This window comes from Streptomyces sp. SLBN-118 (genome assembly GCF_006715635.1).
Classification (GTDB): Bacteria; Actinomycetota; Actinomycetes; order Streptomycetales; family Streptomycetaceae; genus Streptomyces.
This window is the reverse complement of the sequence record NZ_VFNP01000001.1, coordinates 115,344-230,117: the sequence shown is the minus strand read 5'-3', so window position 1 is coordinate 230,117 and position 114,774 is coordinate 115,344. Positions and strand designations below refer to the sequence as shown.

At 68.0% G+C, this 114,774-nt stretch carries 93 protein-coding genes and 12 pseudogenes (2 of these 105 running past the window's edge); 56 read left to right on the top strand and 49 right to left on the bottom strand.

Translation table 11 applies throughout. The features are described 5' to 3' along the window. Positions 1-259 carry the 3' portion of a metalloregulator ArsR/SmtB family transcription factor gene (locus tag FBY35_RS01135; RefSeq protein ID WP_142211976.1) on the top strand. 92 nt of this gene lie to the left of the window's left edge, so only the last 259 of its 351 coding nucleotides appear in the window; its start codon lies beyond the left edge, outside the window; the stop codon is at positions 257-259. Between the two features lie 186 nt (positions 260-445). On the opposite strand, the gene FBY35_RS01130 is transcribed toward FBY35_RS01135, so the two are convergent. Continuing rightward, positions 446-865, bottom strand: coding sequence for a hypothetical protein (locus tag FBY35_RS01130; protein ID WP_142211975.1), 420 nt, complete (start codon positions 863-865; stop codon positions 446-448). A gap of 38 nt (positions 866-903) precedes the next feature. Continuing rightward, entirely contained in the window at positions 904-2,118 is a 1,215-nt protein-coding gene (locus FBY35_RS01125; RefSeq protein WP_142211974.1) for a globin domain-containing protein, read from the bottom strand. Between the two features lie 349 nt (positions 2,119-2,467). On the opposite strand from FBY35_RS01125, the pseudogene FBY35_RS01120 reads away from it, so the two are divergent. The 5 genes and pseudogenes from FBY35_RS01120 to FBY35_RS01095 all read left to right on the top strand — a co-directional run. Further along, a pseudogene (locus FBY35_RS01120) lies at positions 2,468-2,746 on the top strand (pyridoxamine 5'-phosphate oxidase family protein); the annotation flags it as partial. Positions 2,747-2,988: 242 nt separating this feature from the next. Beyond that, complete coding sequence (locus FBY35_RS01115; RefSeq protein WP_142211972.1) at positions 2,989-3,807, top strand: universal stress protein; 819 nt, start codon at positions 2,989-2,991, stop codon at positions 3,805-3,807. A 251-nt stretch (positions 3,808-4,058) separates the two neighbouring features. Next, positions 4,059-4,268, top strand: a pseudogene (locus tag FBY35_RS01110) (pyruvate formate-lyase 1-activating enzyme); the annotation flags it as partial. Between the two features lie 381 nt (positions 4,269-4,649). Further along, positions 4,650-5,564, top strand: a complete 915-nt coding sequence (locus FBY35_RS01105; protein WP_142211971.1) for a universal stress protein — start codon at positions 4,650-4,652, stop codon at positions 5,562-5,564. Positions 5,565-6,119: 555 nt separating this feature from the next. Next, positions 6,120-6,812, top strand: coding sequence for a response regulator transcription factor (locus FBY35_RS01095; RefSeq protein WP_142211969.1), 693 nt, complete (start codon positions 6,120-6,122; stop codon positions 6,810-6,812). Between the two features lie 12 nt (positions 6,813-6,824). Here FBY35_RS01095 and FBY35_RS01090 read toward each other — a convergent pair. Beyond that, positions 6,825-6,950 (bottom strand): annotated as a pseudogene (locus FBY35_RS01090) (IS5/IS1182 family transposase); the annotation flags it as partial. 137 nt (positions 6,951-7,087) lie between these two features. Between FBY35_RS01090 and FBY35_RS01085 the strand changes: the two are divergent. After that, the gene (locus FBY35_RS01085) at positions 7,088-8,101 is read left to right on the top strand and encodes a 2-hydroxyacid dehydrogenase (RefSeq protein WP_142211968.1); all 1,014 of its coding nucleotides are present in this window, start codon (positions 7,088-7,090) and stop codon (positions 8,099-8,101) included. Positions 8,102-8,364: 263 nt separating this feature from the next. Here FBY35_RS01085 and FBY35_RS01080 read toward each other — a convergent pair whose 3' ends face one another. The 5 genes from FBY35_RS01080 to FBY35_RS01060 form a co-directional block, all read right to left on the bottom strand. Then, positions 8,365-8,892, bottom strand: a complete 528-nt coding sequence (locus tag FBY35_RS01080) for a hypothetical protein (protein WP_142211967.1) — start codon at positions 8,890-8,892, stop codon at positions 8,365-8,367. Positions 8,893-9,480: 588 nt separating this feature from the next. Further along, positions 9,481-10,263, bottom strand: a complete 783-nt coding sequence (gene narI / locus FBY35_RS01075; protein ID WP_142211966.1) for a respiratory nitrate reductase subunit gamma — start codon at positions 10,261-10,263, stop codon at positions 9,481-9,483. Next, positions 10,260-11,051, bottom strand: a complete 792-nt coding sequence (gene narJ / locus FBY35_RS01070; RefSeq protein ID WP_142211965.1) for a nitrate reductase molybdenum cofactor assembly chaperone — start codon at positions 11,049-11,051, stop codon at positions 10,260-10,262. The genes narI (FBY35_RS01075) and narJ (FBY35_RS01070) overlap by 4 nt, the downstream gene beginning before the upstream one ends. Next, positions 11,048-12,592 carry a nitrate reductase subunit beta gene (gene narH, locus FBY35_RS01065; RefSeq protein ID WP_142211964.1) on the bottom strand — a complete coding sequence of 515 codons (1,545 nt, stop codon included), beginning with the start codon at positions 12,590-12,592 and terminating at the stop codon, positions 11,048-11,050. The genes narJ (FBY35_RS01070) and narH (FBY35_RS01065) overlap by 4 nt, the downstream gene beginning before the upstream one ends. Position 12,593: 1 nt before the next feature. Then, positions 12,594-16,292 (bottom strand): nitrate reductase subunit alpha, encoded by a 3,699-nt coding sequence (locus FBY35_RS01060; protein WP_142211963.1) that lies wholly within the window; start codon positions 16,290-16,292, stop codon positions 12,594-12,596. A gap of 387 nt (positions 16,293-16,679) precedes the next feature. On the opposite strand from FBY35_RS01060, the gene FBY35_RS01055 reads away from it, so the two are divergent. Further along, positions 16,680-17,690 (top strand): Acg family FMN-binding oxidoreductase, encoded by a 1,011-nt coding sequence (locus FBY35_RS01055; RefSeq protein WP_142211962.1) that lies wholly within the window; start codon positions 16,680-16,682, stop codon positions 17,688-17,690. Between the two features lie 120 nt (positions 17,691-17,810). Here the strand turns inward: FBY35_RS01055 and FBY35_RS01050 are convergent, their stop codons facing one another. Further along, positions 17,811-18,233: a pyridoxamine 5'-phosphate oxidase family protein gene (locus FBY35_RS01050; RefSeq protein ID WP_142211961.1), complete on the bottom strand. Its 423-nt coding sequence runs from the start codon at positions 18,231-18,233 to the stop codon at positions 17,811-17,813. A gap of 322 nt (positions 18,234-18,555) precedes the next feature. On the opposite strand from FBY35_RS01050, the gene FBY35_RS01045 reads away from it, so the two are divergent. The 6 genes from FBY35_RS01045 to narI (FBY35_RS01020) all read left to right on the top strand — a co-directional run bounded on the left by FBY35_RS01045 (position 18,556) and on the right by narI (FBY35_RS01020) (position 27,478). Further along, positions 18,556-19,836 (top strand): MFS transporter, encoded by a 1,281-nt coding sequence (locus tag FBY35_RS01045; protein ID WP_142211960.1) that lies wholly within the window; start codon positions 18,556-18,558, stop codon positions 19,834-19,836. A 47-nt stretch (positions 19,837-19,883) separates the two neighbouring features. Beyond that, a complete protein-coding gene (locus tag FBY35_RS01040) occupies positions 19,884-20,360 on the top strand; it encodes a hemerythrin domain-containing protein (protein WP_142211959.1) in 477 nt (158 codons plus the stop codon). Positions 20,361-20,653: 293 nt separating this feature from the next. Continuing rightward, positions 20,654-24,337 (top strand): nitrate reductase subunit alpha, encoded by a 3,684-nt coding sequence (locus FBY35_RS01035; protein WP_142214831.1) that lies wholly within the window; start codon positions 20,654-20,656, stop codon positions 24,335-24,337. Further along, on the top strand, positions 24,337-26,043 hold the full coding sequence (narH, locus tag FBY35_RS01030; protein ID WP_142211958.1) for a nitrate reductase subunit beta: 1,707 nt from the start codon (positions 24,337-24,339) through the stop codon (positions 26,041-26,043). The genes FBY35_RS01035 and narH (FBY35_RS01030) overlap by 1 nt, the downstream gene beginning before the upstream one ends. After that, on the top strand, positions 26,040-26,711 hold the full coding sequence (gene narJ, locus FBY35_RS01025) for a nitrate reductase molybdenum cofactor assembly chaperone (RefSeq protein WP_142211957.1): 672 nt from the start codon (positions 26,040-26,042) through the stop codon (positions 26,709-26,711). The genes narH (FBY35_RS01030) and narJ (FBY35_RS01025) overlap by 4 nt, the downstream gene beginning before the upstream one ends. After that, positions 26,708-27,478, top strand: a complete 771-nt coding sequence (gene narI / locus FBY35_RS01020) for a respiratory nitrate reductase subunit gamma (RefSeq protein ID WP_142211956.1) — start codon at positions 26,708-26,710, stop codon at positions 27,476-27,478. The genes narJ (FBY35_RS01025) and narI (FBY35_RS01020) overlap by 4 nt, the downstream gene beginning before the upstream one ends. A gap of 259 nt (positions 27,479-27,737) precedes the next feature. On the opposite strand, the gene FBY35_RS01015 is transcribed toward narI (FBY35_RS01020), so the two are convergent. From FBY35_RS01015 to FBY35_RS01005, 3 genes are all read right to left on the bottom strand, one after another. Further along, the gene (locus tag FBY35_RS01015) at positions 27,738-28,784 is read right to left on the bottom strand and encodes a GAF domain-containing protein (protein WP_260848457.1); all 1,047 of its coding nucleotides are present in this window, start codon (positions 28,782-28,784) and stop codon (positions 27,738-27,740) included. Continuing rightward, complete coding sequence (locus tag FBY35_RS36785) at positions 28,751-29,080, bottom strand: GAF domain-containing protein (RefSeq protein WP_260848456.1); 330 nt, start codon at positions 29,078-29,080, stop codon at positions 28,751-28,753. Before FBY35_RS36785 ends, FBY35_RS01015 begins: the two co-directional genes overlap by 34 nt. A 989-nt stretch (positions 29,081-30,069) precedes the next feature. Beyond that, positions 30,070-30,897, bottom strand: a complete 828-nt coding sequence (locus FBY35_RS01005) for a LysR family transcriptional regulator (RefSeq protein ID WP_142214830.1) — start codon at positions 30,895-30,897, stop codon at positions 30,070-30,072. Here FBY35_RS01005 and FBY35_RS01000 point away from each other — a divergent pair. Together FBY35_RS01000 and phoU are read left to right on the top strand one after the other, a co-directional pair. After that, positions 30,874-31,188 (top strand): annotated as a pseudogene (locus tag FBY35_RS01000) (NADP oxidoreductase); the annotation flags it as partial. The gene FBY35_RS01005 and the pseudogene FBY35_RS01000 sit on opposite strands and share 24 nt — an antisense overlap. 761 nt (positions 31,189-31,949) lie before the next feature. Continuing rightward, a complete protein-coding gene (gene phoU, locus FBY35_RS00990) occupies positions 31,950-32,624 on the top strand; it encodes a phosphate signaling complex protein PhoU (RefSeq protein ID WP_142211954.1) in 675 nt (224 codons plus the stop codon). 122 nt (positions 32,625-32,746) lie between these two features. Here phoU and FBY35_RS00985 read toward each other — a convergent pair whose 3' ends face one another. Both FBY35_RS00985 and FBY35_RS00980 read right to left on the bottom strand, forming a co-directional pair. Further along, positions 32,747-33,193, bottom strand: a complete 447-nt coding sequence (locus FBY35_RS00985) for a hypothetical protein (protein WP_142211953.1) — start codon at positions 33,191-33,193, stop codon at positions 32,747-32,749. A gap of 393 nt (positions 33,194-33,586) precedes the next feature. Further along, positions 33,587-33,784 (bottom strand): hypothetical protein, encoded by a 198-nt coding sequence (locus tag FBY35_RS00980; RefSeq protein WP_142211952.1) that lies wholly within the window; start codon positions 33,782-33,784, stop codon positions 33,587-33,589. A gap of 41 nt (positions 33,785-33,825) precedes the next feature. Between FBY35_RS00980 and FBY35_RS00975 the strand changes: the two genes are divergently transcribed. Beyond that, positions 33,826-34,314 carry a YkvA family protein gene (locus tag FBY35_RS00975; RefSeq protein ID WP_222123088.1) on the top strand — a complete coding sequence of 163 codons (489 nt, stop codon included), beginning with the start codon at positions 33,826-33,828 and terminating at the stop codon, positions 34,312-34,314. Positions 34,315-34,546: 232 nt separating this feature from the next. Then, positions 34,547-34,897 carry a PRC-barrel domain-containing protein gene (locus FBY35_RS00970; RefSeq protein WP_142211951.1) on the top strand — a complete coding sequence of 117 codons (351 nt, stop codon included), beginning with the start codon at positions 34,547-34,549 and terminating at the stop codon, positions 34,895-34,897. Positions 34,898-34,998: 101 nt separating this feature from the next. Here the strand turns inward: FBY35_RS00970 and FBY35_RS00965 are convergent, their stop codons facing one another. Continuing rightward, entirely contained in the window at positions 34,999-35,415 is a 417-nt protein-coding gene (locus FBY35_RS00965) for a CBS domain-containing protein (protein ID WP_142211950.1), read from the bottom strand. A 470-nt stretch (positions 35,416-35,885) separates the two neighbouring features. Between FBY35_RS00965 and FBY35_RS00960 the strand changes: the two genes are divergently transcribed. Beyond that, positions 35,886-36,074, top strand: a complete 189-nt coding sequence (locus tag FBY35_RS00960; protein ID WP_142211949.1) for a DUF6381 family protein — start codon at positions 35,886-35,888, stop codon at positions 36,072-36,074. Between the two features lie 151 nt (positions 36,075-36,225). On the opposite strand, the gene tnpA is transcribed toward FBY35_RS00960, so the two are convergent. Next, positions 36,226-36,654: an IS200/IS605 family transposase gene (gene tnpA / locus FBY35_RS00955; protein ID WP_142211948.1), complete on the bottom strand. Its 429-nt coding sequence runs from the start codon at positions 36,652-36,654 to the stop codon at positions 36,226-36,228. A 50-nt stretch (positions 36,655-36,704) separates the two neighbouring features. Between tnpA and FBY35_RS00950 the strand changes: the two genes are divergently transcribed. Then, a complete protein-coding gene (locus tag FBY35_RS00950; RefSeq protein WP_142211947.1) occupies positions 36,705-37,898 on the top strand; it encodes an RNA-guided endonuclease TnpB family protein in 1,194 nt (397 codons plus the stop codon). Between the two features lie 471 nt (positions 37,899-38,369). Here FBY35_RS00950 and FBY35_RS00940 read toward each other — a convergent pair whose 3' ends face one another. Together FBY35_RS00940 and FBY35_RS00935 are read right to left on the bottom strand one after the other, a co-directional pair. Then, positions 38,370-38,978 carry a hypothetical protein gene (locus FBY35_RS00940; protein WP_142211946.1) on the bottom strand — a complete coding sequence of 203 codons (609 nt, stop codon included), beginning with the start codon at positions 38,976-38,978 and terminating at the stop codon, positions 38,370-38,372. A 483-nt stretch (positions 38,979-39,461) separates the two neighbouring features. Continuing rightward, complete coding sequence (locus tag FBY35_RS00935) at positions 39,462-40,724, bottom strand: beta-ketoacyl synthase (protein ID WP_142211945.1); 1,263 nt, start codon at positions 40,722-40,724, stop codon at positions 39,462-39,464. A 191-nt stretch (positions 40,725-40,915) separates the two neighbouring features. Here FBY35_RS00935 and FBY35_RS00930 point away from each other — a divergent pair, with 191 nt between their 5' ends. Both FBY35_RS00930 and FBY35_RS00925 read left to right on the top strand, forming a co-directional pair. Continuing rightward, complete coding sequence (locus tag FBY35_RS00930; RefSeq protein ID WP_260848455.1) at positions 40,916-41,410, top strand: TetR/AcrR family transcriptional regulator C-terminal domain-containing protein; 495 nt, start codon at positions 40,916-40,918, stop codon at positions 41,408-41,410. 83 nt (positions 41,411-41,493) lie between these two features. After that, positions 41,494-42,653: pseudogene (locus tag FBY35_RS00925) on the top strand (IS630 family transposase). Here the strand turns inward: FBY35_RS00925 and FBY35_RS00920 are convergent. Together FBY35_RS00920 and FBY35_RS00915 are read right to left on the bottom strand one after the other, a co-directional pair. Beyond that, the gene (locus FBY35_RS00920; RefSeq protein ID WP_142211943.1) at positions 42,634-43,587 is read right to left on the bottom strand and encodes an IS481 family transposase; all 954 of its coding nucleotides are present in this window, start codon (positions 43,585-43,587) and stop codon (positions 42,634-42,636) included. The pseudogene FBY35_RS00925 and the gene FBY35_RS00920 overlap by 20 nt on opposite strands. Positions 43,588-43,994: 407 nt before the next feature. Then, a complete protein-coding gene (locus FBY35_RS00915) occupies positions 43,995-44,423 on the bottom strand; it encodes a hypothetical protein (protein ID WP_142211942.1) in 429 nt (142 codons plus the stop codon). A 221-nt stretch (positions 44,424-44,644) separates the two neighbouring features. Between FBY35_RS00915 and FBY35_RS36775 the strand changes: the two are divergent. Further along, positions 44,645-44,899, top strand: a pseudogene (locus FBY35_RS36775) (hydroxyurea phosphotransferase); the annotation flags it as partial. Here the strand turns inward: FBY35_RS36775 and FBY35_RS00905 are convergent. Both FBY35_RS00905 and FBY35_RS00900 read right to left on the bottom strand, forming a co-directional pair. After that, positions 44,892-45,131: pseudogene (locus FBY35_RS00905) on the bottom strand (helix-turn-helix domain-containing protein); the annotation flags it as partial. The pseudogenes FBY35_RS36775 and FBY35_RS00905 overlap by 8 nt on opposite strands. Before the next feature lie 382 nt (positions 45,132-45,513). Beyond that, positions 45,514-46,110 carry a TetR/AcrR family transcriptional regulator gene (locus FBY35_RS00900; RefSeq protein ID WP_260848454.1) on the bottom strand — a complete coding sequence of 199 codons (597 nt, stop codon included), beginning with the start codon at positions 46,108-46,110 and terminating at the stop codon, positions 45,514-45,516. A gap of 67 nt (positions 46,111-46,177) precedes the next feature. Between FBY35_RS00900 and FBY35_RS00895 the strand changes: the two genes are divergently transcribed. After that, the gene (locus FBY35_RS00895; protein WP_142211939.1) at positions 46,178-46,663 is read left to right on the top strand and encodes an SRPBCC family protein; all 486 of its coding nucleotides are present in this window, start codon (positions 46,178-46,180) and stop codon (positions 46,661-46,663) included. Between the two features lie 338 nt (positions 46,664-47,001). Here the strand turns inward: FBY35_RS00895 and FBY35_RS00885 are convergent, their stop codons facing one another. After that, positions 47,002-47,868, bottom strand: a complete 867-nt coding sequence (locus FBY35_RS00885; protein WP_142211938.1) for a hypothetical protein — start codon at positions 47,866-47,868, stop codon at positions 47,002-47,004. Positions 47,869-47,967: 99 nt separating this feature from the next. Beyond that, a pseudogene (locus tag FBY35_RS00880) lies at positions 47,968-48,366 on the bottom strand (transposase); the annotation flags it as partial. 272 nt (positions 48,367-48,638) lie between these two features. Here FBY35_RS00880 and istA point away from each other — a divergent pair. The 3 genes and pseudogenes from istA (at position 48,639) to FBY35_RS00865 (ending at position 50,727) form a co-directional block, all read left to right on the top strand. Beyond that, positions 48,639-49,881, top strand: a pseudogene (gene istA, locus FBY35_RS00875) (IS21 family transposase). Then, positions 49,881-50,510: an ATP-binding protein gene (locus FBY35_RS00870; protein ID WP_313904636.1), complete on the top strand. Its 630-nt coding sequence runs from the start codon at positions 49,881-49,883 to the stop codon at positions 50,508-50,510. The pseudogene istA and the gene FBY35_RS00870 overlap by 1 nt, the downstream one beginning before the upstream one ends. Continuing rightward, entirely contained in the window at positions 50,392-50,727 is a 336-nt protein-coding gene (locus tag FBY35_RS00865; protein ID WP_313904668.1) for a hypothetical protein, read from the top strand. Before FBY35_RS00870 ends, FBY35_RS00865 begins: the two co-directional genes overlap by 119 nt. A gap of 55 nt (positions 50,728-50,782) precedes the next feature. Here the strand turns inward: FBY35_RS00865 and FBY35_RS00860 are convergent, their stop codons facing one another. From FBY35_RS00860 to FBY35_RS00840, 5 genes are all read right to left on the bottom strand, one after another. Then, positions 50,783-51,979 carry an IS110 family transposase gene (locus FBY35_RS00860; RefSeq protein ID WP_142214829.1) on the bottom strand — a complete coding sequence of 399 codons (1,197 nt, stop codon included), beginning with the start codon at positions 51,977-51,979 and terminating at the stop codon, positions 50,783-50,785. A 506-nt stretch (positions 51,980-52,485) separates the two neighbouring features. Next, positions 52,486-53,712 carry an IS4 family transposase gene (locus FBY35_RS00855; protein ID WP_142211936.1) on the bottom strand — a complete coding sequence of 409 codons (1,227 nt, stop codon included), beginning with the start codon at positions 53,710-53,712 and terminating at the stop codon, positions 52,486-52,488. Positions 53,713-53,775: 63 nt separating this feature from the next. After that, the gene (locus FBY35_RS00850) at positions 53,776-57,252 is read right to left on the bottom strand and encodes an eIF2A-related protein (RefSeq protein ID WP_160159190.1); all 3,477 of its coding nucleotides are present in this window, start codon (positions 57,250-57,252) and stop codon (positions 53,776-53,778) included. A 146-nt stretch (positions 57,253-57,398) separates the two neighbouring features. Further along, on the bottom strand, positions 57,399-57,941 hold the full coding sequence (locus tag FBY35_RS00845; RefSeq protein ID WP_260848453.1) for a transposase family protein: 543 nt from the start codon (positions 57,939-57,941) through the stop codon (positions 57,399-57,401). A gap of 327 nt (positions 57,942-58,268) precedes the next feature. Then, positions 58,269-58,742, bottom strand: coding sequence for a hypothetical protein (locus tag FBY35_RS00840; RefSeq protein ID WP_142211934.1), 474 nt, complete (start codon positions 58,740-58,742; stop codon positions 58,269-58,271). A 291-nt stretch (positions 58,743-59,033) separates the two neighbouring features. On the opposite strand from FBY35_RS00840, the gene FBY35_RS36770 reads away from it, so the two are divergent. The 4 genes from FBY35_RS36770 (at position 59,034) to FBY35_RS00820 (ending at position 62,525) form a co-directional block, all read left to right on the top strand. Further along, positions 59,034-59,309 carry a hypothetical protein gene (locus FBY35_RS36770; RefSeq protein ID WP_260848452.1) on the top strand — a complete coding sequence of 92 codons (276 nt, stop codon included), beginning with the start codon at positions 59,034-59,036 and terminating at the stop codon, positions 59,307-59,309. A 491-nt stretch (positions 59,310-59,800) separates the two neighbouring features. Then, positions 59,801-60,391: a replication-relaxation family protein gene (locus FBY35_RS36765; RefSeq protein ID WP_260848451.1), complete on the top strand. Its 591-nt coding sequence runs from the start codon at positions 59,801-59,803 to the stop codon at positions 60,389-60,391. Beyond that, complete coding sequence (locus FBY35_RS00825; RefSeq protein WP_260848653.1) at positions 60,277-61,080, top strand: replication-relaxation family protein; 804 nt, start codon at positions 60,277-60,279, stop codon at positions 61,078-61,080. The genes FBY35_RS36765 and FBY35_RS00825 overlap by 115 nt, the downstream gene beginning before the upstream one ends. A 338-nt stretch (positions 61,081-61,418) precedes the next feature. Beyond that, positions 61,419-62,525 (top strand): hypothetical protein, encoded by a 1,107-nt coding sequence (locus FBY35_RS00820; RefSeq protein WP_142211931.1) that lies wholly within the window; start codon positions 61,419-61,421, stop codon positions 62,523-62,525. Between the two features lie 162 nt (positions 62,526-62,687). Here FBY35_RS00820 and FBY35_RS00815 read toward each other — a convergent pair whose 3' ends face one another. Genes FBY35_RS00815 through FBY35_RS00805 form a run of 3 tightly spaced genes read right to left on the bottom strand, consistent with a single transcriptional unit; the run spans position 62,688 to position 64,341 of the window. Then, positions 62,688-63,266, bottom strand: a complete 579-nt coding sequence (locus tag FBY35_RS00815) for a hypothetical protein (RefSeq protein WP_142211930.1) — start codon at positions 63,264-63,266, stop codon at positions 62,688-62,690. Then, the gene (locus FBY35_RS00810; RefSeq protein ID WP_142211929.1) at positions 63,263-63,946 is read right to left on the bottom strand and encodes a DUF6233 domain-containing protein; all 684 of its coding nucleotides are present in this window, start codon (positions 63,944-63,946) and stop codon (positions 63,263-63,265) included. The genes FBY35_RS00815 and FBY35_RS00810 overlap by 4 nt, the downstream gene beginning before the upstream one ends. A 5-nt stretch (positions 63,947-63,951) precedes the next feature. Continuing rightward, positions 63,952-64,341 carry a hypothetical protein gene (locus FBY35_RS00805; RefSeq protein WP_142211928.1) on the bottom strand — a complete coding sequence of 130 codons (390 nt, stop codon included), beginning with the start codon at positions 64,339-64,341 and terminating at the stop codon, positions 63,952-63,954. Positions 64,342-64,503: 162 nt separating this feature from the next. Here FBY35_RS00805 and FBY35_RS00800 point away from each other — a divergent pair, with 162 nt between their 5' ends. From FBY35_RS00800 to FBY35_RS00785, 4 genes are all read left to right on the top strand, one after another. Next, complete coding sequence (locus tag FBY35_RS00800; RefSeq protein WP_142211927.1) at positions 64,504-65,268, top strand: Ku protein; 765 nt, start codon at positions 64,504-64,506, stop codon at positions 65,266-65,268. 174 nt (positions 65,269-65,442) lie between these two features. Then, positions 65,443-65,667: a hypothetical protein gene (locus FBY35_RS00795; RefSeq protein WP_142211926.1), complete on the top strand. Its 225-nt coding sequence runs from the start codon at positions 65,443-65,445 to the stop codon at positions 65,665-65,667. Between the two features lie 707 nt (positions 65,668-66,374). Then, positions 66,375-66,956 carry a thermonuclease family protein gene (locus FBY35_RS00790; RefSeq protein WP_260848450.1) on the top strand — a complete coding sequence of 194 codons (582 nt, stop codon included), beginning with the start codon at positions 66,375-66,377 and terminating at the stop codon, positions 66,954-66,956. A gap of 153 nt (positions 66,957-67,109) precedes the next feature. Next, the gene (locus tag FBY35_RS00785) at positions 67,110-67,577 is read left to right on the top strand and encodes a hypothetical protein (protein WP_142211924.1); all 468 of its coding nucleotides are present in this window, start codon (positions 67,110-67,112) and stop codon (positions 67,575-67,577) included. An 801-nt stretch (positions 67,578-68,378) separates the two neighbouring features. Here the strand turns inward: FBY35_RS00785 and FBY35_RS00775 are convergent. The 5 genes from FBY35_RS00775 to FBY35_RS00760 all read right to left on the bottom strand — a co-directional run bounded on the left by FBY35_RS00775 (position 68,379) and on the right by FBY35_RS00760 (position 71,133). Beyond that, positions 68,379-68,783, bottom strand: a complete 405-nt coding sequence (locus tag FBY35_RS00775; protein ID WP_142211923.1) for an excalibur calcium-binding protein — start codon at positions 68,781-68,783, stop codon at positions 68,379-68,381. A 241-nt stretch (positions 68,784-69,024) separates the two neighbouring features. Continuing rightward, entirely contained in the window at positions 69,025-69,375 is a 351-nt protein-coding gene (locus FBY35_RS00770; protein WP_142211922.1) for a hypothetical protein, read from the bottom strand. An 84-nt stretch (positions 69,376-69,459) separates the two neighbouring features. Further along, positions 69,460-70,320: a hypothetical protein gene (locus FBY35_RS00765; protein ID WP_142211921.1), complete on the bottom strand. Its 861-nt coding sequence runs from the start codon at positions 70,318-70,320 to the stop codon at positions 69,460-69,462. Positions 70,321-70,356: 36 nt separating this feature from the next. After that, positions 70,357-70,500, bottom strand: coding sequence for a hypothetical protein (locus FBY35_RS35965; RefSeq protein ID WP_160159189.1), 144 nt, complete (start codon positions 70,498-70,500; stop codon positions 70,357-70,359). A gap of 288 nt (positions 70,501-70,788) precedes the next feature. Beyond that, complete coding sequence (locus tag FBY35_RS00760; RefSeq protein ID WP_142211920.1) at positions 70,789-71,133, bottom strand: hypothetical protein; 345 nt, start codon at positions 71,131-71,133, stop codon at positions 70,789-70,791. A 478-nt stretch (positions 71,134-71,611) separates the two neighbouring features. On the opposite strand from FBY35_RS00760, the gene FBY35_RS36760 reads away from it, so the two are divergent. The 3 genes from FBY35_RS36760 to FBY35_RS00745 all read left to right on the top strand — a co-directional run bounded on the left by FBY35_RS36760 (position 71,612) and on the right by FBY35_RS00745 (position 75,075). Continuing rightward, the gene (locus FBY35_RS36760; protein ID WP_260848449.1) at positions 71,612-73,921 is read left to right on the top strand and encodes a hypothetical protein; all 2,310 of its coding nucleotides are present in this window, start codon (positions 71,612-71,614) and stop codon (positions 73,919-73,921) included. 1 nt (position 73,922) lies between these two features. Continuing rightward, on the top strand, positions 73,923-74,618 hold the full coding sequence (locus tag FBY35_RS00750; RefSeq protein ID WP_142211919.1) for a DUF6308 family protein: 696 nt from the start codon (positions 73,923-73,925) through the stop codon (positions 74,616-74,618). An 82-nt stretch (positions 74,619-74,700) separates the two neighbouring features. Beyond that, positions 74,701-75,075 carry a hypothetical protein gene (locus FBY35_RS00745; RefSeq protein ID WP_260848448.1) on the top strand — a complete coding sequence of 125 codons (375 nt, stop codon included), beginning with the start codon at positions 74,701-74,703 and terminating at the stop codon, positions 75,073-75,075. 94 nt (positions 75,076-75,169) lie between these two features. Here the strand turns inward: FBY35_RS00745 and FBY35_RS36755 are convergent, their stop codons facing one another. After that, the gene (locus FBY35_RS36755) at positions 75,170-76,069 is read right to left on the bottom strand and encodes a hypothetical protein (protein ID WP_260848447.1); all 900 of its coding nucleotides are present in this window, start codon (positions 76,067-76,069) and stop codon (positions 75,170-75,172) included. A gap of 138 nt (positions 76,070-76,207) precedes the next feature. Here FBY35_RS36755 and FBY35_RS00735 point away from each other — a divergent pair, with 138 nt between their 5' ends. The 3 genes from FBY35_RS00735 (at position 76,208) to FBY35_RS00725 (ending at position 79,499) form a co-directional block, all read left to right on the top strand. Further along, a complete protein-coding gene (locus FBY35_RS00735; RefSeq protein ID WP_260848446.1) occupies positions 76,208-77,590 on the top strand; it encodes an ATP-dependent endonuclease in 1,383 nt (460 codons plus the stop codon). Between the two features lie 534 nt (positions 77,591-78,124). After that, the gene (locus tag FBY35_RS00730) at positions 78,125-78,418 is read left to right on the top strand and encodes a hypothetical protein (RefSeq protein ID WP_142211916.1); all 294 of its coding nucleotides are present in this window, start codon (positions 78,125-78,127) and stop codon (positions 78,416-78,418) included. 775 nt (positions 78,419-79,193) lie between these two features. Then, a complete protein-coding gene (locus FBY35_RS00725; RefSeq protein WP_142211915.1) occupies positions 79,194-79,499 on the top strand; it encodes a hypothetical protein in 306 nt (101 codons plus the stop codon). A 117-nt stretch (positions 79,500-79,616) separates the two neighbouring features. Here the strand turns inward: FBY35_RS00725 and FBY35_RS00720 are convergent, their stop codons facing one another. Further along, on the bottom strand, positions 79,617-79,961 hold the full coding sequence (locus FBY35_RS00720) for a hypothetical protein (RefSeq protein WP_142211914.1): 345 nt from the start codon (positions 79,959-79,961) through the stop codon (positions 79,617-79,619). Positions 79,962-80,446: 485 nt separating this feature from the next. Beyond that, a complete protein-coding gene (locus tag FBY35_RS00715) occupies positions 80,447-80,737 on the bottom strand; it encodes a hypothetical protein (RefSeq protein ID WP_142211913.1) in 291 nt (96 codons plus the stop codon). Positions 80,738-81,865: 1,128 nt separating this feature from the next. On the opposite strand from FBY35_RS00715, the gene FBY35_RS00710 reads away from it, so the two are divergent. After that, complete coding sequence (locus FBY35_RS00710) at positions 81,866-82,990, top strand: pentapeptide repeat-containing protein (RefSeq protein WP_142211912.1); 1,125 nt, start codon at positions 81,866-81,868, stop codon at positions 82,988-82,990. 40 nt (positions 82,991-83,030) lie between these two features. Here the strand turns inward: FBY35_RS00710 and FBY35_RS00705 are convergent. Next, positions 83,031-83,793, bottom strand: a pseudogene (locus FBY35_RS00705) (IS5 family transposase). A gap of 647 nt (positions 83,794-84,440) precedes the next feature. Here FBY35_RS00705 and FBY35_RS00700 point away from each other — a divergent pair. From FBY35_RS00700 to FBY35_RS00690, 3 genes are read left to right on the top strand one after another with little or no spacing between them, the layout of a single operon-like run. Then, positions 84,441-86,078, top strand: a complete 1,638-nt coding sequence (locus FBY35_RS00700) for a TIGR02677 family protein (RefSeq protein WP_142211911.1) — start codon at positions 84,441-84,443, stop codon at positions 86,076-86,078. Continuing rightward, on the top strand, positions 86,078-87,421 hold the full coding sequence (locus tag FBY35_RS00695) for a TIGR02678 family protein (RefSeq protein ID WP_142211910.1): 1,344 nt from the start codon (positions 86,078-86,080) through the stop codon (positions 87,419-87,421). Before FBY35_RS00700 ends, FBY35_RS00695 begins: the two co-directional genes overlap by 1 nt. Further along, positions 87,418-89,673: a TIGR02680 family protein gene (locus FBY35_RS00690; RefSeq protein ID WP_399208199.1), complete on the top strand. Its 2,256-nt coding sequence runs from the start codon at positions 87,418-87,420 to the stop codon at positions 89,671-89,673. The genes FBY35_RS00695 and FBY35_RS00690 overlap by 4 nt, the downstream gene beginning before the upstream one ends. On the opposite strand, the pseudogene FBY35_RS37890 reads toward FBY35_RS00690, so the two are convergent. After that, a pseudogene (locus FBY35_RS37890) lies at positions 89,602-89,781 on the bottom strand (transposase); the annotation flags it as partial. The gene FBY35_RS00690 and the pseudogene FBY35_RS37890 overlap by 72 nt on opposite strands. Positions 89,782-90,091: 310 nt before the next feature. Between FBY35_RS37890 and FBY35_RS00680 the strand changes: the two are divergent. After that, positions 90,092-90,697: a hypothetical protein gene (locus FBY35_RS00680; RefSeq protein ID WP_142211909.1), complete on the top strand. Its 606-nt coding sequence runs from the start codon at positions 90,092-90,094 to the stop codon at positions 90,695-90,697. A 228-nt stretch (positions 90,698-90,925) separates the two neighbouring features. On the opposite strand, the gene FBY35_RS00675 is transcribed toward FBY35_RS00680, so the two are convergent. After that, complete coding sequence (locus tag FBY35_RS00675; RefSeq protein ID WP_142211908.1) at positions 90,926-91,582, bottom strand: hypothetical protein; 657 nt, start codon at positions 91,580-91,582, stop codon at positions 90,926-90,928. 362 nt (positions 91,583-91,944) lie between these two features. Between FBY35_RS00675 and FBY35_RS00670 the strand changes: the two genes are divergently transcribed. From FBY35_RS00670 to FBY35_RS00660, 3 genes are all read left to right on the top strand, one after another. After that, positions 91,945-92,205, top strand: coding sequence for a hypothetical protein (locus FBY35_RS00670; RefSeq protein ID WP_142211907.1), 261 nt, complete (start codon positions 91,945-91,947; stop codon positions 92,203-92,205). A gap of 484 nt (positions 92,206-92,689) precedes the next feature. Then, on the top strand, positions 92,690-93,040 hold the full coding sequence (locus tag FBY35_RS00665; RefSeq protein ID WP_142211906.1) for a DUF3846 domain-containing protein: 351 nt from the start codon (positions 92,690-92,692) through the stop codon (positions 93,038-93,040). 139 nt (positions 93,041-93,179) lie between these two features. After that, positions 93,180-93,488 carry a hypothetical protein gene (locus FBY35_RS00660; protein WP_142211905.1) on the top strand — a complete coding sequence of 103 codons (309 nt, stop codon included), beginning with the start codon at positions 93,180-93,182 and terminating at the stop codon, positions 93,486-93,488. Here FBY35_RS00660 and FBY35_RS00655 read toward each other — a convergent pair. The 5 genes from FBY35_RS00655 to FBY35_RS00635 all read right to left on the bottom strand — a co-directional run bounded on the left by FBY35_RS00655 (position 93,475) and on the right by FBY35_RS00635 (position 98,487). Further along, positions 93,475-93,912, bottom strand: a complete 438-nt coding sequence (locus FBY35_RS00655) for a DUF5958 family protein (RefSeq protein ID WP_142211904.1) — start codon at positions 93,910-93,912, stop codon at positions 93,475-93,477. The two genes, FBY35_RS00660 and FBY35_RS00655, sit on opposite strands and share 14 nt — an antisense overlap. 109 nt (positions 93,913-94,021) lie before the next feature. Then, on the bottom strand, positions 94,022-94,417 hold the full coding sequence (locus FBY35_RS00650) for a hypothetical protein (protein WP_142211903.1): 396 nt from the start codon (positions 94,415-94,417) through the stop codon (positions 94,022-94,024). A 356-nt stretch (positions 94,418-94,773) separates the two neighbouring features. Next, positions 94,774-95,310 (bottom strand): transposase, encoded by a 537-nt coding sequence (locus tag FBY35_RS00645; RefSeq protein ID WP_260848652.1) that lies wholly within the window; start codon positions 95,308-95,310, stop codon positions 94,774-94,776. Then, complete coding sequence (locus FBY35_RS00640; protein WP_142211901.1) at positions 95,307-95,846, bottom strand: winged helix-turn-helix domain-containing protein; 540 nt, start codon at positions 95,844-95,846, stop codon at positions 95,307-95,309. The genes FBY35_RS00645 and FBY35_RS00640 overlap by 4 nt, the downstream gene beginning before the upstream one ends. A 1,150-nt stretch (positions 95,847-96,996) precedes the next feature. Next, positions 96,997-98,487: a trypsin-like serine peptidase gene (locus FBY35_RS00635; RefSeq protein ID WP_399208198.1), complete on the bottom strand. Its 1,491-nt coding sequence runs from the start codon at positions 98,485-98,487 to the stop codon at positions 96,997-96,999. A gap of 525 nt (positions 98,488-99,012) precedes the next feature. On the opposite strand from FBY35_RS00635, the gene FBY35_RS00630 reads away from it, so the two are divergent. From FBY35_RS00630 to FBY35_RS00615, 4 genes are all read left to right on the top strand, one after another. Further along, on the top strand, positions 99,013-99,360 hold the full coding sequence (locus tag FBY35_RS00630; protein WP_142211899.1) for a hypothetical protein: 348 nt from the start codon (positions 99,013-99,015) through the stop codon (positions 99,358-99,360). 106 nt (positions 99,361-99,466) lie between these two features. Continuing rightward, positions 99,467-100,888, top strand: coding sequence for a M1 family metallopeptidase (locus FBY35_RS00625; RefSeq protein ID WP_142211898.1), 1,422 nt, complete (start codon positions 99,467-99,469; stop codon positions 100,886-100,888). A gap of 1,788 nt (positions 100,889-102,676) precedes the next feature. Further along, positions 102,677-110,368, top strand: a complete 7,692-nt coding sequence (locus tag FBY35_RS00620; protein WP_260848651.1) for a DNRLRE domain-containing protein — start codon at positions 102,677-102,679, stop codon at positions 110,366-110,368. A 103-nt stretch (positions 110,369-110,471) separates the two neighbouring features. Beyond that, on the top strand, positions 110,472-110,963 hold the full coding sequence (locus FBY35_RS00615; RefSeq protein WP_142211897.1) for a hypothetical protein: 492 nt from the start codon (positions 110,472-110,474) through the stop codon (positions 110,961-110,963). 1,425 nt (positions 110,964-112,388) lie between these two features. Here the strand turns inward: FBY35_RS00615 and FBY35_RS00600 are convergent. Next, entirely contained in the window at positions 112,389-113,444 is a 1,056-nt protein-coding gene (locus FBY35_RS00600; RefSeq protein WP_142211895.1) for a hypothetical protein, read from the bottom strand. 186 nt (positions 113,445-113,630) lie between these two features. Here FBY35_RS00600 and FBY35_RS00595 point away from each other — a divergent pair, with 186 nt between their 5' ends. From FBY35_RS00595 to FBY35_RS00590, 3 genes and pseudogenes are all read left to right on the top strand, one after another. Next, on the top strand, positions 113,631-113,894 hold the full coding sequence (locus tag FBY35_RS00595; RefSeq protein WP_142211894.1) for a helix-turn-helix transcriptional regulator: 264 nt from the start codon (positions 113,631-113,633) through the stop codon (positions 113,892-113,894). Positions 113,895-113,982: 88 nt separating this feature from the next. Next, a pseudogene (locus FBY35_RS36565) lies at positions 113,983-114,396 on the top strand (DUF6083 domain-containing protein); the annotation flags it as partial. A 55-nt stretch (positions 114,397-114,451) separates the two neighbouring features. Continuing rightward, positions 114,452-114,774 carry the 5' portion of an RNA polymerase sigma factor gene (locus FBY35_RS00590; protein WP_142211893.1) on the top strand. It continues 97 nt past the right edge of the window, so only the first 323 of its 420 coding nucleotides appear in the window; it begins with the start codon at positions 114,452-114,454; the stop codon falls past the right edge of the window.

Sequence of the window (114,774 nt, the reverse complement as noted above, 5' to 3'; positions counted from 1 at the left end):
CGAGCACGCGGTTTCCGAGATGCTGCCGGTACTCGGCGTCGAGCCCGCCCACCTCTCGCAACAGTTGGCAGTCCTGCGCCGGGCCAATCTGGTCGTCACCCGCCGGGAGGGTTCGGCCGTGTACTACTCACTGACCAGTCCTCAGGTGGCGGAGCTGCTCCGGGTGGCGCGGACGATCCTGTCCGGGGTGCTGGCGGGCCAGGCCGAACTGCTCGCCGGCTTGCAGGCCGCGGCGCCGGAGAGCAGGCCGCCGACATAGTCGGCCTCATGCCGGCGGCCGCCCTTTCGGCGCACTTGGACAGCACTGTGCGCGGCGAGGGGCGGCCGCCTTCCTCCCTCGACGGCCCCGACGGCCACCCGTGAGCGACAAAACCGTTTCAAAATAGGCAAAGCGTAGGGGGCCGGCCGGTGACCGTCACCGACCGGGCCTGTCCTGACTGCGGACTCACGCCGGGTGAGAGTCCGCTGCGCTGCCGCTGCCTGCGACAGGACGAGCGGTTGCGGAGCCGCCGCGCCACGGCGGGGCCACCCGACCGTCGGCCTGTCCGGCGTGTACGGCCTTGTCGGTCTGGCGGCGCAGCCGGTCCTGGAGCTGGTCGACCACCTCCCGGCCGGTGGCCTCCTCGGCGAGCACGACAACCTCACGCTGTCCGAGGCGCAGGGCGGCCGTCGCCGACCAAGGACGGTCCGCGTGGTTGGCCGAGGCTCTCGTGATGTGCACCTCGCCGGTGACGGCGGGCAGGCCCGGGCGACTCACGACGGCGTCGATCTTGGCCCGGGCGTACGACAGGGTCTCCTCGTCCACTTCCCCGTCCGAACGCAGCAACAGGCTGGGAGCGGTGGCCTGGGTGTCATTCCTGGTCATGTCGGTTCCTCCTGGAGATGAGTTGGGATGCTCGCCGTTCAGGCCGCCGAGTCGGGCAGCCAGAGGTCGGGGCCGAAGACCTCGTAGCGGATGCGCTGTGCCGGAATCCCGGCGCCCAGCAGCTGCGCGCGGACGTCGCGCATGAACGGCAGCGGGCCGCACAGGAACACCGTGGCGCTCTCGGGCAGTTCGATGCCGTCGAGGTTCATCAGGCCCTCGCGGGAGCCGGGTTCCTCCGAGCCGGGGTGCTCGTACCAGAAGACCGCGCGGGCGCCCGGCAGTTGCTCGACCAGCCGGCTCGTCTCGGAGCGCAGGGCGTGGTCGGCGGGGGAGCGGTCGGCGTGCAGGACCAGTACCGGGCGGGTCGAGCCGAGAGCGGTGAGGTGGGCCAGGATGCTGGTCATGGGGGTGCCGCCGATGCCGGCGGAGACGAGGACGACCGGAGTGGTGGCGTCGTCCGGGTCGTCGAGGAAGATGTCGCCGAAGGGAGCGGAGAGCGTCAGGTCGTCGCCCTCGTGGATCTGGTCGTGCAGGAGGTTGGAGACCTCCCCGTCCGGTGCGTCGGCCGTGCCGGCGACGCGCTTGACGGTGATGCGCCGCAGTTGTCCGCCCGGGTCGGAGGAGAGGCTGTACTGGCGCAGCTGGTGCACTCCGTCGGCCATCAGGACCCGCACGCTCACGTACTGGCCCGCCCGTGCCTGTGGAGCCGGCTCTCCGTCGGCCGGGCGGAGGACGAAGGACACCACGACCGGGGTTTCGGTGCGGCGCTCGACGACCGTCCACTGCCGCCATACCTTGCCGGGTTCCACGCCTGCCTCCTGGTAGAGGCGGGCCTCACGGCCGATCAGGGCGCCGGCCATCAGCCAGTACACCTCGTCCCAGCCGGCCGCCACCTCCGGGGTGACCGCGTCGCCCAGGACCTCGGCTATCGCGCCGAACAGGTACTTGTGCACGATCGTGTACTGGTCGTCGGTGACGCCGACCGCGGCGTGCTTGTGCGCGATCCGGTCCAGCAGGACGTCCGGGCGGGTGTCGGGGTTTTCGAGCAGCGCGGTCGCGACCCCGGTGATCGATCCGGCCAGCGCGCGGCGCTGGGCTCCGCTGGCCTGGTTGCCGCGGTTGAACAGCCCGTCGAGCAGCTCCGGCCGGTCGCGGAACATCGCGCCGTAGAAGCGTGTCGTGATCTCGTCGAGCGCGCCGGCCACGGCGGGCAGGGTGGCACGGACCACGGCGGCGGAGTCTGTGGACAGCATGAAGCCTCCCGGACAGGGCTGGTGAGGGGCAAGGAGACCGCGTCCGACGAAGGGCGGCCAACTTCTGTCTACCAGGCCGAAAGCCGCGCTTGGCGTCGTTACGCGGTGCTGGGCGAAGAGAGGCCGAACGGCCCCACCGACTCGGGCGCATCGGCCCAACGGGGCGTCCCGAAGGGAGGGCCGGACGGCGCCGCAGCGTCTCCCAACGGCCCTGCCCGCTGTCAGCCGATGCGAGCGAGCGAGCAAATCCGCGACAAAGCCGAGGCGCGCCGCCCATGCCGACACGCACAGCAAGCCGATCGCGAGGGTTGCCGCCAGTGTCGCGTAACGGGCCGGATCTCCGGCGGCGACCGCGGCCTCGGAACTGGTGCGCGCGGTCGACGGCGCGGTGGTCGCCTTCGAGGCCGACGACGTCGACGTGGCCCGGCACTGCGGCCGGAGCGTTGTCATCACGGGCTCGGCGAGGGTGGTGACCGACCCCGCCGAGCACGAACGCCTGGCGCGTACCGGCCCGGTTTCCTGGGTGCCCACACCGCAGGAGGTCTTGATCCGCGTCGAGCCCGAACTGGTCAACGGGCGTGAGCTCATCGGCGGACGCAGCCTGTATGGGGTGGACCTCACCTCATGAACGTCCCTTTCCTCCATCCCGGTTGCCCCTCCTCCTGCCGGAGAGGGGCCTTACGGCCCGAGGTGACGGGCCGTAAGGCGTGCCGGCGGGTTCCATCGGCCTGTGTCCGCAGCGTCCGCAGACGAGGAGCATCCTTCGTGGGTCCGCCGGGGGATCGACGTCCAGTCGACCGGCGGCGCGTTTCCCGCCACCCTCGGCGCCTGCAGGGGGTGAACACCCCACGCATGGAAGGGAACAGGACAATGACTGATCGTCATGTAGTTGTCGGCGTGGACGGTTCGCTGGTCGCCGTACGGGCCTTGGACTGGGCCGCCGAGGAAGCGGTGCGTCGCGGCACCGTGTTGCGCATCGTCTATGCCGTGGCCGACCGCGACGAGGCGGGGCCAATTCTTACGTCCGCCGCCGCGCGGGTCCACGAGCGGCATCCCGGGCTGCCGGTGGAGACCCGGGCCGCGGAGGGCGGCGCCGTGGTGGCGCTGGCGCGGGAGAGCGCGAGCGCGGTCCTCACGGTCGTGGGCACCCGGGGGTTCGGTGGGCTCACCGGCCTGCTGGCCGGGTCGGTGAGCCTGCGCCTGGCCTCGCACGCGCACGGTCCGCTGCTGGTCGTCCGCGGGGACCACCCCTGCGACGAGGGGCGCGAGGTGCTGCTCGGCCTGGAGAGCGACTCCGACGCAGCGGCAGCCGCTCATGCTTTCCAGGAGGCCGAGCGGCGCGGAGTGCGGCTGCGCGTCGTGCACTCCTCTACGCACCGTCACACCACGCCCGAACTGCCCTCGCTGGTACCCGCGACGAGCCCCGGCCAGGTGCGCCAGGCCCAGAACGACAGGGCGGAAGATGCTGTTCCGCGGTTCAGCATCGCCCGGCTGCGGGAGGCGTACCCCATGGTCGAAGTCGACAGCCGTACGGTCCACACCAGCCCGGCCCACGCCCTGCTGGCGGGCAGTCGCGAGGCCGGCATCGTGGTCATCGGCGCGCGCAACGGTGTGGGCCGGCTCGGGCCGGTCGCGCACACCCTGTTGCACCACTCCCACTGTCCCGTGGCGCTGGTGCCGGCGACCTGATGACGAGGACCGCGGTCACAGGGGGATGGCCCGTCGGCCCCGACAGGGCCGACTATGGAGTCCACATCCACAACTGGGCCGGGGCCGCCTGGGCCGACTGGCTGTTCATGCTCGGCCTGCTCGGCATCGGCCTCGCCCTGGTCGCGGGCATCGGCCTTCGGCTGGACCGTGGCACCTCCGGGCGGCTTGCGGGTCAGCCCAAGTGCGTCCTGGGAACGGCTGATCTGAAACCGGGCTCGGCCGGACGAGGCGACCCGGCGGCCGTTGACGGCTTCGGCGCGTTCCTGGCCGGACTCGGCAACATCGGCCGGGTGGGCGGCCTGCCGTTCCATAGACTCGGCGCCCACAAATACGACGCACTGGGTATCCCCTTCCCGCTGCGGGACACACCCTCGCCGGATCCGGACCTGACGGAGCGGGGACGCGAGCAGTTCCGGGGGCACGGCTTGCGGGCACTGTGACCTGCACGCAGCTACCGGCCGTCGGTGTCGGCATATTGAGGACCTGCGCACACCAGGTGTCGATACCTCCGCGTGGCCTCGCCGTACCGCGCCGCCGGCATCGGCTGGTCGGCGGACGAGGCCATGGCCCATGTTCCGCTCCTGGAATGCACGGACAAGTACTCACCGACCGGCATGCCCGCGAGGACGCGACGCTCGCCCGCAGCGAAGTTGGATTCGCGCGCCGACCCCGGCATGCTGCCATTCCTCCCGCCAGGCTGACACCCCACCACGAGCTCCCGCCACGTGGGCCGTTCGGCCCCCGGAAGGGACCTTGGGCCCCCTGCTGTCCCACTGTCTCGGGCCGGAGACTGACATGGCACCCCTGAAGGAGGTCCGTACATGTCCACCATCACCGTCGGTCTCGACGGCTCACCCGAGAGCCTCGCCGCGGCCGACTGGGCTGCCCGCGAAGCGCAGGGACGCGACGCGCCCTTGCGTCTCCTCCGTGGCGGGCAACAGATGCACTACCTGTATGCGCCGCTCGCCGGCGTCCCGGCGCCAGACGCGGTCGATGCCCAGCGCGAGTGGGCCGCCTACATGCTGCGCGAGACGGAATCCCGCCTCGCCGAGCGTCACCCGGGGTTGCGGATCACCACACAGCAGACCGAAGAGCAGGCTGTCCCCGCTCTGCTGGCCGCGGCCGAGAACGCCGACCTGCTGGTCCTCGGCTCTCGGGGCCTCGGCGGACTCGCCGGGTTCCTGGTCGGCTCCGTCGCCCTCGCCGTCGTGGCACGATCCCCGCGGCCCGTCGTCCTCGTACGAGCCGGTGAGAGTGCCGCGGACGAACATCGGCCGGACGCCACGGGGACCCCGTCCACCGCGACCCCGTATCGCGAGGTGGTGCTGGGGCTCGACCTGGAGAACCCGGCAGACGCCGTCATCGGGTTCGCGTTCGAGTCGGCCCAGCATCGCGCGGCCGACCTGCGAGTGGTCCACGGCTGGTCGCTGCCGGCCGCCTACACCTACGGCGCCGCCATGGACGCCGGGCTCAACGACGAGCTGACCGAGCAGGTACGACACCGGCTCACCGATGTGCTGAGGCCGTGGAAGGACAAGTATCCGGGCATCGAGGTGCGTGAGCAGGCCGTCGTCGGCGGCGCGGGCCGCCACCTCGTGCACGCCTCGCGGGACGCGTCCCTGGTCGTCGTCGGCCGGAAGAACCGCCGCTCGCCGGTCGGTGGCCACATCGGCCCGGTGACGCACGCTGCGCTCCAGCACGCCTCCGCGCCGGTCGCGGTGGTCCCGCACGACTGAGCCGAACAGGACGCGCGGACAGCGCTCGGTGAACACGAGGGCGAAGATCGCGATCCCGTTCACCACAGGTGAAGGCGATCCAAAGGAAGAACAGGACCACGTAGTGCGCGATGAGAAGGATCCCTCTCACCAGCCGACAGCGGCGCGTCGCGCGCCGCGCACCCGAACCAGACGATCCCGTGCTCCTGCCCGCTGGCTCGGTTGTTCACTGCCGCTTCGATGTTGTCGAAAATCAGCCGGATCGCGTGCAGCGCCAAGCCGTCGGCGAAGTCGTCAGCGCAGGCTGCTGTTCTGGGTGACCATGACCGGCTTGCCGCCGCGCCGCAGACCGCCGTAGACGGAGGCGAACGCTTGCGCGCCGACCAGATCCCCCGGCACCGGGTAGGCAATCCGATCTGGTCCCTCGTGGGAAGTCGGGGCGCCGGGGCCGTAGGGCCGACCGGCCCTGGCTCTTCGGCCCGGAATCACGCAAGATCTTGCGTAGGTAAGGAACGGTCAGGCCCGGTGGGCGAAGTCCCGGACAGGCGTCAGACGGCGCACGACAAGGAGCATTCGATGGCGGACAGCGAGCGACCCGGACCCGACAACCCGATCCGGGTCTTCCTGCTGGACGACCACGAGGTGGTACGACGCGGGGTGCATGACCTGCTGAACGACGAGCCGGACATCACCGTGGTCGGGGAGGCCGGCACGGTGGAACAGGCCCTCGTTCGGGTTCCGGCGCTGCGCCCGCAGGTGGCGGTGCTCGATGTCCGCCTGCCCGACGGCGACGGAGTGAGCGTGTGCCGCGAGCTCCGCTCGCGCATGCCGGAGCTGGCTTGCCTGATGCTGACCTCGTTCGACGACGAGGAGGCCCTGCTCGACTCGATCATGGCTGGTGCGTCCGGCTACGTGCTGAAGCAGATCCAGGGCTCCGACCTGGTCTCGGCCGTACGCACCGTGGCCGCGGGCCAGTCCCTGCTCGACCCGAGTGCCACTACCCGGCTGATGGCCCGGCTGCGCCAGGACCAGCAACCCGAGGAGAAGCCGGACGCCCTGCCCGGGCTCACCGACCGGGAGCGGAAGATCCTGGCTCTGATCGGCGAGGGCCTGACCAACCGACAGATCGGCCAGCGGCTGTACCTGGCCGAGAAGACGGTCAAGAACCACGTCTCCCGGCTGCTGGCCAAGCTCGGTGTGGAGCGGCGCATCCAGGCCGCCGTGATCGCCACCCAGGCCCAGGACCGCCTCGAGCAAGACGGCCGCTAAGAGGCGCTGACAAAGCCGTTGGACGTGTCGGTGGGTGATCAGGCAGACGGCGAGGCCGAGGAACGCTTCGTGGATGTCGTCGCGTCGTTGCCATCGGATGCGGAGATGGCGGAAGCCGTGCAGCCAGGAGATCGTGCGCAATCCGCTCGCAGGAGCGGCCTCGGTGTGTGACGCAGTCCGGAAAGCCATTGAGGCCCATCGGACCTGCCCCATGACTCCGCCCCTACGGTGGAGAGGTGATCAACCTGATCAACCGCCCAACGGGAGGAGAGCACATGGAGATCATCGCGTACGGCGTCCTCGCGGACGAGGAGCCCCTGCTGCACGACGCATTCGCCCGCGAGTTCGGCGACCGCCATGAACTGCGCTGTCTGCGGCTGTTCCTGAACCGGGACACCGCGCCGACCGCGGCCGGCCACGAGGTGGTGCTCAGCAGCGTCAACGACACCCTGGACGCGAACGTGCTGCACGCGTTGGCCAAGGGCGGCACGAGGATGATCGCTCAGCGGTCCACCGGCTACAACAACATCGACCTGACAGCGGCCGAGGCACTGGGGGTGAGCGTGGCGCGGGTGTCGTTCTACTCGCCGTACTCGGTCGCCGAGTTCGCCTGGGCGCTGGCGCTCGCCGTGGACCGCCGGATCGTGCGGGCCGCGCACCGGACCCGGGAGTTCGACTTCCGGCTCGACGGGCTGATGGGCCGGGACCTGCGCGGCCGGACCGCGGGGGTGGTGGGCACCGGGAAGATCGGGGCCGCGTTCGCGCGGATCGCCCACGGCTTCGGGATGCGGCTGCTGGGCTGGGACGTGGCCGAGAACCCCGACTGTCTGGCCCTGGGAATGAAGTACGTCGAACGGGAGCGGCTGTTTGCCGAGGCGGACCTGGTCAGCCTGCATGTGCCGCTGCTGGAAGACACCCACCACCTCGTTGACGCCCGCATGTTCGCGCTGATGAAGGACGACGCAATCCTGGTCAACTCCAGCCGTGGCGGCCTGGTGGACACCGACGCTCTGCTGGAAACCCTGCGCGCGGGGCGGCTGAGCGGGGTCGGCCTGGACGTGTACGAGGAGGAGGCCGGGGTGTTCTTCCTCGACAAGTCGCTCGAGGTGATGACCGACGAACGCCTCGCGAGGCTGATGACCTTCAACAACGTCCTGGTCACTTCCCATCAGGCGTACTTCACCCGGGACGCTGTGGGCCAGATCGCCGAGACGACCGCGGCCAACGTCATGAACTACTTCGCCGGCCGCACCAGCGACAGCACCCTCGTCCGGCCGTCTGCCGCGTGAGGTTCTGAGCGCCTGCGTGCGGAGCCTGCGATTCGGACCGTGGAGGCTTCCGTGCCGGGTGCGCCCGCCACTCCGCAGTGCCCAGACCTCAACTGGGTCAGGCCGTCGCGCTGGTGGCGGCCTTCCTGGGTGCCGAGCCGTTAACCGCGGTCATCGCCTCGCTGGAGCGGGGCCTGGTAGGACCTTGGGCTGAACACCCCTGCCCGCACCCCTTTTTCCGGCGAGTCGCGGCGGCTCGCCGGCCGAGCCGACTTCGGGGACTGTCAGACGGGCGTACCCGGAACAGCAGCGAACCCGGCGCCACACGCTGCCGCAATGTTCTCCGGGGTGAAGGGCGTCCCGACGACGGTGTCGCACTGGGCGCGGTAGATCACACCGTTGCCGGCCAGCAGGGTGATGAAGAGGTGGCCGGGGTCATCCGACTCGGTGACTGCCAAGGAGGTGTCCACCGTGCAACTGGGAGCGCCGGCGACCAGCGCGAGATTGATCCAGACTCCCGGATTCCGGCTGTCGTTGAGGAAGGCGTGCCCCCAGCGGTCGGTCGCCGCGCGGAACTCCGTCTCGAACAGGTCGCTGCCGCCGAAGTCGACGACGGCGGAGCTGACGTCGCGGCCGACCGGTCCACAGCGGGACCCGCCGTTGAAGCTGGACGCGATGCTGTCGGACAGTTCCTGGGCGAAGGAAACTCCTGAATCGCTGTCCGCAGCCGCGGGTGGGGCCGCGAGAACGCCGACGAGCAGGGCTCCGGAGACTGCCGCAACACCCCTGGCAGTCCAGGCGAGCTTCTTCATTCCTGTTTTCCTCTCCACGAGCGCAAGGTCCGCCGGTCAGGCAGACGGAGAGACAACTCGTTCAGCTTTCACCAGCACGAACATTGCACACGGGCGGTTCCTGATGGGCTTTCAGGAAGCATGCTGAATCGGTGAGATGCCTTTCCATCGCGATAGCGGCAGCGGCTTCATTTCGGGGACGAACGTTCCACCGGCGACGCGGGTGCACGCGCACCATTCCGATTAGTCACTCATGGAGAGCAGGAAGGTGCTCCGAATGGTCCAGAGAGTGCATCAGAGGCAGCATTAGTCTTTGGCTGGCCCTTGCCGCCGTCGAGCGCGAAGAAGAAGCCTCCGCCGATGACGGCCCGCTGCCGGGGTGGCGCCGGTCGGCCTCCAGCAGGACCACCTCGACGAAGGACGCGCCGATGTGGTGCGCTTCTCAGGGCAGGGCACACGGCCGGGCGTCGGTCATGCTGTGGAAGGCGCCCCGGACTTGGACGGCTCCGGGGTGGGCAGCATGACGCTGGGCGCCCGTTCGGCGGCTCGCGCCCGCTGCGTGCGTGGGCTGGGCGGTCGTGGCGTCCGGAGCGAGCGCGGGTCCGTGACTTATGCGGCTCGCCGGGAGCCGGAGGCTGACCGGGGCCGGCCCGCGGCTGTCGGGGCCGACGCCGGTGTGGCCCGCCTTCGGTAGACCAGGTAGGGCCGGGCGAGATATCCGATGGGGGCGCTCCATACGTGGACGAGGCGGGTGAACGGCCAGGCGGCGAAGAGCAGGCAGGCGGTCAGGGCGTGCAACTGGAACAGCAGTGGGGCGCCGGCGATGGCTTCCGGTTGCGGCTGGAGGACGAACAGGCCGCGGAACCATACGGAGACGGTGGAGCGGTAGTCGTAGCCGGCGCCGAACACGTTGTGCGCGGCTGTGGCGCTTATGCCCAGCAGGACGGTGGCGGACAGCAGCGGGAAGAGCAGTTTGTCGCTGCGGTCGGTGCCCAGCCGGATTGATCGTGTCAGCAGCCGACGAGCGCACAGCATGCCGAGTCCGGTGACCATGGCGACGCCCGCCACGGACCCCGCCCAGACGGCCGTGGTGTGGTAAGCGTGCTCGGTGATGCCCACGGCCTCGGTCCAGGTATCAGGAACGGCGAGGCCCACGACATGCCCGGCGATCACCATGAAGGCGCCCAGGTGGAACAGCGGGCTGCCCCAGCGCAGCCAGCGGTGTTCGAGGAGCTGGCTGGTGCGCGAGGTCCAGCCGAACTGGTCCTGGCGGTAGCGCCAGACGTGCCCGACGACGAACACCGCAAGGCAGATGTAGGGGACGGCGACCCACAGGAGAAGATTTGCGCCGCTGGTGGAAGCGGCGGCCGGAGGGGCGGGGACGGCGCTCATCGGGGGCCTTCCGTACGGCTGGTCGGAGCGGGTGGCACGCAAGTCGACGGGGCGGGCGCCGGCGGCACGAAGGTGCCCGGAGGGGCGAACTCGCCGTCTCCGTACGTCCCGTAGGGGTCGAGGCCGACCTCCTCGTTCGCCGGGCCCTCGGCGACGAGCTGGGCCACCGCCGCGCGGTCGGCCTCGGTGGGCGGCGGCAGCAGGGTGAGCAGCGCGCCCAGGACGTGCCGGTACGGGGAGTCGGCGTCGGTCAGTGCCTGGTGGATCAGCTCCAGCCCGCGTCGGTGCTGGCGCAGTGGTGCCTCGCCACCACCCGGGCCTACGAGGGCGGCGAACTCGAGCACGACCGGCAGGTGGTCGGGCAGTTCGCCGCCGCCGGTGTCCCAGCCCGCGGCCCTGTACCGCTGGTTGAGGGTGAGCAGGGCCATGCCCCGGCGGCGGGTGTCGCCGTGCAGGTAGTAGGTGAGGTAGAGGCTGCTCTTGCGGCGTAGGTCGAACATCTCGACGTAGTGGCGCTCCAGCGCGTCGGGAGTTTGTGCGGCGAACCATGTGGTGAACCGGGCCAGGTGTTCCGCCGCGGGCGTGGCCGGAAGGGCCTCCACTACGGTTGTCAACTCCGTGCGTGCCGCGGTTAGTTCGGAGTCGGGGTACTGCAGGAGCAACGACACGAGCCGCAGTATCAGGGCTCGGCCGGTCGTCTCCTCAGGTGTGAGCCGGGCCGCGCGGCGTACGGCTGCCCGGACGCGGGTGCGGACGAGGGCGGGAATGGTTGCGGGCAGCGGACTCACAGGTGGCCTCCGGTGGGGGCTTTTGGCGTACGGCGGCGCAGGGTGGGGATGCCGAGCATCACGCGGCGGCCGTCGGCGGGCTGCGGGTCGCCGGAGGACTCGACCGGGCAGCGGTTCTCCATCGCGGTCAGCGCGGCGGCGTCCTCCTTGTGCGCGGCCGGGACGACATAGCGGTCGGCATACTTGGCGACGGCGAGGAGCCGGTGCAGGTCCTCCGCCTGCCGGGCGGTGAGCCCGACCGCCTTCAGCGCCGTCTCGTCGCCGGCCTCGCCGAGGGTGCGTTCGCGCATGTATGAGCGCAGGGCGGTGAGCTTCATCAGGACGCCGGCGACGACGTCGGTGTCTCCGGCGGTGAACAGTTCCGCCAGGTACTCCAGTGGGATGCGCAGGCGGGTGACGGCGGCGAAGACGTGGTCGGGGTCGTCCTGGTTGCCGCCCGCCGCGTCGACGGCGTCCAGGACGGGGGAGAGCGGGGGCACGTACCAGACCATCGGCATGGTCCGGTACTCCGGGTGCAGCGGCAGGGCCACCTTGTACCGCATCACCAGGTCGTGGACCGGGGATCGGCGGGCGGCGTCCAGCCAGTCCTCGGGGATACCCGACTCGCGTGCTGCCGCGCGGACTTCGGGGTCGTGCGGGTCGAGGAACACCCCGCGCTGAGCGTCCAGCAGGTCGTGGTCGTCCGGGGTGGCCGCGGCCTCGCCGACCCGGTCGGCGTCGTAGAGCAGCAGGCCGAGGTAGCGCAGGCGGCCGACGCAGGTCTCGGAACAGACGGTGGGCTGGCCGGCCTCGACGCGGGGGAAGCAGAAGGTGCACTTCTCGGCTTTGCCGGTGGCGTGGTTGACGTACACCTTCTTGTACGGGCACGCGGTTACGCACATGCGCCAGCCCCGGCACCGGTCCTGGTCGACGAGAACGATGCCGTCCTCGACCCGCTTGTACATCGCGCCCGACGGGCAGGCGGAGACGCAGGCCGGGTTGAGGCAGTGCTCGCACAGGCGGGGCAGGTGGAAGAGGAAGGTCTGCTCGAACTCGAACTTCACCTTCTCCGCCCATTCCCCGCTGAGGTTGGGGTCGCCGGCGGCGTTCTCGGGTGCGCCGCCCAGGCCGTCCTCCCAGTTGGCCCCCCAGGTGATGGCGGTGGGCTTGCCGGTGAGGACCGAGCGAGGCCGGGCGACGGGCATGTCCGGACCGGCCGGGGCGTTGACCAGGTTGTCGTAGTCGTAGGTGACCGGCTCGTAGTAGTCCTCGATGGCCGGCAGGTCGGGGTTGGAGAACAGCGACAGCAGCCGCTTGATCCGGCCCCCGGAGCGCAGGACGAGACGCCCGCGCTTGTCGAGCATCCAGCCGCCCTTCCAGTGCTCCTGGTCCTCGTAGCGGCGCGGGTAGCCGACACCGGGCTTGGTCTCGACGTTGTTGAACCAGGCGTACTCGACACCCGTGCGGTTGGTCCACGTCTGCTTGCAGGTGACGGAGCAGGTGTGGCAGCCGATGCACTTGTCGAGGTTCATCACCATCGCGATCTGTGCCATGACGCGCATGTCAGTACTCCACTTGCTGGCTGCGGCGGCGGATGACGGTGACCTCGTCGCGCTGGTTGCCGGTCGGGCCGTAGTAGTTGAAGGCGTACGTGAATTGCGCATAGCCACCCGCGAGATGGGTGGGCTTGAGCAACAGCCGCGTGAGGGAGTTGTGGATGCCGCCGCGCTTCCCGCTGACCTCGGTCTTCGGCACGTTCACGTTGCGGTCCTGGGCGTGGTACATGTACACGGTGCCCTCCGGCATGCGGTGCGTGACCACGGCCCGGGCGGCGACGACGCCGTTGCGGTTGTACGCCTCGATCCACTCGTTGTCCTTCACGCCGATCTTCTCGGCGTCCTGCGACGACATCCAGATCGTGGGTCCGCCCCGGGACAGATCGAGCATGTACTTGTTGTCCTGGTAGTTCGAGTGGATGGACCATTTCGAGTGCGGGGTCAGGTAGCGGACCGTCACTTCCGCCCGGCCGTCCTCGCGCAGATGCTCGTCGCCGTAGTGCCGGGGCGTGTTCAACGGGGGCCGGTAGACGGGCAGTTGTTCGCCCAGCTCGGCCATCCAGTCGTGCTGGACGAAGAAGTGCTGGCGGCCAGTGAGGGTGTGCCAGGGCTTCTTGTGCTCGGTGTTGATGACGAACGGGGAGTAGCGGCGGCCTCCGGTCTCCGAGCCGGACCACTCGTAGGACGTGATCACGGAGCGGGGCTGGGTGCGGGTGTCGGCGAAGGTGATCCGTTCTGCCTCGCGTTCGGAGGCGAGTTCCACCAATCCCTCGCTGCCGGTCTGCCGCTCGAGCTCCTTGAAGCCCTCGGTGGCCAGACGGCCGTTGGTGGTGCCGGACAGGGCGAGGATCGCTTCGCACATGTGGGACGCGGTGGCGAGGGAGGGCCGTCCGGCGGCGACTCCGTCCCTGACGGTGCCGTTGCGGTGCCGGAGGTCGTCGATCTCCTGGTTCGGGTGGACGGTGACGCCCTTGGTGGTGGTGCCCAGAGTGTCCAGCAGCGGGCCGACAGCGCGCATCTTCTGCGCGGTCGCGGCGTAGTCCCGCTCGATGACGACGAGCTTGGGCATGGTGCGGCCCGGGATCGGCTCGCACTCCCCGTTCTTCCAGTCCCGCACAACGCCGCCCGGCTGGGCGAGCTCGTCGGGGGTGTCGTGCAGCAGCGGCACCGCCAGGACGTCGGTACGCGTCCCCAGATGCTCGGCCGCCAGCTCGCTGAACCTGTCGGCAATCGTGAGGAAGCTGTCGTAGTCGGTGCGGGCCTGCCAGGGCGGGGCGATGGCCGGGGTGAAGGCGTGCACGAAGGGGTGCATGTCCGTGCTGGACAGATCGTCCTTCTCGTACCAGGTCGCCGCCGGCAGGACCACGTCGGAGAGCAGCCCGGTGGAGGTCATCCGGAAGTCCATCGTGACCAGCAGGTCGAGCTTGCCCTCGGGCGCCTCGTCTCGCCACACCACGTCCTTCGGCCGGTGCTCGGGCGGGGTCTCCTCGGAGCGGACCGCCGCGTCCGTGCCCAGCAGATGGCGCAGGAAGTACTCGTTGCCCTTGCCGGACGAGCCCAGCAGGTTCGCCCGCCACACGGTCAGCACCCGCGGGAAGTTGGCCGGGTCGTCGGGGTCCTCGACGGCGAACCGCAGGCGCCCCGACTTCAGCTCGTCGACGATGTGCTCGGCGACCGGACGACCTTGGGCGGCCGCCTCGTCTGTCAGGTCGAGCGGGTTGCGGTTGAAGCCGGGATGACCGGGTGTCCAGCCCAGGCGTACGGCCTGTGCCAGGCAGTCGGCGAACCCCTTGCCCTTGAACCGCCCTTCCCCCAGTGGGGAGGCCAGTTCGTCGGGTCCGAACGCCTCGTAGCGCCACTGGTCGGTGTTGAGGTACCAGTAGGAGGTTCCGGCCATGTGGCGGGTGGGCCGCTGCCAGTCGAAGGCGAACGACAGGTGCTGCTGCCCGGTGACCGGGCGGACCTTCTCCTGGCCGACGTAGTGGGCCCAGCCGCCGCCGTTGACGCCCTGACAGCCGGTCAGCGTGGTCAGCGCCAGGAAGGCGCGGTAGATGGTGTCCGAGTGGAACCAGTGGTTGGTGCCCGCCCCCATCGCGATCATGGAACGGCCGTTGGTGCGCTCGGCACTGCGGGCGAACTCGCGGGCGATCCGGGCCGCCTGCTCGGCCGGCACCGACGTGATCGTCTCCTGCCAGGCCGGGGTGTATGGCTCGGACGCGTCCTCGTACGACGACGGCCAGCTGCCCGGGAGGCCGGGACGCTTCACCCCGTACTGGGCGAGCATCAGGTCGAAGACAGTGGTGACGAGGCGTCCGCCGATCCGGCGGACCGGAACGCCGCGCAGCATCACCGATCCGCCCTCGGTGGTCCCCTCGTCGAACCGAGGCAGGGCGACGGTCGCGGTGTCCTCGGCCGACTCCAGCAGGCTCAACTCGGGCACGACGTCACCCAGGCCGAGGTTCCAGCGGCCCTGTTCCTCCTTCGCCCAGCGGAAGCCGAGCGAACCGTTCGGGACTACGGGTTCGCCGGTGACGCCATCGAGGACGACCGTCTTGGACTCGGCGTGCTCCTCGTCCTGGCCCAGGTCGTCCGCCGTGAGGAACCCGTCCGGGACGAGACCGCGCTCGTGCTCGCGCAGGGTCACCAGGAACGGCGCGTCGGTGAACTTGCGCAGGTAGCCCTGGAAGTAGGGCACTTCGCGGTCGACAAGGAACTCGCGCAGGATTACATGCCCCATGGCCATCGCGAGCGCGCCGTCCGTGCCGGGGTGAGGGGCCAGCCACTCGTCGGCGTGCTTGACGTTGTCGGCGTAGTCGGGGCTGACCGCGACCACCTTCGTGCCGTTGTAGCGGGTCTCGGTGAGGAAGTGCGCGTCGGGCGTGCGGGTCACGGGGATGTTGGAACCCCACATGATCAGATAGCGCGCGTTCCACCAGTCCGCGGCCTCCGGTACGTCCGTCTGGTCGCCGAAGACCTGCGGTGAGGCGATCGGCAGGTCGGCGTACCAGTCGTAGAAGGAGAGCAGCGTGCCGCCGATCAGCGACATGAAGCGGGCACCGGCCGCGAAGGAGGCCATCGACATGGCCGGGATCGGGGAGAAGCCGGCGACGCGGTCGGGGCCGTACGCCTTGATGGTGTGGACCTGGGCGGCGGCGATCAGCTCGGACACTTCGTCCCAGTCGGCGCGCACCAGGCCGCCTTTGCCGCGCGCCCGCTTGTAGGCACGGGCCTTCGCGGGGTCGGAGTTGATCTCGGCCCAGGCCGCCACCGGGTCGCCGAGCCGTTTGCGGGCCTCGCGCCACAACTTCAGCAGTGCCCCGCGCACGTAGGGGTAGCGGACCCGGCTGGGCGAGTAGGTGTACCAGGAGAACGACGCGCCGCGGGGGCAGCCGCGCGGCTCGTACTCGGGGCAGTCGGCGCCGATCGACGGGTAGTCGGTGGCCTGGTGCTCCCAGGTGATGATCCCGTCCTTGACGTACACCATCCACGAGCAGGAGCCGGTGCAGTTCACGCCGTGCGTGGAACGCACCACCTTGTCGTGGGACCAGCGGTCCCGGTAGAAGCCTTCCCACGTGCCGTCGGCCTCACCGAACACGGCGCGCCCGTCGGCCGACACCTCGCTGCGGGTGAGCAGCCTGCGGGCGGCCAGCGGCCAGCCTTCACCGGCGCTTGACGCCTTGCGCCATGCCTTTTGATCGTTCTCCATGGCCGGGAACGCTATGTGGTGCCGACCTTGGTGCACCTGGGGCTGGCGGTCCCTGCCACATGGCCTTCCGGCCCACTCCGGGGCGGCCGCAACAGGGACCAATGGCCCCGGTGCCGGGTCCGGTCGGACGGGGAGTCGGGCAGGCCCTTCATGCGTGCTGGGCATTGATCGAGGCGCAGATGCCCATCTGTCAGGTACGACCGCATCCCGCGCCTGTTCCGGGGGCCGTTCCCCCGTCCCCGGCTGCCGCAGGCGCAGCGCATACGGCGCGTGTCGTGCGTCGTCCGGCTCGTCAATCGAGGTCGCATGGCCCGCTGTGAGGGGCCGGTCAACCCTCCCCAGGAGCGGGACAACCGCGGAGGGTTGACGCATACGAGGGAGAGCATGATGAAGGAGCCGAGATACAGACCCGGGATCGACGCCACAGTCGTTCAGGCCCTGCTGGCCGCGGCGGTGGCGGCACCGTCGATCCACAACACCCAACCCTGGCGGTTCCGTCTGGATCCGGACAGCCGGTCGATCGAGGTCCGTGTCGACCAGGAACGAGCATTGCCCAAGGCCGACCCGGAGCGGCGGGCCCAGTACCTGTCGGTGGGTGCGGCCGTCTTCAACCTCCGCTTGGCCGCTGCGCATCTGGGGTGGAACCCCGTCGTGCGGCTGCTCCCCGCCACGGACGATCCCGATCTGCTGGCCACGGTACAACTGACGGTCGAGCCTGAGGCCGACGGGCAGCCGTCCCTGGACGGTCTGTATGAGGCCATCGAGCGGCGCCACACGAGTCGGATGCCCTTCACCGGCCGACCGGTGCCGGAGCCGATCGTGACGGAGATGATCGGCTCGGCCCGGATCGAGGGTGCGCACCTGGACGTCCCCGACATCGTGGGGACCCGGCGCCTGTTGCGCCTGACCGAGGCGGCCGAGGCCCGCAACGCGGGCCACCCGGGCCGCATGGCCGAGACACGCACCTGGGTCACCGCCCCGGGGGCGGACACCTCCTACGGCATTCCCATGACAGCCCTGGGCCCCGGGGACGCGTCCGGGCGGATGCCGGTGCGGGACTTCACCGGAGAGCTCTCGGCGCCACGCCTGCCTGCCCTGCGTTTCGAACGCCACGCCCAGGTGGCCTTGCTGTCGACCGCGCGTGACCGGCGGCAGGACTGGTTGGGGGCGGGTCAGGCCCTTCAGCGCGTGCTGCTCACGGCGACCCGGCGCGGGGTGCGCACCTCGATGCTGCACCAGGCGATGGAGTGGCCGGACCTGCGTGCGGCGATGGCCGGAACGAGGCAGCGGAGCTGCCCGCAGCTGCTGATCCGCTTCGGGTACGGCCCGGACGGCGGCAGAACCCCCCGCGCGTCTGCATACCCTGTGCCTGGTTCCGTCGCGGGGCCGGAGCCGTAGGCCCTCATATGAGGACCGAGCACGACACGAGGCTGAGCCGACGGACTGCCTCCGCGCCGTCGGCTCGCGCCGTGTCTGCGCGGCAGGCGTCAGAACCAGGCGGTCGCTGCGGGTTGCGGCTCACTGCGTGCCGCGCGCTCCCGTGAGCTCGCGTCCGGTGACCATCTCGGACTCGATCCGTACGAACACCGCTTCCTGCAAGGGCATCCAGGAGCTGGGGCCGCTCTGCGACAGGCGTTCGTGCTCGGCGGGGTCGGTCACCACGGTGGCCCGTCCGGTGACGACCACGCTCCAGCCGGACCGGGTCGCCGCGTCGAATTCGTCCGCCTCGAAGGCGACCACGACGCCGCCGATGGCGCGTACGAGGTCCGAGCCCGGCGAGGTGCAGAGCAGGACGGAAGTGTCCGTGTCCAGGGAGAAGTTGATGGGCAGGACCGCGGGCAGTGCCTGCCGGGTGTACACCACGCGGCCGACAGGCACCTTGGTCAGCAAGCGCAGGCACTCCTGCCGGTCGAGTGCGCGAAAGCCGTCGTTCTGGGACATCAGTCCATGGTCCCCGCAGGCGCTGCGAGGGGGTAGGGCCGACCGGCCCTCCTTTTGAGAGATCCATTGGGAGCTCCGACCGAGGCTGCTGTTGGCGGAGACCGGGCCGGCAACCCGGTGCGCGGGGCGGTGGGAGCCGGGAGGGACGGCCGGACCCGAATCCAGGGCCTGCTGTCCGCCGATAGGGACCCATGGCCCATCCCGTCGGTGAGTCCGGATGCGGACAGTGGTTACGGGACGCCGCCTGGCAGGCAAGGGGCCTGCTGTGCGCGTGTGATCCCGGTGGCGCTGTTCCACCATGAAGAGGAAAGGGACGGACACCATGGTCCAGTCGTTGAAGTCGAAGAGCGGGAGTTCGCCGTCAGGTGCTCCGGTCGGCCGGGCGTGGCTGATGCTGGCTCTGGCCACGGTCGGTTTCGGTGTGAACTTCTGGGCGTGGGCGCTGCTGAGCCCGCTGGGCCCGCGGTTCAAGGACGGCCTGGACCTGTCGTCGTTCGAGCAGTCGCTGCTGGTGGCGGTGCCGGTCGTGGTCGGTTCCCTGGGCCGGATTCCGGTGGGCGCGCTGACCGACCGGTTCGGCGGCCGGATCATGTTCCCGATCGTGTCGGCGGTCACCATCGTGCCGGTGCTCTACCTCGGCCTGGCCGGGCACTCCTCCCTCGCGGCGCTGCTGATCGGCGGGTTCTTCCTCGGCATCGCCGGCACCGCCTTCGCCGTCGGCGTGCCCTTCGTCAACGCCTGGTTCCCGCCCGAGCGCCGCGGCCTGGCCATCGGCGTCTTCGGCGCCGGCATGGGCGGCACCGCCATCAGCGCCCTGACCACCGTGAAGCTGGTCGACGCGAACAGCATGTCGACCCCGTTCCTGATCACCGCCGCGGTCCTGGCCGTGTACGTCGTGGCCGCCGCGCTGCTGCTGCGCGACGCCCCCGGCCGCACCGTGCCGACCGAGCGGCTGGCCCGCCGACTGGCCGCCACCGCCCGCCTCGGAATCACCTGGCAGGCATCCGCCCTGTACGCGGTCGCGTTCGGCGGTTACGTGGCCTTCTCCGTCTACCTGCCCACCTACCTCAAGACCGGCTACGGCCTGACCCAGGCGGACGCCGCGAACCGCATGGCCGGCTTCGTGCTGCTGGCGGTCACGATGCGCCCGATCGGCGGCTGGCTGTCCGACCGGCTGGGCCCGGTCCGGGTACTGGCCGGCTCGCTGGCCGTGGTCGTGGCCGGAGCGGTCGTGCAGTCGTTCACCCCGGCGCTGGCCCCGGTGGGGACCATCGCCTTCCTGGCCATGGCCGCCGCGCTCGGCGCGGGCAGCGGGGCGACCTTCGCCCTGGTGGCCCTGCGGACCCCGGCGGACCAGGTCGGCTCGGTCACCGGCGTGGTCGGCGCAGCGGGAGGCCTGGGCGGCTTCCTGCCGCCGCTGGTCATGGGCTCGCTGTACGGCGAGTACGGGACGTACGCGGCCGGTCTCGCCCTGCTCGCGATCGTTGCCGCCGCGGCGCTGGCCTTCACCCTCACACGTGTCCGCGCCGCAGCCGAAGGCGGCAAGCGGAAGCCGCCTACCGGCGGTCGGCGCGAGCACCGCACCGCCGGCACTACGGCGTAGGGGCGAGCGGACGAAACCAAGGGGAACGAAGGACACGGAGAAGACCGGTGTGCGAGTACTGCGGATGCCAGTGTCTGGCGTCGATCGACGAGCTGACCCGTGAGCACGACGAGGTGGTCCGCCTGATCAGCCACCTCCGCCCCGCCCACCAAGAGGGCGGGGTGGCCCGGATGGCGGAGGTCGCCCGGGAGATCGTGGCAGTGCTCGGCCCGCATACCGAGGTCGAGGAGCATGGCCTGTTCCCCGCTCTGGCCGGGGACTTTCCCGAGCAGATCGCCTCCCTGGAGGCCGAGCACCGCCGCATCGAGTCGGTGCTCGGCGAGGCCGCCGACGGCGCGACGCCGTCGGACCCGGCCTGGCCGGACCGGCTGATGGAGGTGATGGCCATGCTGCGCGACCACATCCTCAAGGAGCAGGACGGCGTCTTCCCGGCCGCACTCGCGAACCTGAACACCGAGGAGTGGGAGGCGGTTGAGGCTGTGCGCACCGAGGTGGGCGGTGCCCTGTCCCGGCCGGCCGCCTGACCGGGCCACGATCCAGTCCTCTCGGGTCCACACCGACCAGAGCCCGCACCCCCGCTCATTCCGGGCGGGGGTGCGGGTAGCCGCCGGCATGGCTTTCTGGAGTCAGGGTGACCGCCCCTGCACGCCGACGATCTCTACCAGGCCACATTGTCCGTGGTGTGGCTGTTGACCTTCGGGTGGGCAGCGGTCGTAGAGTCGTGTGCGGCCGGAACCGATCACGATTTCCAACGGGCCCGCGGTGCCCGGGGCGGAGTGGCACGGTGAGCGCGGAGATCAGCCCGGGACGGGCAGGTATGGACAGTGATCTGGCGGAGGCCCTGGTGCGCTCCCGCCGGTTCTTCACCCGGGCGGAGGTCTCCGACGACCTGCGCTCGCTGCACCGTAAGGGCGGCCGGCAGGCGGACGAGTTCTACCGGGACCGCTGGTCGCACGACAAGGTGGTGCGTTCCACCCACGGCGTGAACTGCACCGGCTCCTGCTCGTGGAAGGTGTACGTCAAGGACGGCATCATCACCTGGGAGGCCCAGCAGACCGACTACCCGTCGGTCGGGCCCGACCGCCCCGAGTACGAGCCACGCGGCTGCCCGCGCGGCGCCGCCTTCTCCTGGTACACCTACTCGCCGACCCGCGTGCGCTACCCGTACGTCCGGGGCGTGCTGCTGCAGATGTACCGGGAGGCCAAGGCCCGCCTCGGCGACCCGGTGGCCGCCTGGGCGGACATCGTCTCCGACCCCGAACGAGCCCGCCGCTACAAGCAGGTGCGCGGCAAGGGCGGCCTGGTGCGGGCAAGCTGGGACGAGGCGACCGAGATGGTCGCCGCCGCGCACGTGCACACCATCAAGGAGTACGGTCCGGACCGGCTGGCCGGGTTCTCGCCGATCCCGGCGATGTCGATGGTCTCGCACGCCGCCGGCGCACGGTTCTACTCGCTGCTCGGCGGCGTGATGCTGTCGTTCTACGACTGGTACGCCGACCTGCCGGTGGCCTCCCCGCAGGTCTTCGGCGACCAGACCGACGTACCGGAGTCGGGGGACTGGTGGGACGCCGGGTACCTGATCATGTGGGGCTCCAATCTGCCGGTGACCCGCACGCCGGACGCGCACTGGATGGCCGAGGCCCGCTACCGGGGACAGAAGGTCGTCGCGGTGGCGCCGGACTACGCGGACAACGTGAAGTTCGCCGACGAGTGGCTGCCCGCCCAGCCGGGCACCGACGGTGCCCTGGCGATGGCCATGGGGCATGTGATCCTCAGGGAGTTCTTCGTCGACCGGGCCACCCCGTATTTCACCGGCTACATCAAGCAGTACACGGATCTGCCGTTCCTGGTTGCTCTCGACGAGGCAGAGGGCGAGCCGGGCACCTACACGCCGGGCAAGTTCCTGACCGCCGCCGACCTCGGGGGCGAGGCTGCTGCGGCCGAGCACGGGGAGTTTCGGACCGTGCTGCTCGACGCCGTTACCGGGCAGCCGGTGGTGCCGAACGGCACACTCGGCGACCGCTATGGCGAATCCGGCGCCGGGAAATGGAACCTGGACCTCGGCGACACCGACCCGCTGCTGTCCGCTGAGGGCGGCGGCGAGGCCCCGGTCGCCGTCGACCTGCCCCGCTTCGACGCCCCCGGCGGCGGGTCGGGACGGTTGCGGCGAGGGGTGCCGGTGCGAAGGGTGGCCGGGCGGCTGGTGACAACGGTGTATGACCTGCTGCTGGCCCAGTACGGGGTGGCCCGCGAAGGGCTGCCCGGCCGGTGGCCGTCCTCGTACGAGGACGCGGAGGTGCCGTACACCCCGGCCTGGCAGGAGGCGATCACAGGCGTGGACGCGGACCGTGCGGCCCGTATCGCCCGGGAGTTCGCCGCGAACGCCGAGGAGTCCGGCGGCCGTTCGATGATCATCATGGGGGCGGGGACGAACCACTGGTTCCACTCCGACACCATCTACCGGGCGTTCTTGGCCCTGACCACACTGACGGGCTGCCAGGGCGTCAACGGCGGCGGCTGGGCCCACTACGTCGGCCAGGAGAAGGTCCGCCCGATCACCGGCTACTCGGCAATCGCGACCGCCGCCGACTGGCACCGTCCGGCCCGGCAGATGATCCAGACCGCCTACTGGTACCTGCACGGCGACCAGTTCCGCTACGACCCGTTCTCCGCCGACACTCTCGCGGCGGCGGGTCCGGGCAGCCCGTTCGCCGGCAAGACCACGGCGGATGTCATCGCGCAGTCGGCGCGGATGGGGTGGATGCCTTCGTATCCGACCTTCGACCGCAACCCCCTCGATCTGGCCGACGAGGCCGAGGCGGCAGGGCGCGGCGTGGGGGAGCACGTGGTGGAGGAGCTCAAGGCGGGGCGACTGGGCTTCGCGGGCGAGGACCCGGACGCTCCGGAGAACTTCCCGCGGGTGCTGACCATCTGGCGGGCCAACCTGCTGGGCTCCTCGGCCAAGGGCAACGAGTACTTCCTCAAGCACCTGCTGGGCACCGACCACGCGGTCCGGGCGACCGAGGCGCCGCCTGACGCCCGCCCACGGGATGTGGTGTGGCGGGAGGAGGCCCCCGAGGGCAAGCTCGACCTGCTGCTGACCCTGGACTTCCGCATGACCAGCACCACGGTGTTCTCCGATGTGGTGCTGCCGGCTGCCACCTGGTACGAGAAGCACGACCTGTCCAGTACCGACATGCACCCCTTCGTGCACGCCTTCAACCCGGCGATCGCACCACCGTGGCAGACCCGCACCGACTGGGACGCCTTCCACACCCTGGCAAAGGAGTTCAGCCGTCAGGCCGCCGACCACCTGGGCGTACGCAAGGACGTGGTCGCCGCCCCGCTGCTGCACGACACCCCGGACGAACTGGCCAATCCGCGCGGAGTTGTACGGGACTGGAAGGCCGGGGAGTGCGAGCCCGTGCCCGGCCGCACCATGCCCAAGCTGATCAGGGTCGAGCGTGACTACGGCGCGGTGGCCGAGAAGATGGGTGCGCTCGGCCCGCTGCTGGACAGCCTGGGTGCCACCACCAAGGGCGTCACCTTCAAGCTGGAGCGGGAGCTGGAGTACCTGCGGCACAAGAACGGCACCGTGCGCGGCGGGGCGGCCGACGGACGTCCTTCGATCGCCCGTGACGTGCACGCCTGCGAGGCGATCCTCGCGATGTCCGGCACCACCAACGGCCATCTGGCCACCCAGGGCTTCCACACCGTGGAGGCGCGTACCGGGACCCGGCTGGCCGATCTGGCCGCCGAGCACGAGGGCAAGCAGATCACCTTCGCGGACACCCAGGCCGCACCTGTGCCCGTCATCACGTCCCCGGAGTGGTCCGGTTCGGAGACGGGCGGGCGCCGATACTCGCCGTTCACCGTCAACGTCGAGCGCCTCAAACCCTGGCACACGCTCACCGGGCGGCAGCACTTCTATCTCGATCACGACTGGATGACCGCGCTGGGCGAGCAACTACCCGTCTACCGGCCCCCGTTGAACATGAACGCCCTGTTCGACGAGCCCCGCATCGGCGAGACGGGCGAACTCGGCGTGACTGTCCGCTATCTGACGCCGCACAACAAGTGGTCGATCCATTCCGAGTACCAGGACAACCTGTTCATGCTCTCCTTGTCCCGGGGCGGACCGACCATCTGGATGAGCAAGGAGGACGCGGCGAAGATCGGAGTGCACGACAACGACTGGGTCGAGGCGGTCAACCGCAACGGCGTGGTCGCCGCCCGCGCGATCGTCTCGCACCGCATGCCGGAAGGCACGGTCTACATGCACCACGCCCAGGACCGGCTGATCGACGTGCCCCGCACGGAGACCACCGGCCGTCGGGGAGGTATCCACAACTCCCTGACCCGCCTGCTGATCAAGCCGAGCCATCTGATCGGCGGCTACGCCCAGTTGTCGTACGCCTTCAACTACCTCGGCCCGACGGGCAATCAGCGCGACGAGGTCACCGTCATCCGGCGCCGCACCAACCAGGAGGTGACCTACTGATGCGTGTCATGGCCCAGATGGCGATGGTAATGAACCTTGACAAGTGCATCGGCTGCCACACCTGCTCGGTCACCTGCAAGCAGGCGTGGACCAACCGCACCGGCGTCGAGTACGTGTGGTTCAACAACGTCGAAACGCGGCCCGGCCAGGGCTATCCGCGCCGCTACGAGGACCAGGAGAAGTGGCGCGGCGGCTGGGAGATCAACAAGCGCGGGAAACTGGCACTGAAGTCGGGCGGCCGGTTCAAAAAGCTGATCACGATCTTCTCCAACCCTGTGCTGCCCACGCTTGACGACTACTACCAGCCCTGGACCTACGACTACGAGACCCTGACCAACGCCCCGCTGCAGGAGCACACCCCCGTCGCCCGCCCCAAGTCGTTGATCACCGGCAAGGACATGAAGATCTCCTGGTCGGCGAACTGGGACGACGACCTCGGCGGCTCGGCCGACCACGGCGAGAAGGACGTGCTGTTGAACCAGGTCTCGGAGAAGATCAGGTTCGAGTTCGAGCAGACCTTCATGTTCTATCTGCCGAGGATCTGCGAGCACTGCCTCAACCCGTCCTGCGCGGCTTCCTGCCCCTCCGGCGCGATCTACAAGCGGGAGGAGGACGGCATCGTCCTGGTCGACCAGGACCGCTGCCGCGGCTGGCGGATGTGCGTGACCGGATGCCCGTACAAGAAGATCTACTTCAACCACCGCACCGGCAAGGCCGAGAAGTGCACCTTCTGTTTCCCGCGCGTCGAGGTCGGCCTGCCCACTGTCTGCTCGGAGACCTGCGTCGGCCGGCTGCGCTATATCGGCCTCGTCCTCTACGACGCCGACAAGGTACTGGAAGCGGCATCCACTCCCGATGACACCGATCTGTACGAGGCACAGCGCGGCGTCTTCCTCGACCCGAACGACCCGCAGGTCGCGCGGGAGGCGGAGAAGGCCGGCATCCCCCGCGACTGGATCGACGCAGCCCAACGCTCCCCGATCCACGCCCTGATCACCACCTACAAGGTGGCCCTGCCGCTGCACCCGGAGTACCGCACCATGCCCATGGTCTGGTACATCCCGCCTCTGTCACCGGTCGTCGACGCAGTCCGCGACACCGGCGAGGACGCCGAGAACCACCGCAACCTCTTCGCCGCCGTCGACGCCCTGCGCATCCCCGTCGACTACCTCGCCCAACTGTTCACCGCAGGCGACCCGGCCCCCGTGGACGCGGCGCTGCGCCGCCTGGCGGCCATGCGCTCCTACATGCGCGACATCAACCTCGGCCGCGAGCCCGACGCCGCCATCCCCGAGGCGGTCGGCATGGGCGAGGAGCAGCTGTACGACATGTACCGGCTGCTGGCCCTGGCCAAGTACGACGAGCGGTACGTCATCCCGCCCGCACACGCAGAACAGGCTCACAAACTCGAAGAGCTCGCCACCGAGTGCAGCCTCGACTACGAGGGCGGCCCTGGTATGGGTGGCTCCGGCCCCTTCGGCGAGACCTCCGGCGGCGCCGCCCCGATCGCCGTGGAGAACTTCCACGTCCTGCGTGACCGGCAGACCTCCGACACCCCGGCCACCCCCACCGACAAGGCCACCCGCGTCAACCTCCTCAACTGGGACGGCAAGGGCGCCCCGCCCGGCCTGTTCCCGGACCAACCATCCGGCGGCGGCAGCGGTGCCGGCGGGAACAGCGGCGGGGAGGTCGAGCCGAAGCCATGAAAACCTCGAAAAGAAAACCCGCGCGACCAGGACGCACCGAGCACTGGCACCCCGCAGCCTGGCAGGCCCAGTCCCTGCTGCTCGCCTACCCCGACGAGCAGTTCGAGCAGCGCCTGGCCCTTGCCGGCCGGGTCGCGGCCACCCTGCCGGAACCGGTCGCCCGCCCCCTGCTCCGGTTCACCGCACACACCGAGGAGACCACCCCTGCCGACCTGGCCACCGCCTACGTGGCCACCTTCGACCACCGCAAACGCTGCTGCCCGTACCTGACGTACTACGCGCACGGCGACACCAGGAAGCGCGGCATTGGCCTGCTGCGGCTGAAGCAGACCTACGCGGCGGCCGGCTGGCGCCTGGGCGACGACGAACTGCCCGACCACCTCGCCGTCGTCCTCGAGTTCGCCGCCACCGACCCCGCGACCGGAGCCCGTCTGCTCACCGAGCACCGTGCCGGCCTGGAACTGCTGCGCCTGGCCCTGAACGACGACGGCTCGCCCTGGGCGCACATCCTGGACTCCGTCTCCGCCACCCTGCCGGCCCTGGCCGGCGACGACCGCGAAGCCGTCATGCGCCTGGCCGCCCAGGGACCGCCCGAGGAACAGGTCGGCCTCGACCCGTACGCGTCTCCTGTGTTCCTGCCCGACCCCGTTGTAGGAGGTCCCCGATGACCGCGCCCGCGCGGCCCCTCACGCTGGCGGCCGAGGTCGGCACCGACGGCATCCTGCTGTGGGTCGCCCTGCCCTACGTCGCGGTGGCAGTCTTCGTCCTCGGCCACATCTGGCGCTACCGCTACGACAAGTTCGGCTGGACCACCCGCTCCTCCCAGCTTTACGAGAACCGTCTGCTGCGTATCGGCAGCCCGCTGTTCCACTTCGGCATCCTCGTCGTGCTCCTCGGCCACATCGGCGGCCTGGTCATCCCCAAGAGCTGGACCGAAGCGGCTGGCGTCAGCGAGCACACGTACCACATCGGCGCGGTCGTCCTCGGCACGATCGCGGGCGTGGCCACACTCGGCGGGCTGGCCATCCTGATCTACCGGCGCCGCACCGTCGGCCCTGTCTTCTCCGCCACCACCCGCAACGACAAGGCCATGTACGTCTCGCTGACAGTGACCATCGTGCTGGGCCTGTCCGCCACGGTGGCCGCGAACATCGTCGGCGGCGGCTACGACTACCGCGAGACGATCTCCCCCTGGTTCCGGTCCATCTTCTACTTCCAGCCCGACCCGGACCTGATGACCGGTGCCCCGGTGCTGTTCCAACTGCACGCGATCAGCGCCCTGCTGCTGTTCGCGGCCTGGCCGTTCACCCGGCTCGTCCATATGCTCACCGCGCCGCTGGGCTACCTGACCCGCCCCTACATCGTCTACCGCAGCCGCGACACCCGGCTCGGCACCCGCCCTCCGCGCCGTGGCTGGGAACGCGCGGGGTCATGAGCGCCCGCTCCACCGACCGCGTCCTGGGCACCCGCGACAGACCACTGGGTGGCGGGCTGAGGGATGCCCTTCCGGTGCCCCGCCGTCCCGCCCTGCGCGGTGGACGGGCTGATCCCGTTCGGCCGCGTAGGGCGTACACGATCAGGCCGTGACCGGGATGATCCGATTCATCGCCGCCCGGCCGGGCGTGGTTCCGGCCAGAGGATCGGGCGTTCGGCCTCAGCCGCTGGGCCCAACGGCCCCTTCAGCAGGGGCTGAGCTACTCAGCCACAACTGCCGCAGCGAGGGGTCGCTGAGTTCGTTGCCGGCATACGCGGGGCCGGAGGACTCGGGCGCCCAGGAGGGAGCGGTTCCTGCGCAGGGCGGGAGCGAAACCGAGTACGGCGGCGGCCTGGTCGGTCTCGGACAGCAGCTTCGAGCGCAGCCCGCCGCGCCCGTCGGAGCGGTCGCGCTCGCGCAGTGCGTAGATCGTGCCTCGCACCGTCTTGATGGTGTCGTCGAGGTCGTCGACGACCCGCTGGACCCGCTCAGCCAGCTCGGGCCGGTCGGACACCCGGCCGAGCACCGAGTTCAGGGTCAGTCCCGAGGCGAACAGGCGCTGGATGGCCAGGTCGTGCAAGTCGCGGGCGATGCGGTCGCGGTCGGTCAGGACCAGCAGGTGATCGGCCTCGCGCCGGTGCTCGGCGATCTCCAGGGCCAGCGCGGCCTGGTCGGCGAAGCTGCTGATCATGGCCATGGTGGTGTCTGAGAACTCCGTGCCGCCGGGCAGGTTGGCGACCTGCAGGACCCCGCGCACGTGCTCGCCGCCGCCCAGGGGGAGCAGGAATCCGGGCCCCAGACCGATCTGCGCCGCGGAGCCGCCACCGCCCTGCGGTTGGTCGGACAGTGCACTGCTGGTGATCCGCTCGTTGGAGAGGTGGACCTTCGCGGCCAGTGTGGTAGCCGGCAGTACCAGCCCATGGATCTGCTTGGCACCTTCACCGTCGGCGGCCTCGATCACCAGGTCGTCGCCGCCGTCGAACGGCACCGCCAGCGTCACCAGATCCGCTCCGGACAGAGCCCTGACGGTCGAGGCAACCTTGTACAGCACCTGGTCGGGGTCGGTGCCCGACAGCAGGCTGCGAGTCAGGTCGCTGGTCGCCGCCAGCCACTGCTCCCGGCGGCGGGAGTCCTCGTACAGGCGGGCGTTGTCGATCGCGACGCCGGCCGCGGCCGCGAGCGTGCGCAGCGCCGCCTCGTCGTCGTCGAACTCCGCCCCGTCGCGTTTGTCGGTCAGGTACAGGTTGCCGAAGACCTGGTCGCGCACGCGCACGTGGTCATCGGCGGATGTCCCTCGGGAAAGCCCACCGAGTCGGGATGGCGGCCCAGCTCGGCCAGGCGCAGCGGCTCCGGCTTGCGGATCAGCAGCCCGAGTATGCCCTGGCCTTCGGGGTAGTGGCTGATACCTCTGACGGTGTCCTCGTCCATGCCGACCGTGATGAACTGCCGGATCTTCCCCTCTTCGCCGAGCACTCCCAGGGCCCCGTACTGGGCGTCCACGAGGGTTACGGCGGACTCGGTGATCCGGCGCAAGACCACGTCGAGATCCAGATCGGAGCCCATGGCGAGGACCGCGTCCAGGAGTCTCCGCCATTCCCGCTCCCTCCCGGAAGAGGCACCGTTGGCACCTCCTCATCATGCCCGAACAGCCCAGGTGGCACTCGAACGCAGGTGTTAAATGCGGTCGTCCCGGCAGCCAAGATCCTATGGCCTCGACGTCCGTGACCGAAGCGCTGCGCACGCTCCGGGCTGTCCTCGCCCACCACCCAGCCGCCTCGTGCCGGGTCATCCTGGCCGTGCCGCAGTGGAGCGCAGCCGCGCTTGGCTTCTTTGGCCACGAAGAGCCCTCCCGGCTTCCAGAGGTGTGTGTGACTGCTACTTCAACTCAGGGTGCCCACCGCACACTTCTGCCCCATCGAGCGCCAGGTCAGGGATGCGCGTGATCACCATCGGGATCGATCCCCCAAGTCCTCGCACACCGCTGTCGCCATCGACTCCGCAGGTCACAAGATCGGCCAGCGGCGGTTCGTCGTCAATGCCGGAACGTTCGGCCTGCTTGTCCGGTGGTGCGAGCAATGGCCCGAGCGCTTTTTCGCAGTGGAGGGGGCCGGCGGCCTGGGCCGCATGCTGGCCGGCAGCCGGTTGCAGCGGGTGAGGATGCTGTCGACGTGCCCCCGACGTTGTCAGCGAGGGCCCGGCCGCTGGCCACCGGCGGTGACCGCAAGACCGACCCCGCAGACGTGCTCCACGTCGCCCAAGTCGCGCTGTTGTTCGACACGTTGTCGTCGTCGAGCAAGGCGAAGGCTTGGTCCTCGTACGGGACCCAACCCCTTCTGTAGTCGCGACATTCGTCGGAGGCGATGGTCAACAGCGGGCTCATTGAGGCGCCACAGTTGATGCAGAACCGGGCGATGGGATCGGTGAGGCCTCACGGGGACCAGCCACCGACCTTCCATCCGGGGGCGACAGCTCGTTGGCGTAGAACTCCTCCGGAGCGGCCTCATAGGAATCATCTATCGCGACGCCGGCCGCCTGCCACGCGCTCCAGTCGCTCAGCTGCCGCTGCAACTCCTCGCGTGCCACAGCAGGTACAGGGGGACCTCGGGCAGCGGGAGTGGCGGCAGCAGTGTGGCGAGGCCGAGTTGTTCCCGGCCTGCGCGAGTGACCGCGTGGGGGAGGGTGACGACCAGGTCGGTGTCGAGGGCGAGTTGCAGTACGAAGGCGGCGGTGGGTCCGGCGGCGACGACGCGTCGTTCGAGGCCGCGGGTGGTCAGGGCGTCGTCGATCGGGTCGCGCAGGCGTCCGCGTCGCGAGACGGTGAGGTGTTCGGCGGCTGCGTAGCGCTGGATGCTCAGCGGGCCTTCGGTGAGGGGGTGGCCTGGTCGGACGGCGATGACCAGCCTGTCGCTGCCTACGAGGCGGTGGCGGATGTCGGGGAGTGTCGGTCGGCTGGAGCTCGATTCGAGGCCGACCTCACCCCGGCGCAGCTCGGGAGTGTCCGTGCCAGGTTCGGCGGGCAGGCGCAGCCGGACGCCGGGGGCGTGGCGGTGGACGGTGGTGATCAGGTCGGTGCCGCAGGCGGCGGTCAGGGCGTCGTGCCAGCGCACGGTGAACACCCGGTCCAGAGCTGCCAGGTCGAGTTCCTGCTGCGCGGAGAGGAGGTGGTGGGCCTGCTGCACGAGGGCGTGGACCTGGGCACGCATAGCCAGTGCGCGGGTGGTGGGGACCATGCTGCGGCCGGTGCGGACCAGAATCTGGTCACCGGTGGCCTTGCGGATGCGGCCCAGGGAGCGGCTCATCGCCGGTGCGGTGACGTGGAGGCGGGCTGCGGCGCCAGCGACGCTGCCCTCTTCCGCAGCAGCCTCGCCGAGCAACTCCAGGCCGTCCTCCCGGACACCCGTGTGGTCAAGACTCTCAACACCATGTTGTTCATGGTCATGACCGCCCCCGAAACCCTGGCCACCCCGCCGACCGTCTACGTGTCGGGTAACGACGAACCGGCGAAGAAGACCGTCACCGGCCTGCTCGGCGACCTGGGCTGGCAGCCCGCATGGATCGAGGACCTCGGCGACATCACCACAGCCCGCGCCACCGAGGCCATGATCCTCGTGGTTCCCCACATCCTGCGCCGACACGGCTTCCAGCCCTTCGCCGTCTCTCTCGCCCGCTGACCCCCCCAAGGCCGGGTTCCGACCAAAAACCGGCCCGTGCGAGGCAGCTGGGCGCTGGCACGGACAACCCCCCTGGGCCGCAAGTGACGCCCAGACTCATCGATATTGATCATGCCTGCTATGCGCGAGGCACTCCCGAAGTCGTCAACAAACGACTCCCGTACCCGTGTATAGAGCCAGTCCCCTCGACCACAGGGTCCGATTGCGTACAGACAGCTGCTCCCCGCACCCGCGGGGATGGTCCCGAGATGGCGTACGCCGTCGAGCACCAGGAGCAGTGCTCCCCGCACCCGCGGGGATGGGCTGCGTAAGGCGCTGCTTGTTGGCCGGTCGCCGCCGACGGCGGGAAAGGACCCCCTGCTTGTTCGGGTCCAGCTCGTCGGCCTCGGTCCGGGTGCTTATGGCCACGGGCCCTCCTTTGCGGGCTGTTGCGCGGCACCGTTCCGCATACCTGAATTACGCATACTTTTAGTATGCATAGCAAGAGAATGCGTTGCTCATGGTTGGCGACCGCGCTGGGCGACGCCAACTGGTCGCGTTACTCACGCTGTTCACGCAGCGGAATACTTCTCTCGCCGAACGCGATCAGGCAGCTGGTCGCCGGGCCGAGGGAGAAGCCGATGGAAGACCGGGCAGCCCATTCAAGGCCCCGGATTCGATCGCGTCGGTGGGATAGCGGGGGCGGCTTGAGAGGTGCGCGAGGTGTGCTCGTCTGGCTTCCGGTGGAGACTGGCTGAGGTGGGACTGGAGGGTGAGGATCCATGAGGGCGGCTTATCACGAGGAGCTGGCGTCGCTCAGAGACGGCCTGGTGGAAATGGCACACCTGGCCGGTGCTGCCATGGGCCGGGCCACCAGCGCTCTGCTGGATGCGGATCTGCAGCTTGCGGAGAGTGTGATCTCGGCCGATGTCCAGGTGGATGGTCTGCAGCGGGATCTGGAGCACCGGGCGATCGCGCTGCTGGCGCGGCAGCAGCCGGTCGCCACGGATCTGCGCCTCGTGGTCACCTCGCTGCGCATGAGCGTGGATCTTGAGCGCGGTGGTGATCTTGCTCTGCACGTGGCCAAGCTGGCCCAGCTTCGCCACCCTGAGCATGCGGTGCCCAGCGATCTGCAGCGGACCATTTTGGAGATGGGCCAGCTTGCGCAGCGTCTGATGGCGCAGACCGCCGAAGTGCTCGTCACTCAGGACGTCGACGCTGCGCTGCAGTTGGAAAAGGACGACGACCGCATGGACGAGCTGCACCGCATGATCTTTCAGCACCTGTTGGACGACCGGTGGCAGCATGGTGTGGAAACGGCCGTGGACGTGGCGTTGGCCGGCCGTTATTACGAGCGTTTCGCCGATCATGCCGTCTCGGTGGCCCGCCGCGTGGTCTACCTGGTCACGGGCCGGTACGCGGACGAACTGGCCACGGATCCGCCCGCGCCTGCGTGATCACGCCGGGGACTTGGGCAAGACGGCAGGGGCCGACGTGGAACAGGCTTTTGGGGTCCACGGAATCCGTTCCCGACGGGACCGCCGGGTCGAACTTCACCGTCGGGGCCGGTGGTGGATGCTCAGGGCAGCATCCTTGTGATCTCGAAGGTGTACGCCTGCTCGCCAAGAATCCTGTGGATGTCGTCGATCAGCCTGGCCCGGGCTTCGTAAAGTCCCCGCGCGCCTGGTCCACTGGGCAACCGTTCCGCAGGAAGGACCACCTCATAGGGCCCGCCCACCCTGAAGTCCCCCAGCAGTACCTCGCGCCTGGCCACCTCCGTGCCCCCCTTCCACCACTCGTGCACGACCTTGAGACCATCGACGGCGTCACCTGCCACGCGGAACGTCAGCACAGCCCGGCATTCCGCACCTTCTCGCAGCTTCACCGGGGCCGGGGGACGGTGAACGTGCCCGTCGGCGCGCAGCAGCGGGACAGCCGTCTCCTCGTACCCGACCTGCAACGTGAAGCCAACGAGCATCACTCGGACGTGCGGCGTCGTCCCTTCATCTTCCAGCGGCGTGGTCATGGCGGTCCCTCTCGTGGCTGCAGTCTCGTCTGCTCTCCGGATGGGCTGGAGCGAAGCCTGCACAGCTCAAAGTTCTAGGCCCTCACCCTGCAGCTTGACCAGACCCTTCTACCGGCCATGGCCACGGGACGCATCAGCATGCCCACAACCTGGGGAATTTTCCTTTCAGGCACTCAGAGAGTTTCGGGTGTCGCGGGGCCCCACGCTCTTCGCCGGGGCCGTAGCGGACGGGCACGAGTCCCTGGCCGCGAGTGGCGGGCGATGATCTCGACGGGCCCGGTACCAACGGCATGGCTGGAGCGTGGCACCCGGGCGCGGACCGCCTTGCCGATGGGGCCCGTTCCTGTGGTGTCAGGTGCGCTCCTGTCGTCACCATCGCGCACTGGGAACTGGTCAATCCGGCAGCCGGCGCATCTCCACCATGTGCAGGCCCAAGTCCTGGAAGCGCATGAGCAGTCCGTACAGATGCGCCTCATCCGTGACGGCGCCGAACAGCAGCGTCTGCGGCGCGGCGGGGATTTCCTCCAGTTCGGGGAAGGCCTCTGTGATGGGCTTGGACAGGCGGCCGGTGAGGCGGAACTCGTAACGCATGCCCGCACTCCCCATCGGTTCTCGGGGATCGTCTTTCCTGCATGCTGTCCGAGGTGCGGCCGGCGCGGCATCACCCGGATGAGGTGAACGCGCAGCCGGCCGACCGCTTCGGGGCCCGGCGGTTCCGCCGAGGCGATTCGGGTCCTTCGGGCCCTGCTGCGTTCATCCGCGCCTTGGGGCGCGACCCCGCGCTGCCCCGTGGCGTCCGGATCCGGTTGTGGTTGCTGTTGGCCTACCTGGCCGTGCCCCTCGACCTGGTACCGGACTTCACTCCGGTCCTCGGCTATGGCGACGACGCCATCGTGGTCGCAGCCACCATGCGCTCGTTCGTTCGGCACGCCGGTCCACAGGCGCTGGATCGCCACTGGTCCGGCACCGACGACGACCTCGCCACTGTGCGCGCCGGCCTGCCCGCACCCCCGGCCACGCGGTGGGGGAGTAGTAGCTCCGGAAAGTGGCATCGCCCCAGCTACCGCCGAGCACCGCGACCACCACGACTTATTCAAGTCACGACCCCGTTGTCTGGCTGAATCCAGTGCAATGCTGTGGCGACGATGATCCCCCAGCCCCCAGGCGGCGATCCCCACCCCCTGGCCCGCCCGGGTGCTGTCACCTTGGGTGGGGGCCGCGCCGTCCCTCCCGGCCTCCCCACGGGAGGGCCGACGGCTGCGCGGGGGCCGAGTGGCAGATCCGGTACCGCGGACGTACGTTCGGCGACGAGCGGCGGATTCTCGTATCTGTCATGCACCGAGAGGCACTGCTGTGAGTGAAGACATCTGGGGCTATCGGCCCACCGCGGGATATCGGCAGGGGATCGACCTCGTCGGTTACAAGGTCGAAGCCAGCGACGGCCACATCGGCAAGATCGACAAGCACTCCGAAGACGTCGGCTCCTCCTACCTGGTCGTCGACACCGGAGTCTGGATCTTCGGCAAACGCGTATTGCTGCCCGCGGGCGTTATCGAGCGCATCGACCCAGCCGCAGAAACGGTCTACGTGAACCGGACCAAAGACCAGATCAAAGACGCTCCCGAATTCGACGAAGCCAAGCAAGCCGGTGAGCCCACCTACCTGGAGCAGTTCGGCCGCTACTACGGCCAGCCGCACATGTAGCAGGAGCGAAACCCGGTGCAGGGGACTCCTCAGCAGGAGGGAGTCCCCCGCACCCCGTACTACCGGGGCGCCTCGCCTGCCCCTCTCGCCACACCAGCCGATCAGTCGGCGGACAACGCCTGGAGGAGATCACCGACCTTCGGGTCCGGCAGGGCACGGGCGACGTCGGCCTGAGCGACCATGCCGACCAGAGTGTGCCCGTCGATGACGGGCAAACGCCGGACCTTGTGCTCACTCATGGTGCGAAGGATCTCCTCGGCATCATCGTCGGCGCCGATGGTGACCGCCTCGCCCTGGGCGAGGTCACCGGCCTTCACCTCGGCCGGGTCCTTGCCCACCCCCAGGACCTTCACCACAATGTCGCGGTCGGTGAGCATGCCCTTGAGCCTCTCGTCCGTGCCGCAGATCGGCAGCGCACCCACCCTCATCTCGGTCATCTTCTTCGCGGCCTCAAGCACCGTCTCCTGGGCGCCGATGCACTCGGCGCCCGCCGTCATGATCTCTCGCGCGGTGGTCATCCGGCAGCACTCCTTCTTCCACGATTACGGGTGCGGGCCATGCCGCTGAAGCGGACAAGCCCCTGGAACCCATGGGTGCCCCGCACCAGCGCCCGCTAACGGCATCGCCCAGTCGTCCACCCGGCGGCGCTCACTCGACTGGGCGGATAACTGACCGCGAAGGTGGTCGCCCATCTTCAGTACTCTCCGGGCTTCCAGGCGCGGATCTCCTGGCCCACGATGACTGCCGTGCCGCCATGCGTTGGTCGGTTCGGTGACCACCGACCGGAAGCCGCGGCAACGTACCGGCACGCGGTTCGTCGGGAGGACAGCCACCTACGTCGTCGGCGAACGGCGGAGCGGTTCGAGCTGACGCCCGTGACAGGTCGAGGGCCACGGCAGATCACGTTCCGTGACTGTTCCACGCGCGATCGACCCAGGGCGCTGTTTCGCTTTGGGTGACCGCTCTCCCTCATCACAAAGGAGTGATCATGAGCGTTGCAGGTGATTCCGGCGGCCGCGCCCAGCAGATGCGCCAGAGGGCACAGGAGTTGAAGGACGCGGCAGAGCGCGCCAACGACCCCCAGGAGCGCCAGCGCTTGATGGACAAGGCGCGCCGCACGGAAGAGCGGAGCGAGCAGGAAAGCGGCACTGACACCCGGGGCATGGACCCGATGTAGAAGGTCCCCGCCGTGCGCGTCATCTCCGGCGGCGCTGCCTTCCTCCATCCCTGATCCTCGCAGGGAATCCCGGCCTTCAGGCCGGGAGGGAATGCGATCCCTGGCCCGGAGGCGCGAAGTGCCGGAGTTCGCTCCGGCTCCGTGGTGACGGTCAGGCGGGCCGCTTCTGGTTCTCGATGTAGTCCTTCACCACCTGGAGTGGTGCGCCGCCGCATGATCCGGCGAAGTAGGACGGTGCCCAGAGGTGGCCGTGCATGATTGCCCGGTTCATCGTGCCGGTGTATTCCTGTCGCAGGTACCGGGAGGAGACGCCCTTGAGGCTGTTGACCAGCTTCGACAGGGCGACCTTGGGCGGGTAGTGCACCAAGAGGTGGACGTGATCGCCCTCGCCATTGAACTCACGTAGGTCGACTTCGAAGCCTGTGCACACGTCGCGCATGATCTCCTCGCAACGGGTCAGCATCTCGTCGGTGAAGACGCCGCGCCGGTATTTGGTGACGAAGACCAGATGGGCATGCAGGTGGTAGATGACGTGACGGCCTCGGCGAAGATCGGGGTTTGGTTCCCAGCGTGGTGACATAGACCAAGCGTAGTATGATCAAGTGAACTCGACCGAAGGGGGTGGGCTGGATGATCCGCGCGTACAAGTTCCTCCTGCGGCCCACCGTCCGCCAGGACCAGGCCCTTCGCGAGATGCTGCGCGATCACTGCTCGCTCTATAACGGCGCCTTGCAGGAACGCCGCGACGCCTACCGACCCGCCTCGAAGACCACGGTCCGATACGGGCAGCAGTCCGCGCAGCTCAAGGAGATCCGGGCATGCGATCCGGAATGTCAGGGCCGCTGGTCGTTCTCTTCCCAGCAGGCGACCCTGCGCCGGTTGGACAAGGCATTCGCCGCGTTCTTCCGCCGCATCAAGGCCGCAGACAAGCCCGGATACCCGCGCTTTCGTGGAGCGGCCCGCGTCAACACCGTGGACTTCCCCAAGGACGGCGACGGCTGCCGCTGGGACTCCACTGCGCACGACCCCGTTACCCGCGTACGCCTCCAAGGTGTTGGGCACGTCAAGGTGCACCAGCACCGGCCCGTGGTCGGCACAGTCAAAACGATCAGCGTCAAGCGCGAAGGACGCCGCTGGTATGTGATCCTGACCGCCGAGCAGACCCTCCCCGAGCCGCTGCCGCGGACCGGCAGCGTGGTCGGCATCGACATGGGCCTAGCCAACTTCCTCGCCGACTCAGGCGGCGGATTCGTGCCCAACCCGCGTCACGGGCAGAAGGCCGCCGCGAAACTCGGAGCAGCTCAACAGGCGCTCAGCCGGTGCAAGCGCGGCTCCAAACGTCGCGGCAAGGTCGTTGAGGAGGTTGCCCGGCTGCACCGCAAAGTGCGCCGTCAGCGGCTCGACCACGCACACAAGACCGCGCTTGACCTCGTGCGCGAACACGACTTCATCGCGCACGAAGACCTCAAGATCCGCAACATGAGCAAGGCCCCCGAGCCGCGTCCGAACGAGGACGGCACCTACGCCCCGAACGGAGCTGCGGCAAAGGCCGTGCTGAACCGCTCGATCGCTGATGCCGGATGGGGGGTGTTCCTCGCGGTCCTGAACGCCAAGGCAGAGTGCGCCGGACGGGAAGTGATGGCGGTGGACTCCCGCAACACCTCCCGGCGGTGCCCCGCATGCGGGCACACCGTCAAGGAGAACCGGCCCACACAGGAGAAGTTCCACTGCGTCTCATGCGGCCACAGCGCGCACGCGGACACAGTGGGAGCCACCAACGTTCTACGGGCCGGGCTGGTCCGACGCGACGCCAACCCGGCATAGCGAGAAGCCCCCCGTTTAGAGGGGGAGGAGTCACAGAAGCAGCGCCGCCGCTGCGGGCGGGCGGACGGACGCGGACGGTCTGGCTGCGGACCGTGCGTGAAGATGCTGGCGACGGGGTGTTGGGACGCTGCCCGGTGTTGAGGAGTGTGCATGAGGGTGGGCGGTCCGGCGCACCGGCCGGCCTCCTTGATGAGGCGGGCGAGCGGCGTGGCGAGGATCCGCTGCGCGTATGACTCGTCGCCCTCGCCTGGGCGCTTGGTCATCGCGTCGACCAGGTCCTTCACGTCCTGCGGAAGTTCGGCTGACTCGAACCACTCGCGGGAGAGCACGTCGTCCTCGATCGTGTCGTGCAGTCAGGCGGCGGCTCCGGCCGCCAGAGCAGCCGTTGTGATGCACGTCGTCGGCTCTCACATCCGCCTCATGGGCGAGTGCCCTGACCTTCGTGCCACCTCCATTGGCCCGTCGCCCGCTTCACTCGTTGCCAGTTTCATGAGCGGTATCGGGTGAGTCCTTTGGAGGAGGCGGAGGATAACTGGAGGACTTATCTGGTGGAACGCCGGGATGAGGCTCACGTGGCGTGCGGAGGGCCGCGGGATACACAAGAGCGTCTTCTGTCCCCCACTTAAGGCCCATTGCCAAGAGCACGAACAGCACTGTCAGCAAGGCGAAGACGAACCCCAGCCACAACCCGGCGCCGGTGCCGACACTCGCGCCTGGGAGCGAAGCTGCGAGCTTGCTGTACAGGTCTGCTAGGTCGGACACGTCGGCGACCTTCACCACGTAAATGACCAGGAGGTTCGAGGAGGGCACGAGTGCTGCCGTCAAGTAGCGTCGGCCGGCCGTTGCCGCGGCCATACCGAGGAGGGTGATTACCGCAAGTGCCATGACGATGATCAGCGCCGGACCGCCAGACTGCAGCGCGTCGCCGAAAGCGTTCTCGCTCTCGCCGTCGGCTGTGAGCCAGGGAGGGAACAGCATGGCGAAGCTCAGCACCGCCGAAATGGCGCCGCCCGCCAGGGGCCAGTCCCGTGATGCCTGCCAGCGCAGTGAGTAGCGCGGGCGAGGAGCGAAGTCCGTCATGTGTCCTCCCGGGAAATTCACGACGCCCTAAGCAGAACGGGTATTCGTGCACGGCAACAGGCAGATTTCTGATCTCTCCACCATGTCCCCTTCACAGTGCCGCCGCACTTCGCGCTTCACCTGCATAGAGCCGGTGTCAGAAACGCCCCGAGCTGGTGAGGTCACATGTTGAGGTGTCGCGTATTCGCAACTGAAGCCCGCAGCTCAATTACGCTGAGTGAGCGGCCAGGGGGTCGACCTGAACATCCCCATCGACAAGCGCGAGGGTCAGGCGCCCAGCGTCGCCACGCGCTCGGCCGCACTCCTGGCCGTGAAGACCGCCCGGCCCTCCCCGCCAGGGCGAACGTCACTGGAGACTCTGGCCGCGGTGCGAGACGCCGAGTCGCGGAGTGCGCTTGTCCCAGTTACCCGCGATCGGACGAGTCTTGCAACGCTCGATCAACCGGCGGCGCCCCTCCACGGACAATGGTGCGTTCGCGTGGGTCATGGTGTAGTCGAGGCTGTACCGGACGCGTGGTGCCGTGCGCCGGTGACGATGAGTGAGACGTTCTGTCCGCCGAAGCCGAAGGAGTTGCTGAGCACGGCTTCCTGGGGGACGTCTCGTCGCTCTGCGACGACATCGAGGTCGATGTCGGGCCCGACGCCGGCCGCGGTGAGGTTGCGGGTCGGCGGGATGACGCCGTGCTCCACGCTGAGGACGGCGATGAGCGCTTCGATCGCGCCCGCGGCGCCAAAGAGATGGCCGAGGGCCGCCTTGGGGGCTGTCACGGTGGCGCGGCCGAAGACCTCCCCGATCGCGTGCGCCTCGGCGACGTCGCCGACCGGAGTTCCGGTGGCGTGGGCGTTGATGTGGCTGATCTGCTCGGGAGCCAAGCCGGCTTGCGCGAGGGCCTTCAGCATGGCGGAGATCTGACCGGAGCCGTCGGGAGCGGGCGCCGTGATGTGGTGAGCGTCGGAGGCGATGCCAGCGCCCGCGAGCACTGCGTGGACGCGCGCGCTCCGGGCGTTGGCATGCTCGGCGCTTTCGAGCACCATGACAGCGGCGCCTTCACTGAGGACGAATCCGCTGCGGTCCGCGGCGAACGGCCGGGAGGCTGAGGCGGGTTCGGCGGTGTATCGCGACAGTGCTTGTGCCTGGGCGAAGCCGGCGACGGTGATCGGGGTGATCGCGGCCTCGGTTCCGCCCGCGATGACCACGTCCGCCTCGCCGGCACGGATGAGCCTGGCCCCCAGGGCGATTGCCTCGGCACCGGAAGAGCACGCCGAGACGGGCGTGTAGACCCCGGCCCGTGCGCCGTACTCGATACTGATCAGCGCTGCCGCCGCATTGGGCATGAGCATCGGGACCGTGCGTGGCGAGACGCGCCGTGTCCCGGCCGCCTCCAGTACGTCGTGTTCCTTCAGCAGCGTCCGTACGCCCCCGATGCCCGTGCCGATCGCTGATGCGAGCCGGTCCGGGTCCACTCGCGGGGCACCGGCATCGGCCCAGGCTTCGGCGGCTGCGGTCAAGGCTGCCTGCTGTGAGCGGTCGAGCCGCCTGGCCTGCACTGGCAGCAGCAACTCGGCGGGGTCGATCGCCATCGTCCCCGCGACGGTGTCGGGAAGGCCGGCGTCCTCGTGGCCGGGCAGGACGCCGCCGCGGATGCCGGACTCGCCGGCAAGCAGGGCGTCCCAGGTGGACTCCACGTCTTCACCGAGTGGTGTGATCGCGCCGAGTCCGGTCACGACGACTTCAGTCCGGTGCATGCCCTTGGACCTTTCTTGTATGCGATACAAGCGAACGAAGCCTTGTTGTATCACATACAATTTGGGGTGTGGAGAAGAAACGAACCGAAGCTCGATCAACGTCGGCTCGGTCGCATGACCGTGGTCGCGCGACGAGGCGCCGGCTGATTGAGGCAACTGCACGGCTCTGCAAGGAGCGGCCCGGTGCTGAGGTGAGCGTCGCGGAGATCGCGAACGCGGCAGGGGTCTTCCCCAATCAGGTCACCTACTACTTCGGCTCCAAGGACTCGCTGCTCGTGCACGCCGCTTTCCTCGGCCTGCTGCACGACGCCCGACGGATGGAGCGCATCGGTCGCCAAGCCCCCGATGCGGCGACATTTCGGCGCAACATCGCCCGCGCCGTACTGTCTCTGCCCTCGCTCCCGTCAGTCGCGCGAGCACTCGCAGCCGGGATCTCCAAGCCCGAACTCGCCCCCGTGGTCGACCAGCACCTCCAGTTGCTGTTCCGACAATCTGAGCGCTATGTGAGCCAGCTCATCGACGGTCGCGGCTGGAGGGCCCGTCGACCACTCGACGTGGAGGCCAGGACGTTCTGGAGCACCGCGCTCGGCGCAGTGCTGCTCGTCCGCGCCGGGGCACACGGCACTAACGCCGACCTCGACCTTGCCGGAGCATTGACCATCCACGACGACTCCGAACCCGGCTAGTGCCGTGACCGCATAGGTTCGCCGGGTTGGTGGTCGTGGCGGTTGGATGTGCGGTGACGTCCGATCCGACCGCTGGAGGTGCGGTGGCCGAGCCTGTCCGTGTGCGCAGACTGACCGACCAGGAAGGGCAGAAGCTGCAGAGATCGTGCGCCGGGGCGGCACGAGTTCGGTGCGCTACCGGCGCGCGATGATGCTGCTGGCCTCGGCCGGCGGGAACCGGGTACCGGTGATCGCCCAGCTGGTGCAGGCCGACGAGGACACCGTCCGGGACGTGATCCACCGGTTCAACGAGATCGGCCTGGCCTGCCTGGACCCTCGGTGGGCGGGAGGCCGTCCCCGCCAACCAAGCCCTGACGACGAGGACTTCGTCATCCAGACGGCCACCACCCGCCCCACCAAACTCGGCCAGCCCTTCACCCGCTGGTCACTGCGCAAACTCGTCGCCTACCTACGGAGAATCCACGGTCGGGTGATTTACATCGGCCGCGAGGTGTTACGCGGCCTGCTCGCCCGCCGCGGTGTCACCTTTCAGCGCACCAAGACATGGAAGGAATCCCCGGACCCCGAGCGCGAGGCGAAGCTGGGCCGTATCGAGGAGGTCCTGGACCGCTTCCCGGACCGAGTCTTCGCCTTCGACGAGTTCGGCCCCCTCGGGATCCGACCCACCGGCGGCAGCTGCTGGGCCGCGCAGACCAGGCCCGACCGGGTGCCGGCTACGTACCACCGCACCCACGGCGTGCGCTACTTCCACGGCTGCTACTCGGTCTGTGACGACCGCCTGTGGGGCGTCAACCGCCGCAAGAAAGGCTCCGCGAACACGCTGGCCGCGCTGCAGACGATCCGTGCCGCCCGGCCTGACGGCGCACCGATCTATGTGATCATGGATAACCTGTCCGCCCACAAGGGGAGCGACATCCGCCGCTGGGCGAAGAAGAACAAGGCCGAACTGTGCTTCACTCCGACCTACGCCTCGTGGGCGAACCCGATCGAGGCGCACTTCGGACCGCTTCGGCAGTTCACCATCGCCAACTCGAACTATCCCAACCACACCGTGCAGACCCGGGCCCTGCATGCCTACCTGCGCTGGCGCAACGCCAACGCCCGCCACCGCGACGTCCTGGCCGCCGAACGCAAGGAACGCGCCCGCATCCGCAGCGAGAGAGGCATCCGCTGGGGCGGACGCCCCCACGCCGCCGCAGCCTCGCAGCTAGGCGGTCAGAGCACTAGGTGTACTGACCCGTGAGGTTGGGAACGCGGCTGGCGGGTGGTTGGCCCTTGAGCGCGGTGTGTCCGCGGTGGTGATTGTAGGTGTGCAGCCAGATGGGGTAGGCCTCGCGTCGCTCGGTCTCGGTCCGGTATGCCTTCGCGTAGGCCCATTCATCCAACAGGGTCCGGTTGAACCTCTCCACCTTCCCGTTGGTCTGGGGCCGGTAGGGGCGGGTGCGCTTGTGTGAAATGCCTTGCCCTGCAAGGGAGTTGCGCCACAGGTGTGACTTGTAGCAGGAGCCGTTGTCGGTCAGGACCCGCTTGACGGTGATCCCGGCGGCGGTGAAGAAGTCGTTGGCCCGTTGCCAGAATCCGACGGCGGTTTCCTTCTTCTCGTCGGTGAGGATCTCGCTGTAGGCCAGGCGGGAGTGATCGTCGACCGCGTTGTGCAGGAAGCTCATGCCGACGCCTGCCCGGTTCTTGCGGCCCGCCGGCCGGCCGAGGACCTTGTGGCCGCCGCCGTCGGGAATGTTCCCGAGTTTCTTGATGTCGACGTGCACGAGGTCGCCCGGGGCGGCGTGCTCGTAGCGCCGGATCGCCCGGCCGGTCACGCGGTCCAGGTGGGCCAGGCGGGCGAGGCTGTAGCGGATCAGAACGCGGTGCACGGTCGCCGGGTTCAGTCCGAGGAGGTAGGCGATGCGGGCCGGTCCCCAGCGGCGCAGCACACGGACTTTGATGATCCGCCGCTCGGTACGGGTCGGTGTCCGGCGCGGACTGTGGTGGGGCCGGGAGGAGCGGTCGGCCATCCCGGCCTCGCCCAGTTCGCGGTAGCGGCCGGCCCACCGCTGAGCCGTCGTGGGCGAGACCTGGAAGCGTTCGGCGGCACGGCGCAGCGGCCAGCCGTCCTCGACGACGCAGCGGGCCAGGCGCAGGCGGCCGGTCTCGGTCAGGGGTGCATTACGGTGGGGCATGAGGGCCTTCTGATCGTTCGGTGGAGATGTCGCAATCCACACCGAACCCGGAAGGCCCTCACTCGTTCAAGATCACCCAGCCGTGATCACTGTCACCAACCTCCGTGGACAGAACAACTAGGTCCAGCCGTAGCAGTTGAAGTGAACGGCTTACGGCCTCCACGAGTCCAGGGGGTCAGACGCGATGCTCGGCTTCCGTCGGCGCAGCTTCTCGATATGGGATTGCGCGTTTTCGATGGTGCTGGTTGCTGTCCGGGCGGCTCCGTCGTCATTGGCAGCCTTGAACCTCTTATACTTTTCAATGTGCTCTCGAATTGCCTTGCGCTGGCCTTCGACCTGGGTTGCTTCGTCCGGCATTTCCATCCTCCACGTTGGGTGATTTTCTGCCTGTTGCACATTGAGCGGAGCTAGACTTCTTGGATCTTAAGCTGCGTATCCTTGGCCGCATAGGCTTGACGCAAGCCAACAAGCACCTGACGGGTCGATCCAGAACTGCCGATGGTACTGGGCGATCGGAGCCTGATCTCTCGGTGATCCCCTCGATCCCAAGCGAAGAACTGCACAACCACGACTCCTCCACCACTGCCAGCGGCTTTGGGTATTGATACACCGACGCAGAAATCGGCCTCGTCGCTTTCCAGCGCTGCGAAAGGCGACTCACTGCGAGGGGTGAAGAACTCGACCCGTTGGGCGCCCGGCAACTGATTGGTGAGCCGACGAAGCCCCGCAGACAGCTTGGCCGCTCCAGTGAACATCGACGCGGCGGTCTCCTGGAAAACGGAAGCGGCCTGCTCGACGGTTAAACACGTTCTCATATCCATACCGGAAATGCGCATTGTTCCCCCTGGGACGCCCGCCTCACAGTTTTTGACGTCTGGCGTGCCGACAGCGTCGCGCTAATCACCAACACACACAAGGGGAACGCCTGTTCGTCTGCATGGGCATCGCAATTCCTAGATCGACCGCAGTCCGCGTACTTCCGTCGACGATTCTTCTACTCGCGGTCCCATCAGCAACACATTGCAGGTGGTGCCTCGTGTGTTTGCGCGTCACGCCCCTCTGTCGGAGCAGCTCGCTGCCGAAATATTCGCCGCGGGGACTGCGCAGTCTCGGCGACCTCGCCTCCGAAATGCTGGAGCAAGCCCCACAGGCGATCACGAATCTGGCCGACCCGGCCGACCATCAACTCCTACGAAGCTGGGCATCGGCGGTGGCCGAACTGGCCGATGAGCCCGAGGACCCGATGCTGTACCGGGATCTTCACTATGGCAACATTCGCGCCGCACAGCGCAAGCCATGGATCGCCACCGAGGGTCCAGGCAGGCCAGGCCGATCTCGTTGAACCGGTGGATCACCTCCCGGACGGTGTCCTCGTCGGCCTGCACCAGCTGGGCGATCACCGGTACCCGGTTCCCGCCGGCCGAGGCCAGCAGCATCATCGCGCGCCGGTAGCGCACCGAACTCGTGCTGCCCCGGCGCACGATCTGCTGCAGCTTCTGCCCTTCCTGGTCGGTCAGTCTGCGCACACGGACAGGCTCGGCCACCGCACCTCCAGCGGTCGGATCGGACGTCACCGCACATCCAACCGCCACGACCACCAACCCGGCGAACCTATGCGGTCACAGCACTAGGGAGTCAGTCTGGGCCGACAACTCCGCCGTCATGGAGCAGTGACGCCGAGTTGGCCCTGTAGTCCTAGCTCGGACACCAGGGAGCAAGTAACCCGCTGGTAGCATTCAGGGCTTTGCGGCGACCGCTTTCTGGGCTGACGGGGCACGGTCTTGGTCTTGTCGAGGTGCCTGTACACCGTGGAGCACCGAGCCTGTGGGGCAGGGGCCAGCAGACCTCCGTCAGCACCGAGGTCAGATTTTCCCCATCTGGACGCCGGGTCTTCTCACCGAACTTGGCGCTGAGCCGGCGGGCCGCTCACACCGGGGCGGTGGGACCGGGGGCGTCGTGCAGCAGGAGGTTGAGCACGGAGTCGATGTAGCGGGTCAGCTGATCGGCGTCTTTCAGCGGCAGCACACCTGGCAGCCGGGTTGCCAGCTGGCTGTGGCCGACGTATGCCGTGTAGCCCAGCATTGCGCGCTGGGCCGCCACGGTCGGCGGAAAGCCGATCTCCTCGAAGAGGGCGAAGCTGTAGTCGATTCGGCGTTGCTCCACGCGGCTCACCACGGGTGCGACGAGCCTGTGGTCGGCCGAGGCGAGCACGTTGACAGCCAGGGCGTCCTGTCCCGCGTTCCCAATGATGCGCGTGAACAGCATGCGCAATCGGGCCATCGGGTCCGGCTCGGTGGCCATCGTCGCGATGTACGCCTCGGTGAACTGCTTTTCCCAGAGCGAGAGCGCGGCCTCGACGAGTGCCTCGCGGTTGGAGAAGTGCCCGTAGAAGCTGCCCTTGGTGGTGCCGAGCCGAGCGGCCAGCGGTTCGATGGCCACGGCAGCGAGGCCACCTGCGCCGATTGCGGTGAGGGCAGCCGCCGCCCAGTCGTCTGCGGTCAGTCGCCGTCGCTCTTGCTCCATATCCATACGGTAGCGTACGGTCCCCCCATACGCCCCCGTATGGAGGGGCGCGCGCCAAGGAGACAACGTGCAGAACATCCAGCGCCGCACGATCGACGCACCCGCCGTCGACGTCGGCACCCTCCTGGATCTGCTGAGCACACGGCAGGACCGGATATGGCCCGTCCCCGCCTGGTCGCCCCTTCACCTTGATGCCGGCCTCGCCGTCGGTTCGCGTGGCGGACACGGCAGGATCCGATATTCGGTGAGCGAGTACGAGCCCGGGAGGCGAGTGCGGTTCACCTTCGCCCCCGGGCTCGGCCTCAGCGGCTATCACGAGTTTCTCGTCGTCCCTGACGGACCGAAGCGCTGCCAGGTCCTCCACACCGCCGCCGGGCGCGTTGAGGGCCGGATGCGCCTGTTGTGGCCAGTGGTGATTCGCTGGCTGCACGAGGCACTCCTCCACGACATGTTCGACAACATCCAGCGGGAGGCCACCGGCCGACTGCCTCAGCCGGCCCGTTGGTCGCCTTGGGTCCGCCTGCTACGCCTCCGGTTCGCCCCACGGCCGTAACCGCATCAGGCCCCCAGCCGAACTCCTCACCGGTGCAGCTCTACGACGCCCGTGAGAAGACCGTCCAACAGATCGCCGACCTCTTCGGCGTGGCGAGGTCGAGGTGTACGGACACCTTGACAAGACCAAAACCGTGCCCCGGCAGCCGAAGAAGACCGTTACCACGAAGCCCTGAAAGCTACTGGCGGGTGGCGGGTTACTTGCTCCCTGGTGTCTGAGCTAGGACTACGGGGCCGAGTTGCTGGACACCCTTGCCGGACACGCGGAGAGCCGTCCAATCCTCCCGATCAGCGTGTGTCCAAGAACCGATCGGTTGATGGACGCCTTGGCGGAGGCGCCTACGAGCTGGGGAGAGCGAGCATGGGAGCGGAGGCCACCATGGAAACGCCTGAGGATCCGAGACCCGAAGTCCGCAACCTAAGCGATGCCGACTCTGGCAACTTCCGGGAAGTACAGTCGCGTTCTCCGGTGCGTGATTCACCTGGCCCGAGTTCGCTAATTTTTAACGCATCGCATTCGATGATGAAAGTGGGTATCGAGCGACGCTGCCCGTTCGAGTCGATAACAGTGATGTGCGCATACGTCGACTCCACCGTCACAGGGTCTGGAACGAGTACGGGGTAATCGGCGCAGTTCGTGACCGTCCAGGTCAACGCGATCGGTTCGCCGAGTTCAATCTGACTTTGCTCTGCAGTGACCGTGACATCCAAGGTGTCCGGAGCGAGGTTGAGGTCTGCTGACGGGACCAGCGTGGCCGACCAGGATGAGAACGTATGTCCGCCCGGCCGTACCACGGGGCCGGGAAGATGTCTTAGATGGTGACGCACCCAGTTGTTGACTCTGAGGTTAATGTCATCCGGGAACACGCCAGGATCTCCGGTGGTTGGGGTGCCGAGCAGGTCAGAGTTGTCGGCACCCCCTTCTAGCTCCTGATGAATCTGGTTAAATCCATGAACTACCTCGTGCGAAGCGCTTCGGAGGAAAGCGCGGGGTATATCGCGCTGCGTTTCACCTTCCGCAGTTCCAAAAAAGGATGAAGCGCTGGCCGGATACCCGTCGTCCGAGTAGCTCAGAACACCCTCACACGGAACAGTGATTGAGTCGTACATCTTGCCACGCGAACAGGTTATTTTGCCTGGAACGACGAGCAAGTGCATCCGCCACTCGCCATCAAGATTGGTTCCGGTGAGACGGACGGAAGCCATGAGGCCGTGCAACTGCCCGTAGGACCAGCAATCCCGGTGAGGAATCCCCTGCCTTCAGGACTCCGTTGGGAAAGGCGCAAAGCGGTTCTCGTGCTGAGGTCATGCCGCGAGGGCAAGCCGAGCGAGGTGGGAGACGCGGGTTGCGCCGAGTGGGGTGCCGTTCAGCCAGGCGTCGACGCGCGCGATGTTGACAGCGGTGGGGGAGAGGATGTTCGCCAAGTGCGTCTTGTGCTGGCCTTGGTAGGGCGTGCGTCGTAGGCGGGTGCGGCGGACGGCCTGGGAGATGGTGCCTTCCACCCCGGCTCGCGCGTCGTAGCGTTCTTTCCACGCGTCGGTCTGCTGTTCCGCGCGTCGTTGTTCCAGGATCTGCTGCTGCTCGCGGGGCAGCAGGGTCAGGCTGCGGCCCCACTTGCCGTTGGCTGCCTTGGTGCACCTCGCTCTCAGCGGGCATGGGTCGCAGTCGGCGAGCGCGAAGTGCATCCGGACGAGCGGGGTGCCGCTGGCTTTGCGCTGTTCGGACTAGCTGACGCTGGCCGCCCCTTGGGGGCAGATGGCCCACCGACCCACACCAGCCCCGTGACCTGCAACTTCGGGTGGGAAAGTGCCATTGCGAAGCGCGGTGCGCGTCTCGGTGTGCTCATTCCATTCCGCGCCGATCCAGGCCGTGGCCTCGATCAGTGTCGGCGACGGCTGAAAAGTGGACCAGTAGCGACGCTTGAAAGTTGACCCCCTCCAGGGGTCTGGCTCGTTGAGTCAGACCGGGAGGAGTGGTGATCAGCGTGGAGGACTGGGCGGAGATCCGCCGACTGCACCGGGCCGAGGAGATGCCGGTGAGAGCCATCGCGAGGAAGCTGGGGATCTCGAGGAACACTGTTCGCAGCGCGATCGCGGACGATGCCCCGCCGAAGTACCAGCGGGCCTCAAAGGGCTCGATCGTCGATGTCGTCGAGCCGCAGATCCGCGAACTGCTCGAGCAGTGGCCGGAGATGCCGGCGACAGTGATCGCCGAGCGTCTCGGCTGGGACCGGGGCTTGACCGTGCTCAAGGACCGGGTTCGTGAACTGCGGCCCGCCTATCGGCCTGTCGATCCGGCGTCACGGACGGTCTATGAACCCGGCGAGCTGGCTCAGTGCGATCTGTGGTTTCCGCCGGCCGAGATCCCGCTCGGCTTTGGGCAGGTCGGGCATCCGCCGGTGTTGGTGATGGTGGCCGCTATTCGCGGTGGATCACTGCCCGGATGCTGCCGTCGAGGTCGACGGCCGACCTGATGGTCACTGGCGGCTGCTGACCGACCTCGGCGCCGTCCCGAGAGTGCTGGTCTGGGACAACGAGGGAGCCGTCGGCTCCTGGCGCTCCGGCGGACCACGACTCACCGACGAATTCGCAGCGTTCGCCGGGCTGCTGGGCGTCAAGTTCGTGCTCTGCAAGCCGCGGGATCCGGAGGCGAAGGGCCTGGTCGAGCGGGCGAACGGCTATCTGGAGACGTCGTTCTTACCGGGTCGGGTGTTCACCTCGGCGGCGGACTCCAACGTCCAGCCGGCCGACTGGCTCACCAAGGCCAACCGGCGCGTCCATCGCACTTTGCAGGCGAGGCCGTCCGATCGGCTCGAGGCGGATCGGTCCCGGATGCTGTCGCTGCCGCCCATCGCCCCGCCGGGCTGGTGGAAGGCATCGCTGCGGCTACCGCGGGACCACTACGTCCGCCTGGACACCTGCGACTACTCCGTTCACCCACTCGCCATCGGCCGCCGCATCGAGGTGGCCGCCGACCTGGACCAGGTCCTGGTGACCTGCGACGGAGTCGAGGTCGCCCGCCATGCCCGCAGCTGGGCCAGACACCAGACGATCACCGATCCCGACCATGGCGCCGCTGCCGCGGCCGGCCGCAGGAAGGCCGCCGCGAAGCAGATCCCCGCGGACCTCACCGAGGTCGAAGAGCGGTCGCTCGACTCCTATGACCGCATCTTCGGCGTCATCGACGGCGGACTGACCACCGGTGAAGGGGCAGCGTGATGAGCTCGAACAACACGAAGCAGGCAGGCAGCAACCGCGATGTCACATCCGAACTCATCTATCTCACCAAGGCGTTGAAGGCCCCGGCTTTGCGCGATGCGGCCGCCCGGCTTGCCGACCGGGCCCGTTCGGAAGAGTGGAGCCACGAGGAGTATCTGGCCGCCTGCCTGCAGCGGGAGGTCGCCGCCCGTGACTCCCACGGCGCCGAAGGCCGCGTCCGCGCGGCTCGTTTCCCTTCCCGCAAGTCGCTCGAGGACTTCGACTTCGACCACCAGCGGTCGGTCAAGCGCGAGGTCATCGCTCACCTCGGGACGCTCGATTTCGTCGTGGGGAAGGAGAACGTGATCTTCCTGGGGCCGCCCGGGACCGGCAAGACTCACCTGGCCACCGGGCTGGGGATCAGAGCTTGCCAGGCCGGCCACCGGGTCGCGTTCGCCACCGCCGCCCAGTGGGTCACGCGCCTCGCCGCATCTGCTCACCCCCGCGGAGAAGCTTGCCGACGCGAAGAAGCTGTTGAGCCTCCCGCGTATCGTCGTGATCTGCGGCTCGACCCGCTTCATGACCGAGATGAACGACGCCGATCTGCGGGAGACCAGAGCCGGAAAGATTGTCGTCAAACCGGGCTGTGACATGAAGTCGCCGCACGAACTTTGGTCCGATCCTGTCGAGGCCGAGGCGCTGAAGGTTCGACTCGACGATCTGCACCGGGCGAAGATCCGGCTCGCTGATGAGGTGCTCGTAGTCGGCGACTACATCGGAGACAGCACCCGAGCCGAAATCGCCTACGCCCGGTCGCTGGGCAAGCCCGTGCGGTTCACGCACCCCGAAGTCGACCCTGACGCCTGACCGCCCGTTGCCACCTCGACAACCAGGGCCGGCAGCCCGCTTCCTAATGCTGTTGTCAAGTGGTTGCGATCACTGGAGGCGTGACTTCGTAGCGCCGTCGGTCACGGATCAGGGCCCAGATGACGTTGACGCGTCGACGGGCAAGGGCGAGAACGGCCTGGACGTGCTTCTTCCCCTCGGCGCGTTTGCGGTCGTAGAACTTTCGCGAATTCGGGTCGTAGCGGACGCTGACCAGCGCCGAGGTGTAGAAGACGCGCTGGAGCCTTCGGTGGTAGGTGACCGGCCGGTGGAGATTGCCGCTGACCTTGCCCGAGTCGCGCGGTGCGGGGGCGACGCCGACGAAAGCCGCCAGGGCATCAGGGGAGTCGAAGTCGTCCAGGCTGCCGCCGACCGCGGCGAGGAACTCGGCTCCGAGCGTCGCGCCGATGCCCGGGACGCTCAGGACGATGTCGGCGAGTTCGTGCTCGCGAAACCGGCCCTCGATGAGCTTGTCCATCTCGGCGATCTGCTCGTTGAGGGCCATCACCTCCCCGGCCAGGGTGTGGACCAGCCGGGCGGTGGTCTTCTCCCCGGGGACGGCGGTGTGCTGCCGCTCGGCGGCCTCGACCGCAACCTCGGCCAGGGCTCTGGCGTTGCGGACCTTGCGGTTGGCCAGCCACTTCGTCAGCCGCGCGACGCCGGTGCGGCGGATCGCGGCCGGGGTCTGGTAACCCGTCAGCAGGCGGAGTGGGCCGGTGTTGGTGACGTCCAGGGCCCGTTCCAGGGCCGGGAACATGCTCATCAGAGTGGAACGCAGGCGGTTGACCGACCGGGTGCGGTCCTCGACCAGGTCGGACCGACGTCCGGTCAGCAGCTTCAGCTCGATGGCCGCTTCGTCGCCGGGGCGGATGGGCCGCAGGTCGCGGCGCATCCGGGCCTGGTCTGCGATCACGTAGGCGTCGCGGGCGTCGGTCTTGCCCTCGCCGCGGTAGCCGTCCGAGGCCCGGTTGACCAGGCGGCCGGGAATGTACAGGACCTCCTGGCCGTGATTGACCAGCAGGGCCAGCAGCAGCGCAGGCTCGCCGCCGGTCATGTCGATGGCCCAGGTGACCTCACGGCCGTCGGCCAGGTCCAGGACATCGCCGATCAGCTTCAGCAGCTCGGGCTCATCGTTGGCGACCCGCCGCGTCAGCAGTGTCTTGCCGTCTGCGTCCAGCGCGAGCCCGTGATGGTGACCCTTGCCGCTGTCGATCCCCGCCCATATCCGGCTCATCATGCTCCTGGCGTGCTCGTTCGTTCCGTTCGTACCACGGACGACCTCGCCGGCATTGCTCTACTCAGCGACATGTTCGCATTTCCTAATCGGCGGCCGAGTCGTCGTGGGGTGCTGGGCGGCGAAGCGTGCTCAGCCACGAGACGGCAGCCGCCTGATAGCCACACCCAGCACCCCTGGGTGACCCAACCCTACGAATGGCTCGATCAACCCGATCAAGAAGGTAGAGCCGCCTGACCGTCTCGCGGTGGCTTCGGCCGCCGCCCACCCCACACCCTCCGCAGGCATCCCATGGAATTGATCATCTAGTCCCAATACCGGTGATTTAGGTTGTTTTCTGGCGGGTTGGCCTGGTCTTGGTCGGCCCGATCAGGATCACGCGGGGAGTGTCCGGCCTGGGCGGAGTGTGGTGCTCGGCGCGTTTGAGCTTCCAGTTGGACATCTTGCGTTTGATGACGCGCGGGCTGGAGCGCAACCGACGGGGTGACAAGAGCCGTTCGCGGATCTCATGCAGGGCCGTGACCAGTGCCCGGGCCAGCCGGGAGGGGGGAAAACGCCGCCTGGTCGGTGACGTGGCGGCGGACGACGCGCAGCGTGCGAGTGAAGGAGACCCGGTCGGGATCGTGGTCCGCTTGCCGTGCGGCCTGGTGCATCAGGTCCCGCAGGGCGTGGTGCACCAGCAGGAAGGCGAAGATCTCCTGCTCGGCCCCGCGGGGATGCTGGGAGCGCAGGACGAGGCGGGGGCCTCCGAGATGGGTCTTGATCTCATCCAGCGTGCTCTCGATCTCCCATCGCTGGGCGTACAGCGCGGCCAGCGACGCGGCCGACGCGGCCCGCGGATCCAGGACAGTGGTGATCAGCCGGTACACCGTGTCGCTGCCGAGGGTGTACTCGATCACCCGAACCCGGGCTGGGTCCGCGCGACGGTTCTTGTCCCGGGCCGCGACGATCTCCGAGAGATAGGAGCCATCCCCCAGCAGGGCCCGGACAGGGAGTACGGCGTCGTTCTTGACCCGCCACAGCAGGTCGGCGCCGGTTGCGGCGGCGGCCCGCCACAGGTCAAAGCCGCGAAAACCCCGGTCGGCAAGCAGCAGCATGCCCGGCGTGAGTGAGCTGAACAGGCGCTGGGCCAGCTCGGTTTCATGGACAGCCAGCGGTCCGGCCTCGGCCGCGAAGACAGCGTGCGTGCCACACTCGGCCAGCGCGGCCACCCTCACCTGCGGATAGGCACTCTTCTCCTGCCCGCGGCAGACTCCCGGGCGGCCGAAGAAGACGGCATTGGCCTCGGTGTCCGGCACGTCGAAGGTGGTGCCGTCCACCGCGACCAGCCGCCACCCCCGATACCAGGCCCCGCTCGTTTCCTCGGTCGCCACCGGTCGGCACACCCGGGCAAACAGTGCTTTCAGCGGCTCCGGGCCCAGTCGCAGACGGGCTCGGCCGATCGCCGCGGTGGTCGGCACCCGCCAGGTCCCCTTCCACCGACCCATCCGCTCCAGTCCGTGCGTCAGGAGTCGAGCGACCTCCTCATAGCCCTGCCCGGAGAACAGGCACATCGCCAGCACGAAATAGACCACCACCCGGGCCGGCAGCAGCCGTTGACGCTGCTCGACCCGGCCGCATCCCGCGACCACCTCATCCACCAACTCCGGCGGAAACGCACGGGTCAGCACCCCAATCGCGATCCGATCCGAGAACCGGTCATCCGACGACTTCACCTGTCCTGGCCTTGGCACACCACACCCAACGACCCGAAAACCCCAAAGTCACCGGTATTGCATCTAGGGGCGCGCCAGGCGCTATCGCAGGCCGTGGCGTCGCCGCTCCTCGGCGCTGAGTGCGCGGCTGGTCCGGCTGTGCGCCCTGTCGATCAGGGTCTGCAGATCCGTGGCGACCGACCAGACGCGGACGGTCTGGTCCCGGGCGGCAGTGGCCAGCCGTGCTCCGTCCGGTGACCAGGCAACGCTCTCGACGCCGCCGGAGTGCACACCGAGGATCAGCAGTTCCGCGCCCTGGTCGACGTCCCAGATCCGCGCGGTGCCGTCCGCGGAGGCGGTGGCGGCCAAGCGGCCGTCCGGAGACCAGCAGACATCCCGGATGGTGTCCTCGTGGCCGGTCATCGCGCGTATCTGGCCGCCGTCCGCCGCGGCATAAATCCGAAGGGTCTTGTCATACGAGACGCAGGCGACGCGGTCGCCGTCGGGGGACCAGGCCACCGCCTGGGCGAAGTCGGTGAAGCCGGTCAGGCAGTGCAGCTGGGCTCCGGTGTCCGCGTCCCAGATCCGTACGGTGCGGTCGACGCCGGCCGAGGCGAGGCGGGTGGAGTCTGGTGACCAGCACACATCGCGGATGAGGTCCTCGTGGCCGGTGAACGTGTGCACAAGGGCCCAGGTAGTGGCGTCCCAGACCCGTACCGTGCGGTCGTGGGAGCTGGTGGCGACGCGGGTGCCGTCTGGTGACCAGGCGACCCCCTCGATCCGGTCGGGGTGCGCCTGCAGCGTGTGCAGTGCCTGGCCCGTCGCGGCGGACCAGATGCGCATCGTGCGGTCGTTGGAGGCCGTGGCGATGAATCGGGCATCCGGGGACCAGGCCACGTCCCGGACCGGGTCCTGGTGCCCCTCCAAGGTGTGCAGCCAGGTTCCGCGCTGTGCGTCCCACACCCGGGCCGTGCAGTCGAACGAGGCGGTGCTGAGCCGACGGCCGTCCGGTGACCACGCGGCCGCCTCGACCAGTGCCTCGTGGCCGCGCAGCACGACCACGTCGTCCGGCCGCATCAGGTCCCAGATCCGGCCGGAGCCGTCATTGGCGACGGTGGCGATCCGGGCGCCATCGGGCGACCAGGCGACGTCGCGCACCACGCTGTGGTGGCCGTGCAGGGCCACCAGTTCAAACCCCGTGGCCGCGTCCCACACCCGTGCGGTGCAGTCGCTGGCCGCCGACGCGAGCCGCGTGCCATCCGGAGCCCACGTGACGGACTGCACCAGGTCCTTCGCCGCCGGGATGGCGAGCGTCGCCCTGCCGGCGGCGACGTCCCACACTCGGATCGTGTGGTCGTACCCGGCGCTGGCCAGCAGCTGCCCACCGGGCGACCATGCGACCGTGCGCACCAGTTCCTGGTGGCCTTCCAGCACGCCCAGCAGGGTGTGGTCGGCCACGTCCCAGATCCGCACCACGCGGTCCCGGCCGCTGGTCGCCAGTCGGGAGCCGTCCGGCGCGAAGGCCACTCCGTGGACGAAGCCGTCATGACCGGTCAGGACGGCGGTCTGCTGCGCAGTTGCCGGATCCCAGAGGCGGACGGTGCCGTCCTGGGAGGCGGTTGCGACCACCGTCCCGTCCGGTGACCAGGCCACTCCGCGTATCTCCGCGTCATGGCCGGTCAGTACGGCGGCAGAAGACCCGTCCCGAGCCGACCATATCCGGGCGGTGCCGTCGTGCCCTGCGGTCACCAGCCGACGGCCGTCCGGGGACCAGGCGACGCCGTGGACGTAGCCCGAACCGGCGTCGATGACCTGCTCCACCGCGCCGTCGGTGGCCCGCCAGATCCGAACGGTGCCGTCGTAGCAGGCGGTGGCCAGGTGCTGCCCGTCCGTGGACCACACCACCCGTTGGACGAGGGCGGTGTGTCCGGTCAGCGGGACACACATACGGGTTGAGGCAAGTGCGGTGACCAGTGCCAGCCGGGCCAGGTGGGTGTCCGCACAGTCCTCCAGCGCGGCAAGGGCCAGCAGGAGACCGGATTCGGGATCGTCCTCGACCGTCACCAGAGCGCGCTGGGCGACGGTCTGCGACAGCCAGCGCATCGCTGCCTCGTCGGCCCGTCGGGAGGACTCCAGAAACTCCGCGACGACCGGCCGGGCGGCAGCGGCATCGGGCTGCCGCGACATCCAGCCCAGCGCCCGCCGCAACCGCTCGTCGCGCAGCAGGTAGGAGTCGTGTCTTCCGGCCGCGTCCCACTCGGCCGCCCAGCGCTCCACGTCGGACGCCAGCGCCAGGTCCTGGGCTGCCGCCTCGATGGCCTGTCTGAGCGGCTGCCACTGCCGAAACAGCGCCTCGTGTGCTACCCGCAGTATCGGCTCACTGCCGTCTCCGTCGCTCACCAACAGCCGCTCGGCGAGGAACACCTCGGCTACCGCCTGCTGGCTCGGCGCCAGCGTGTCTCTGCGGACCGGGCGCTGGGAGGGCTGGCCATCGGTGATCGTCACGAACTTCAGCAGGGTGGGCAGCACCGGGACGTCGGGGGAGGCCTCGGTGAGGTCGGACAGGATGAGGTCGGCCCGCTCGGTCAGCGCCCCGGCCACCCCGCCGATCGCCTCGTACTCCTGCAGGGAGATCTGCTGCCGTCGACCTGGCTCGGGCACCAGCGCGTGCAAGGTGTAGGCCATCAGCGGGAGCGCGTCACCACCGCTCGCCTCGCTGACGATGAGATCCACCAACCCGGGTTCGAAGCTGATGCCCGACCGGGCAGCCGGCTCTGCGACCACCTTGAACAGCGATCTGCGGGGCACCGGCCCGAGAATGAACGTGTCGCGGAACAGGTGGGCATGGGACAGGGTGCCCAGGCGGGTGAGGAACTCGGAGCGGAAGGTGAACAGCACCTTCAGCCGGGGGTCGGCGGCCAGCGCCGCGTCGAGCAGGCCGAGCAGCGCGTCCCGCTCCTCGTCGCTGACGAGGGTCAGCAGCTCCTCGGCTTGGTCGATGGCGATGAGCACCGGGCGGGGGCCGCCGCGGTGCCGGCTGCGCAGCGCATCCAGATGACGGCACAGGGCGGGGGCCCCCGTGTGGCGCAGCTCGCTCTCCAGGGATGCCGAGGTGGTGAGTTGCAGCGCCGTGCTCAACGCCTGCGCCAGCCCGGCGAAGGGGTTGGTGTCAGGCGTGAACGGACCGACGGTGATCCACTGGGCCCTCAGAGCGAGCTGCGGCAGCAGCCCGGCCCGTATCACAGATGACTTGCCCGCCCCCGAGGGCCCGGTGACCACCAAGGTCTGAGAACTCTGCGTCCGGGACGGAGGGTTGATCCTACGGCTGAGGGCGACGATCTCCTGGTCGCGGCCGAAGAACACGCTGGTGTAGCGCTCGTCGAAGGGCTCAAGCCCGGGGTATGGGGAGATCGGCTCGGACCAGGACAGCCCCCTGGTCGTGATGGGTTGGTCGAACTTGCTCAGCCACCAGGTCAGACCAATGAACACCCCGCCCGTGACTATCAGGGCAGAAATCGACCACCGCTGCAGGAAGGCGAGGGCGGATGGCGGGTTCTCGACGTTTGTCGCATAGTTCATCGACAGGCCCACAAGCACCGAAAGAACGCAGGACAAGACTTGCATCGCCCGCGTGAGCACATGCCGGTACACCAAGGCCCCCGTATCCGTCAACGTCGACATCTGAAGCGTGACAATCACCGTAATCATGCCCAGACGCAGGGGCGTTACAGCCCGGAAGAATCGAAAAAGCAAACATCCGCCGCCCCAGGGCTTCGGTGTAGTCGTGTGATGTCTTCCGTGATCAGGTGACGGCCAGACCGCGCAGTCCGCCTGCGGCGTGGGGGCGGTCGGTCGGCGAGCCAGCGGCCCATGGCCTGGTCCAGGGCGTCGCCATCAATCCGGGCCAGGAGCCGGCGAACCGTCGATTCCGCGGGCAGCAGCCGCTTCGGTAACAGCGGATCGGGACGCGCGCCAACAACCTGGAGCACCTGGGGCGGGGCGTCGGCAATCCACTCGCCGACCGCAAGCAGCGACCTCGCCCCGGCCAGTACCGCGCACCCAGTCAGGGCGAGCACGACGGCCAGGGCGTGCCGCACTCCGCGCGGATCACGTGGATCGGGCACCTCGGCCAGCCGTTCCAGCAGGCCCGGCACCTCCCAGGGGGCGGCCTCGGGCTGATCGCGGAGCTGGTCAAGAGCGGGTGGAATCGGAGGTGATACGTCGCCAGGCACGGTGCACACTCGGATCATGGGCGTCGAGAACTTCATGATCTCGGGAGCCCGCGCCCGTCACTTCCGGGCTGACCGCTCATCTGACAGATCATTACGAACCGGACGTCCTGAGACTACGCCGAAGCCCTGCACCCGGTGCGCTCGATCCAGTGCACCGCACCCGATGCACGGCACTCTCGTGCGCACGCGATGCCCGCACTCGATGCACGCATCGTGCCGGTGCGCACCGCGCCGCACCGGATGCGCACCGGCCTGGCCGACCCTTGACCAGGTTGGGCCGGGCGCGCGTTGTTCCTAGACCGGGTTCGCTACCCGGCCGTTACCGGCGCGTTTTCCCTTGACCGCACTCGCCGCACTCGCCGATCAGGTCGCGGGCAAGGGGGTGTGTGGTATGGCACCGGCCGGTGCGGGGTGCGCCTCCATCGCCTGGCCCAAGGTGACGGCATTCAGCTGGTGCAGGATGTCGACGACGTCCTCGTGGTCCTCGGTAAGGATCTCCGTGGTGAAGCTGAGGACGGTGCGGGCGATGCCTTCCGCCGCGTCCGGCCCGGCCTGCTCCCAGGTGCGCGGGGCGCCCAGGAAGACGCGTCCGAGCGCCTCCAGGGCGAAGGTGTCCTCGCACGGCTCACCCGCCTCGGGGCCGGGCAGCGCGGTGACCGGGACGACGATCCGTTCAGCGACGTCCAGGAGCAGCGCGGGCATCCGCGGTTCGACGGTCACGAACTCTGCGGCGGCTTCGGTGTCGTCGGCTTCCACCGCGCGGAGGTAGTTGAAGGCGCTCATCACCGCTTTGGGGGTCATCGGGGCGAGCGGCGAAGCGATGGTGGTCTCGGGCATGACGGCCCCTCAAGTACGGGCGCCTTGCTGAATCGTGGCGGCCTCGGAAGCGATCCTCGGGGCGCGGGCCTGTGGACAGAGGCGGGCATCGACGGTGATCGGACATCCTTGGCGCGAGCCGCGTTGTCCCTGGACCGGGTTCGCTACGTGCGGCATACCGCCCATTCCGGCAGGGAGAAATCTCCGTCCCGGCACGCTGCGCGACGGCCGGGGAAAAGCCGCTGCCGCCCTGGGAACGCAGCTGCGAGACTGCGGCGATGACCACGCAGCGGCTGCCGTTCCCGGTCCCGGATGAGCGAGCCCACCTCTTCGTCGACAGCTACGCCGACATGCACGAGCGCGTTGTTGAGGACCTGGTCGTGCACCGGTGTACCCGAGGCCGCGGCGACGGTCCTGTGCACGGCCCGTGAGCTGCTGCGCCAGTCGTACTACTGCTACGAGTTCTCCACCGTGGCGGTCATGCACTCTCTGATCGCGGTGGAGATCGTGTTGCGCGACCGCATCCCGGGCGCGGGCAAGAAGCCTCGGCAGAGGCTCATCGAGCAGGTGCCCACGCGGGCATCCTGACGGCCCGGCAGGCGGAGTACCTCGACTACGGTCGGCAGATCCGTAACGGGATGGCGCACGGCCAGACCACGCACGCGGTGATGCCTCCGGCCATGGGGGTCCCGATGGTGCGCACGTCGTTCACCATTGTCACCGAGCTGTCCGCCCTGGCGCCTGGCTGATGACGACAGCTCACCGGCGATACGCCGCGGTTTGCTGGTGAGTTGGGCAAGCGGGCCCTGCTCCGTACGTTCTGCCCTACAGCCCGCCCTACAGTCGCCCCTACGCTCTGGCCTACAGTGAACTTCGGCCGGAGGACCTGTGTTTGCGCAGTTCGGGGGTCGGTTTCGGGTCTGGTGAGTGCCTCGACACCCCTTACTCCCGCCTCTCTTGTGTCAGTGAGGGGTGGTGGAGTGGTCGTGCGGGGTCGCGGTGGGGGGCTCGGGTGCCCGCCCCGGCCCCGGGGGTTCCGCCTGGTCTGGCGGGCGACGGGTACGAAGGATGGAGCGGAGTTGGGTGAGGCACGGCAGTGGCCGTACAAGTCGACGGGGCGGGTGCGCGCGCTGGTGCTGCTCGCGCTCGGGGTGGTGAAGGTTGCGACGGCCGAGCAGCTGCGGCAGCTGGTGCTGCCGGGTACGGCGGATGCGCAGACGGTGCGCAACACGTGCAAGGACCTGCGGCATGCCGGGCTGGTGGAGTCCGTCGGCAAGACGTCCCGTCCAGGCAAGGCCGGACAGCCGGTCGCGCAGCAGCTGTGGAACTTGACCACCGCGGGCCTGGCTGCGGCGGCGGCTGAACTGGGCCGGCCCGTGCGGGAGATGGGCGGCACCGCCCGGGATGCGGCGAAGGCCGGTGCCGCGCACGCACTTGCGGTGACGGACACGATCGGCGCGTTCCGCCAGTCCCCGCCGCTGGCGACCAGGCCCGTCGCCCGCCGCGGCACGACACCGGCGTCCCAAGCCTCCCGGCACAGGCGCGAGAGGTGCCAGTGCGGCCACCGGGTCTGGGACACCTGCGGGGCTGGGAGACCGAGGTCGCCCTCCCCGTCACCGGCACGTTCGCTACGCCGAGCAAGGGCAGCCTGCGGGCAGATGCGGTGCTGACCGCGCCCGAGGACGGGGTGCCGGTGCTGTTCGTGGAGGTCGACAACCACACCGAACCGGCCGCCGTTGTCGCCCGCAAGATCGAGCGATACCAGAAGTTCTTCCGGCGCCAGATGAAAGACCACCGGGGCCGTGACGTGGCGATGTGGTCGACGCTGTGGGAGGACTCCGGCCGCGGCGGCTTCCCGCCCGTTGCCTTGGTGTTCGCCAAGGACGTCGGCGCGGAGGCGCGATTGAACCGGATGAAGGCGATCCGCGATGCGTCCCGGCCGTGCTGGGAGGGCCGGTGGGAGAGCGACCACGGCTGGCACGTCGCCGCCGAGGGGGAGGAGCGCGAGGGCTGGGGGAGCTTCGACGGCACCGTCCCGGTCATCGCCACCCATCTCGGCCAGCTGAAAGCCAAGGGCCCGCACGGTGCCATCTGGTGGCGCTTCGGCCGTTCCGAATGGCAGACCTTCACCGTCGCCCTCACCAACACGAACACTCGCGAGGACTACCTGGCGCGCGACGAGAAGCGCCGCCAGGAGCGCGAAGCCGCCCGCGTCCTCGAGGATCAGGCGGTCCGGGACGAGTTGGGAGCGCTGGCAGGAGTCGTGGGAGTGCCCGTCCTGCGGTACGGACGTCACCCCGGACACGGTGGGCGAGTCCGGCTGCCAGCCAGCGGAAGGCGGGCGGTGCCCGACGTGTGAGAGAGTCCACCGCGAAGTCCAGGCGGAGCGACCAGCGGCGGAAGACGCTGCCCGAAGCAATGGAATCCTCGCCCGTCTGCGCGCTCGCACCGAAGGCCAATAGAGATTGCCCTGAGCGAACGCCCCGCCAGCACCACTGGTCACGGCCGTCCTTCACGTTTCTTGGGAGCGGGCTACCGATGCTTCGAGCGCCCCCGATTCGCGCTCTGTCTCGTCATGTCGGGTCTGCGCCACGGTGGGTGCAACCTGGGGGCGGAATCCCTCATTCAGCCGCCATGGAGGTGGCCGATCCGGTCCCCGGTGTAAGGCGGTCAAGGCAAATGGCAACACTTCGGCCTGTGTTCGTCGACTGGACGTCCCGCAACGATGAGCGGACCGAGGCGATTGGGACCCTGGGCGGTGCTTCGGTGACGCTCGCCGGGCCCCTGGGTGCCGCTTATCTGCACGAGGACTGGACGGAATTTGGGTTGGCGTACTTCACCCCGCCGCTGCCCGCCTCGGACATGATCGAAATGGTCGGTCTTTTTGAAGGCAGTGCGCTCGAAGTCAGCTTCGGTAGCCCGGTGAAGGATCCCGTGTTCCATCTGGGATCGCTCGCCTCCGAGCTGGAGTTTCTGGACCTTCCGGCAGGTACGCGGGTCGACCGGCTCAGCGGCGACGATCATTTCGAGGTCGACGGCAACAAGGTCAGGGGCGCGTTTGCGGATCCTGTCCCCAACCCCGACGGGAGTCTTGGGCCCAGTGACTCCAACGGCAGCGTCCGCCTTCGCGGGCGGGAGCCGGTCTCTTCGATCAGGTTCACCCTGAAGCCGACCTACACCGCAGGCTCGCCCGACGGCGTACACCTCCAGATCGGCGGGACGGTAGAACAGCCTATGTTCGTCGACTGGACGTCCCGCAACGATGAGCGGACCGAGGCGATTGGAACCCTGGACCGCCGCACTTCGGTGACGCTCACCGGGCCCCTGGGTGCCGCTTATCTGCACGAGGACTGGACGGAATTTGGGTTGGCGTACTTCACCCCGCCGCTGCCCGCCTCGGACATGATCGAAATGGTCGGTCTTTTTGAAGGCAGTGCGCTCGAAGTCAGCTTCCGTCCCCCGGTGAAGGATCCCGTGTTCCATCTGGGATCGCTCGCCTCCGAGCTGGAGTTTCTGGACCTTCCCGCAGGTACGCGGGTCGACCGGCTCAGCGGCGACGATCATTTCGAGGTCGACGGCAACAAGGTCAAAGGCGAGTATGCGGCCCCTGTCCCCAACCCCGACGGGAGCCTCGGGCCCAGTGACTCCAACGGCAGCGTCCGCCTTCGCGGGCGGGAGCCCGTCTCTTCGATCAGGTTCACCCTGAAGCCGACCTACACCGCAGGCTCGCCCGACGGCGTACACCTCCAGATCGCCGGGACGCCGTTGCCGCACACATCTCCAACCGAGACGGCTACCGCCTGAGCCGAGCTCAGACAACGAACCGCGATGCCCCCCAGTCGAGCAGATGTTGGACGACCAGATCCTGGCCACCTGGACGAGGTCGAGCCGCATGCCCGGCTGGGGCCTGCTCCTCGTCGATCGCTGAGGTTCACGCTATCGGGCTGTGCCGCGGTGACCGGCTGGTCAGGCGGTTTCGTGGCTTTCGGCGATGGCGGCGGGGTCCCAGTGGTAGAAGCGCCAGTAGTCCATCGGCCACCCGTCCTCGATGAGACAGATCTTCACGTGGATCGAGACCGCCCCGTCGGTGTCGGTCCACCGCCGGAAGGCCTTCGCCGGGTGCCACTGCCCGCCGAGCCGGATCCGCACGCGGACCATGCGGTCGGGGCCGAAGTTCTCGATGTGCGGAAGGACGTAGCTGTCGCCCTGCGGCGGCCCGAGCCGCACGCGTTGGGCGTCGCCGGGCCTGGCGGTCTCTTCGACCGGGCTGGTGCCGAAGGCTCGGGTGATCATGGCGCGGGGGTCGCCCCACACCCAGGTGTCGGGGCACCAGCGGCCCCAGCTGCCGTCGGGCAGGACGGGCCGGATGTCGGCACGGAAGGCGGTGCGGCCGTCGGCGTAGTTGCGCCGCTCGTACCCCAGCCCGGCCCAGGGCTGCCCGCCGAGAGACAGTTTGATGTCGACGAACGGGTCATACGTCTCGATCGAGACGGGATCCACCGACAGTTCCTTGGGAGGGATCTCGACTGCGTCGCGGTCGATCACGCTCCGCTCCCGTCAGCCGGGTGAGGATGTTCCGGTGCCCGCTGGCCAACTGCAGGGCCCCGCCCCGGGTCTTGAGGCGCTGATGGCGTGCCGAGCGTGGGGTGCCGGCGCAGCTGAGCAATCGTCTTGTCGGCGCTGCACATGGTGCAGACGGCGGCCCCGGGCTGCGCGAAGGCCTGGAGAGCCTGGGTGGCGCTGAGGTCGAACGGCCCCTTGTAGATGGGGCAGTCCTCGGTGTGTACACGGGTACGGCGCGGGCCGGTGGCGTCATAGGCGTACCGCTCCCGCTCCACGCCCCACTTCGTCGCGTCGGCTGGTGCGGCCTCGTGCTCGTGCTGCGGCGGCGCATCGGGCAGACGGCGCCCGGTGCGGGCGCGGATGATCGCGTCCCGGTGCCGGGTGAGCGGCACGCCCTGGTAGGAGACGCCGTCGATCGGCCGGACATGCGTCTGCGGCGCATCGAACTCGACGTCGGCGGGCTCGGGGACGTCGCGGGCACCGAGCTGGGTGGTGGCCCAGAGCGTCACGCTCACTCGGTAGAACCAGGACCCGGTCGAGCCCTGCCCTCGGTGATGGAGCCGTCCGGTGAGCTCCTGGTCGCCGTAGAGGCGGATCCGGATGGGCGGCGTCGGGGACTGCGACGGCGGCTCCCCGTCGGCCAGGCCCTCGACTTCGTCCACGACGGCTACGCCGCCTCAGCCGCAATGCTCTGCCCGCTGTCGGCGCCCGTCGATGGCGCTTCCAGCCGCTTGAGCGTCATGCGGGCATCGACCTGCTCGCCGGTCGGCACGCTGCTCCACCACGGGTGGGTGATGACCGCGGCCGACAGCCGCACCAGCCGACGGCGCAGCCGCGCGTACTGGTCGATCTGCTCCTCTGTCCAGCCGGGCGAGGCGGGGAAGGTGGTGATCCGGTCGCCCAGCGGGCTGTACGTCTTGGTGGTCGAACTCCACCCCTCGGTGGCTTCGACTGCCCACGGGAGCTGGCGGCCCATGGCCTCGTACTGGGCGCGGACGCGGTGGACCTGCAGCTGCAGGGCTCGCAGGCGGCCGGGGAAACGGTAGGCGGTGCTCACACACGTAAGCGTACTCGTGTTCGAATTTGGCGGGCCACGGCACGCCACCAGTCACTCGGTCGGGCGCCGGGCGAACTCGCGCGCCAAGGCCGACGGGGGACGGCACGCTCCTCGTGGAGCAACCGCCGCGCGGCCCTCGGTCCGGGTGTGCACAGTTGGATCATGCGCGCCCTTTGGACAGGTCACGTCACCTGCGGAATGGTCACCGTTCCGGTGCGTCTGTACGCCGCGACCGAGGACCCGCGCCCGCGGATGCACCAGGTCCACACCGCCGACGGGTCCAGGATTCGGCACCGGAGGGTCTGCGAAGCCGAAGCCCGCGAGGTCAGCGAAGCCGAGATCAGCAGGGGCTGGGAAGCGCCGGACGGACGCATGGTCGTCCTGCGCGACGAGGACCTGGACCACCTGCCCCTGGCCACCCGCAAGACGGTCGAGATCATGGGCTTCGTCGGCGAACAGGACGTCGACCCACTGCTGTACGACCGAGGCTACTTCGCCGGCCCCGATGGACCGGTCGCCCAGCGCCCCTACGCCCTCCTGGTCGAAGCACTCGCCCGCACCGCCCGCGTCGGCATCGCCAAGTTCGCCGTCCGCACCCGCGAGCGCCTGGCCGTGCTGCGCCCACGCCGCGGCATCCTTGTGGTCCACGCTCTGCGGTGGCCCCAAGAGCTCCGTCAGCCCGGCGACATGGCTTCGAGTGCCCCGGTGACCGAGCGGGAGCTGGAGCTCGCCGAGGTGCTGATCGGGCAGCTGACCGGGGTGGACATCGCGGAAGTGCATGACGAGTACGGAGCTGCACTCGAACAGGTGGTGACGGCGAAGCTCGAAGGACTGGGATGGGCGGAGCCTCCCGAGCCGCAGCCCTCCGTCGACCTGATGCAAGCCCTGGAGGACAGCATCCGCCAGGCCCGGCGCGGCGAGCAATAAGCGGCCGCCGGAGGACTGCAGATCACCCCGTTCGGGTCGCAGTGTCCGGACGTTGCCGTCCAGCGCGTGGCGCGCCGCGGTGAGAACCGCCCGCCGTGCCTCTTCCAAGCGCCTGTACTCGCCTGCCATATGGTCGAGCATCGCCGTGCGTCCTCTCATGTGTGGGCTCGCGGCGTGCCTGGCGTGACGTACTGCCGCGACATCACCGACATCCACGAAGCACTGATCTATGGCAATGAGGGCCGCCGGTGCATCCGTCTCGCGGAGCAGCTGGACGACGACGTCCTCGACATCGAGTCGTGGCGGGTCGGACCCCGCCTGATGATCCTGCTCGAAGAGATCAACTCGACCATGAAGCAGCTCAACCGGTACCGGGAGAAGATCCGGGAGAAAGGGTGACCCGAAGACCAGCCCCGCCATCGACGCCCTCGCCGAGATCCTGTTCACGGGGCGTCAGGTGCGCCTTCACGTCCTGTGGTCGCCCAGTCCGCTACCGCCCGCATTGGGCGGACCCGGAGATGCGCGAGAACTTCGCCTCCTGCGTCCTAACGGATCACTCGACTCCGTCACCGACCGGCTCGCCCTCCTGGAACCTAACCACGGCCGCGAAGACCAGCCCAACCCGGACGCCGCAGCGGTTGGTCGGAGGGGGGCCCCGGTATTTCGATGACAAGGGGCCCGGGGCCTCTACGGGGCGACTGCATGTCCTTCTGGCGTGTTCTGCGGGCGCGCTGGGTGCTCTACTGGAGATACCGCTCCCGCGTCACGGCAGGAGGGCGGACATGTCCCCAACCACGCGTCCCGATCCGTCCAGATGGCGCCGCAACCAGCCTCCTACTGCTGGATCGCGCCGGTCCCTTTGGCGTCGGCATCCCTGGCTCACAGCCGTTCTTGCCATATTCGCCGTTGTGCTGGCCTTCGCCGGGCTGGGAGGCATCTTGGAGATGACCGGCTCCGGTTCCCAGCCGTCGAGGTCCCCCACGGCACTGGAGCCTGCCTCCCCGGCCCCACCGCGGACGACATCGGCTCCGCCCTCAGCGTCCCCGTCGCGTAAGCGGACCCCATCTCCGACTGGTCAGGCACAGGAGCCTGCCTTCCCCAGCGCGGTGCTGGTACGGATCATCGACGGCGACACGATCGAGGTCCGCGGCGACGGAAAGATTCTCCCGTCAGGCACGCCTGCCAGAGTCCGGCTACTGGAGATCGACGCGCCGGAGAAGGGCGAATGCTTCAGCCGGGACGCCACTCGCCGCGCTGCCGAGCTCATGCCAACGGGAAGCAGACTCCGGATCGAACGCGATACGGACCTCAAAGACCGGTACGGGCGTTACCTGCTGTACGTGTGGAACGACGACGGCACCTTCGTCAACGAGAGCCTCGTCCGTACCGGCCACGCCAAAGCAACGCTCTACCTGCCCAACGACAAGCACTGGACTGCTATCTCACGCGCCGAGGGCACCGCCGAGCAAGCCGATGCAGGACTGTGGTCCGCCTGCAACACCCAAACTGAAAAGACCCCCACATCACCGAAGCCGGACACCCGCCGACCCCCCGGCCTGCCGGACGGCCCGGCACCCGGCCGCCCCGACGTGGACTGCTCAGACCTGCCCGGACCCGTATGGGTCGGCAACGACGACCCGCACCGACTGGACCGCGACGGCGACGGCATCGGCTGCGACGCAAACTGAGTGTGGCCGACTGCTGCGGCATGGCCCCCTTTTCCTCGCCGGCCCTGACGTGGCCGATGGACAAGTCCTCGCCTCCAACCTATCCGGGCATTCGGCTACCGCCCGGTGAGATGCTCGAAGAAGACATGACCTGCCCTGAGCAGGAGGACAAAGATGAAGCTGTTCAGATCCGAGAAGACGGAAGACGACAAGCTGGCCGAGCAGATGGCTGACGGAAGGGCCAAAGCCCAGAAGCTCACCGAGAAGGCCACAGCCAGGGCTGAGAAGATGGCCAAGAAGGCAGCGATCAAGGACGCAACCGAGCGCGCCGCCGCGAAGGCCCGCCGCCATGAGGCCATGGATGCCGTCTTCGGCTCCAAGGTCACGGACGGAAGCCTGAGCCCGGACCGGTTCGAGGTCTCGGTCACTGAGAACCTCACCGGAAGCGGCGGTCGCCTCGGCGGCTACGGCCAGAGGAACGCCGCATTCCAGACGATGGCCGCGTACCGAGTCGTCGTCACCGACATGGAAACCGGCGTTCCGCAGAAGATCGGATACGCGCCGACATACAAGTCGGCTCACCGGACCGGACGACTATGGATCGACCAGATCGTGACAGGAAAGCGCCGACTCAAGGGCTGACGCAAAACTCCATATGAAAGCTCTCATGGCGCACGTCGGTTCATACGAAGCGAACAGCCCGCAGAACCCGCACCATCGCGCAGAACACCTGCGCCACCGCCGAGGCCGTCCCTACGGCCGAGGCAAGCAGGCCCCGCGCGTAAGTGACGGATCTCAGTGGTAGCTCCGTCATCGCCCCGCTGTTGCGGCCTCCAACCGGCGGATCCGGACCACGCCCCCCAGAACAGCCGGGGCCTGCAAGCGGCAGCAGCGAGCGGCCCAGGCATCATCGAGACCGGCAACGACTCCTACCGCCTCGTCCACACCAAGAACCAGCAGGGGAGCACCTGACCGCACGCATGGACCCGGACTATCGGCCCGGGCTCCCACCCACGCGGGCCAGCACGTCGTCGGCCAGTTCGTCAACTCGCCGTCCAGGAACACAGTGGGCAGCGTGTCCATCGCGGCCGTGCACGGCTCGATCTTGGATTTGCACATCTCCCCGCCACCGACGCCTCATGGGGCGCGACCGTCTCCAGAACCACACGCCGCGACACGTAGGGGGGGCCAAATCACACTGACAGGTCATGCCCGACGGATCGCCAAGTGGAGCCGAAACCCACTGACAAGAGGAGCCAGCTCACGCTGTCGAAGCCAGCCTGACAGCCTCCGCGGCTTGCGCCACCATGCCACTGGCCTTCCCGGGGGTTGAAGCGACCGCCCTTCGCATGCCACATTTCTGGCCCCGGCCCCTACCGTCGACCCCCGCGCCCCAAGCGGATCTCCCGAGTCCGAGCGGAAGGCGCGCTGGAGCCGGACCTGTCAGATACGGCGCCGGCGTCGGGTGACCGTGTAGCCGATGGCTACGGCGGAGCCGAGGGCGAGGCCGAAGCCGATGCCGGTCTGGAGACCGCTGGGACCTGACGCTCCGCCGAGGCCGCCCTTGGCACCGCGAGTAGGTAGGGCGGTCGGGCTTACTGGCTGCTTGGTGGTCCTGGTTTCGCTGCTTCTTCTGGGCAGAGCTTCGCAGGCGATGCCGTCGTCCGGGCCCTGGTCCTCATCGAGCCGGTTTGGGTCGCTCGGGTCTCTGTTGAACTCGGCTTGTGCGTCTTCCTGGAACGTGAAGTCGCGGCAGTCGAGATCCGTCTGCGCCTGCGCAACGCCAGAGAAAACTGCGATGGAAGCGACAGCCAGGGCTATGCCACCCACAGTGGTACGGCAGTTCACAGGAAGCCTCCTATGGTCGGTGCGACCGTCGAATCGACCCTAGGAACAGCGGCGTTGCCTGGCACGTGATGCTAGGCCGAACGGGAAGCGACGACACCAGCTGACCTGGACAGATCCGCCGGGCCGCCCGCGATGTCCCCGAGACGCTGTCGGTACGGGAACAGACTGGCGCCCGCGCCCGCGATCTTCGAGGATGGCTGTGTCAGTTTCTGTGGAGTCGTTTCCGCGGCGCCCGTCATGATCAATGTCGGTTAGTGAGGCGCATGCCAGCCCAATTACGCCGCCTCGTTCTCGGCCGCTCGTGGACGTGCTTCAACGCCATCCGGGCATCGACCACCTTCTGCAGTGACGGCGCCTCCCAGTAGGGATGCGTGCTCACTGCGATCGACAGGGCGAGCAGCTGCTGGCGCAACCGCTTCTCCTTCGCCAGCTGCTCAGCGGTGTAGCCGGGACTGTCGGGAAAGGTCACCACACGGTCGTGGAGCACGTGCTTCTCGCTCGTCCAGCCCGGCTCCGGCGTCTCCGCGCGCGTTTTGTGCAGGTCGAGCTGCACGGCGCGAAGGTCCTTGGGGAAGCCGTACGTTCCAGCCACACCAGAATGATACTTATGTTCGATTTAGGTGGGGCGAGTCTGACGCGCGCAGGGGGCGGGTAGCGCTCAGTCACAACTGCAGCGCTACGGCTTGGAGAGCTTCAGTGTCCACGTTCCGTCCGCGGTCACGTTGAGGTAGTAGGGACCGCCGCTGATCATTTGAGTGACGGTGGAGCCGTTGAAGTTTCCGACTTGGTTGAAGGGGAGGTTCTGCAGGTCGCCCTTCGCGTCAAGGACGGTGACGATGAAGTTCGCTTTACCTCTGTGGGTGCCGCGCAGGGTCGCCGCGTGGTTTGCGGTGAAGGGGCCGACGATGCGGTCGCCCTTCCCTGAGTACGTGTGGGGCAGGGAGACCGCGGCTTGGTGACGCGGCTGCGTGATGGTGATGGTCCAGGCGGAGTCCGCCTGGATCGTGAGGCGGTAGCTGCCAGCACTCATGCCCACGCCCTTGGAGCCGTTGTAGGTGCCGATGGCGTTGACCAGGAGGTCTTTGGTCTGGCCCGAACTGTCGAGCAGCGTGACGATGAAATTGGTCTTGCAGGCGGAACATGTTGACCGGAAGACCGCGAGGCCCTCGGCCACGGTGAAGCGGCTCGTTGCTTGCTGACCGGTTCCACTGAGCTTGATGGGCGGGATGGGGGTGGGGGCCGCCTTGGCTGGCTTGATCTGTTCCGTGCTGCCGGAGGTGGGGCTCAACGAGCCGGGGGAAGCAGGCGGGGAGGCCTTGTTCCCGCCGCTGCTGGCCACGGCGATGATCACAATGAGGGCGATCAGGAAGACAGCTGCGCCGGAGCAGCCCCACAGGAACCGCCGCCCCCGACGTTTCTTCGAAGGAGGCTGCTGCGGGGACGCTCCGCCGATCGACTGGCCGGCGGGTTGCGGCCAGCGGGGAGGCTTCGCAGGGGGCCAACCCTCAGGCTGCCCCGCGCCGGGACCATCTGCCATGGCTCGCTCCCTTCGGGGCGACGCTCAGCTTCCCTGCTACGCCCGCTTGTGTGGCCGTCCGCTCGCCGACTTGTTGGCCGCAGTCTTCTTCGCGGCCGACTCCATCGCACCCCGGATCACCTCACGCCGCCAACGCTCGTCGACGTCGATGGCGACATCGGGAACCGGCCGCGGAGCCACGGCCGGGGCCCACCGGCTTCCAACGGGATCCCCGACCCTGCGGTCACGGCGTTCGCCCGGCCGGGCGTAATCAAGCGCGGCCCATAGCTCGGGTCGTATCGGGCCAGGTCCCGTCCCGGCACCTGGCGCTGCAACACGGCCGGTGCAACGCAACTGCGCGTTGCACCCATGAGCTGCGGTGACACCTCGGACGGGGCCGCCTGGCACCCGTGTTGCAGTGGGGGCCTCCGGCACGGGGCGCCTGACAGCACGAGACCCCGGGCGATGAGGCCAGGGGAGTGGGCGCGGTTAGCCCAGGACGCGCCAGGGTTCCCGGCCCTGCTGGTCGGGACCGCTCTGCGCCGGCGTTCCGCGGTCGAACTGCTTGTAGGCCTGGCGCAGGTACTCGGGCGACAGGTGCGCATCGTTGGCCAGGGTCTGGCCTTCGGCGAGAGCGCGCTCGATGGCCTCGTGCAGGATGACCTGGGTACGGCGGGCTGCTTCGGCGAGGTCGGCGACCGCGTCCGACCACCGGCCCTCCCGCAGGCTGTCGGCTGCATTCTCGGTGATCATTTCGGCGGCCATCGTCAGGCCGGCCGTGAGCATTTGCCGGTCCTCGGGCACGGGCTTGCTGCTCTTCATTGAAAGCTTCATGGCCAGCACCGTAGGGCGAACCTGGGGTGCCTGGGGTGCGATTCGGTCATGGGGGCGTGGCCTTCTCGAAGGTGACCGGCCGAGCGGGAGGCCCGATGTCTCGTATGCATTGGCTGCGGGGCGAAGTTCACCTGCGAACGGTGGAGCGCTAGAGAAGCAGAGGGCGCCGGTTGGAACATCGTCCCGGAGCCGCACCCGTCCTTGTGCGGGACCTGCGACCTGCGGCCCGGGACTGACGCTCGTGGCACCCGCCCGAACTTTGAGCAGGATCAGGCCGCGCCCGAGCAGAAGGGCACCAACTGGGTCTCCCGTCTACGCGGTTGACGGGGGCAAGCCTCTGGCAGAAGCCGGTAAGCCCATGTCCATAGCGGGCAAGCCACGCCGTCGATGCAGAAGAGGTCCCAGCTTCACAATCCACTCGTTTCTGGCCAGGACGGCGCCTAGAGTTCGACCGCTACACCGGGAGTCAGGAGTCGAGATGGATGCTCAGCCAGCAGTTCTCAGCGCGGTGAACAGCGGAGTCGACTCCTGCGAACCACTGCACAAGGTCGGGCGGGTCCTGCGCGCTGGCTGGTCGGACACGAACCCGGGCGAGGAGGAGCGCGAGCACTTCGCGGCCCTGTGGGCGGCCATGGAGTTCCGGCTGCAGGACGGCACCTGGGACGTCGTTCTCGGATCGTTCCGCACCACCGACGACAACGGTGACCTGGTTCCGAGGGCCGTGAAAGATATGGCGCCCGCGGTCCTTGAGGCCTGGGCCGCCTACGCCCCCGAGACGACCCACCCCCTGGTCCGGGCCCGGCTTCATCACCTGCTCTGGGTGGCCCGGCACGGGACACGGCCCATCGAGCACCTCCGCTCCGCAGTGCACAGCTACCGGGATGCTGCCGGCGCGCTGCTGACGAAGGCGGAGGACCACCTAGAGGCACTCGTCCACCCTCCGGAGCCGGGCGGGGCGGCATCCTTCGAAGTCGAGGTGGCCCGACTTACTGCAGCGGACGCCCTGGTGCTCGCCTACGGCCTGGCGGTCGCTACGCGGCAGCCGGAGCGTACCGACATCGTCGGCGAGATGATCGCCCTCGGCCAGGCCGCGCTCGCTTGGAAGCCGCCGTCGCCGGGCGTGCTCGGCCTCATGACCGCCCCGCTCGTGGTCAGCCCGCACGACAGGTCCGCCGTGCGCCCCCTGCTCGAACGTGCCGTCGACGAGTACTGCGGAGAGGGCCAGTTCCACTACCGGGTGGAGTTCCTCGAAGAGCTGCGCTGCGTGGTGGGCGCCGACGATCACCGCAACGTGGACGAACAGATCCACCGCGCCCGTATGGAACTGTCCGACAGCAGCACCGGGTTGCGGAAACTCCTCGCCCTGGAAGACGCTGCTCGACATGCCCGCGACAGCGGGCTGACCGACGCCCTTGGCGAGGTGCGCCGAACGCAGCAGAAGATCGGTCGGGACGAACTTTCCATGAATACCATCGGCACCCCGGTCCCCCTGCCCGCGGGCTACCTGGAGGCAGCGAGCGCGGCCATCGACGCCGCCGACAGCATGGAGCACGCACTTCACTTCATCGCCACCACTCCTCCCACGATGAGTGGCTCCGCGGCCCTGCCATCCGGGCTGCTGTCCCTGCCGACGGTGTACATCAACCCCAACGGCCCCGTCGTGACGCGCACCGTCGGGAGCGACAGCACCGGAGGAGAGGGCTTCTTCTTTCGGCAGCACGTCTTCGCCCTCGACGTGCACGGCCTGGTCGTCGAAGCTCAGCTGGACCGAGTCCGCGACCGGTTCCGCCCGACAGCGGAGGACCTCGTGCCGTTCCTCGCCAGCCCGGAGCATGCTCCGGAGACTCGGATACGCGGTCTCGCCCGCGCCTTCGAGGCGTTCTGGGAGGGCGATGTCGACACGGCCCTGGCCCTGGCGCTGCCACGCCTCGAAGGCACGCTGCGCCGCCGACTCCAGGCAGCCGACATCGCGGTGATCACGCACGCAAAAGGGGAGACCATCGGGCAGGTCCAGCAGCTTGGCCCCCTCCTCGACAAGCTGGATGAACTCGGCTTCCCCGAGCCGTGGCCCCTCGTCCTCCGGACAGTGCTGGGCAACGCCGAGGGGCAGATGAACCTCCGCAACAATGTCCTGCACGACCTGGTCGACACGCCTTCCCGGCACCGGGCAGCGCTCGTGCTCCAGATCGCCTTGGCTGTGCTCTTCCTCGGGGAGGAGCCACCTGCCCGGACGGGGTCTGCCGACAGCGGCACACGGATGCCGTTGCCGTGGAACGCCGCCGCCGATCAGCACCTGCCGTTCCCGGTGCCCGACCCCCGGGCCCATCACTTCGTCATCCAGTACGCCGACATGCACGACATCGTCGCCGGCTTGACGGTGCCCTCCGGTATCCCGCAGTCCGCGGCAACGGTGCTGCACACCGCCCGCGAGCTCCTGCGCCACTCCTACTTCTGCTACGAGTTCTCCACCGTGGCCCTCCTGCACGCCCTGATCGCGATGGAGATCGTCCTCCGGGCCAAGATCCCCGACTCCGGCACGAAGCCGCTCCACGCCCTCATAAAGCAGGGCAAAGAGAGTGGCCTCCTGACCGAGCGGCAGACGGAGTTCCTCCACGATGGGCGCAAGCTCCGCAACCGCATCGCCCACGGCCAGAGGGCTCATTCCGTCATGCCCCCACTCTGGGGGGCCGGGATGCTCACTACGTCCTTCACCCTGATCAGCGAGGTATGGGCGGCCCAGCCGACGCCACCGGTCACAACTGACATAGATGAGGGCACAGGTATCTGAGATGAACGAGCTCGTCACGGGGCCTGGTTCCTCCAGGCGAGAGCCGTCCGTGGTGGGGCAGCGCCTGAACGCCGTTCTGGATGCGGAGCAGGTGGTGGACGACCTGCGCCGCTACTTCGGGATCGGCCTGCCCCCTGGTGCCGGCGTGTTCACGGGGGGCCGGTTCGAGCACCTGGCGGGCGGGGGTGACCGTAGGCAGGTCGCGGACCGGTTCACCGCAGAGGACCTGGTAGCTGTGCAGACCCTGTCGGTGACCGTCCCCGCGCCCGTCGCCCTTGACCTGCTGGAAGGCCCGCTGGGCACCCAACTGTCCGAACTGCTGCGAGGCATCCCTTCCGACACCGATCTGTCCGACGCCGATATCTCGGTCGTCGCGGACGGCTCGCCGGCGTACCGGGCCTGGTGCTTGTTGGAGGACGAGTACAAAATTGGGTGGGTGATCGCCGGGAAGCTCTTAGCCCGCAAGCGGCCGCGGCTGCTGCCGGTCTACGACCGGGTCGTGCGCTGTGCGCTCGGCCACCCGCCGTCGTTCTGGACCGATCTGCGCACCGCCCTGCGCGAGGACGACGCGACCCTGCACCACCGGCTCCTTGGCCTGCGACAGAGTGCGGGCCTGCCCGAGACGGTCAGCGCGCTACGGGTCGCCGATGTCGCGGTTTGGATGGCCCACCCCGCCCCGGGCCACCGCTGCCCCTGAGGACCCACCGCAGGGACGGTCAAATGCTGACGCTCAGAGGCGGCTTGCTGGTGCGTGGGGTGCCTGGCTGGCCCCGTGTGTTGTGGGTTTCGGCTCCCAGTCCTACGCCGACGTCGTCCGCGACCTTGTCGCCCCCGAGCACCGCGAAGCCCACCTTGCGATGATCGGCGACTTCGACTGCTCGGGCGAGGACATCGAGCGGGACTGGGTGGAGCGCACGGGCTGCTGGAGCTCGGTGACCCGGGTGCTGCTCACCTACGAGCAGGTACGCGCGTACGGGCCCCGGCGACCGAGGGAAAGCGCGGCGACCCGAGTTGGCTGGGCTTCGCCCGCCGCTACGGTTTCGACATCGAGCACCCGGTGCAGTGGGAGGTGGAGGCGCTGGAGCCGGCCCGAGCTCCGGCGCTTGGTCCTCGCCGCCGTCGACCCGTGCGTCGACCGCGCCGTCCTCGCGTAGCAGATTGCCCGCGAGGAACAACAGCGCCGTGCATTGTCCGAGTTCCTCGGTGGATGGGGCACCACGGGCGGCCGAGGGACGTCCGACTGAGCTCTCAGTACGTCTCGAAGTTGGGTTCCCAGTCCGGGTCGGGCTCTTCATCTTCGTTGAGTATCTGGCCCTTGATTCCCGCGAGGCCGAGTTCCCACGTCGTGAGTGTGAGACCGCACAGGCGGCACCCGAAGAGCCTGGGGAGGAACCAGACTTCCCCGTATTCCCCTGACTTGTCCCGGCCGCTTGCGAAGCCGGTGTGTCCGCACGCGGGGCATTCTGCGGGTACGGCGATCGGCCACGGAGCGGCAGTTGGCAGCGCGGAGAGGCTGCTGACGAGTTCGGCGATCTCGGCTTCGGACAGGCGCCGGGTGGTCTCGGCGAAGCGCTCGCGGGCCTGCCGGAGTTTTGCCTGGTACCGGATCTCCATCTCGGTCATGGCCTGGGCGACCAGCGCGGTGCAGGCTTCGAGGTGCGTGCCCCAAAAGCCATCGGGCTCTGTCGACAGGGCCTTCAGCAGGGCGTTGATGTGCTCGATGCCCGCAGCCAGGAGTGCGCGGCACTCGGTCACGGGCTGGCCCCACCCCATGTGGGTGATGCCGTTGCGGGACTCCCGCAGTTCCTTGAGGTTGGCCGGCGCCTTGTGCTCGGGGCCGAGGAGTTGGGCTGCCCTGAGGATGGCCCCCTCGCCGCCGATGGTCTTGAGTCCGGCGCGGCCCTTCTTCGTCTTGTCTTCGTTCCCGGTCAGGACCAGGAGATCGTCCACGCTCGGCTGCTTCTCCGACGCGAGGAGCACGGGAGCGATGGACGCCAGGTACGCCTTGGACGCGTGCTCCACCGCGACCGCCATGTGGTGCACGGCGAAGTCCTGGTCGATGGGCTCCTCCAGGTACGCGTCGACAGCCGTGCGCGCCCACTTCCGGGCCGATTTCAGCAGGTGCTCGTGGATCGATTCGTGCGACATGCGCATCAAGGTAGGGGGCGTCGACGCCCAGGGTGTGGGCGGCGTGGAGGAACGCCATGCCAGCAGCCGCTTGCTGGGGCGGGTCAGATAGGCCGCGGCGGCGTCGTGGACATCCGATTCGCTGATCCGCGCGGTGGCTTGACGCAGTTCGGTGTCGGCGAAGCGGGCCAGTTCCTGCTCGAGCTGCTGCCGAAGTTCTTCTACTTCTCCAACTACGAGCTACTGCCCGGCGAATGCAACATCGTCACCCTCGTCGAGCGGCAGTGCGCCGACTCACTCGAGGAAGGGGACGAGACCATGCTTGCCCTGCTGCAACTGGCTGGCGAGGGCGCGGACGACCTGCTGGATGAGGACTACGAGAGCCGCGAGGCCGAGCTGCAGGCCGCCAGCATGGAGCTCAGCGATCAGGTTTTCCGCTACTGGAAGCAGAATGACGCGCTCTCCGTCGTGATGGCGACTGACATGCCCGTGGTGCGCACCGACCCGAACACCAGCCAGGAGGTACGCGAGCGCGTACTGAAGATCGAGCTGCACGACGAGCGCAACGACGTCAAAACGAACTTCGCGCTGCGCTCGGCCGGCTTCCGGTGGTTCTTCTCCTTCCTGGCCGCCTTCAGCGCATACCAGGACCATCCAGAGCGCACCGTGGTCCTGCTGGACGAGCCCGGCCTGAGCCTGCACGGCGAGGCCCAGGGCGACTTCCTGCGCTACGTCTTCGACGAGCTCGGCACCCACCAGCAGGTGCTCTACACCACGCACTCCCAGCACATGATCGACCCGACCCGGTACGAGACCATGCGGGCCATCCACGATCGGGCCACCCGACAGAACCCGGAGCTCGGCGTAGTCATCACGCCGGTCAGCCTCTCGGCGGACCGGACGACGATCCTGCCCGTCGAATCCGCCCTCGGGTACTCCGTTGCCCAGCATCTCTTCCTCGGCGCAGGTCCCCACCTGGCGGTGGAAGGCAGCAGCGACTTCATGTTCCTGCTCCGGATGTCGGAGCACCTGCGCCCCCAGGGCCGCGCCGCACTCGACCCGCGCATTGCCATCATCCCCGTCGGCGGCATCGGCACCATGCCGGCCTTCGTCGCCGTCATGGGGCGCCGGATGCACGTGCGCGCCCTGATCGACGGAGCGCATACGGCCAGCGTGGCCAAGAAGGTCTACGGCGCTGCCGCAGCGGTAGGTGTGGACGAGAAGCACATTGTCGTTCTCGGCAATCTCGACGGACTGCCGCACACAGCCGACATCGAGGATCTGTTCACGACCAAGGACTACCTCTGGCTCTACAACCGGTCAGTCGACAGGCCCCTTCAGGCTGCCGAACTGCCCGACACGCCCCAGCCCATCCTGCAACGCTTGCAGGTCGCCCGAGAACGCGACGGACTGCCCGGTACCTTCGACCACGCGGGCCTCGCCCACCAGTTGACGGTGTACCAGCAGGAGTTCTTCGTGCAGGCCGACCCGGACACCCTGAACCGATTCGAGGCACTCTTCCGCGAACTGGCCGTCGACTGATCAGCTCGACGGCTGACGGGTGTCGTAGGAGGACACTGCGGCACGTCAGGCCCTCGGCACCCTGTGGGCTGCCCGATCAAGCCGTCCGGGACGACAGTTCCATGTCCCGTCAAAGACGCCCGAAGTCACGGGCGCTGACGTACGTCGGGGCACAGCAATTTCCTTCACGGGGCGGCGCAGCGGTCGCCGACGGCCGGGGCGGTGCAGCTGCGCGGCACCGCCCCCCTTGCTGCGTGCCGGGCCTCCGCTGCCCTCCGGCCCGGACCGAGCGCTCCGCGCTCTCACGCACTGAGGATGCCGGCGCCCGGCCCTCACGGATGGCTGCTTCGTCGACTACGGCTGCTCCCCGGGCTACATCCAGTCGCGGCTGTGCGAGCTGCGCGTGCTGTCCTTGTTCGCCCGGGCCCGGGGCTTGCGCGTCACTTGGGGCTGACGTCGTTGCCCCGCCCCATCCGAGGGCCGGGGCCTGGACCACCGGCGGGGGAGTGGCATCCCCCGCCGCGCCGGGAACATCCCCGAGGAAGGGCACCCGTGATGAGCGCAGCCCGCTACGACGACGACGTCAGCCGGGCCGTAAGTATCCTGACCCTGTCGGCCCGTATCGCCGAGTCCGGCAGCATCACGCATCTGCCGGAGAGTGTGCGCCCCGTCGGCTGGGCGGCCTTGTACGTCGGAGCTGACGAGACCTGGGAGCGGACGGCCGAGCGCCAGGTTGCTCCGACTGGCCGTGATATCTGCGTCCGAAGGAACGATCGTCGTATGCGTCGGCAACTGTCTGTTATCTCGGGGGGAAACTCCTCATTAGGGATCAAGGATTGGCGGCCCTGATCGGTGCGGCAGTGGGGATGGTGGGCACGTCGGCCGCGGCCATTGCTGCGGGGCGAGCGACACGCTGGCAGGCATATCTGCAGGCGACCACTACGCGCTGGCAGACGCAGGCTCAGTCTGCTGACGCGCATGCGCAATGGCGGCATCGCCTGCGCCGTGACGCCTACGCGGAGGCCCTGAAGGCTGGGCACGCAGTGGAGCGGGCGTGCGAGGACTACCAGTCGACTTATGTGGATCAGGCGTTTGGACGCGAGCCTCACCCTGATGCATGGAAGCCGGTGGATGCTGCGGGAGGGAGGTTGGTGGAGGCTTTGCAGGTAGTGCGGCTGGAGGGGCCCAGAGCGATGGAGGAACGGGCCGACGAAATTATCCATGCCTACTACATCTGGGCTTTCCAACTGTCGGCGGGACCAACACGGGGCGAGGGGCCCACGGAGGGAGAGGAGCTGACTCTTGAGAAGGCAGAGCGGCCTTTAACGAACTTGTAGGAGAGCAGAATGAGTTTTCTGCTGCCCTGAAATCGTTTCTCCGGCAAGCTGCAGAGCTGCTGGACTCGATGCCAGGCGACGAGGAAGAGAGCGAAGGCCTTGGCGCGTGACTCTTACTCGAGCGGTGCTCAGGCACCATCCTCGAACATGCCCGCAGCCGCACTCGCGCTCCGGCCGCCCGCTCGCTCGTGGACGTGCCCCGCGCCCGCCGCTCTCGCCGAGGGTCTTGGCCTGCTCAGTACCCCTGCCGCAGCTGGAATCACCGACCCTTCCGGGAGGAGCCCGGCATGTCGGTCGCTGTCACCGCCCAACTTACCGGCGACCCGGTCGACATGGCCAACTCCAATGCCGCCCGCGTGCTGGACACTCTCGGATACGCCGAGCCGTACGGCGACGAGGACGCCCGGCTTTTTCTAGGCCGTGTGCTGCTCGCGCTCGCCCTCAACCCCGAGGACGCCGGGCGCCCTGCCGTCGTGGACGGCCGTTTCACCGACTGCGGACGCGCCCCGGGCTACGTCCAGTCGCGGCTGAACGAGCTGCGCGAGCTCGCCCAGTACGCCCACGCCCGAGGCCTGCGTGTCACGTGGGGCTGACGCCCTCGCCCCGCCCCATCCGGGGGCGGGGCCGCACCACCACCGGCGGCGGGGGAGTGCCACCCCGCCGTGCGGCCTCGCAACTCGACGACGGGCTCAGAGGAGTACTTCTGGAGGTCACGATGCTGGCTCTGCGCGGGCGATGAACGGAGCCCCTCCTTCGGGAAGGAACACGACGAACTCACGAGCACCGTGGACCACCCGTGCCAACCCCAGTCGACCGCCCGCGCGCAAAGCCGCTCCGAGTGGTTCGCCGCCGCCGCCGTCGACGATCCGATCGAGCTTCGCGTAGTGCCGGACCATCTGGTCGGCAGGTCCATTGATCCAGAGCCGGACGTCGGCGCCCTTCTGGAGCGCTGCAAGCAGCGCATCGCGCAGGCTGCCTGGTTCTGCGTCCTTGACTCGCCGGTGAAGGCGCTCTTGGACCCCGGGTTCGGTAGGAGCGTCAGCAGCCTTCTTCATGCACTCCGAACATGCCCTTCGCCCCCGGGCAGGGAACAGGTGCCGGTACACGATCACCTGATCCTCCGGGATACCGCAGAGCGTGGCGTATCCCGCCAACGCGTGCTCCACAGCCGGTGAGTCCGTCTCTACGCATGCGGCAAAGGACGCTGGCTCGCGTGCGGTTGTGAATGACCGCCATGATGATCAAGGGGCGACATGGCCATCACCTTGGCACGAATCCCCAACCGGCGGGGGAGTGGCGCCCTGCCGCAGCCGGAAGCACCCGTCCTCCGGGAGGAGCCCCGCATGTCTGTACCTTCACCGCCGAACTCACCGGTTGTGCCGGTCGACATGGCTAACTCCAACGCCGCCCGCGTGCTGGACACCCTCGGATACGTCTGCTGGCGCCTGATTTTTCATGCTCACAGGAGCACGGTCGGAGGGGGTTGTGCTCTCTGTCGGTTTGTCAGTTCCGGGTCGTCCCGTGAGCAGGGCAGTGCTTTCTAGGGGGAGGGCGGCGCGTCGTGGCGAATATCGTCTGGCACACGAAGTTCGGCATCCATCTCGACTTGACTCTCGAGGACCTCGGCCATCCGAATCTGCCGAACCTGTGGACCACCATCTACGACACGGACCGCCTCTATGCCGCCCGCAGCATTCCCGTCTCCGAGCGGGACCTGCAGTGCGGGGGCATCTGCCAGCAAGCCGGCGTCACCGCCTGGATGTACCTGCGGCTGCGCGCCAACGGCCGGCGTGAAGCGGTCCACGAGCGCGCCGAGGATGAAGAACGTCATGCCGCGCCGATGACGGCCGAGCATCAGGCGGTCAGGAGCGGATCGTGCGTGCGGCGGAGATCGGCGGGTTCCGCGCCGATTGCGAGGTCCGCACCCGCACTGGCAGGCGCGGTTGGATCCAGACCGACACCCTCGTCCAGGGGGAGAGCGGGCTGCGCATCGGCTGGGAAGTCCAGCTGTCGACGGCAGACACTCACGGCCCCCGCAGCGTCCGCTCCCGCGCCAGCAAAGCAACCAAGCACGGCATTACCCCCGCCTGGCACACCGACCGCGCCGACTACGCTCGCCGCCACGACACCCAATGGACCCGCAGCGACAGGCTGCCGGCGCACGTCATTGCCACGATCGGCGATTTGCGTGTCGTGTCAGGGTTCCGTGTGCTGGATTTTTGGCGCTGCGATGTTCGTGCCCTGTACCGCTGCCCGGACACGCAGAGCCGGTGCGGCAGGGTCCATGTCACGCCCAAGCCGCGGGATGTCCTGTTCGACGACCTCGTGCGGCGGACCGCCGCGGGGCTCGTTGTGCCGGTCAAGCACCGGGACGGGGCGAGCACGCATCGTTTCTGGGTTACCCGCACCGACCGGGACCGGTTCGAGGACCTCAACAACGACAACACCGCCCTCCCACCCCTCCCCGACGACGACGAGGACGGCCCGGCGGGTGCGAGCCCTCGTCGGCCCACTTGTCGGCCGGCCACCCTCGCCCCGCACCCTCACGCGACCACCCCTGCTGCGGCCGACCCGGTACCGGCGGAGCCGCCATCCGCCCCAGGCCCCGCGCCTCAGGCTTCACGGCAGGCACTCGCAGCAGCGGACCCGGAAATGGTGTCTGGCCCGCGCGTGCCCGAACGGCTGCTGGACTGGCGAACTGATCCGATGAGCCACAGCCCTGCAGGCACTGCCGCCGGCCGACGAACCTCCTCGACGACCAGGGCGACCCCTACCACAAGGTCTGCGCTGAAGCGATCAGCGGCCAATGAACCCACCGGCAGTGCCTGCTGCCGAGTCCCGGGGAAACGGCAGCCACTCTTTCGGCGTCGAACTGACGGTCATGACCGAGCTCTGGCGGTCCTTTCGGTCGAAACGGCTGCACGACCCTGGGAGGCGCGGTCGAATACCCCCTATGTCCATGAGACGCAACGAGCAACTGCATCGACTGGCCCGCCAGGGTTCCGGCGGGCCAGTCGCTGCGAGGCAGCCGATACGCATACGTGGCTTCGCCCTTCTGACCCGGTTGAGGCAGCAGTCCTCGCGCGGCGCGGTGGGAGAGCGTTATTCCCAGCAAGGTGGTCTGGATTGGGCCCGTCGGCTGGAGCTGGTATCCGTTCTGCTCGCGTCCGTTGCCACTGTGATCGGGCTCTGGTACTCGAACGCCCAGGTTCGCGAACAGCTCAACCTGACCCGTCAGGAGCTTGGCGTAAGCAAGGAGTCGCAGATCACTGACCGGTACACCAAGGCGGTGGAGACGCTGGGCAACGACTCACTGGACGTAAGGCTCGGCGGCATCTACGCCCTGCAGCGCATCATGGAGGACTCGCCCCGCGACCACCCGACGATCGCCAACGTGTTGTCCACCTACGTGCGCACGCGTGCCGCCAAGCCTGCAAAGGAGGGACCAGAGATTCCGCCAGACGTGCAGGCTGCGTTGCGGGTGGTCGCTGGCCGGAACGTGGGACTTGATCGCGATTTCGTACCCAATCTCAGTGGGGCGCGGCTGAGCGGGCTGGAGCTGCGACTCGGTACTGACAGAGACCAAGATGGTGAGTGGGAGAACGGCGCTGAATTCGAGGGAGCCATTCTCAGTGATTCCGATCTGAGCAGAGCGCATCTAGGAATGTGGAATCTGTCAAGAGCAGACTTGCAACGAGCGCGGCTGGTCGAGGCGAAGCTCTTCTCAGCCCGGCTCTCGTACGCGCGGCTGACGGAAGCCAATCTGAGCGGCGCGAACATGCGCCACGCGGAGCTGCACGGTGTCTCGCTGACGAAGGCGGATCTTTCCGGGGCGGACCTCTCTTGCACCAATCTAGATCGTGCGGATCTGCAGGGAGCGAAGCTGACCGGTGCTGACCTGATGAATGCGCATCTCACTGATGCGCATGTCGACGTTGCGCAGCTGCGCGCTGCCTTGATCAACAGCAAGACCGTGTTGTCAGTGGAACTTGCCAGGGATCCAGCGATCCGCACTCGCATTCAGCAAGTTGAGAAGGAGCGAGGTGTCCCTCTGCCTTGCAGCGTTGGACAGCAGGACCCGTGATGGCATGTGGTGCGGCCGACTGGCCGCCTAAGACGTCATCTCATTTGGCGAGTCTGCGGTAGCAGATGAGGGTGCAGGCGATACTGGTGAAGGACAGGAAGTGCTCGGCTTTGCGCTCGTAGCGGCGGTGCAGTCTGCGGCATCCGGCGAGCCAGGACATGGTGCGTTCTACGGTCCAGCGGTGGCGGCCCAGACGAGTCGAGGACTCGATGCCTCTGCGGGCGATACGGTGCCGGATGCCGCGTCCGCGTAACCATCGCCGCAGGTGGTCGTAGTCGTATCCCTTGTCGGCGTGGAGTTTGGCCGGCCTGCGCCGCCGACGTCCGCGCCGGGAGCGGATCGGCGGTATGCCCTTCACCAGGGGGATCAGCGCCTGGCTGTCGTGCAGGTTCGCTCCGGAGATTCCGACGGACAGGGGCAGACCGGTCCGCTCGGTGATCAGGTGGATTTTCGAGCCGTACTTGCCCCGGTCCACAGGATTCGGGCCTGTCAGCTCCCCCTTTTCAGGGCCCGCATGTTCACCGAGTCGATCGCACAGCGGGACCAGTCCAACTCGCCGCGGGAGCCGAGTTCGTCGAGGACCAGGCGATGGAGTTTTGCCCACACGCGGGCCTTCGTCCACTCGGAAAAGCGTCGGTGGGCCTCGCTCCCGACGGACCGAACGATGCGGATGGCAGCTGCTGCCACGTGCAGCCCGAGGTCGCTACGAAGACGATTGCGGCCAGAACTTCGCGGTCGCCGTGTCGGCGTCGGCCGCCGCCCTGAGGTCGCGACGGCGCCTCCGGCACCACCCGCTGGAACATCTCCCACAACTCGTCCGGCACCAGCCGCTCAACGATCCCTGCCACGATCGGCAGCTTACCCAACCAAATGAGATGACGTCTTAGGGGGCACCCTCCTTGGCTCAGGTCTCGGAGACCAAGTCTGTGGGCGACGGGGAGGCGGGATTGAGCGAGGTCACGGGGCCGCCGTATCCGGTAAGGAGCTGCTGGCGGCGGCACGATTGGAAGCCCCCGCGGAGCTGCGCAGCGGCGGCAAGGACGGCAACAAGGTCTCGCTCTCGGCGGGGCGCAGGGTGTCGTCCCGTGCCGACCCTGCGCGCCATAGGCGGCATATCTGCAGGTCACCACAGCGGTCACGGCGTGCTCGCCATCTCGACATCCCCCTCTGCACGCCCCCGCGCTCGCCCCGAAACGGAAGAAAAGCAGGTGACAGGGGACGGCGGGCGAACGGACGGGCGCGTGCCGCCGGGGATCGAGGCGCCGTTTCCCATGTTGCGCGCCGGCGGCCACCGGCACGTTCGCGCGCCGAACCCGGCGCAGGCCAACAACACCACCACGCACCATCGGCGTTCGGGGGTCAGGCACGTTCGCCCCGGCCAGCGACGTGTCAATATGCCCGAGCTCGAGAGCCCACACGACCCAGCCCGATTCCCCGAACCATCTCCGGAGTGTCAGTGCCGGTCCGTACGCTCGACAGCATGGTGGGGGACGAGCTGCGCGAAGAACCACATGGTGAGCGGTCCGGCAAGGAGGGCGACACCGAGACCTGGCAGCGGCTGAGTGCGTACGCCTACCTCAGCGCGCCCGAGCGACTGGAGCATGTCGCGGTGATGCGGGTGTTCTGCGGCACCCTGCTCGCGGACCTGGCCGTGCCCGACGTGCTCGCCAAGCTGGCACAGGCCGGACAGCCGGCGGCAGCGCTCGGTGCGGAGACGCTGACCGCCCGGCTCGAACAGCTGGTGCGCTGGGGCAATCTGCTGCGCAGCACGCACACGGTCACCGCGACCAGCATCGCCGAGTATCAACGCTCCCGGTCCCGCTACCAACTGTCCAAGCTGGGCGAACGCGTGCAGCGCGACGCCGACGAGGTGCTGGCGGGAGCGGACGCCGCGCGTGAGGTCAGCAGTGAGCTGCTCACCCTCGTCGACCGGGGGCTCAAAGAGATCGCCGCCCTGGCCGCCGCGCCCGGCGGCGCGGACCCGCAGCAGGCACTGGAAAAGATCAGCACGATCTTCGCACAGTTCGCCGAATTCGCTGAGTCGGTACGGGACTTCTACGCCTACCTCGGCCAGGTGCTCGCCCGCTACGACCTCGACGGAGCCGAGTACCAGGGATTCAAGGAACTGCTGCTCGACTACGTAGAGGCGATCACTGAGGACGTGTCCTTCCGCGCCCCGCGCATCGCCGCCCACATGCAGGCTATCTGGCCGCATTTGCCCACGTTGCTGAGCCGCATCGACGCCCATGCGACAGGCCTCGGAGCGCTTTCCGACGCCCTGCCCGAGACGCGGGTGCAGCGCAGCCGGGGACGGGAGTTGGCCGACTGGGAGGGGCTGCGCGACTGGTTTGCCGACAGCGACGGCCAGGGCAGCCAAGTGGACCAGCTCCGGGACGCGACCCTGCGTGCCCTGCAGTCGCTGCTCGCCAACGCCAAGCGGATGCTGCGCTCCGCGTCGGGGGAGATGTCCCGTCGCAAGGACCTGCTCAGGCTCGCGGCCTGGTTCGACGCCGCGGAGCCCGAGGAGGCCCACGACATCGCGGTCGCAGCGTTCGGGCTGTACGGGGCACGGCATCTGGGCGTGGCACCGGATCCCGACCGGTCCGTACCGGCGTATGTGAGCTGGTGGACCGGACCCGTCGTGGACGTGCCGGTGGCGTTGCGTGAGCGCGGTAGCCGGGCCCCGCGCGGGAGGGCCGCGGCGGTCGAGGACCACCGCGAGCAGAAGCACCGCCTCCTGGAGCAGGCGCGCGAGCAGGCCGCCGCCCGCCGGGCCGCGGCCGCCGAGCTGCGCAGCGCATCCGGCCGGTTCGACCAGGTGCGGCTGGGTTCAGCGGCTATGCGGCTGCTGCTGGAACTGCTCACCGCCGCCCTCGGACACGTCCAACTGGACAAGGAGGCCGGTGACTTCCAGATCGACGGCGCGCAGGCAGGTGACGCGGATCTGGGCATCAGGCTGACGGTGTGGAGCACCCCGGGCAGGCACACTCTGTTGCGCTCCGTGGACGGCGACCTGACGGCGGACGACCTCACCCTGGCCGTCGAAAGCGCCTCGGCGCCCGCCACAGCCAAGGAGGCGAGCGCCTGATGCCCCTGCCCTCCGCCCACGATGTGGCACTTGCCGCCGAACGCCGCGCCGCCGCCCGCCTGCTCTTGGCTCACCCCTTGCTCACCAGCAACGGCCCGCACAGCGACACCTTCCCGCTGATCCGCCGCCACGCCGACTGGCTCGCCCAGCGCTTCCAGCAGGTGTTCGGCTACCGACTCCTAGTCGAGGCGTCGTACGCCCGCCTGTTCAAGGCCGGCCTCGGACCCGGATCCGGCCACCGCCTGGAGCGGCCCTCCACCGGCACGCCGTTCACTCCACGGACGTACGCCTATCTGGCACTCGCACTCTCGGTCCTCGTCACCGCCCCGGAGCAGCTCCTGCTCTCCCAGCTCGTCGCCGATCTGAGGGCCGCAGCAGTGGACGCCGGGATCGAGATCAGCGACACCGGGCGTCAGGCGGAGCGGCGCACGCTCGCCGCCGCGCTGCGTCAACTCGTCGACTGGGGCGTGCTGACGGAGACCGAGGGCCATGTCTCGGCCGTCGCCGAGGAGCGAGGCGGCGAGGCACTGCTGACGGTGGACCGCGAGATCGCCCGCGCGGTCGTCGCCGGACCGCTGGCGCAGAGCCGCGACGGAGCGGATCTCGTCCGTCGTGCCGCCGACCCCGGCTTCGGCGGTCCGCGTACGTACGTTCGCAGACGCCTCGTCGAGACACCCGCCGTCCACCTCGACGACCTCACCGGCGCCGAGCGGGAATGGCTGCGGACGCGGCAACGGCGTGAGTCCCAGGCCTTCTCCGAACTGCTGGGTCTGGAGGCCGAGATCCGTGCCGAGGGCATCGCCCTCGTCGATCCGGACGGCGACCTCACCGACCTGCACCTGCCCGGCACCGGCACCGTCGCCCAGGCGGCGCTGCTGCTGACAGGACGGCTGGTCGACCGACTGCGCCCCGAGGACCCCGGCCATCCCGCGGTCGGCGGTCGGCTGGTCATCGGCGTTCCCGTCCCGGACGGGCTGTTGCCCGAACTGCTCGATGAGCTCGTCGAGGAGTACGGCCGACGCAGCAACTGGCAGCGAGGCATGCTGGAGAACCTGGAGGGGCTGCTCGCCGCCGTCCTCGATTTTCTGGTCCGCATGCACCTGATGGCGCCCGTCGGCGAGGTGCGCGCCGACGGCCACGGCGTGCCCGAGGGATACGAGGACGCAGCGCTGGACGGCCGGTCTGTCACGGACGTCTCGGGCACCCGCGGGCAGGACGGAGCGGGCGGCTGGGTGCTGCTCGCCGCGGCCGCCCGGTTCGCCACCACGGTGGCCGTCACCTCCCGTCCCGAGCAGCCCCCAGAAGACGACGTCTCACAGCAGCCCGAGGAGCCGAGCCGGTGAACCGCCCCCTTTCCCCGCACCGCTACCGCCTGCACCGCGCCGGCATCCGCAACGTCTGGCAGTACGACGAGCAGGAGTTCGCCTTCGGTGACGGCCGCCTGCTGCTGCGCGGCAAGAACGGCGCCGGCAAGTCCAAGGCACTGGAGATGCTGCTGCCGTACCTCCTCGACGGTGACGCCCGAGCTCTGGATGCCACCGGGACCGGCCGGACCACGCTTCTGTGGCTGATGCTGGACGGTTTCGAGCAGACCAACCGGCTCGGCTACCTGTGGCTGGAGTTCGTGCGGACGGACGAGGAGGGGAATGACCACCACCTCACCCTCGGTGCGGCCGTCCGCGCCTCCCAGTCGACCAGGACGGCCAAGCCGTTCTTTTTCGTTACCCCGCTGCGGGTGGGCGAGGACCTGCACCTGGCCGTCGCCGGCCAGCCGTTGCCAGTCGAGCAGCTCAAGACGCTCGTCGGCCCGGAGTACGTCACCGACCGTGCCGTGGAGCACCGGGCCCGGGTCGCCCGCCACCTGTTCGGCCTCACCGATCCGGCACGCTACCGCAACCTGCTCCATCTACTGCACCGCCTGCGCCGCCCCACCATCGGCGACCGGATCGATTCCGGCGGTCTGGTCTCCGTCCTCGCGGAGACGCTGCCCGCGCTCGACGACGAGGTCGTGGAGAAGGTGGCCCGCAACCTCGACGACCTGGACGCCGTACGGACCGACCTCGGTCGCCTGGAGCGGACCGACGAGGCGCTGCGGACCTTCCTCACCGGCTATCGCGGCTACCTGCACGGGGCATTGCGCCGCCGGGCTGATGAGGTGAACGGCGAACTGGAAAGGCTGGCGGAGCACCGGCGTTCGGCCGGCGAGGCCGTGAAGAAGGTGGCGAACCTCCGCACGAGCGAGGACGAACTCACCGCCCGCCTTGACACCCTCACAGCGGAGGCGGACGAGGCCGAGACGGACCTCGCCGCCCTGCACGCCAGCACCGCCTACCGAAGCCTGCAGGAACTCGGCGAGAAGCGCGCCACGGTGACCGCTCTGCACAGCGCGGCAGCGACGGCGTTCAAGGCCCTGCGCCAGGCCCACAGCAGCCAGGAAGAGACAGGACGGCGACTCACCGAGGAAGCCCGGAGGCTCGGCGCGGAACTGGTCGAAATCGGCACGACGCACGGCGAGTTGCTGCGCGAGGCGGAGCGCGCCGGGCTCGACCCCGCGCACCTCGGTGAGCCCGCGGTGGCCCCCGTTACCCCGGTCGCGGGTGCGGCGGTGGCCGAACTGACGGCCCCCGACGGAGATTTCCATCTCGTGCGGCACAGCGAGGTGCTGGCCGTCGACACGGAGGCCTGTGCGGATGCCCTGCTCGCCCTGGACTCCCAACTGGACGCCGCTGGACCAGTCATCAGGAACCGCACCCGGGACGTGACCGAACTGGCCGCGCTCATCGGCACGACGCGCCGGGCCCAGCAAGAGGCGCACGAGGCCGATGCCGCCCGGGAGCGTCTGGAGGAGCAGGCGGACGAGGCACGTGAGCGGGCCGCACGCCGACGGGAGGAGACGGCACGTGAAGGGCAGACATACACGGACGCCGTACGGACCTGGACCGAGCAGCTGCGGAGACTCACCGGCGTGCCCCTCGACGCCGTACACACCCTGATCACCCACGACCCGGCGGAAGGCCCGCTGCCCGCCCACGCCCCCGACGAAGTGGCCGACACCGCCCGGTCGGCCGTCGAGCCGTGGCTTGCGGAACTGGGCGAACAGCGCGACGCGCGTGCGGTGGCCGTCCGTGAGCTGGCCGCCGAACAAGACCGCCTGGCGCGTGAGCGGAAGGACTGGGAAGCCCGCACCGACCCCGAGCCTGCGCCTCCACCCCACCGCTCGGCACCCCGCACGCCAGGCACCGGCGCACCCCTGTACCGGCTCGTGGACTTCGCCGAAGGCCGCCCGGCAGTGCTCCGCGGCCACCTCCTCGGCGCCGGGGACCTCACGGATCACCCGGCGAATGGCGGAGATGATCTGGGTGACGGTGTCCTGGGTGGCCACCGCGTCATCAAGCACCGTGGAGTCCAACGCCCGCCGCTGCCTGCCCTTGAGTACGCCGGTCGCGGCCACGACTTCCCTGACCTTGGTGAAGATCCGCATCGGATCAGCCGAATGACGCAGGCGGCGCCGGAAGTACGTCAGCAGCGACGGATCAAACGCGGTGTCGTACAGCCCAAGCCCGCAAGCGGCCTTCCACCGCAGGTCACACCGTAGTTCCTGGACCGTCTCGAAGTCCGACAGCCCCTGCAGGCTCTGCAAAACCACCGTCGCGGCCAGCACCTGCGGCGGCAGACTCGGACGGCCGTTGGACGAGGGATACATGTCCGCGAACATCTCCGGCGGGAACAACACCTCGCGATGTTCCGCCAGGAACGCGAACACACTGCCGGCCGGGATCAACTCCCGGCAGGTCTCCCACACATCCGGCCCGACCATCTCCCCGGCCCATTCCCCCTGCATGCCTACAAGACTGGCCCCGACTCCACCGAGCCGGGGCCAGAACACCAGATTTTCAGCAGCCTTCTAGAAGGCAAGTGAGGCAAGTTGGGTCGGGTGACCCGAATGAACTAGCTCCTGGGCCCACGGGCGTGCGTGCCACTGTTCCGTGCCCAATTCCCTGCATCATGCGTAGATGGATCAGGTAACGCTGGTGGCGCTGATCGGAGTCGTAGGGACTGTGATTGCCTCGCTGGCTGGCGTGGTGGGCGCTGTTCGGACGGCCGGGATCAGTGCTCGCGCCCAGGCGACTGTGGAGGACGTGAAGTCAAGGCGTGCGGCCTACAGTGCCTGTGCCGCCACCCTTCTAGTGCAGCGCGACGCAGCTCTGCGACTGATGGACGTCCTGAACGTCCCCGACTTGGACGTGGACAGGGCGAAGGAGCGGGTAGCGCAGGCTCAGGCTCTTCACGACGACGTTGGGACGACGGTGGGCGCGGTCGCCGTCGAGGGTCCTGAGGGGGTGTCCGACGCTGCGATAAGTGCCGCCCAGCGCCTCAGTGCGTGGCTGGACGAACTTGCCTGGTGGCTCGAACTGGGGCGGCCTCACCATCAGCGCCAAATCGTCGTTGAGCTCCGTGACCACGCGGAAGAGAAGGTGGAGCGCTTCACGGCCGCGTGCCGTGAAGCGCTGCATCCGGATGATGGCCGCCAGCGGCGCCTCGGGCCGCTGAAGCGGCTGAGCCTGCGCTGGTACATCCGTCGGCACGGCGGCCCTTACGGATGGCCGGGCTGGAGCTGATACGGGTCTCCAGCCCGGAAGTGGCCTACGCCTCAACCTCGGTTCGGCCGAACCGAATTCCTCGACTTCTTTCGGTTCGGAAAGAAGTCGACAGCCCGGCATTCCCGTACGTGACCAACTTGCCTGAAAAGCCTGTAGATATCCGTCAGGCATGCACGCCAGAGGGGCGCTTGCCTCACATGCCTTCTCTGAACTAACGGCTCTTGAGTGGCAGGCTGCTCCGTCGACCTAGTCGTCCGAGGCCAAGTTCTCGCTCTCGGGCTCGTCGCGCTGAAGCCGGTCCCAAACTTTGCCAGTGGCCCAAGCCGCTGCATAGGCGCTGGCAAGAGCATCGACCCCTGTGACGCCGACCAACACCTCGGCGACTTCGGGATGAGAGATCGACAACTGAACGACGAGCAGGAAGACCACAGTCGCGACGTACCCGACCACGATCTTTCGGGCCGTGTCCGGAGCCATGCCCCGGACCGCAGGCCGGACGGCCTGGACCATCTCTTCCAGCTCAAGAGTTGCTTCTGGGGGGAGATCGTCCCCAACAGCTTCCAGACGCTCTTCCGGAGGGCTCTGGGCCAGTTGGTCGAGGAGACGCTCCGCGCGCTGGAAAGTCTGACCGGAGAAGTGCAGCTCAGGCGGCGCCTGGACCTTGATCTGAGCCAATCCGGCTCGCATCTGTTCCATCTGCTGACGCCAGGCCGCTGCTGTGTCTACCCGAGTGGCCGCGGCCATTCTGTCCGCGATCCCCAGAAAAGCTGAGTGATCGATTGCGTTGAGCCACGGCGTCGCTGACTGAATAGCAGTCAACGACGCCGACAATGCCGCGATGCGGCGCTGCTGTACGAAGAGGGGTGAGAATTGCTGCGACATAGGTCGCAGTTGCTGCTGCATCCGGGCCATGGAAGCCAGCAATGCCCTCAGCCCAGGCTCGGCTCGAATGGGTCGCCAGCCGCGGCTACGATCGTGGGTGACATTTCTCCACTCTAGGCACCATTTGTCCGATCCTGGCTCTGGACGCCCCGCGGCGCGAGCAGCGCCGAGCCAGCCCTCGATCGCTGCTTCGGCGATAGGGATTTAGTTCGGTCAACACGCCTGACGCTTCATTTGGACACGAGATAACGAAGGCTGACGGGTGCCGTAGGAGGGATCCGTACGGCACCGAGGCCTTCGGCAGACAGGGGACTGCCCGATCAAGCCGCTTGACGGGGCCGGTGGCGCGGCGCGGCGGTTGCCGACGGCCGTACGGTGGGTCCATGACGGACATGAGGCGCATCAGCGTGCTGCTGCCAGCCGACGTGGTCGCGGCAATCGAGAAGCTGACCAACGACGTGCCGCAGTTCGTTGCGGAGACCGTGGCGGACCGTGTCCGGACAGAGACCGACGCGAGCCGTGTTAGGCGCCAGCTGCTTCGGGAAGAGCTGGACCGCTACGAGGAAGAACACGGCGCGTTCACCGAAGAGGAGCTGGACGCCGCCCGCACCCGCATCCATCAGGCGCTCACAGGCGATCCCTAGGCGCCGGACCGCTGATCTCAACAGCACGGACGAGTGCCCCCAAAGCGACGCGGGGTTCAGTAGCGGGGGCGCAGCATCTTCCTTGACGGGGGCGGGGCGCGCGGCGGCCGCCGACGGCCGGGGCGATGCCGCTTAGCGGCACCGCCCCTTGCTGCGTGCCGGGCACTCCGCTGCGCTACGGCCCGGACCGAGCGCTCCGCGCTCTCACGCACGACGGAGGCCGGGCAGCCGGTCGACGGGGACGCTCCGCGCCCCGCTCCCTCGCTCCGCGCTGCCCACCTCCTTGCCCCCACGGGGCACCGTCAACACCCACCGCGCAGTGCCCCGCCCTCGTCACCCATATACCGTGTGAGCAGCGGCAATTGGCTCCAGAAAGGGCCGCGTACCACTCCCGTTTGTGGCTCGTGAGCGGTATAGTTGTCTTGTTGGTCGGCGGTGGCAGTCGGCCAACACCGAAAACACCTCTGCGAGAGATGGAGTCACCATGACCCACACGCCCGGCGCCCTGCTCATCACCCCCGAGGCGGACATCATCCCGGTCAACCTGCCCGCCGACACCGTGGGCCGGCTGGTCGTCATGCGCTCCGTTATCCGCTGCGAGCGGGTGGACGTGGTGGCGCTGACCGACCAGGTGGACATGTGGGTGGACGACGAAGGGCTCTTCAACCATCCGGTCAACAAGCTCGCGACGCTGCTTGCGGTCCGCTTCGGCTTCACCTGGCGGGAGTACCACGGGCCCGTGCTGCTGACCGGCGGTGCGGACGCCGAGGGCGAGACGGTGCCGCTCAGCAAGGACAAGATCCTGGCACTGCTCACCAGCCTCGAAGAGCTCTGAGCCCCACGGTCGGAGCAAGCCCCACGGCTGCTCCGGCCCCCGGGGCGCGGCCCACCGGCTGCGCCCCGCCACCGGCGGTGGGGGAGTGGCACCTCCGCCGCAACCGGAAACACCTACCCCGTCGGAGAAGGAGCTCAGCATGTCGGTCACCTTCACTGCCGAACTCACCGGCGAGCCGGTCAACATGGCGAACTCCAACGCTGCCCGCGTGCTGGGCGCTCTTGGATACGCGGAGCCGTACGGCGACGAGGACGCCCAGCTCTTCCTCGGCCGCGTGCTGTTCGCGCTCGCTCTCGACCCCGAGGACGCCGGACGCCCCGCCGTCACGGACGGCCGCTTCACGGACTGCGGCCGCTCCCAGGGCTACGTCCAGTCGCGGCTGGGCGAGCTGCGCGAGCTTGCTGAGTACGCTGCCTGGGCCCGGGGCCTGCGCGTCACGTGGGGCTGACGCCCTTGCCCCGCCCCAGGTTGTGCCATGCATGTCCGCAGGCGCCTTTGCAGTGCGTCTCGCGGCGGCGAGTGTCGGCAATGGCGAACACGGAAACGAGGACACGGAATGCCTTGACGTGTTCGGCGGCGGGGAGATTCGCGAATCCGTAGCGGGGCGGGTCCATGCAGATCATTACCGCGGGGTTGGCTGTGGGCTTCACACCGGACCGCGCCACCCCCGCACGGCCGTCCGCAGCTGTAATGTGCGCCTGCATCGCATAGCCGGTGACTTCCTGCAGTACCTCCTGCTGGCGTGTCGGGGCGAGGGCGGAGAACCAGCCCAGACCGGCGTCCAACGTGCGGAGCCCTTGGGCGATCTCGTTGACAACCCGCTCGGTCTTGCGCCGGAAGGTGCGGACGTCGTCGCTGCTCGTTTCGGTCACCGCTTGATGGTTTCACGATGCCGGTTCCGGGCGGAGGCTGGTATCTGCATCCGAGAGCCGCGCGGGCGGGACCGGTGTGGGAGCGGTCATGGAGCGGGGATTTGTCGCCTCAGGAGGCCGTGTTCTGCGGCGTGATGGCGTGGACCACCTGGGATACATGCCGGTTGATGCGGATGCTGGTCTTGCCTGTTGTATAGAGGGCTGTGCCGGCTATGGCTGTTGGTATCGAGGCGGCCAGGACGGCAAGCAGCTCAGGCCAGTCGCGTTCAGCCTCACACCGGCCGCCACCGGCGGCCAGTTCGTTGGCTTCCCGCCGGTCGGTGAAGAACCGGGAGTCGCAGTCCGCCGGGGCGCCGTGCGCCTGATCGACGGTGTAGGGGGTGAAGAGCAGAACGGCGAACCAGAGCCACAGGGCTCCAGTGGCGGCGAGCAGGACTGCCCCCCACTTCCGCAGACGCGCGGAACTCTCGTCGAAGTACTCCATGGTGTAGGTCAGAAGAGGCATGACGCAGCAACCTACCGCCTCGAACAAATGGAGATCAACTGGTCAATCGCCCGCCGCGGTTGCTCCCTGGTGCCCACGAGCTGGTGTATCCGTGGCGGAGGGGCCCGGGGAGGGGTTTTCGAGTCCTTGTGCCGCGATGGTTGAGGCCGTTCATATGCTGGTCAGCTTGGCCCGTGCCCGCGCGGCGGAGGGGCGCGTCCGGAGCAACCCGGGCGCTGAGGTGGTGGGCCCCCGGGGGAGGGGGCCTTCCGCCGTTCAGGTGTGCTGCTGTGCGGATGAGGATCACCCGGACTTCGTGCATTCCGTTTGGGCGGGTTGTATGGGGCCCGCGGCCATGGCGGCCGTTACTGAGGTTTTCAGGGTGGGGTCGGTGGGTTGATGGTCAGGCCTGTGGCGGTGAGGCAGCCGTCGATCAGGTGGGGTCGGAGCTGGATCCGGCGTAACTCGCGGCGGAGTTTGCGGTGGAGGTCGTCGGGTGTGCCGAAAGCGGTGTTGGCCATCGCTCCGCGCACCAGCGACCAGACGGCCTCGACGGGATTCAGATCGGGTGCATAGGGCGGGAGGCGGACGGTGGTGAGCCAGTCGTGCTCGGCCTCGTACCGCTTCAGCCCGGCGGCCAGGTGGGTGTTGAGATTGTCCCAGACAACCACGATCGGGCCGCCGAGCTGGATGTGCGCGCGGACCAGGAGGTCGCGGTAGTCCTTCCAGGAGAAGCTCTTGCGTGCACCCTTGAGCAGGAGATGGGCACGGGGCCGTTGGATGAGACGACTCTTCTCACCGGGTTTGTAGCAGCACAGCGCGGCGACCGAGGTCCGGCGGCGGGACCTGCCACGCACGCGGATCACGGGAGTGTGTCCGCGCCGGCCCCAGGTGCGGGCGCGGGGCGGCGTCATCGAGAATCCGGCTTCGTCCTCGAAGAGGATCCAGGCTCCGCATGCCGCCGCGAGCCTTTTACCCCGGGCCACACCTCCCTCTTCCACAGCTCCACCGCGTGCTCGTCCCGCTCCAAGCCTCTGCGAGCGGGTGCCTGCCAGGACCAGCCGTGCCGTTTCAGCAGCCGCCACACCGTCGCCACCGACAGAGTCACCCGCAGACGACGGCGGATCACCGCCTGGACCCGGGCCAGAGTCCAGCGTTCATCCTCGAAGCCATGCGCCGACGGGCCCTTGCCGAGTTCCTCCTCGAGCACGGCGAACTGGGCATCGGTGACAGTCGGGGAGTTGGCCGGGCCCGCGGAGCGCAGGGCCTCCATGCCGCCCTCGCGCCAGGCACGACGCCAGCGTTCCACCGACCGCACACTCACCCGCAGATCCTTCGCGATCACCGCGGTCTTCTCACCCGCCGCGAACCGCTCGCCGGCCTGGAGCCGGATCCCCTCACGAAACGCCCGACGCTCAGCGGTCAGGCCCCCACCCTCCGGATATCTCACCTCATCGGCATACCGCAGGGATCATGAACCGTCACCACCCGACGACAACCCGAAATCCTCAGTAGCCCGAATGGTTTGCCGAGGCGTGCGATAGCACGAGGGCCTCAGTTCCCTCGATAACCCTCTGCAGATTCAAGGTCAACCGCAGATCGCTCCCGGTCAGCGGTGTCCCGATACAGCGACGAGGCCGGTCGATCGGCGCACTGCTGAGCAATCGGAACCTGCGCACAGCAGGTGCGAGGGATATTCACCGGCGCGATGTGATCGCACGGAACCAGTGCATGCTCGTGATCACCGCCAGTGGACATCGTCGGTGTCCGGGTCTTGCGCCCATGCCGACACGAGTCCGGCTACCAGGAGTCACCAGGGCGCCGTCACGGCGGGCGGGGCTGAATGGCCCTGAATGCACTCAACAGCACCATCAACAGACTCGGGACGCAGGCACGTCCGCGCCCGGTTCTGAAGCACTCCGCAGCCAGAAAACGAGGGGCACACGACGCGACAGCAGAGCAGCCGCTATGCCCACACCCGGCCCGGGGAAGCCGAAACGGCCCCCCGAAGAACTCGGCGGACCGAAACGGAATTGAGGTTGACGTCGTCAGCTGCTCCTGGAGTATTCGGCTCCCCCGTATGTGCCGTTGATCCAGAGAGTGGCGCTTGTCCTCAGGACAGGCTTGTTTGTCTTCGTCCTTGAGAAGCAAGCACGCTGGAACCCCTTATGGAGTACCGACGTGTGACACCTGACATCAGAATATCCCGCAGGACGGGGCCAGTTGTTCCATAGCCCCGTGTCGCTGTTGCCGTGCGTAATGTTGATGCTGGAGTCGGAATTATTTACCAATACCAGCACGGACTGGGCTTCGTTGCTGCTGTTGAGCACTATGCAGACCCGGAATCGCACACCTTGCTTCGCAGGATGGTCAACGACCGCTCCACACTTCCAGTTCGAATTAGTTTCCCCGACTTCCTGCCAGTTGACTGTCGGCGGGTTTGGAGGGCGGGCTGCGGCGGGGGCAGTTGCCAGGGCTAGGCTGCCAGTGACGACTGCAGCAGTTGTTAGGACTTGAGCGATGCGGCGCATATGTCTCTCTCGATCTAGGCGGAAGATTCCATTCCGCCTGGAGGATGCATCCAGTTGTCGATGCAGGGCTTAGGCTGGTGGGTAGACGAGTGTGATTTCGCGGTTGAGTCCGGTTTCGTCGGCGTCGGGGTACAGGGATACTTCGCCGTCGGTCCAGCGGACGATGAAGTCGTCCGGGTAGTCGTTGTCGGTGTAGTCGCCGGCGGCGATGACGGTGGCTTTGGTCCACAGATCGTTCTTCTTCTTGATCTGGACTTCGCCGTGGAGGCCGGTCTGGTCGATGTCCTTGCAGATGCTGAGTTCGCCGTCCTTCCAGCGGACCATCACGTCCCACTGGTCGTTGCCGGTGTAGTCGCCGGCGGCGATGCTGGCGGCGTATTTCCAGTCGCTGTCGCTGGCGGCGAGTTTTTTCCCGCCGTGGAATCCGTCGCGGTTCACGTCGGTGTAGAGGGACACTTCGCCGTCGGACCAGCGCACCAGCAGGTCGTCGGTCCACTTGCTGCCGGTGGTGTAGCGGCCTGCGGTGATGGACACTGCGTGCTTCCACAGCGGGTCGGGCTTCTGGAGCTGGAATTCTCCGTGGAAGCCTTGCTCGTCCACGTCCGGGTAGAGGGTCAGTTCTCCGTCGACCCAGCGGACGAGGAGGTCGTCCGTGTCGGCGCCGGTGAAGTCTCCCGCCGCGATGGTCTCCGCGTGTTGGAAGGTGCTGTCCTTGGGCGCGAGTCTGATTTCCTTGTCGAAGTTGTCCTCGTCCTCGCCGGCTCCGCGGTAGAGGGTGAGCTCGCCGTCGGACCAGCGCACGACCAGGTCGGAGTAGTCGTCATCGCCGGGGTTGCCGTCGGTGAAGTACCCGCCCGCCAGCACCTCGGCGTGCTTCCAGGTCTCTGCCTGTCCGAGGACTCCGCGGCCGGCCGGCTGCCTGTTGTTGACCGCGTCGTCGTACAGCTTCTTGGCGTCGCCGTCGAGGTAGGAGCTGTAGGAGATGTCGTCGACGTCACCGCCGGTGTGCCAGCCGCCGATCACGCCGACGATTCCGTACCCTGTCCCCTTCTTGACGAGGAACGGCCCGCCGGAGGCGCCGCCCGAGTAGGCCTTGCACTCGATGCGCAGGAAGCTTCCGGGGATTTTGGGGTCGGTGCTGTTGTAGCGCACGGTCTTGTCGGTGCAGTCCAGCGGCCGCTTGAGGGCGTTGGGATAGCCGATGAGGCGGACGGGGTTGTGCTCGTAGCCTGCGTTGATGAGGAGTTCGGCACCGCCGACGACATCCTGCACGTTCTTGCCGCCGCGCGGCTCGAGCTGCAGGAAGTTGAAGTCCAGGTCGGCTGCGGCATCGGTCCCCTTGGACAGGTACCGCTTGACGAACGTGAGGTTCTTCCGCGCGTCCTGGTCGTCGAAGCAGTGACCAGCGCTCATGACAAGGTTCCTGCCGGGGCTGTTGACGACAGTCCCGCCGCAGAACCGGCCCGTATTGGTCCCGTCGTTGAAAAAGAACGTACCGACGATCGGTATGCCTTCAAATGGCTCGCGGGCGAGGCGACCAGCCCGCGCGGGCAACGCCATCCGTGGACTTTCCCCTCTTTACCGGCTGCGCGGCACGCATCCGCTCGGGTGTCCAATAGGCGTCCGCGTCGGCAGGTGTAAAGCCGCGTGCGTCATTGTCCCCATTTGCAGGCACTGGAGTTGGCGGCGGTATGGATTCCGCTTGTGCCGGGGCCAGCGGCAGCACCGCCAGTGCCAGTCCCTCCACGAGAACGGCGAGCGTTCTTCGTATCTTCAAGTGGCTTCTCCATGGTCTAAGGAGAGGCAGATCACTCCGTGTAGCGTCATCCCCCGGAATGCGCCATGATCCTAGGACGACCTGCAACAGGGGGAGAATTAATGACCAAGTGTCGGAGTGTCAGCCAATGTGTGCTGACAACTGGCTTGATTGCTCTGTATATCGGCGGTACAGGCGTGGCGCACGCCGAGCAAGTGCCGCTGCCGAAGGAGGGATACGCCTCGGTCGCGGGCCCAGCTGGTCCGGGTCAGAATGTCGGGGTCACCGTCAAAGAGGAGCCTGGAAATCCGCATCCGACGGGGGTGGAAATGTCCAGTCCCGCTCTGGACAAGGGGAATTCCCTGGGGGACACCGGCGCTGCCTGGGTCGGTTCGGGACGTATTCTCCCGAAGCTCAAACCAGGGACGTACAAGGTGAAGTTCACCCTCACCTACAAGGGTGCCCGGTGCATGAACGAGGCAGACCGGGACAGCGTCTGCGACTACGACCCCACCGTTCTCTGGAGCGAGCTCAAGGTAGAGGCCACTGGTGAACGGCAGGCCGACGGCTGGAGAGCATGGCAAGGAGCGGCACTCGGCGCCGCGGCCGCCACACTGGCTGCCGCCGGTGTCATCGGAGTCCGCCGACGGGCCGCACGGGCTCCTCGTCCTTCCTGACCGGACAACGCGAAGCGACGCCTGTGATCACACGGCCGTTACATTCCACGGTGCGATATGGCCGCGTCCCCCGAACAGCCACCCACGTCTGTGACAAGGAGACTGAGTGTCCCGCGCACTGCGGCAGTTGGCTCTGCCGGCTGCTGCCGCCTTGCTGGCCTGCTCGGCCTGTACCGGGTCGACGCCGACAGGCAAACCCGTCTCCCGCACCCCCGCATCACCGGGTGCAGCCGGCGTCGCCGATGCGCTCTTTCCCCAGCTGGGCAACGGCGGGTACGACGTGGCCCACTACGCCCTCACGCTCACCTACCAGCCCGACGAGAACATGCTGAAGGCCACAGCGGTGATCACTGCGCGGGCCACACAGTCGCTGAGCTCCTTCAACCTGGATCTGCACGGACTGGCCGTACGTAAAACCACGGTCAACAAGCACGCGGCACAGAGCGTGCGCCACGGCGACGAGCTGGTGGTGACGCCATCTGCCCCTGTCAGCCGAGGCCAAAAATTCACCACCGTGATCGCCTACGACGGAGTGCCGAAAACCATCGAGGACTCGCATGGGGCGACGGAAGGCTGGATGGAGACGGACGACGGCGCGGTCGGACTCGGAGAACCCACCGGATCCATGGCCTGGTTCCCCGGCAACCATCACCCCTCCGACAAGGCCACCTATGACATCACCATCACCGTCCCCGCCACATTGAAGGCCATCTCCAACGGCACACTGAAACACCGCGCAACGAAGGGTGAGTGGGCGACGTATGCGTGGAGCAGCCCGGAACCCATGCCGAGTTATGCCGCCACCGTTGCGGTCGGCGACTTCGACATCAGCGAAACCGCGAGCGGCGGCCTGCCCGTGCACGTGGCCACAGACCCAGACGAGAAAGCCAAGGCACAGCGCATACCCTCGCTGGTGCGCGAAGCGACTGCTTGGGCCGTCACGCGGTTCGGCCTCTATCCGTTCACGTCCACCGGTGCCATCGTCGACCACTTCCCCGAACTGGACTACGCGCTCGAAACACAGACCAGGCCCTACTTCCACAAGGCCCCGGACGACAAGCTGGTCGTCCATGAGATCGCTCACCAGTGGTTCGGCAACTCGGTCACGCCCCGCTCGTGGAAGGACATGTGGCTCAACGAAGGCTTCGCTACCTATGCAGAATGGCTGTGGGAAGAAGAACAGGGCGGCAACACGGCCCAGGAGACCTTCGACGCCTTCTATGACGGCACCCATCCGGAGAGCGACGGCACCTGGGACTTCCCCCCAGCAGCACCACCCAATGCGGAACAGGTATCTGATCCGCCGGTCTACGGCCGAGCAGCCATGACCCTGCATCAAGTCCGCAAAGCAGTAGGCGACAAGATTTTCTTCTCTATCCTGCGAACCTGGACTCGAGATCACCGGCACGGAAGCGTCCAGTCAGCAGACTTCATTGACTTGTGCCACGAAAAGTCCGGGCTACCCCTCGACGCTCTGTTCAACGACTGGCTCTACAAGCCGGGAAAGCCACCTCGGACACGGCCTTGAGCTGATCGCTTCTGGGCGAATTTGTCCACCCGCCTGGTGAGCTGCCCTGCTCCACAGGCGTGCCGGTTCCCTTCGGACGGCTACAACTCGCTTCGTGGTCAAGGCACTTCTAAGCGCTGCGACAGCCGCCGCGCCGAGTAACCTCCGCAGGCGCCCCTGGATGTTGATCACATGGGGCCGCTCGCGGAAGCCTGGGACTCCCGGAGCCTCGCAATGGACGACGGTCCGCCGCGGACTGCTGCCATGCGGCTCTCCCCAGGCATGGCCCGGCGCAGCGGCCTGGGTGAGCGTGTCGAGGAGCTGTGTTCGTCGTAACCGAAGGAGAGAGAGTCGGCAGCGGCGCCGCCCACGACGCCAGGCTGGTACCGCAGTGGGCGAGACCAGTTTTCACGCTGCGAACTCCGGCCTCGAATTGGCGCACAATCCTGAACCGGCCGGTTATACACCATGTACCCGGGCTAAGGCGAGCGACCGGAAGAAGCGGACGAATTGACGTCTGGTTAGCCGGTACTCCAACTGTCCATATTGTCTGGACAGTTGACGTGGGGTCACTGATCCAAGTAGAGATCGCCTGCCATAGCCGTCTCGCCGATGGGGAGTTAGAGGTGACTCTTACTGAACCCTGATCTGGGGGTTCTCCTGGGGGTCCACTTTCCGACTCGTCCGTCCCGCTCGGGGATTTTCGGTCGTGGTGCAGGCTCACCGAACTGGCCAGGGCTTTGCGTGTCGGCTCTTTCGGTGTGCCTGTTTTCGCGTGCGCGGAAATGCGTGCATTAGCCGAAGGGTATAGAGGTGAAAGTTCCGTACGGGAGATATATCTCCTGTCTGGTGGTCTCGGCGGTGGCGGGTACGCTGCTGCCGCAGGTCGCTTATGCGGCTCCTGCGGCGTCGTCGGATGACGGCGGTAAGGGGATCGTCGACACCGTCAAGGGCTGGTTCTCGGACGACGACGAGGTGGCTGAGAAGCCGCCGGTCGGCGGGAAGTTGGAGATACCGAGCCGTCAGAAGCTGCCGAAGGGCAAGAAGCTTCCGAAGGCGAAGCGGGTCAAGGAGCTGACCGAGCGGCGTACGTCGCAGGCGCGGTTCTTCGAGCTGTCGGACGGCCGGGTGGAGGCGGAGCTGTCGGCCGTTCCGGTCTCGTACAAGTCCGGGACGTCGTGGAAGCCGATCGACACCGCGGTGCGGTCCACGACGGCGAAGGGCTTCGATTTCGCGAACACGGCCAACACCGGCCGGAGCTGGTTCGGTTCTGATCCGGACAAGCTGCTGCGTTTTGAGTCCGCGGGCGGCGGAGCCATCAGCCTGGGCCTAACGGGCGCGGCCGCCAAGAGCTTGAAGCCGCAGGCCGGCGGCGACACGGTCACGTACAAGGACGCCGCTTCGGGCGCGGATCTGCAGTACAAGGTCGGCCGGGGGCAGGTGAAGGAGAACATCGTCCTGGACGCGGCTCCGGCCGGCCCGGTGTCGTTCACCTTCACCCTGAACGCCGAGGGGCTGACGCCGAAGGCGCGCAAGGACGGTTCGGTCGCCTTCTACGGTGAGGCGCCGAACACGCCGGTGATGGTGATCCCGGCTCCGTATATGACGGACGCCAAGAAGGATGCGCTGTCGCCGACCGGTGGTACGTACTCCACCAAGGTTTCCCAGAAGCTCTCCCGGGACGGGAAGAACTGGAAGCTGACGGTTGCGCCGGACGCGAAGTGGCTGGCGGCGAAGGAGCGTCAGTATCCGGTGGTGATCGACCCGACGATCACCATTGCGCCGTCGCCGACGGCGTCGCAGGACACGATGGTCCTGTCCGATCAGCCCGGGGTGAACTTCAACTCCACGTGGAAGCTGTCGGCCGGCAAGACGGACACCGGTATCTCCCGCTCGCTGATCAAGTTCCCGCTGAGTGAGGTCCCGGCGGGCGTGAAGGTCGATGCCGCCCGCCTGGAGATGTACTACGACCAGGCGCACACCACCAACGGCAACGCCGTGACCATCGAGGCGCACCGGGCCACCGGTGCGTGGGACGAGTCGACGGCGACCTGGTCCAACACCAGTGCGCTGGTGGGTGAGCTATCCGCAACTACTGTCATGATCGATGACGGGGCTGTGGGGACGGCGGCGGTCGGCGAGTGGCCGGGGGGCACCACGACCGGTGGGGCTGCGACCTACGACGATTTCGCGTACAACAAGAACGCACTGACGGGTGAGTCGTACTCCTGGCAGCCGCAGGTGCCGGAGAGCGATTCGTACCGGGCCGAGGTGCATTTCCCGGCAGCGTCGGACGCGCCCACGGCCGCCCCGTACACCGTGAACTACAACGGCGGCACGAAGAATTACACCGTCAACCAGACCGGTACCGGCGGCGTCTGGAAGGTCCTCGACACAGTTGAGTACCCCTGGGCCAAGGGCAATACCGGCAAGATCGTCCTGGGCGACACCGGCAGCTCCACGACGCGGACGCTCGCGGACTCGGTCCGGCTGGTGAACACCGCCGCGAAGACGAAGGCGATCGGCGCCTACAACCAGTGGCACAAGTTCCCAGTGACCGACACGGTCCAACGCTGGGTGTCTGGGGTCAATCCCAACTACGGGTTCGTGCTCAAGGCCACCGATGAGTCGGGCACCGCGCCGACTGGCGGCCCGCGCTACGAGGCGGGCGACGGCAGCTACGGCGGCGAGACCTCGACTATTCCGCGGCTGACCGTCACCTACGGCAAGGTCGGCACCGCGCTGAACTCGCCGACCGTGGTGCACGGCACGGGCCCGGAGCTGTCCTGGCCCGCCTATGTGAACACCAGCGGCGTGGCGAACGACGACATCGTCGAGTACCAGCTGCACCGCTCCACGCAGCAGGTCTTCACCCCGTCGGCTGCGACCCTGATCGCCCCGATCGCGTCCACGGCGACCACCTACACGGACACCACGGCGGTCCCGACCCCGGACTCCAGCTCCTCGGAGATCGGGAAGTCGTACTTCTACCAGCTGGCGGTCAAGACCAAGGGCGGCGAGCTGCTCGGCTCTCCGACCCGGGTGGTGGGCATCCCCAAGGCCGGCCGGACGATGAAGATCATCCAGAGCGGTCAGACGGACACCACGCTGTCCTCGCAGCAGCCGACCGTCAACCAGGACGCCATCCAGTCCCTGGGTGTGGGTCAGACCTGGCTGAGCGTCGGCAACAACTCCACCACGTACGGCAAGACGCGCGCCGTGCTGAAGTTCCCCACCAGCTCGATCCCCACCACCGCCACGGTGCTGGAGAACAAGATGTACATGTGGGGAGCGGAGACCACCAGCACCACCAATGGTGCGATCTACGAACTCCACGCGCTGACCCGGGACTTCACCGAGACCCAGGCCACCTGGAACAACGCCACGTCCACCACCGCGTGGACCACGGCGGGCGGCGACATGTCCGCCACCGTCGCCGACACCGTCCCCCAGATCACCGACGAGGTCGGACGCCACTGGTGGGACGCCACCGGCCTCATGCAGTCGTGGGTCAAGACGCCCACGGGCAACAAGGGCGTCGCGGTCAAGCTGAAGGACGAGACCACCACCGGTCCGCAGGAGCGCACGCTGTTCCTGTCGTCGGAGGCCTCCGACCCGCAGCTGCGCCCGTACATGCAGGTCATCTACGTCGACTCGACGACCGAGGACACGTACTACGCGCCACAGACGCCGGCCCGGATGACCCCCAACTCGCAGTACACGGTCGAGTTCACGGTCACCAACACCACCGCTTCGGCGTGGGCCGCCGGTGAGCGGCAGCTGTCCTACACCTGGAAGCTGCCCGACGGCACGGACATGACCAACAGCGGCAACCAGCTCTCCACAGCGATCCCGGCACTGCTGCCGGGCAAGTCCGCGACCATCCAGGCGCAGGTCAAGACCCCCATCAACTCGGACAACGGCTCCAAGCGCACCGAGTACGTGCTGGGCTGGGACGTCCGCAAGATCTCGGACGGCAGCTGGCTCTCCGCAGGCACTCCCGCCATCCCGTCGCTGAAGCAGAACGTGGCGGTCGAGGACCCGACCTCCAACAGCCTAGGCCTGGAGAAGTTCTACTCGTACGCGGGCAAGAACACCGGCGCCGGATCCACGGTCATGAACAACACCGCCTCTGGCAACAGTGTGTGGCAGTACAACGCGTTCACCAACCCAAGCCGCGGTCTCACGACGTTCGCGCGGTTCGCCTACAACTCCCTGGACACCAGCGACACGGTCCTGGGCCACGGCTGGTCCGGCCAGGCGGCCGGTCCCATCCGGCTTGGCGCCCCGCTGGACTTCCACCCCAACCCGAACCCGACGGAGATCCGCCTCCCGGACGGTGACGGTACGACGCACATCTTCCGCTGGGACAGCACCAACTCGGTGTGGAAGGCCCCGGCCGGTGTGCACTACAAGGTCACGATGAAGTCCGGCCTGGACTGCAAGCCCTCCAAGGACCCGGTCCCGGACGCCTGGACGCTGACCCGCCCTGACGGCACGCGTTTCCTTTTCGGCTGCGACGGTTACATGACGTCTGCGATCGACAAGAACGGCAACACGCAGACGTACACGTACGAGGAGCGCAAGTCCAATAACAAGCCGACCAAATTCCTCAAGTACATCACCGACCCGGCCGGCCGACAGTCGCTGACCGTCACCTACTTCAACAAGGGTGACGCGTCCTACGACTACATCGACGCCACGGGCGCCAAGGTCACCGGCACCAACCTGACCAACTCCAAGATCTACGACCACGTGAAGTCCATGACGGACATCTCGGGCCGCAAGATCTCGTTCTACTACACCGACAAGGGCCTGCTCGGACAGCTGACCGACGGTGACGGCTCCGCTCAGCCCAAGGACTTCAAGTTCACCTACGACGCCACGCAGGGGAACAAGAACGTCAAGCTGGTCAAGGCCACCGACCCGCGCGGCAACGCCACCAACATGGCGTACTACGCGCCGCAGGCCGGTGACGACCCGAAGTACCACTGGTGGACCAAGACGATCACCGACCGTCTCCAGGGTGCGACCGGCTTCACGTACGCCGTGAACGCCAGTAACGACAAGTTCACCGACACCAGGGTCACCGACGCTGAGAACCACACGTCGACCTTTGTGATGGACGACTTCTACCGCCCGGTCCAGACCACCAACGCCAAGTCCCAAACCACCAAGCTGGCCTGGGACGCGGACAACAACGTCACCTACCTCGAAGAGGCCAACGGCGCCAAAAACGCGTTCTGCTACGACCAGAAGACCGGCTACCCGCTCTGGCAGCGCGACGCCGAGAACAACAAGGCCGGCGTGCCGCCGTCCTCGGACTGCGCCCCTGGCACCTACCCGGCCAACGCGGCCAAGTACGAGTACCAGACCCGTCTGGACGGCTACTCCGCTGACCTGTTCACCAAGACCTCTCCGGAGGGTCGCAAGTGGCAGTTCGGCTATGACTCGTTCGGCAATCTGAAGACGGTCACCGACCCCAAGGGTCTCGCCACCCCCACAGCAGGCGACTACACCACCGCATACGAGTACGACGGGTACGGCGAACTGACCAAGGCGACTGACGCCAACGGCAACCCAACCAGTAATAGCGGGTTCGGGCCGACCGGCTACCCGGTGACGATCACCGACGCTCTGGGCAAGTCGACCTCGTTCGTCTATGACGAGCGGGGCCAGGTCACGGAGGCCACGGACGCGCTGGGCAAGAAGACCACGCAGACGTACGACACGTTCGGGCGGCCGCTGGTGAACACGGTGCCCAAGGACCAGGCAGCGGGCGTCCTGATCACCACTCCGGCTCCGGTCTACGACGCCAACGACAACGTCACCACGTCGACCTCGCCGAACGGTGCCGTGTCCACTGCGGTTTACGACGCGGCGGATCAGGTGAAGGAGGCGACGGCTCCGAAGGACACCTCGACGTCGAGCGAGCGCAAGTCGACCTACGCGTACGACAAGGTCGGCAATCTCAGGACGTCGACGGAGCCCAAGGGCTCGCTGACCACCGCCGACGCAACGGACTACGTTACGACAAACAACTACGACGAGATCTCCCAGCTCACCTCGGTGGTCAATGCCGCGGGCGCCAAGGTTAGTTATGAGTACGACAACGTCGGCAACCCGGTCGCGGTCGTCGATCCGAAGAAGAACGCGACCGCCGACCCGCTCGACTACACCACCAAGACCGCTTACGACCTGAACCACCGGGTCACCACGGTCACCGACGCGGCGGGCAAGACCACTTCTCGTACGTATGACAACGACTCGCTCGTCGTGGCTTCCAAGGACGCCGAGAACAACGAGACCCTTGTCACCTACGACGAGCGGGGCAAGCAGACCCAGGTCAAGGTTCCGCACACGGGCAGCAGCCCCAGCATCAACTACCGGACGACCAAGTACGAGTACGACCAAGTCGGCAACACCACCAAGGTGATAACCCCACGCGGTGCGGAAACAGCCGATGCCGATGACTTCGCCGCCCGGGCAGAGTACGATGCGCTGAACCGGCCGGTGAAGCAGTTCCAGCCGTTTGACCCGGCAGATGCTCGCTACAACAGCCCGAACGTCTATACCCAGACGTTCTACGACGAGGTCGGCAGGGTCTCCAAGACCTCGCTGCCATCCTCCGCTGGCCAGACGGTCCGCAACGACACCACCTACAGCTACTTCGACAACGGCTGGCCCAAGTCGTCAACCGATCCTTGGGACATCGTCACCACGTACGACTACAACGAGATCGGCAAGCAGACCGCCCGCACCATCACGTCGGCGGGCGGCTCGTCCAACCGCACCATGGGCTGGACCTTCTACCCGGACGGCAAGCTCAAGACCCGCACCGACGATGGTGTGCCGGTCGGCAGTGCGGTTCCGCTCGTCGACAACTCTGACACCCAGAACACCAGTTCCACGGGCACATGGACCAAGGGAAGCATCGCCGGGCAGCATGGCTATGACCACCAAGTCCATGCCACAGGAACCGGGACGGACGCGTTCACCTGGACGCTGAACATCCCCAAGACCGGAACCTACACCGCCTACGTCAAGTTCCCGCAGGTCATCGGCGCTGCGACGGCCGCCAAGTACACGGTCACGCACTCCACCGGCACCACGGACAAAACCATCAGCCAGGCAGCCGGAACCGGCACCTGGGTCTCGCTGGGCTCGTTCAGTTTCACCCAGGGCAACGCGGCCAAGCTCCAGCTCTTCCAGAATAGCGGCGGAGCGGTCGTCGCCGACGGCGTCAAGCTGGTGCGCGACAACTCCGCCGACACAGACACCGAGAAGAAGACCTACGCCTACGCCTACGACGTCAACGGCAACCTGACCTCCATAGACGACACCTCATCCGGCGCGAAGATCGACGCCTATACGATCGCCTACACCGGACTGAACCAGGTCCAGAAGGTGACCGAAGCGCTGGCCGGCCAGGAGAAGGAGTCCACCTCCTACACCTACGACGCCAACAGCCAGCCGGACACCATCACCCACCCCGACCAGTTCTCCAAGTACACCTACGACCTGCGTGAGCTGGTCAAAACGGTTTCGATCGGCAAGACCGCCACGGACACCTCGCCGAAGGTCTCGTCGTTCACGTACACCGACCGCGGCCAGAAGCTGACGGAGACCAAGGCCAACAGCAACACCGTCGACTACACGTACTACCTCGACGGTCCGCTCAAGTCCTCTTCGGAGAAGAAGCCAAACGGCACCCTCGTCTCCTCGCACACCTACGCCTACGACCCCAACGGCAACAAGGCGCAGGATGTCGCGAAGAGGATGAACGCCGACAACCACGCGGCGTACCTCGACTCCACCACCGACTACACGTACGACCCGGCCGACCGGCTGGCGAAGTCGGTGAAGACCGGCAACGGCGCAGGGACGGAGACGTACACCCACGACGACAACGCCAACGTCATTAGCCAGACGGTCAAGGGCACGAGCACCACCTACGCCTACGACCGAAACCGGCTGCTGACCGCGACGGCGTCCGGAGTCACTGCGAACTACAACTACGACCCGTTCGGCCGCCAGGAGTCCGTCACCAGCGGCGGGCAAGTCATCTCGCGAAGCGTGTACGACGGTTTCGACCACGTGGTGGAGTCCCAGCAAATGGGCGACACCGGGTCGATGAAGTCGACGACCTACACCTTCGACCCGCTCGACCGCACTGCCTCTAAGACGGCGGACGGAACGACCACGGACTTCACCTACCTCGGCCTGTCCGGCGAGGTCCTGGGTGAAGAGGTCGCAGGCCGGCTGGCCAAGTCCTACCAGTACAGCCCGTGGGGCGAACGCCTTTCACAGGTCAAGCACAATACTGACGGCACGACCGAGGACGGCTTCTACGGCTACAACAGCCACACCGACGTCGAGACGCTGACCGACAAGAACGGCGACACCAAGGCCACCTACGGCTACACCGCCTACGGCAGCGACGACGAGGCCCAGTTCACCGGCATCGACAAGCCGGACGCCGCCGACCCGACGAAGGAGGCGTACAACCCCTACCGTTTCAACGCCAAGCGCTGGGACGCCCAGTCCGGCACCTACGACATGGGCTTCCGCGACTACAGCCCGGGCCTCAACCGCTTCACCACCCGGGACATGTACACCGGGGCTCTCGCCGACATGAGCCTCGGCGCGGATCCGTACACGGGTAACCGGTACGCCTTCACCGGCGGCAACCCGACCAGCTTCCTCGAACGCGACGGGCACATGCTCGCACCCGAGCCTGGGGGCAGCCCCACTCTGTCAAAGGACACGCTGTCGGACGGCCGCCCGGTGATCTATGACGCCTACGGCATCGGGCACATCCTGGGGGGTGAGGCTGACAACGACGCCACGAGAACCGCTCTCCAGGCGGCAAACGATGATCTGAAGGCAGCGGGCATGTACTACGATCCGGATTCGGGCACCCTATCCGGCGAACGGTACCTGCTCCAGGACGATTCCGCGCCGACGGTGGGCAAGGGTTCCTTCACCGACGAGAACGGTAACCTGCGGCACAACGGAACGACCTCCGATTTCATCAAGGTCTCCTATGAAAACGGAAATATCGTCGATGTCGTCGATTACGATGCGACGAGTTCCAAAGACGGCAAAGCGCTGAACCTGATTGCTTCGGACATCAACAACAAAATGAGTTCGACCAAGAAGGGGCAGGCGAACAATGTCATTTATGTCGCCACGAGCGAGGCTCAGGCGCAGGCGGTGGCAGAGCATTTCGCGGGGGACTCTCGTGTACGTGTGATCCATCCGAGTAGCGGGTTCGACAACGGACGAGTATTCAGCGCTGTTTCCGGCGCAAATACGGCGCGGGTCAGTCCGAAGATTCGCGGGTTCCGTGCGATGGGAATTGCAGGGAACCTCTTGCCGTTCGCCCAGGCCAACAGCTACTTCCGTAGCTTCGGATTCTGGGGAGGGCTCGAGGAGATGGGCAAGGACTTCTTCGATCCTTACGGATTCACAGATACCCCCGCACCTTCCTACGCCTGAGTAGCATCCAGGTGCTAAGAACATGCCATCACCGGGTAGCTACCCGGTGATGGCATGTTCTATCATAGGGGGCTGCGATAATCGTGCAAAGCTGGGAGTTGAAGTGGCTGGAATTCGAGTGGTGGTCTGCCTCCCCGCGCAGGCGGCCGATAACGTCGAGGCCGCGATAGCCGATGTCCTCGCGCCCTTCGAAAGGGACTCAGGTATCGAATGGCGGGAAATCTGGGATTCGTGGACGATCCGCGGCGGAAGCGAAACGACCGGCTTCTCGGTGCTCCCTGGATTTGAGGGTGATCCCAAGCTGATCCACGATTCGCCTCGCTATGACGGTAAGCCCATGCCCAGCCTGCTCGGCAAGTGTGCGGGCGGCCCCAGAGGAATGCTCGACCTCTCCACTCTTCACGAGTGGATGCCGGACCTGTTGACGCTGGACGGCTGGTGGATCGAGGACGGTGATCCCGTGCATGGCACCTGCGACGGCTCTGAGGTCTGCCCGCACATGCAGGACGGGCTCAGGTACGCCGAGGATCCCGTGGGATATCTGGAAGGCCTTGCCTCAGACGTGATCCTTATCAGGCTCCGCTGCCACGGCTAGTGGCGGCTAGAGGTTGTCGCGTACGGGGCGAGGATTATCCAGTGAGGGCGAGGTTGTGTAGGCGGGCGATGCCGAGCATTGGCTTGGTGAACACCGTGCGGCAGTCCCGCATGACCCTGCGCCAGGTGATCCAGGATGCGGTCGGCCGCAGACTTCGAGATCCCGAACGGTGGCGCCACCTGCCGCACGTGACTGCGGTGAGCCCACCTCACCTGACAGGGCGTACCAAGGGGCGCGAGGGGGCCCAGTGGAGCTCTTCGGTGTGCGGGTTGCAGGCCCATGCTTTGATCGTCCCGGCTTCAACGAGGTGGTCGAGTAGTGGGGCGAGGCCCGCGGGTTGGTGCCGCATGCTCGGCTGAGCCGTTCGGCTTCGACGCCGGTGCGTGCGGGGTTGGGAGAGTGGTGCGCCTCAAGGGCCAGTGCGGTCAGCCTTGCACTGGTGGACAGTACTCTCAGCGGTGCTGCGGAGGCGACGCGTAGTGCCCAGTCTGCGGCCCGCAGCCCCCAAGAGCTGTACCTGGCGGTCCGCCGACGCGGATGGTCGTGTTCGAGTGAGCGACCGGGGTCCCGGTCTCCGTCGGCGCGAGCTGATCCTTCGCGCCCCTCGCCGACCGACGCGGTCGCTGCGCCGTGTTGGGGGCACGTTGCCGCCTGCCCAGGCATGCCGTTCAGGCAGTGTCAGACGGGGCGGAAGATCTGCGCTGCCCCCTCGGGGGTGGTCGTCAGCTCCGGAGCACCTCCCGTCTTCGTTCGATACGGCACCCCTGCAACGGTTATCTCATCCTTGAGCCGGGTTAGCGGAATGTGCTGGGTGCGGCCGTCGGCTGGTCCACCGACAAAAGTGATGAGGACCGTTATGGAGCTTGGTTCCATCGATGGCGTCTCCTTCGCAGCTTTGGCATCGTCCGACAAGGAGGGCGAGGACAGGGATGAGGCAGCGGGCGCGACTTCATCCGATGCCGTGGCGCATCCCAAGGCTGGTGTGAGCAGGGCGATGCAGGCCACCGTCTTCAACGCCCATACGTATGCGGGGCGACCATCTCGAGCACGCCGGGTCACAGACTGCTTCAAGTCCAAGACGGCGCGGGACTCGGCGTCTCTGTCTTCTCCGTACGTCGCATCAGTGATCACGCTTGTTCCAGCGCGCAGAACCCCGAATCTGTCACACCACAGGCGACTGAAGGGGCCGCCGAGGGCTGAGAATTCCGCGGAGTCCTGGTCCGGCGGATCGCACCATGGGCCGTCGGCGTGATGCGCTCCTCCAGGTCGTCTCCGGCGCCGCTGACCCGGCAGGCGGGACCGGCGTCGTCGAGGAGGCGGGCGCGTTTGCCCTCAAAGTCGCCGCCCAGGCCTCCGCGTCTTCACATCCGAGAAGGGGTGACGACCAGGGGCGCGACTTGGGATGCCAATGCGGCCAGCTTGGCCTCATCTGACAGGGCGTGCTGCGGGGCGCGAGGGGGTCCAGTGGAGGTCTTCGGTGTGCGGGTCGCAGGCCCATGCTTTGATCGTCCCGGCTTCGACGAGGTGGTCGAGCAGTGGGCCGAGGTCGGTGGCTTTGATGCCGCAGGCCCGGCTGAGCCGGTCGGCTTCGACGCCGGCTTGAGTGTGGGCGGGGGAGCGGTGGGCGGCCAGAGCCAGCGCGGCTAGTCGCAGGCCAGCAGGCTGCCCCTTCAACGGTGCTCTGGAGATGACACGCAGCGCCCAGTCGGCGGCCTGAAGGCGTCCAGCACGGCCGCTTGCCTGAGTCAGGGGATCGAGCAGCTGAACTGGGAGGGCTGCGTCGTTCTGCCTGCTGATCCCACGCTGCACGGGGCACAGCCAACGGCGGCATTCCAACTCGTGCCAGTGCGCGCTGGCGTGGCCAAGTCGCATGGCGCGCAGCAGCCCGGTGGGGAGCCGGACCTGTCCGTGACGGTTGGCGCGCAGGGCGCATTGAAGGGCGAGGAGTCTGGCTTCGGGGCTGGTGCCGGTGGGGAGTGCGGCTGCGAGGTAGCTGAGCATTTCTTGGACGGGGACCTGCTCGGACGCACCCCGTGGTCGTCCCATGCGCTTTGCCGGACTGGAGCCGGGACCGTCACCGGGCAGACGCTGCGTCGACGAAGGGTTGAGCGCAGTGTCGGGGATGACTGCGGCATGGGGGGTGGCGGCTGCGCAGGAGGCGCAGGTGTCGGCGAGGCGCCAGGTGCGGCCGCCGTGTTCGCGGGTGAGGACGAGCAGGATGGGGCCGGTGCAGCCGCGGTGGCGTGGGTGCCAGCGGCAGTCCCGTTCGTGGCACTGACAGGTGCGCAGATGAGCAGGGAGGGCGTCGCTGCGGGCATGCCGTGCCAGGTGCTCCAGAACCGCAGGCCGTGCCGAAGTCGCCTGCAGGGCATGTCCGCTCGGTGAGCAGCGGGGGCAGTAGAGCACTGGTCCGCCGTGGTGGGGGCGTAGTTCGACGGTCCAGGTGCGGGGCACCGGTGGGTGCGTGCTGCACAGCCTCATGGTGCGCGCGTTCCTCCTGCTGTGGGCGCGGGGCTGGTCCGCTTACCGGCTCGTCTGGCTGAGGGAGCGGGGGTGTTGGCCGCACCGTAGTGCAGACCTCTGCCCTGCCGCTTGGGGCGGTCACCTGCGGAAATAGGGCAGAGGTCTGCACTGACAGGGCAGGTGTCTGCACCGTCGGATAGTGGAGTGACGATCTTCCCGCCCGACCCGAACCTCACCGCCCTCCGTTTGCAGCTGGCGCGGCTGAGGAGCGAACGCGGCTGGACCTACGACGAACTGGCCCGCCGCAGCGGCCTGGCCAGGCGCACCCTCATCGAGATCGAGCAGGGCCGCACCATCGGATCCCTCAAGACCTGGCACGCCCTCGCCCACGCCCTGAACGTGCCCGTCGATCACCTCTTCGCCACCCTCTGCGACGGCCACACGCCCCCCGCCGAATCCGCCGACTAACCCAGGCTGGACCCCAGTCGACAAACCACCCGATCCGGTCACCACCCTCGTCCGTACGTGCGACTGATCGTGCGCATGTTTCCAGCAGATGGGGCCGTTCGTGGGACGTTGGCGGCCCGGACGCCGTGCCCGCGGCGCGTCGCCTGTCACCTTCGCGGCTATGTGTTCCCTGACCACTCCGTCCGGCCGCCGCTGGGACGGCACCCCCATGGCTCCGCGGCGCCTGCGGGCACTGCGGGTTGCCGCGGACAGCCCGAGCCGGCTACTGCGCACCGCCCAACCCGGCCGGTGCCGGGAGTGCGGCAACCGCATCGACTGGTACACCCGCACCCAGGGGCGACCCGTCGGCCTGCACCCGCAGGAACTCGCCGCAGCTGCGGTCCCGGTCTCCTGCCGTTGGCACGCCGACTCCAGCATCGCGCACCCCGCGGGCGACGGCACCCCCTGGTGCCGTATCCCGCACCCTGTCCTGTGCCCCGCACACGAGCCCGCCGAGCCGCTGACGCCGCAGCTGGCAGAGGTGCGCCGTCGCCTCGCGCTGCGCACCCGGCGCCTGCTTGACACCGGCGCCCAGGGACGAAGCGCTCAGCAGCGAGAACACCGCCGCCTACGGCTGGAAGATCCTCCACGACGGAATCGTCGACGCCCTGCGCAAGCGGGACCGGCGCCCGGCCACCCTGGCCGGAATCGCATTCGAACCCTCCGTGCGCCCCCTGGCAGCCATACCGGACGAGGAGATCGACCAGGTATCGCTGCGGATGCAGGTCCGCGAAGCCGTGGAACGACTGCCCGACCGCCAACGCACCTGCGTCACTCTGCACTTCCTGCTGGGCGTGCCCATCAAGGAAGTCGCCTCCCTGATCGGCCTGTCCGACTCCAC

Excerpts from the sequence above, each read along its gene's own strand:
- FBY35_RS01130 (WP_142211975.1), bottom strand. The coding sequence starts at position 865 with ATGACCAGGAATGACACCCAGGCCACCGCTCCCAGCCTGTTGCTGCGT.
- FBY35_RS01125 (WP_142211974.1), bottom strand. The coding sequence starts at position 2,118 with ATGCTGTCCACAGACTCCGCCGCCGTGGTCCGTGCCACCCTGCCCGCC.
- FBY35_RS01115 (WP_142211972.1), top strand. The coding sequence starts at position 2,989 with ATGACTGATCGTCATGTAGTTGTCGGCGTGGACGGTTCGCTGGTCGCC.
- FBY35_RS01105 (WP_142211971.1), top strand. The coding sequence starts at position 4,650 with ATGTCCACCATCACCGTCGGTCTCGACGGCTCACCCGAGAGCCTCGCC.
- FBY35_RS01095 (WP_142211969.1), top strand. The coding sequence starts at position 6,120 with ATGGCGGACAGCGAGCGACCCGGACCCGACAACCCGATCCGGGTCTTC.
- FBY35_RS01085 (WP_142211968.1), top strand. The coding sequence starts at position 7,088 with ATGGAGATCATCGCGTACGGCGTCCTCGCGGACGAGGAGCCCCTGCTG.
- FBY35_RS01080 (WP_142211967.1), bottom strand. The coding sequence starts at position 8,892 with ATGAAGAAGCTCGCCTGGACTGCCAGGGGTGTTGCGGCAGTCTCCGGA.
- narI (WP_142211966.1), bottom strand. The coding sequence starts at position 10,263 with ATGAGCGCCGTCCCCGCCCCTCCGGCCGCCGCTTCCACCAGCGGCGCA.
- narH (WP_142211964.1), bottom strand. The coding sequence starts at position 12,592 with ATGCGCGTCATGGCACAGATCGCGATGGTGATGAACCTCGACAAGTGC.
- FBY35_RS01060 (WP_142211963.1), bottom strand. The coding sequence starts at position 16,292 with ATGGAGAACGATCAAAAGGCATGGCGCAAGGCGTCAAGCGCCGGTGAA.
- FBY35_RS01055 (WP_142211962.1), top strand. The coding sequence starts at position 16,680 with ATGAAGGAGCCGAGATACAGACCCGGGATCGACGCCACAGTCGTTCAG.
- FBY35_RS01050 (WP_142211961.1), bottom strand. The coding sequence starts at position 18,233 with ATGTCCCAGAACGACGGCTTTCGCGCACTCGACCGGCAGGAGTGCCTG.
- FBY35_RS01045 (WP_142211960.1), top strand. The coding sequence starts at position 18,556 with ATGGTCCAGTCGTTGAAGTCGAAGAGCGGGAGTTCGCCGTCAGGTGCT.
- FBY35_RS01035 (WP_142214831.1), top strand. The coding sequence starts at position 20,654 with ATGGACAGTGATCTGGCGGAGGCCCTGGTGCGCTCCCGCCGGTTCTTC.
- narH (WP_142211958.1), top strand. The coding sequence starts at position 24,337 with ATGCGTGTCATGGCCCAGATGGCGATGGTAATGAACCTTGACAAGTGC.
- narJ (WP_142211957.1), top strand. The coding sequence starts at position 26,040 with ATGAAAACCTCGAAAAGAAAACCCGCGCGACCAGGACGCACCGAGCAC.
- narI (WP_142211956.1), top strand. The coding sequence starts at position 26,708 with ATGACCGCGCCCGCGCGGCCCCTCACGCTGGCGGCCGAGGTCGGCACC.
- FBY35_RS36785 (WP_260848456.1), bottom strand. The coding sequence starts at position 29,080 with ATGGGCTCCGATCTGGATCTCGACGTGGTCTTGCGCCGGATCACCGAG.
- phoU (WP_142211954.1), top strand. The coding sequence starts at position 31,950 with ATGAGGGCGGCTTATCACGAGGAGCTGGCGTCGCTCAGAGACGGCCTG.
- FBY35_RS00985 (WP_142211953.1), bottom strand. The coding sequence starts at position 33,193 with ATGACCACGCCGCTGGAAGATGAAGGGACGACGCCGCACGTCCGAGTG.
- FBY35_RS00980 (WP_142211952.1), bottom strand. The coding sequence starts at position 33,784 with ATGCGTTACGAGTTCCGCCTCACCGGCCGCCTGTCCAAGCCCATCACA.
- FBY35_RS00975 (WP_222123088.1), top strand. The coding sequence starts at position 33,826 with ATGCTGTCCGAGGTGCGGCCGGCGCGGCATCACCCGGATGAGGTGAAC.
- FBY35_RS00965 (WP_142211950.1), bottom strand. The coding sequence starts at position 35,415 with ATGACCACCGCGCGAGAGATCATGACGGCGGGCGCCGAGTGCATCGGC.
- FBY35_RS00960 (WP_142211949.1), top strand. The coding sequence starts at position 35,886 with ATGAGCGTTGCAGGTGATTCCGGCGGCCGCGCCCAGCAGATGCGCCAG.
- tnpA (WP_142211948.1), bottom strand. The coding sequence starts at position 36,654 with ATGTCACCACGCTGGGAACCAAACCCCGATCTTCGCCGAGGCCGTCAC.
- FBY35_RS00950 (WP_142211947.1), top strand. The coding sequence starts at position 36,705 with ATGATCCGCGCGTACAAGTTCCTCCTGCGGCCCACCGTCCGCCAGGAC.
- FBY35_RS00940 (WP_142211946.1), bottom strand. The coding sequence starts at position 38,978 with ATGACGGACTTCGCTCCTCGCCCGCGCTACTCACTGCGCTGGCAGGCA.
- FBY35_RS00935 (WP_142211945.1), bottom strand. The coding sequence starts at position 40,724 with ATGCACCGGACTGAAGTCGTCGTGACCGGACTCGGCGCGATCACACCA.
- FBY35_RS00920 (WP_142211943.1), bottom strand. The coding sequence starts at position 43,587 with ATGCCCCACCGTAATGCACCCCTGACCGAGACCGGCCGCCTGCGCCTG.
- FBY35_RS00915 (WP_142211942.1), bottom strand. The coding sequence starts at position 44,423 with ATGCGCATTTCCGGTATGGATATGAGAACGTGTTTAACCGTCGAGCAG.
- FBY35_RS00900 (WP_260848454.1), bottom strand. The coding sequence starts at position 46,110 with ATGGAGCAAGAGCGACGGCGACTGACCGCAGACGACTGGGCGGCGGCT.
- FBY35_RS00885 (WP_142211938.1), bottom strand. The coding sequence starts at position 47,868 with ATGGCTTCCGTCCGTCTCACCGGAACCAATCTTGATGGCGAGTGGCGG.
- FBY35_RS00870 (WP_313904636.1), top strand. The coding sequence starts at position 49,881 with ATGAGCTCGAACAACACGAAGCAGGCAGGCAGCAACCGCGATGTCACA.
- FBY35_RS00860 (WP_142214829.1), bottom strand. The coding sequence starts at position 51,979 with ATGAGCCGGATATGGGCGGGGATCGACAGCGGCAAGGGTCACCATCAC.
- FBY35_RS00850 (WP_160159190.1), bottom strand. The coding sequence starts at position 57,252 with ATGAACTATGCGACAAACGTCGAGAACCCGCCATCCGCCCTCGCCTTC.
- FBY35_RS00845 (WP_260848453.1), bottom strand. The coding sequence starts at position 57,941 with ATGAAGTTCTCGACGCCCATGATCCGAGTGTGCACCGTGCCTGGCGAC.
- FBY35_RS00840 (WP_142211934.1), bottom strand. The coding sequence starts at position 58,742 with ATGCCCGAGACCACCATCGCTTCGCCGCTCGCCCCGATGACCCCCAAA.
- FBY35_RS36770 (WP_260848452.1), top strand. The coding sequence starts at position 59,034 with ATGAGCGAGCCCACCTCTTCGTCGACAGCTACGCCGACATGCACGAGC.
- FBY35_RS00800 (WP_142211927.1), top strand. The coding sequence starts at position 64,504 with ATGCGCGCCCTTTGGACAGGTCACGTCACCTGCGGAATGGTCACCGTT.
- FBY35_RS00785 (WP_142211924.1), top strand. The coding sequence starts at position 67,110 with ATGAAGCTGTTCAGATCCGAGAAGACGGAAGACGACAAGCTGGCCGAG.
- FBY35_RS00765 (WP_142211921.1), bottom strand. The coding sequence starts at position 70,320 with ATGGCAGATGGTCCCGGCGCGGGGCAGCCTGAGGGTTGGCCCCCTGCG.
- FBY35_RS00760 (WP_142211920.1), bottom strand. The coding sequence starts at position 71,133 with ATGAAGCTTTCAATGAAGAGCAGCAAGCCCGTGCCCGAGGACCGGCAA.
- FBY35_RS36760 (WP_260848449.1), top strand. The coding sequence starts at position 71,612 with ATGGATGCTCAGCCAGCAGTTCTCAGCGCGGTGAACAGCGGAGTCGAC.
- FBY35_RS00750 (WP_142211919.1), top strand. The coding sequence starts at position 73,923 with ATGAACGAGCTCGTCACGGGGCCTGGTTCCTCCAGGCGAGAGCCGTCC.
- FBY35_RS36755 (WP_260848447.1), bottom strand. The coding sequence starts at position 76,069 with ATGTCGCACGAATCGATCCACGAGCACCTGCTGAAATCGGCCCGGAAG.
- FBY35_RS00730 (WP_142211916.1), top strand. The coding sequence starts at position 78,125 with ATGAGCGCAGCCCGCTACGACGACGACGTCAGCCGGGCCGTAAGTATC.
- FBY35_RS00725 (WP_142211915.1), top strand. The coding sequence starts at position 79,194 with ATGTCGGTCGCTGTCACCGCCCAACTTACCGGCGACCCGGTCGACATG.
- FBY35_RS00720 (WP_142211914.1), bottom strand. The coding sequence starts at position 79,961 with ATGAAGAAGGCTGCTGACGCTCCTACCGAACCCGGGGTCCAAGAGCGC.
- FBY35_RS00715 (WP_142211913.1), bottom strand. The coding sequence starts at position 80,737 with ATGACGTTCTTCATCCTCGGCGCGCTCGTGGACCGCTTCACGCCGGCC.
- FBY35_RS00710 (WP_142211912.1), top strand. The coding sequence starts at position 81,866 with ATGAGACGCAACGAGCAACTGCATCGACTGGCCCGCCAGGGTTCCGGC.
- FBY35_RS00695 (WP_142211910.1), top strand. The coding sequence starts at position 86,078 with ATGCCCCTGCCCTCCGCCCACGATGTGGCACTTGCCGCCGAACGCCGC.
- FBY35_RS00680 (WP_142211909.1), top strand. The coding sequence starts at position 90,092 with ATGGATCAGGTAACGCTGGTGGCGCTGATCGGAGTCGTAGGGACTGTG.
- FBY35_RS00675 (WP_142211908.1), bottom strand. The coding sequence starts at position 91,582 with ATGCAGCAGCAACTGCGACCTATGTCGCAGCAATTCTCACCCCTCTTC.
- FBY35_RS00670 (WP_142211907.1), top strand. The coding sequence starts at position 91,945 with ATGACGGACATGAGGCGCATCAGCGTGCTGCTGCCAGCCGACGTGGTC.
- FBY35_RS00665 (WP_142211906.1), top strand. The coding sequence starts at position 92,690 with ATGACCCACACGCCCGGCGCCCTGCTCATCACCCCCGAGGCGGACATC.
- FBY35_RS00660 (WP_142211905.1), top strand. The coding sequence starts at position 93,180 with ATGTCGGTCACCTTCACTGCCGAACTCACCGGCGAGCCGGTCAACATG.
- FBY35_RS00650 (WP_142211903.1), bottom strand. The coding sequence starts at position 94,417 with ATGCCTCTTCTGACCTACACCATGGAGTACTTCGACGAGAGTTCCGCG.
- FBY35_RS00645 (WP_260848652.1), bottom strand. The coding sequence starts at position 95,310 with ATGACGCCGCCCCGCGCCCGCACCTGGGGCCGGCGCGGACACACTCCC.
- FBY35_RS00635 (WP_399208198.1), bottom strand. The coding sequence starts at position 98,487 with ATGGCGTTGCCCGCGCGGGCTGGTCGCCTCGCCCGCGAGCCATTTGAA.
- FBY35_RS00630 (WP_142211899.1), top strand. The coding sequence starts at position 99,013 with ATGTCCAGTCCCGCTCTGGACAAGGGGAATTCCCTGGGGGACACCGGC.
- FBY35_RS00620 (WP_260848651.1), top strand. The coding sequence starts at position 102,677 with ATGGTCCTGTCCGATCAGCCCGGGGTGAACTTCAACTCCACGTGGAAG.
- FBY35_RS00600 (WP_142211895.1), bottom strand. The coding sequence starts at position 113,444 with ATGAGGCTGTGCAGCACGCACCCACCGGTGCCCCGCACCTGGACCGTC.